Genomic DNA, 115,343 nt, shown 5'->3' with positions numbered 1-115,343 from the left:
CCCGGCGTGGACTTCGCCGGACACTCGCCCCAGGTGGAGGAGCTCCGCGAGGAACTGCTCGCCCTGCTCGGCGGCATCGCGCCGCGGACCTCCGCCGTCCCGTTCTACTCGACGGTCAGCGGCGGCCCCGTGGACACCCTGGACCTGGACGCCGCGTACTGGTACGAGAACCTGCGCCGGCCGGTGGAGTTCGGCCGGGCGCTCGACGCGCTCGTCGCCGACGGGCACCACACCTTCGTCGAGTGCAGCACCCACCCCGCGCTGACCGTCTGGATCCAGGAGGCCGTCGAGGCGGCCGGGGTCGGCGACGGGGCCGTCGTCGGCACCCTGCGCCGCACCGAGGGCGGCCCCGGCCGCTTCCTCGCCGCGCTCACCGAGGTCCAGGTCCGCGGACTGCCGGTGGACTGGGACGCGGTGTTCGCCGGAACCGGCGCGCGCAAGCGACCCCTGCCCACCTACGCCTTCCAGCAGCAGCGCTACTGGCTGGACGCCACCCCCGGCCGGCCCGCCGACGCCGCGGCCGGCCCGGCCGCCGCGACCGGCGCCGGCCCGGCCGACTCCGGCTTCTGGGCGGCGGTCGGCCGTGCGGACCTGGACGCCCTCGCCACCACCCTGCGGGTCGAGGACGGAGAGCTGCGGGCCTCCCTCGCCTCCCTGGTGCCCACCCTCGCCGAGTGGGCGCGCGGCCGCGCCGACGACCGGACCGCCGACAGCTGGCGCTACCGGGTCGCCTGGAAGCCCCTGCCGGCACCCGAGCGGCCCCGGCTCACCGGCAGCTGGCTCCTCGTCGCCCCGGCCGTCGCCGCCGACGACCCGGCCGTCGCGTTCGCCGCGGACGCCCTGCGCGGACACGGCGCCACCCCCGTCCTGGTCGAGGCCGGCCACGACGCGACCGACCGGACGCGGTTCGCCGCACTGCTCCGCGACGCCCACGACCGCGCCGACGGGCCGCCCGCCGGAATCCTGTCGCTGCTCGCCCTGGCCGAGGAACCGCACGGCGACGGATCGGCGCTCCCCCTCGGCCTCACCCTGACCGTCGCGCTCCTCCAGGCCCTGGGCGACCTCGGCACCGACGCCCCGCTCTGGAGCGCCACCCGGGGCGCGGTGTCGGTCGGCCGCTCCGACCGGATCGACAGCACCCTCCAAGCCCTGGCCTGGGGCCTCGGCGGGGTCGCCGGCGTCGAGTACCCGCAGCGCTGGGCCGGCCTGGTCGACCTGCCGCGACGACTGGACGACCGGGTCGCGACCCGGCTCGCCGAAGCCCTGACCAACCCCGACGGCGAGGACCAGCTGGCGGTGCGCGCCACCGGCGTCTACGGCCGCAGGGTCGTCCACGCCGGACTCGGCGACACCGCCCCCGCACGCGACTGGACACCCGAGGGCACCGTCCTGATCACCGGCGGCACCGGCGGCCTCGGCGCCCAGATCGCCCGCCGGCTCGCCCGCACCGGCACCGCACACCTGCTGCTCACCAGCCGGCGCGGCGCACAGGCCCCGGGAGCCGACGCCCTGCTCGCCGAACTGCGCGGACTCGGCGCCGACGCCACCGCGGTGGCCTGCGACGTCGCCGACCGCGACGCACTGGCGGAACTGCTCGCCGGCATTCCGGCCGAGCGCCCGCTGCGCGCCGTCCTGCACACCGCGGGCGTCCTCGACGACGGGGTGATCGATTCCATCACCCCCGAACGCGCGGCCGGCGTCCTGCGCCCCAAGCTCGACGGCGCACGCAACCTCGACGCGCTCACCCGGGGACTCGACCTGACCGCCTTCGTGCTGTTCTCCTCGCTCGCCGGCACCCTCGGCGGCACCGGCCAGGGCAGCTACGCCGCCGCCAACGCCTACCTCGACGCCCTGGCCCGGCAGCGCCGCGACCTCGGACTGCCCGGCACCTCGGTGGCCTGGGGCCTGTGGGGCGGCGAGAGCCTCGCCTCCGGAGCGGTCGCCGAACGGCTGATCCGCGACGGCCTGCCCGCCATGGACCCCGCCGTGGCCACCACCGCGCTGCACCAGGCCCTCGACCACGACGACACGGCCGTCCTCGTCGCCGACTTCGCCTGGGACCGCTTTACCCGGGCGTTCACCGCGCTCCGGCCCAGCGCCGCCGTCGGGGACCTGCCCGAGGTGCGGGAAGCGCTCGCCGCCGCGGCCGGGTCCCGGGGCGGCGCCGACGGCGCCGAGCCGCCGGCCCTGCGGCTCGCCGCACTGCCCCCGGCGGAACGCGACCGGGCCCTGCTGGACCTGGTCCGCCGCGAGGTCGCCGCCGTGCTCGGCCACCCCGGGCCCGAGGCGGTGGGACCCGACCAGGCGTTCAAGGACATCGGCTTCGACTCGCTGATCGCCGTCGAACTGCGCAACCGGCTCGCGGCGGCCACCGGCCTGCGCCTGTCGGTGACCCTGGCCTTCGACTACCCCACGGCCACCACCCTGGCCGGACACCTGCGCGCCGAACTGCCGGGGGCGCCCGCCACCGAGGCACCCGACGCCCCCGGGCAGCCGCCCGCGGCCGCCGCGGTGCCCGAGGACGAGGCGATCGCCGTGGTCGCCATGAGCTGCCGCTACCCCGGCGGCGTCAGCACCCCCGAGGAGCTGTGGGAGCTCGTCGCGGGCGGACGGGACGCGATCACCGGCTTCCCCACCGGACGGGGCTGGGACCTCGACGGCCTCTACGACCCGGACCCGGACCGGGCCGGCAGCACCTACGCGCGGGAAGGCGGCTTCCTGCACGACGCCGACCGCTTCGACCCGGCCTTCTTCGGGATCTCCCCGCGCGAGGCGCTGACCATCGACCCCCAGCAGCGGCTGCTGCTCGAACTCTCCTGGGAGGCGTTCGAGCGGGCCGGCATCGACCCGCTCTCCCTCAAGGGCAGCGCGAGCGGCGTCTTCGTCGGCTGCAGCCACCACGACTACGGGTCGCGCGTCACCGAGCCCTCCGAGGAGTTCGAGGGCTACCTCGGCATCGGCAGCGCGGGCAGCGTGGCGTCCGGGCGGATCTCCTACAGCCTCGGCCTCGAAGGGCCCGCGGTGACCGTCGACACGGCGTGCTCCTCGTCGCTGGTCGCGGTCCACCTCGCGGCCCGGTCGCTACGGGCCGGCGAATGCTCGCTGGCGCTGGCCGGCGGCGTGACCGTGATGTCGACCCCGGGCGCGTTCGTGGAGTTCAGCCGGCAGCGGGTGCTCGCCGAGGACGGCCGCTGCAAGCCGTTCGCCGCCGCCGCCGACGGCACCTCCTGGGCCGAGGGTGCCGGACTGCTCGTCCTGGAACGCCTCTCGGACGCCCGGCGCAACGGCCACCCGGTGCTCGCCCTGGTCCGCGGCTCCGCCGTCAACCAGGACGGCGCCAGCAACGGCCTGACCGCCCCCAACGGTCCCTCCCAGCAGCGGGTCATCCGGGCGGCCCTCGCCGACGCCGGACTGACCGCCGCCGAGGTCGACGCGGTGGAGGCGCACGGCACCGGGACCAAGCTGGGCGACCCGATCGAGGCCCAGGCGCTGCTGGCCACGTACGGCCGGGAACGCGGCGAGCGGGAGCCGCTGTGGCTGGGGTCGCTGAAGTCGAACATCGGACACAGCCAGGCCGCCGCCGGAGTCGCCGGCATCATCAAGATGGTGCAGGCCATGCGGTACGGGACACTGCCGCGCACCCTGCACGTCGACACGCCGACCCCGCACGTCGACTGGTCGGCCGGCGCGGTCCGGCTGCTCACCGACGACACCCCGTGGCCGGAGACCGGCCGCCCCCGGCGGGCCGCGGTGTCCTCCTTCGGGGTCAGCGGCACCAACGCCCACACCATCCTCGAACAGCCCACCGAACCGGCCCCGGCGCCCACCGCCGTCCCTGACGCGCCCGCCGCGCCCGCCCTGCCCTGGCTGATCTCCGCTCGCGGCGCGGACGCGCTGCGCGAGCAGGCGGCCCGGCTGCTCCGGCACGTGGAGCAGGCCCCGGCGCTCGCCGTCGCGGACCTGGGGCGCTCCCTCGCGCTGCACCGCAGCGCCTTCGAACACCGGGCCGCCCTCACCGGCACGGACCGGCAGGCCCTGCTCCAGGGGCTCGCCGACCTCGCCGCCGGCGAGCCGTCGGCGGACCTGGTGCGCGGGATCACCGGCCCGGCCGCGAAGACCGCCTTCCTGTTCCCCGGCCAGGGCAGCCAGCGCACCGGCATGGGCGCCGGACTGTACGCACGGTTCCCGGTCTTCGCCGACGCCTTCGACGCGGTCTGCGCGGAACTCGATCCGCTGCTCGACCGCCCGCTGCGGGAGGTGATCGACGCGGCCCCCGGCGACCCCGGCCACGGCCTGCTGGACCGCACCGAGTACGCCCAGCCCGCCCTGTTCGCACTCGGCGTCGCCCTGTTCCGCCTCGTCGAGCACTGGGGCGTTCGCCCCGACCGGCTGCTCGGCCACTCCGTGGGAGAGCTGGCCGCCGCCCACGTCGCCGGGGTGTTCACCCTGCCCGACGCCGCGGCGCTGGTGGTCGCGCGGGGACGGCTGATGCAGGCCCTCCCGGCGGGCGGCGCGATGGTCGCCCTCGCCGCCGGGGAGGAGGAGGTGCTGCCGCTGCTCGCGGGCCGTGAGGGCGAGGTCGGCCTCGCCGCGGTCAACGGCCCGGCCTCGACCGTGGTCTCCGGCGACGCGGCGGCGGTGGACGAGATCGCCGCCGTGCTCGCCGGGCGCGGCCGCAAGACCCGGCGGCTGCGGGTCTCCCACGCCTTCCACTCGCCCCTCATGGAGCCGATGCTCGCCGAGTTCCGCGAGGTCGTGGCCCGGATCGTCCCGGGGGAGGCCGCCGTCCCGGTGATCTCCGACCTGACGGGCGAGCCGGCCACCGCCGAGCAGCTCGGCTCGCCGGACTACTGGGTGGAGCACGTGCGCGGCACCGTCCGCTTCCAGGACGGCGTACGCCACCTGGAACGCGACGGCGTCACCGCGTTCCTCGAACTCGGACCCGACGGCGCGCTCACCGCCATGGGCCAGGACTGCCTGACCGGCGCCACCGGCAGCCCGGTGCTGATACCCCTGCTGCGCAAGGACCGGCCCGAAGCACCCGCGGCGACGGCCGCCCTGGCCCGGCTGCACGTCACGGGCGTCCCCGTGGACTGGGACGCCGTCCACTCCGGTGGCCCGGCCGGCTCCGCCGTCGACCTGCCGACCTACGCCTTCCAACGCGGCAGCTACTGGCTGCAGGCCGGCCCGGCCGCGGCCGGACTGCCCGCAGCCGGACTTCAGGCGGTCGACCACCCGCTGCTCGGCGCCGGAACGGAACTCGCCGACTCCGACGGCTTCCTCTTCACCGGCAGGTTCTCGGTCCGCAGCCACCCCTGGCTGGCCGACCACGGCGTCTACGAGGGGGCGCTGTTCCCCGCCACCGCGTTCCTGGAACTCGCGGTCCGCGCGGGCGACCAGGTCGGCTGCGACCAGGTCGAGGAACTGACCCTGGAGGCACCGCTGGTGCTCCCGGCGGGCGGAGCCGTCGCACTCCAGCTCACCGTCGGAAGCCCGGACGCCGCCGGCACCCGTCCGCTGAGCGTCCACGCCCGGGCCGCCGACGACGGCCCCGACGCCCCCTGGACCCGGCACGCGAGCGGCCTGCTCGGCTCCACCGGAGCCGCGGACCCGGCCGACCCGGCGGACCCCGAGGCCTGGCCGCCGCCCGGAGCCGTCCCCCTCGACACGGAGGGCCTGTACGACCGCTTCGCGGGCGGCGGGTTCGCCTACGGCCCCGCGTTCCAGGGCCTGCGCGCGGCCTGGCGGCTCGGCGACGAGGTGTACGCCCTCGCGAGCCTGCCCGAGGAGCAGCGGCCGGACGCCGCCGCGTTCGGCCTGCACCCGGCCCTGCTGGACGCCGCCCTGCACTCACTGGTGTTCGACGTCCTGGAGGGGCCCGCGCAGGGCTGGCTGCCGTTCTCCTGGAACGGCGTGCGCCTGCACGCCTCCGGGGCCGCCGAACTCCGGCTGCGGCTGACCCCGACCGGCCGCGACGCCGTCGCCGTGCAGGTGACCGACGCCACCGGGCGGCCGGTGCTCTCGGCCCGCTCCCTGGTCCTGCGGCCCGTCTCGCGCGACCGCTTCAAGGCCACCCGCGCCGGACACCACGAGGAACTGTTCCGCCCCGAGTGGCAGGCCCTGCCCGAGCGCGCCGCGACGGCGGCCGGCACCGCCTTCGACCCGGAGTCCTGGACCGTGCTCGGCACCGGGACACTCCCCGGCCGCACGGTCACCGACCTCGCCGCGCTGTCCGCTCTGCTCGACTCGGGCGCCCCGCCGCCCCGGCTGGTGCTGGCCGCCTGCCCGCCCGCCTCGGCCCCGTACGCGCCGCCCGGCACCCTCCGCGACGCGGTCCACGACGGACTCGGCACGGTCCTCGCCCTGCTGCGCGACTGGCTGGCCGAGGAGCGGCTGGCCGGGGCCAAGCTGGTCCTGGTCACCTCGGGCGCGGTCCCGGTGACCGGCGACGACGTCCCGGACCCGGCCCTGGCCGCGCTCTGGGGCCTGGTCCGCTCGGCGCAGACCGAGAACCCCGACCGCTTCGTCCTGCTGGACCTGGACACCCACGAGAACCCGCCCGCGCTGCTCGCCGAAGCCCTCGCGTCCGGGGAACCCCAGCTCGCGATCCGGGCCGGAGCCGTCCACGTCGCCCGGCTGGCCCGGGTACCGCTGGCCGTCACCGGGCGCACCCCCGGCTGGGGCGGCGACGGAACCGTCCTGATCACCGGCGGCACCGGCGCCATCGGCGCCCACGTCGCCCGCCACCTCGCCGCCGAACACGGCGTCCGGCACCTGCTGCTGACCAGCCGCAGCGGCCCCGCCGCCGACGGCGCGGCGGAACTCCTCGCCGAACTCGCCGCCCTGGGCGCGCACGCCGAGATCGTCGCCTGCGACGCCGCCGACCGCGACGCCCTCGCGGCCCTGCTGGCCGCCCTGCCCCCCACGCACCCGCTGACCGGGGTGGTGCACGCCGCGGGCGTGCTGGCCGACGGCGTCGTCGCCACCATGACGCCCGCGCAACTGGACCATGTCCTGCGCCCCAAGGTGGACGCGGCGATCAACCTGCACGAACTCACCGCCGGCCTGGAGCTGTCCGAGTTCGTCCTGTTCTCGTCCATCGCCGGGATCTTCGGCGGCATGGGCCAGGGCAACTACGCCGCCGCCAACGCCTTCCTCGACGCCCTGGCCCACCGGCGCCGCGCCGATGGGCTGCCCGGCCGCTCCCTCGCCTGGGGCCTGTGGGCCAACAGCACCGGGATGACCGGCGGGCTCACCGAGGCCGACCTGCGACGGATCGCCCGGGGCGGGATCGTCGCCTTCGACCCGGCCCAGGGACTGGCGCTCTTCGACACGGCCGGCACCCTCGACGAGCCGGTCCTCCTCCCGCTGCGGCTCGACACCGCGGCCGTCCGCGCCCAGGCCGCCACCGGCGGCGTCCCCGCCCTGCTGCGCGGCCTGGTGCGCCCCGCCGCCCGGCGCGGCGCCGCGGGCCCCGCGGCCGGCACCGGCCCCGACGGGCCCGAGGCCCTGAAGCAGCGCCTCGGCTCCCTCAACGAGACCCAGCGCGGCCGGGTCCTGCTCGACCTGGTCCGCTCGCACGCCGCCCTGGTGCTCGGCCACAGCGGCCCGGCCGCGGTCGAGCCCGGACGCGGCCTGCTGGAGGTCGGCTTCGACTCGCTGACCGCGGTGGAACTGCGCAACCGGCTGCGCGCCGCAACCGGCCACCCGCTGCCGGCCACCCTGCTCTTCGACCACCCCACCCCGGCCGCGATCGCCGCACACCTCGCCGCCGAACTGCTCCCCGACGCCGGACCCGGCCCGCTCCCCGGCCTCGCCGAACTGGACCGCCTGGCAGGCGCCCTCGACGGCCTCCCCGACGACCCGGCGGACCGCGAACGGCTGGCCGGGCGGCTCCGGGAGTTCCTGCGCCGCCTCGACGACCCGGCGGCCACCCCGGCCGACGGCGACGGCACGGCGGCCGGGGTGGCCGCCTCCATCGAGGACCGGATGGACGGCGCCAGCGACGACGAACTCTTCGACCTCATCGACAACGAACTCGGCCGGTCATGACACCGACCCGACCCGCGAACCAGGACGGCGGCCCCCAATGGTGAACGACGACAAGCTGAGGGACTACCTCAAGCGCGTGACGGCGGACCTGCACCACACCCGCCGGCGCCTGACCGAGGCCGAGGAAGCGGGCCGCGAACCGATCGCGGTCGTCGCGATGAGCTGCCGCTACCCCGGCGGCGTACGGTCCCCCGAGGACCTGTGGCGCCTGGTCACCGACGGCACCGATGCCATCACCGGCTTCCCCCGCGACCGGGGCTGGGACCTGGACCACCTGGACGACCCGGAACAACTGCGCGAGGGCACCAGCCACACCGCCCTGGGCGGATTCCTCGACGACGTCGGGCACTTCGACCCCGGATTCTTCGGGATCTCCCCGCGCGAAGCGCTCGCGATGGACCCACAGCAGCGGCTCCTCCTGGAGACCACCTGGGAGGCGTTCGAACGGGCCGGTATCGACCCGGCGACCCTGCGGGGCAGCAGGACCGGCGTCTTCGCCGGGGTGATGTACCAGGACTACGCGGTACGGCTGCGCCAGGTCCCCGACGACGTGGCCGGCTACGTCGGCAGCGGCAGCTCCGACAGCGTCGCCTCGGGCCGCGTCGCCTACACCTTCGGTCTGGAGGGCCCGGCGGTCAGCATCGACACCGCCTGCTCCTCCTCGCTGGTCGCCATCCACCTCGCCGCCCAAGCCCTGCGGGCCGGCGACTGCACCCTGGCCCTGGCCGGGGGCGCGATGGTCATGTCGACACCCGTTCCGTTCGTGGAGATGAGCCGCCAGGGCGGCCTGGCCCGGGACGGCCGCTGCAAGTCCTTCGCCGCCGCCGCCGACGGCACCGGCTGGGGCGAGGGCGTCGGCATGCTCCTGCTGGAGCGCCTCTCGGACGCCCGGCGCAACGGCCACCCGGTCCTCGCCCTGATCCGCGGCACCGCCGTCAACCAGGACGGCGCCAGCAGCAGGCTCACCGCCCCCAACGGCCCCGCCCAGCAGCGCGTCATCCGCCACGCCCTGGCCAACGCCGGACTCACCCCCGCCGATGTGGACGTGGTCGAGGCGCACGGCACCGGCACCCCGCTGGGCGACCCGATCGAGGCCCAGGCCCTGCTGGCCACCTACGGGCAGGACCGCGCGGACGGGCAGCCGCTGCTGCTCGGCTCGCTGAAGTCCAACATCGGGCACACCCAGGCGGCGGCCGGCGTCGGCGGCGTCATCAAGACCGTCCTCGCCATGCGGCACGGTACCGTCCCGCCCAGCCTGCACGCGCAGGACCCGTCCCCGCAGATCGACTGGACCGCGGGCGCGGTACGCCTGGTCACCGCGAACACCCCCTGGCCCGAGACCGGACGGCCGCGCCGGGCCGCGGTGTCCTCCTTCGGCGTCAGCGGCACCAACGGACACGTCGTCCTGGAACAGGCGGACGAACCCGTCCTGGAACAGGCCGACGAACCGGCGGACGAACCCGCCGCCCCCGCCGTCCTCCCCTGGGTGCTCTCCGGACGCACCGCCGAAGCGCTGCGCGCCCAGGCCGCACGGCTCCGCGACCACCTCGACGCCCACCCCGGACCCGGCCCGGCCGAGGTCGGCCACGCCCTCGCGACGACCCGCGCCGCGCACGAGCACCGGGCGGTCCTGATCGGCGCCCACCCCGACGAGTTCCGGGCCGGCCTCGACGCCCTGGTGGCCGGCCGCACCGCCCCCGGCCTGGTCCTCGGCACTGCCGGAACCGGCGGCGAAGTCGCCCTGGTGTTCCCCGGACAGGGATCCCAATGGGCCGGCATGGCCGTCGAACTCCTCGACTCCGCCCCCGCCTTCGCCGCCCGCATCGCGGACTGCGAGCGTGCCCTGGCCCCCTTCGTCGACTGGTCCCTGGAAGCCGTCCTGCGCGGCGCTCCCGGCACCCCGTCGGCCGAACGCGTCGACGTGGTGCAGCCGGTGCTGTGGGCCGTCATGGTCTCCCTGGCCGAACTGTGGCGCTCCCACGGCATCACCCCCGGCGCGGTCATCGGCCACTCCCAGGGCGAGATCGCCGCCGCCGTGGTGGCGGGAGCGCTGAGCCTGGAGGACGGGGCGAAGGTCGTCGCCCTGCGCAGCCGCGCCATCCGCGCCCTGTCCGGCCGCGGCGGCATGGCCTCGGTGGCCCTGCCCGCCGAACAGGTCGCCGAACACCTCGCACCCTGGGACGGCCGGCTCGCCGTCGCCGCCGTCAACGGACCCGCCTCCACCGTGGTCTCCGGCGACACCGACGCGCTCGACGCGTTCCTCGACCGGACGACGGCGCTGGACATCCGCAGCCGGCGCATCCCCGTCGACTACGCCTCGCACAGCGCCCACGTTGAGGACATCCGCACCGAACTGCTCGCCCGGCTCGACGGACTGACCCCCCGCCCGTCCGCCGTCCCCTTCTACTCCACCCTCAGCGGCGGCCTGCTGGAGGACACCACCGCCCTGGACGCCGACTACTGGTACCGCAACCTCCGCGGGACCGTCCGCTTCGAGCAGGCGACCCGCGCCCTGCTCGCCGACGGCTACCAGGTCCTCCTGGAAAGCAGCCCGCACCCCGTCCTCACCGTCGGTGTCCTGGAGACCGCCGAGGACGCGGGCGCCGACGCCACCGCCGTGGGCACCCTGCGCCGCGACGACGGCGGCCCGCGCCGGTTCACCGAGTCCCTGGCCGAGCTCCACCTGCGCGGAGTCTCCCCGGACTGGGACACCGTCTTCGCCGACCGCCGCCCCGGACGGGTGGAACTGCCCACCTACGCCTTCCAACGCGACCCGTACTGGCTGGAGGAGGGCGCCGCGCCCGTCGGCGACGTCACCTCTGCCGGACTGACCCCCGCGGACCATCCGCTGCTGGGCGCCGTCGTGGTCCTCGCGGACAGCGACGGCCTGCTCCTCACCGGCCGCCTGTCGGCCCGCACCCACCCGTGGCTCGCCGACCACGCCGTCGGCGGCCGGGCACTGCTCCCGGGCACCGCCTTCCTGGAACTCGCGCTCCAGGCCGGAGCCCGCGTCGGCTGCCCCCGGGTCGAGGAATTCACCCTCGAGGCCCCCCTGGTGCTGCCCGAACACGGCGGCACCGTGCTGCGCCTCACCGTGGGCGCCCCCGACTCCCTGGGCCACCGCCCGCTCAGCCTGCACTCCCGGCCGGACACACCCGTCGACGGTGACCCCGACGGCGACGAGTGGACCAGGCACGCCGAAGGCGTCCTGGCCCAGGACGGCGCGGAAGGCGCCGAGGCCGACGGGCCGATGCCCTGGCCGCCGCCCGGCGCCGAACTCCTCGCCCTCGACGGACTGTACGACCGCTTCGCGGCGGGCGGATTCGCCTACGGTCCCGCCTTCCAGGGCCTGAACGCGGTCTGGCGGCGCGGCGACGAGCTGTTCGCGGAGGCCGTCGTGCCCGCTGGGCCCGCACCCGATGCCGCCCGCTTCGGCCTGCACCCGGCCCTGCTGGACGCGGCCCTGCACGCCACCGGTGTGCCCGGCACTCCCGGCGCGGAGGCCCACCCCGAGGGACGGCTGCCGTTCTCCTGGAACGGCGTGACCCTGCACGCCGCCGGCGCCGACGCGATCCGCGTCCGGCTCGCCCCGGCCGGGCCCGACGCGGTGACGCTCGCCGTCGCCGACGCGACCGGCGCCCCCGTGGCGACCGTGGACGCACTGGTCCTGCGGCCCGCGGGCACCGTCAGCCTCGGCGCCGACCGCGCCCCCCACGGCCGCCACCAGGACCTCTATGCGACGGAGTGGGTCACCACACCCCCGCGCGGCAGCGGTGCACCCGTTCACCGCACCGCGGACCTGGCCACGGTGCTGGCCGCCGTCGACGCCGGAGCTCCGGTGCCCGAAACGGTCCTGCTCGTCTGCGCGGAGCCCGCGGACGCGGCCGGACCGGCTGCGGTGGTCCGCGCGGTCGTCCACCAGGCCCTCAGCGACGTCCGGACCTGGCTCGCCGACGACCGCTTCGCCGGCTCCCGCCTGGTGTTCGCCACCCGGGGTGCGGTCAGCGCCGGGGAGGGGGAGGACGTACGCAACCCCGCGCACAGCGCACTCTGGGGCCTGGTCCGTTCGGCCCGCTCCGAACACCCCGGGCGCTTCGCCCTGCTCGACCTCGACGCCGACGACGAGCACGGCACCTCCGCGGGCGTCGCCGCGGCCCTCGCCTCGGGAGAACCGCAGTCCGCGGTCCGCGGCGACGACGTCCGCGTACCCCGGCTGGCCCGGGTCCTCAGGAACGACCCGGACCTCTCGGACGACGCGGCAGGGCCCCTCCGGGCCTTCGACCCGGACGGCACGGTCCTCATCACCGGCGGCACCGGCCTGCTCGGCTCCCACGTCGCCCGCCGCCTGGTCACCGGGCACGGCGTCCGGCACCTGCTCCTGCTCTCCCGCGGCGGCCCGGCCGCCGCCGGAGCCGACGAACTGCGGGCCGAACTCGCCGCGCTGGGAGCCGAGACCGCCATCGTCGCCTGCGACGCCGCCGACCGGGTCGCCCTGGCCGCCGTACTCGCGGACCTGCCGCCCGCGCACCCGCTGACCGCCGTGGTCCATACCGCGGGCACCCTCGACGACGGCGTCGTCACCGCACTCACCCCCGAACGGGTGGACGCCGTGCTGCGCCCCAAGGTCGACGCCGCCCTCCACCTGCACGAACTGACCCGCGACCTCGATCTGACGCACTTCGTGCTCTTCTCCTCGGCCGCAGGCACCTTCGGCGGCCCCGGACAGGCCAACTACGCCGCCGCCAACGCCTTCCTCGACGCCCTGGCCGTCCGGCGTCGGGCGGCGGGCCTGGCCGGCCAGGCCCTGGCCTGGACCCTGTGGGAGCAGGCCAGCGCCCTCACCGGACACCTGGACGAGGACGACGTACGACGCCTCGCCCGGTCCGGGATGCCGCCGCTCTCCACCGAGCGGGGACTCGCGCTCTTCGACACCGCCCTCACCGTGGACCGGGCCGCCCTGGTCCCGATGCGCCTCGACACCGCGGCCCTGCGGTCCGCGGCGGCGGAGGGCACTCTGCCGCCGCTGCTGCGCGGCCTGGTGCGCACACCGCCGCGCCGGGCGGCCACGGCCGCGCAGGCGACGGCCGACGACAACGCCCTGCGCCGGCGCCTCGCGGCCCTCGACGGCACCGGACGGACCCGGCTGCTCGTCGAACTCGTCCGCACCCACGCGGCTGCGGTCCTCGGCCATGCCTCCCCGGACACCCTCGACCCCGGACGGGCCTTCCGCGAACTGGGCTTCGACTCACTGGCCGCGGTGGAACTGCGCAACCGCCTGAACGCCGCCACCGGCCTGCGGCTTCCCGCCAGCCTGGTGTTCGACCACCCGACCCCGGCCGCGCTCGCGGACTTCCTGGGCGCCGGACTCACGGACACGGAAGCGGCCAGGGCCGTCATGCCCGCCGTACCCGCGGGGTCGGCCGACCGGAACCGGGACGCGGACGACGACCGGATCGCGATCGTCTCCGCGGCCTGCCGCCTCCCCGGCGATGTCCGCTCACCCGAGGACCTGTGGCGGATGCTGGCCGAGGGCCGCGACGGCATCTCCGGGTTCCCCACCGACCGGGGCTGGAGCCTGGACACGCTCTACGACCCCGATCCCGACCGCATCGGCACCTCCGTCACCCGCGACGGCGGCTTCCTCCACGACGCGGCCGACTTCGACGCGGAGTTCTTCGGCATCTCGCCGCGCGAGGCGGCGGCCATGGACCCGCAGCAGCGGCTGCTCCTGGAAACCACCTGGGAACTCTTCGAGCGCGCGGCCATCGACCCGTCCACCCTGCGCGGAGCCCCGGTCGGCACGTACGTCGGCCTGATGCAGCAGGACTACGCGGCCCGATTGCTGCCCTACATCCCCGAGGACGTCGAGGGATTCCTCGGCACCGGCAACTCGGGAAGCGTCGTCTCCGGACGCCTGGCCTACTTCTTCGGCCTGGAAGGCCCCGCGGTCACCGTGGACACCGCGTGCTCGTCCTCGCTGGTGGCCCTGCACCTCGCGGTACGGGCGCTGCGATCCGGCGAATGCTCGCTGGCCCTGGCCGGCGGCGTCAACGTGATGTGCAGCCCCGAACTGTTCGTCGAGTTCAGCCGACAGGGCGGACTCGCTCCGGACGGCCGCTGCAAGTCCTTCGCCGCGGCGGCCGACGGTACCGCCTTCGGCGAAGGCACGGGCATGCTGCTGGTGGAGCGGTTGTCGGATGCGCGGCGCAACGGGCATCCGGTGCTGGCGGTGATCCGTGGTTCGGCGGTGAACCAGGACGGTGCGAGCAATGGTCTGACGGCGCCGAACGGTCCGTCGCAGCAGCGGGTGATCCGGGCGGCGCTGGCGGACGCGGGGCTGACGGCGTCCGAGGTGGACGTGGTGGAGGCGCACGGTACGGGCACGCGGTTGGGTGACCCGATCGAGGCGCAGGCGCTGCTGGCGACGTACGGGCAGGACCGGCCTGCGGACCGGCCGGTGTGGATCGGCTCGCTGAAGTCCAACATCGGACACGCCTCGGCTGCCGCCGGTGTGGCGGGGGTCATCAAGTCGGTGCTCGCCTTGCGGCACGGCGTGATGCCCAAGACGCTGCACGTGGACGGTCCGACGCCCGAGGTCGACTGGTCCGCGGGCGCCGGCCGGCTGCTGACGGAGGCCCGTGCGTGGGACGACACGGGCCGTCCGCGCCGGGCGGGGGTGTCCTCCTTCGGCGTCAGCGGCACCAACGCCCACGTCATCCTCGAACAGGCCCCGACCGACCCGACAGCCCCCGCGGACGGGCTCGTCGACGGGTCCGGGACACCGGGGACCGTACCCGCCGCCGTCCCCCTGCTCCTCTCGGCGCGCACTCCGGAGGCGCTGTGCGCCCAGGCCGCGGCGCTGTCGGCCCGGATCGGAGACGGGTCGGGCGTCCGCGCCGTGGACGTGGCCTTCTCCCTGGCCACGGGCCGCAGCGCGCTGGGACACCGCGCGGTGCTGGTGGGCACGGAGGAGAACCTCGCCGAGCACCTGGCCGCGCTGTCACAGGGTGCTGCGGTGCCCGGCGGCGGGTTGGTTTCCGGTCGGGTGGTGTTGGTGTTCCCGGGTCAGGGTTCGCAGTGGGTGGGGATGGCCGCGGAGTTGTCGGGTGAGTCGGAGGTGTTCGCGGGGCGGATGGCGGAGTGCGAGCGGGCGCTGGCGCCTTACGTCGACTGGTCGTTGACGGAGGCGTTGGGTTCGGAGGCTCTGCTGGCGCGAGTCGATGTGGTGCAGCCGGTGTTGTGGGCCGTGATGGTGTCACTGGCGGAGGTGTGGCGTTCCTTCGGGGTGACGGTCGATGCCGTGGTGGGCCACTCCCAGGGCGAGATCGCTGCCGCTTGTGTGGCGGGCGGTCTGAGTCTGGAGGACGGGGCCCGTGTGGTCGCGTTGCGGTCCCGTGCGGTGGGGGTGTTGGCGGGCCGTGGTGGCATGGCGTCGGTGCCTCTGCCGGTCGAGGCGGTGCGGGAGCGGATCGCGGGCCGGTTGTCGGTGGCGGCGGTGAACGGTCCGTCGTCGACGGTGGTGTCGGGTGACGCGGACGCGGTGACGGCACTGGTCGACGGGCTGACGGGTGAGGGGGTGCGGGCGCGTGTGATCGAGGTCGACTACGCGTCGCATTCCGCGCATGTGGAGGAGATCCGTGAGCGGTTGCTCTCCGATCTGGCCGGCATCGTTCCTGTCTCGGGTTCGGTGCCGTTCTTCTCGACGGTGACGGGTGGTTGGCTCGACACGAAGGCTCTGGACGCGGAGTACTGGTACCGCAATCTCCGGGAGACCGTCGAGTTCGGGAAGGCCACGGAGACGTTGTTGGGGGAGGGCTTCCGGTTCTTCGTGGAGTCCAGCCCGCACGCGGTGTTGTCGGTCGCGGTGGGAGAGTCGGTGGAGGCCGCGGGTGTGGATGCCGCGGTGCTGGGGACACTGCGTCGCGGGGAGGGCGGCCTGGCTCAGGTGCTGCGGGCGGTGGGCCGTGCGTGGGAGCGCGGGCTGGGGGTGGACTGGTCGGGTGCGTTCCCGGGGGCGCGGCGTGTCGAGCTGCCGACCTACGCCTTCCAGCGCAGCCGCTACTGGCTCGACGTTCCGACCACGAGCTGGGACGTCGCCTCGGCGGGTCTCGCCACGACCGGGCACCCGCTGCTCGGTGCGGCGACGCAGGTCGCGGACTCCGACGAGCTGCTGCTCAGCGGCCGGATCTCCCTGCGTACCCACCCCTGGCTCGCCGACCACGCGGTGTCGGGCGTCGTCCTCTTCCCCGGCACGGCGTTTCTCGAACTCGCGCTGCGCGCCGGGGCCGAGGCGGACTGCCCGGTGGTCGAGGAACTCACCCTCGGATCGGCGCTCGTGCTCCCGGAGGAGGGAGCCGTCCACCTACAGCTCCGGGTGGCCGCACCCGACGGCGACGGTCGGCGCAGGCTCGGCGTGTTCGCCCGTACGACACGGGACGCCGACGCGCCCTGGACCGAGCACGCCACCGGCACCCTGGCACCCCGGCCCGCCGGGGACCCGGCCGGAGCCGCGGCCGGCCTGCTGAGCTGGCCGCCGTCCGGTGCCGAACCCGTGGACACCGGCGATCTCTACGAGCGCTTCGCCGAGGCCGGCTACCACTACGGCCCCGCCTTCCGCGGCATCCGTGCCGCGTGGCTCCGCGGCGGCGAGGTGTACGCCGAGGTGGTGCTGCCGGAGCCGCAGCACGCCGACGCCGCCGGATGCGTGCTGCACCCCGCGCTGCTGGACGCGGCCCTCCAGATCGCCGCACTGCTGCCCGACCAGGACGGCCGGGCCCGGCTGCCCTTCAGCTGGAACGGCGTGACCAGCGGGATCACCGGGGCCACCACGCTGCGCGTGCGGCTCACCACCGACGCGCCGGACACCGTGACCCTGCACGCCCACGACCTGTCCGGACGGCAGGTGCTCGGCGTGGAGTCCCTGCTGCTGCGGCCTCCGGCCGCCGGCGGGCCGCTCTCCGCGACCGCCCACGCCGACCTGCTGTACCGCCTCGACTGGACCCCGGCCACCGACCCGGCCGACAGCGCCGTGCCCACCTGGGCCGCCCTCGGCGGTGCCGTCCCCGGCGCGGTGTCATGGCAGGACATCGGCGCCCTGGGGGCCGCCCTCGAGGCGGGCGCCACCCTCCCCGAGGTGATCGTGGCGGCCATCGCCACCGCCGACCTGCCCCACCCCGCCGACCGGGTCCGGGCCACCGCACACCAGGGCCTCGCCCTCGTGCAGCAGTGGCTGGCCGACGAGCGGTTCGCCGCGGCCAGGCTGGCCCTGCTCACCAGGGACGCGGTCCGTACCGGACCGGTCGACCGTCCCGTCGATCCCGCCCAGGCCGCCCTGTGGGGCCTGGTGCGCAGCGCGCGGGCCGAGCACCCCGGGCGCTTCGTCCTCATCGACGCGGCCGGGACCGGCGAGCCGGCGGAAGCCCTGCCTGCGGCGCTCGCCACCGGGGAACCCGAGCTGGCGCTGCGGACCGGCCCGCCGCTGCTGCCGCGGCTGGTCCGCGGCGGACGGCCGGACGGCACGCTGTCCCTGCCGGACGGCGCCGCCTGGCGGCTCACCACCGACGGCCGGGGCTCCCTCGAGGACATCGCGGCGGAACCCGCTCCGGCGGCCCTCGCCCCGCTGGGCAAGGGTGAGGTACGGATCGCGGTGCGCGCCGCCGGGCTGAACTTCCACGACGTCATCGCCGCGCTCGGCCTGGACCCCGACCCCGAACAGCAGGGCCTGGGCAGCGAGGGCGCCGGAACCGTCATCGAGGTGGGCCCGGGTGTGGACGACCTGGTACCTGGGGACCGGGTGATGGGGATCTTCGGGGGCGCGTTCGCCCCGACCGCCGTCGCCGACCGCCGTACCGTCGCCCGGATACCGGCGGGCTGGTCCTTCGCCCGTGCCGCATCCGTGCCGGTGGTGTTCCTCACCGCCTACTACGGTCTGTTCGATCTCGGCGGACTGCGGCGCGGGGAATCGGTACTGGTCCACGCCGCGGCCGGCGGGGTCGGCATGGCGGCGGTGCAACTCGCCCGGCACGCCGGTGCGCGGGTGTTCGCGACGGCCTCCCCCACCAAGTGGGACGTCCTGCGGGCCGGCGGACTGGACGCCGCGCACATCGCCTCGACCCGTACCACCGACTTCGCCGAGACGTTCCTGACGGCCACCGGCGGGCGGGGCGTCGACGTCGTACTCGACAGCCTGGCACGGGAGTTCGTCGACGCCGGTCTGCGGCTGCTGCCGAACGGCGGCCGGTTCGTGGAGATGGGCAAGACCGACGTCCGCGACCCCGAGACGGTCGCCCGGCAGCATCCCGGGGTGCGCTACCGGGCGTTCGACCTGATGGAGGCCGGTCCGGAGCGCATCGGCGAGATGCTCGCCGACGTCCTGGACCTGTTCCAGCGGGGAGTGCTGCGTCCCCTGCCCGTCACCGGCTGGGACGTCCGGCAGGCCCCGGCCGCCCTGCGCTCGCTCAGCCAGGCCCGGGGCGTCGGCAAGAACGTCCTGCTGCTGCCCGCTTCGCCGGACCCCGAAGGGACTGTCCTGGTCACCGGGGCCACCGGCACCCTGGGACGGCTCCTGGCCCGGCATCTGGTCGTCACGCACGGCACCCGGCACCTGCTGCTGGCCGGCCGCCGGGGCGGATCCGCCGACGGTATGCCGGAGCTGGTACGGGAACTGACCGGGCTCGGGGCGTCGGTGACCGTCGCAGCCTGCGACGTCGCCGACCGCGCCGCGCTCGCCGCCCTGCTCGGGTCGGTGCCCGCCGCGCACCCGCTCACCGCCGTCGTCCACGCGGCCGGTGTCCTGGACGACGCCACGATCGCGGGGCTGACTCCGGACCGGCTCGACCGCGTCCTGCGGCCCAAGGCGGACGCGGCGCTGGCCCTGCACGAACTCACCCGGGACCTCGACCTCGCGGCGCTGGTCCTGTTCTCCTCGGGCGCCGCCCAGTTCGGCGCGGCCGGGCAGGCGAACTACGCCGCCGCCAACGCGGTCCTCGACGCCCTCGCCGCCGAACGCCGGGCCGAGGGGCTGCCCGGCCTGTCCATCGGCTGGGGCCTGTGGGAGGAGCGCAGCGAGATGACCGCCGCGGTCACCGCGGGCCGGGGCGCCGGGGCGGGCGCGCTGACCTCGGCGGAGGGCCTCGCCCTGTTCGACGCGGCACTGGACTCCCCGTACGCCTACCGGCTCGCGGCCAGGATCGCCCCGTCCGTGCTGCGGGCGGACGACCGACTGCCCGCCGTGCTCCGCGGCCTGGTCCGCCCCGCCCGTACCGGTTCCGCCTCTGCTGCGGCGCCGGCCCGCTCGATGGCGCGGCAGCTCGCCGAGCTGCCCGAGGCCGAGCTGTACCGGACCCTGCTCGATCTGGTGCGCGGCAACGCCGCAGCGGTGCTCGGCCACAGTTCGCCGAACCAGATCCGCCCGGCCCGCCCGTTCAAGGACGTCGGCTTCGACTCCCTCACCGGGGTCGAACTGCGCAACCGGCTGGTGTCCTCGACCGGGCTGCGGCTGCCGGCCGCGCTCGTCTTCGACCACCCCACCCCGGAGGCACTGGCACGCCACCTCGCCGAGCGGGCCACCGCCGCCCGCCCGACGGGCGACGCGGCGGTCCGGGCCGGGCTCGACACCCTGGAGGCCCTGCTCGACGCCCTGCCGCCGGACGGCGTCAGCGACGAACTCGCCGCCCGGATACGGGAAGTGCTGTCCCGCCCGCTGCCCGGCGGGACACCGGCCACCACCGCCCGCCCCACGGGCGACGTGGACGACCTGGCCCCCGACCTGATCGAGGCGGCCAGCGACGACGAGGTGTTCGACTACATCGACCGGCAGTTGGGATCCGCATGACCAGGGCACCGGTCCACGCCGTCCGCGCATCCCGCGCAGCCCGAGACGAGACCCGAGCAGCCCGAGACGAAAGCAGCGGTGTCCAGTGAGCGACCAGAGGATGCGCGACTACCTCAACCGGGTGACCATCGACCTGCGGGACACCCGGCAGCGGCTCCGGGAGGCCGAGGCCCGCACGAGCGAGCCGATCGCGATCGTGGCGATGAGCTGCCGCTTCCCCGGCGGCGTCCGCACTCCCGAGGACCTGTGGGAACTGCTCGCCGAAGGGCGCGACACCATCGCGCCGGTCCCCGGCGACCGGGGCTGGGAGACCGCCTGGCCGTCCGGCGGCACGGTCCCCGGGCGAGGGGCGTTCCTGGACGGCGCGGCGGACTTCGACCCGGAGTTCTTCGGCATCTCGCCCCGTGAGGCGGTCGCGATGGACCCGCAGCAGCGGCTGCTGCTGATGGCGTCCTGGGAGGCCGTCGAGCAGGCCGGCATCGACCCGCTCACCCTGCGGGGCAGCCGTACCGGGGTGTACGTCGCGGCCATCGACCAGGGGTACGCGACGCTGGGCTCCGGCGCGGCCGAAGCCGTCCAGGGGTTCCTGATGACGGGGAACTCGATGAGCGTGATGTCCGGGCGGGTGTCCTACGCGCTCGGTCTCGAAGGCCCGGCCGTCTCCGTGGACACCGCCTGTTCGGCCTCGCTGGTGGCGCTGCACCTCGCGGCGCGGGCCCTGCGGGCCGGTGAGTGCTCGCTCGCGCTCGCCGGCGGGGCCAGCGTGATGGCGCTGCCGGCGGTGTTCGTCGAGTTCAGCCGGCAGGGCGCGATGTCCCCCGACGGCCGCTGCAAGCCGTTCGCGGCGGCCGCGGACGGCACCGGCTGGGGCGAGGGCGTGGGGATGCTGCTGCTGGAGCGGCTGTCGGACGCGCGCCGCAACGGCCGTACGGTGCTGGCCGTGCTGCGCGGCTCGGCCGTCAACCAGGACGGCGCCAGCAACGGCCTGACCGCCCCCAACGGCCCCTCCCAGCAGCGGGTCATCCGGGCGGCCCTCGCCGACGCCGGACTGACCGCCTCCGAGGTCGACGCGGTGGAGGCGCACGGCACCGGGACCGTACTCGGCGACCCGATCGAGGCCGACGCGCTGCTGGCCACCTACGGCCAGGACCGGCCCGCCGGGCGTCCGCTGTGGCTGGGGTCGCTGAAGTCGAACATCGGGCACACCCAGGCCGCCGCCGGGGTCGCCGGGGTCATCAAGACGGTGCTCGCGCTGCGGCACGGCGTCCTGCCCCGCACCCTGCACGTGGACGCGCCCACCCCGCACGCCGACTGGTCCTCGGGCGCCGTCGAACTCCTCACCGAGGCCCGCGACTGGCCCGCCGTCGACCGGCCACGCCGGGCCGGGGTGTCCTCGTTCGGCATGAGCGGCACCAATGCGCACGTCGTCCTCGAACAGGCACCGGAGCCGGAACAGGCCGACGGACCGGAAGCGGCGACCGACGGCCCGGACACCGCAGCCGGGGCGGGCGCGCCCGGGGCCGTGCTGCCCTGGGTGCTGTCCGGCCGCACCGCGTCCGCGCTCGGGGACCAGGCGGCCCGGCTGCGCGCCCGGCTCGCCACGGACGCGCCCGCACGGGCGGCCGACATCGGGTTCTCGCTGGCGACCACCCGGTCCGCTTTCGAACACCGGGCCGTGGTGATCGGCGACGGGCGCCCCGCACTGCTGGACGGCCTCGCCGCCCTGTCCGGGCCGGGCACGGACCTCTCCACCGCCCCGGCCACGCCCGCCGACGTCGTCGCGGGCACCGGCCGGGTCGTCGAGGGCCGGACGGCACTGGTGTTCCCCGGCCAGGGCTCCCAGTGGGCCGGCATGGCGCGGGACCTGCTCGCCACCAGCCCCGTGTTCCGGGACCGCCTCGCCGCCTGCGACGCCGCCCTCTGCGCCCATGTCGACTGGCGGCTCCCCGCCGTCCTGGAGGGCGCGCCCGGGGCACCCTCCCTGGAACGGGTGGACGTGGTGCAGCCGGTGCTGTGGGCGGTGATGGTGTCACTGGCCGCGCACTGGGAGTCCTGGGGCGTCCGGCCCGACGCCGTGGTCGGGCACAGCCAGGGCGAGATCGCCGCCGCCGTGGTGGCGGGAGCGCTGAGCCTGGAGGACGGGGCGAAGGTCGTCGCCCTGCGCAGCCGGGCCATCCGGGCGCTGGCCGGACTCGGCGGCATGGTCGCGGTGTCCCTGCCCGAGGACCGGGTCCGCGCCGAGATCGCCCCCTGGGCCGAGAAGCTGTCGGTGGCCGCCGTCAACGGGCCCGCCGCCGTGGTGGTCTCGGGCGAGACCCAGGCCCTGGCCGAACTGCTCGCCCACTGCGCCGCACAGGGCGTACGGGCCCGGTCCGTACCCGTGGACTACGCCTCGCACTCGGCCCAGGTCGAAGGGATCAGGTCCGAGGTGCTGGCCGCGCTGGCCGGCGTATGCCCGCTCCCGGCCCGGATTCCACTGTTCTCCACCGTCACCGGCGACCGGCTCGACACCACGGTCATGGACGCCGACTACTGGTACCGCAACCTCCGCGGGACCGTCCGCTTCGATGCCGCCGTCCGCTCCCTGATCGAACAGGGCCACGAGGTCTTCGTCGAGGTGTCGCCGCACCCGGTGCTGACCATGGCCCTCCAGGACACCGCCGAGGCCACCGGCGCCGAGGAGCCGCCCGTGGTCGTCGGCACCCTGCGCCGCGACGACGGCGGACTGCGCCGGGCCCTGCGCTCGGCCGCCGAACTGTGGGTGGCCGGCGCGGCCGTCGACTGGTCCGCGGTGTACGCCGGCACCGGCGCCCGCCCGACCGCTCTGCCCGGATACCCCTTCCAGCTGCGGCGCTACTGGCTGGAGCCGGAGGCGGCGCCCGGCACCGGACCGGCCGCCACCGACCCGCACGACACGGCCTTCTGGCACATGGTCGACCACGACGCCCCGGCCGAGATCGCCGCCCACCTCGCCGTCGACGAGGACGCCCTCGCCCCTGTCCTGCCCGCCCTGCGAGGCTGGCGCAAACAGCGGCGCGACGAGAGCGTCATCGACTCCTGGCGCTACCGCATCGGCTGGCAGCCCCTGCCCGACCCGCCGGCCGCCACCCCCGCCGCCGGCACCTGGCTCGTCGTCCTGCCCGCCGGACACGACGACGACGCACGGGTACGCGGCCCGCTGCTCGCCCTCACCGAAGCGGGCGCCACCGTCGTCACGGCCGAACTCACCGCCGACGCCGTCCGCCGCACGGACCTCGCGGACACGCTCGCCACCGCCCTCGGCGACCGCGTCCCGACGGGCGTGCTGTCGCTGCTGGCCGCCGACGACCGGCCCCACCCCGACCACCCGGCCCTGCCCACCGGGACGGCACTCACCGTCGCCCTGGTGCAGGCCCTGGGCGACCTCGCCCTCACCGCACCCCTGTGGTGCGCCACCGCCGGGGCCGTGTCCACGGGCCAGGACGACCCGGTCACCCACCCCCGCCAGGCACTGGTCTGGGGCACCGGACTGGTGGCCGCGCTGGAACTGTCCGCCCGCTGGGGCGGACTCATCGACCTGCCGCCGAACCTCGACGCCCGCGCCAGGACCCGCCTCGCCGCCGTCCTGACGGCCCCCGGCACCGGCCCGGACGGCCTCGGCCGCGAGGACCAGCTCGCCCTGCGCCCCACCGGCCTGCTGGCCCGCCGCCTCCGGCGCGCCCCCCGGAACGACAGCCGTACGAAGCACTGGAAGCCCCGCGGCACCGTCCTGCTGACCGGCGGCACCGGAGCCGTCGGCCCGCACCTCGTCCGCTGGCTGGCCCGCAGCGGCGCCACCCACCTCGTCCTGCCCGGCCGCCGCGGCCCCCAGGCACCCGGCGCGGCCGAACTCGCCGCGGAACTGGCCGCCCTCGGCGTACGACTGACCCTGCCCGTCTGCGACCTGGCGGACCGTCAGGCCGTGGCGGAACTGCTCACCGGCCTGGACACGGCGGGCGACCCGGTCACCGCGGTCGTCCACGCGGCCGCGTTCGTCGCGCTCGCCCCCCTGGACGGCACACCGATGTCCGCGTTCGAACAGATCGTCGCCGCCAAGGCCGCCGGCGCCGAACACCTCGACGCCCTGCTCGACCGCGAACTCGACGCCTTCGTCCTGTTCTCCTCGATCGCCGGAGTCTGGGGCAGCGGCGACCACGGCGCCTACGCCGCGGCCAACGCCTACCTCGACGCCCTGGCCCAGCACCGCCGGGCCCGCGGCCTCACCGCCACCACCGTCGACTGGGGCATCTGGCAGGCCGAGAACCCCTTCCAGGACCGCGTCGCCGGAGCGGACGCCGATCTGTTCAACCTGGAGCAGCACGGCCTGCCCCGGATCGCCCCAGACCTCGCGGTCCACGCCCTGCAACAGGCGCTCGACGACGACGAGACCGTACTCGCCGTCGCCGACGTCGACTGGGAGCAGTTCGCCGCCGTCTTCACCTCCACCCGCCGCAGCCCGCTGCTCACCGGCATCCCCGAAGCCCGCCGCGCCCTGGAAGCCGCGACCGGCGACACGGAGGCACCCGCCGCCGCACTGCTGCGCCAACGGCTCGCCGCCCTCGCCGAATCCGAACAGCACCGCCTGCTGCTCGACCTGGTCCGCATCCACGCGGCAGCCGTCCTCGGCCATCCCTCGGTGGACGCGATCCGGCCCGGCATGGCGTTCCAGGACATGGGCTTCGCCTCCCTCACCGCAGTCGAACTCCGCAACCGGCTCAACACCGCCACCGGACTGCGGCTGCCGTCCACGCTGATCTTCGACCACCCGTCGTCCACCGCGCTCGCCCGGGAGATCCGCGCCGAACTGCTCGGCCGACAGGCCACCGACCCGGACGCCGCAGCGCACCCGCCCGCGCCCGACGACGAGCCGATCGCGATCGTGTCCATGGCCTGCCGCTTCCCCGGCGGCATCGGCACCCCCGAAGACCTGTGGCGCCTGCTCGCCGACGGCGGCGACGCCGTCTCGGACTTCCCCACCGACCGCGGCTGGGACCTGGAGGGCCTCTACGACCCCGACCCCGACCGCCCCGGCACCTCGACCACCCGGCACGGCGGCTTCCTGCACGACGCCGCCGACTTCGACGCGGAGTTCTTCGGCATCTCGCCGCGCGAGGCCCTGGCCATGGACCCCCAGCAGCGGCTGCTCCTGGAAACCACCTGGGAGGCGATCGAACGCGCCGCCATCGACCCGGCCGCCCTGCGCGGCAGCCGCACCGGAGTGTTCACCGGCGTCAACTACGCCGACTACGCGGCCGTCGTCGCCCAGTCGGAGGAAGGAGACGGCCACCTGCTCACCGGCAGCGCACCCAGCGTCGTATCCGGCCGGGTCGCCTACACCCTGGGCCTCGAAGGCCCCGCCGTGACCATCGACACGGCCTGCTCCTCCTCACTCGTCGCCATGCACTACGCCGGCCGGGCCCTGCGCGGCGGCGACTGCTCCCTCGCCCTGGTCGGCGGCGTCGCCCTGATGGCGACCCCTGGCGCCCTGATCAGCTTCTCCCGGCAACGGGGACTCGCCGAGGACGGCCGCTGCAAGGCCTTCTCGGACGACGCGGACGGCATGGGCATGGGCGAAGGCGTCGGCGTCCTGCTGCTGGAGCGGCTGTCGGACGCCCGCCGCAACGGACACCCGGTACTGGCGGTGGTACGCGGCTCCGCCGTCAACCAGGACGGCGCCAGCAACGGGCTCTCCGCCCCCAACGGTCCGTCGCAGCAGCGGGTGATCCGGGCGGCGCTCGCGGACGCGGGCCTGACGGCGTCCGAGGTGGACGTGGTGGAGGCGCACGGCACCGGCACCACCCTCGGCGACCCCATCGAGGCGCAGGCCCTGCTGGCCACCTACGGCCAGGACCGGCCCGGCGGACGGCCCCTGCTGGTCGGCTCCCTCAAGTCCAACCTCGGCCACGCCCAGGCAGCATCGGGCGTGGCGGGGGTCATCAAGACGGTGCTGTCCATGCGGCACGGGCAGGTGCCCCGCACCCTGCACGTCAGCAGGCCCTCCGGCCACGTCGACTGGACGCGTGGAGCGCTGGCCCTCGCGACCGAGCAGCAGCCCTGGCCGTCCCACGGCCGCCCCTTCCGGGCCGGAGTGTCCTCCTTCGGCCTGAGCGGCACCAACGTCCACACCATCCTCGAACACACCCCCCTGGAGGATGACGGCCCGCCGGCCGAGCGCACCCCCCTGCCGGCGGTGCCCTGGCTGCTGTCGGCGAAGAGCCCGCAGGCACTGCGCCTCCAGGCCGACCGGCTGCGCCGCCACCTGGACGGCAACCCCGGGGTCGACCCGCGCGACATCGGATCCGCCCTGCACACGCGCACCGCCTTCGAGTACCGGAAGGCACTGGTCGGGGACCGGGACCAACTCCACACCCTGCTGGGCCGGATGGCCGACGACGACTCGGGAGCGTGGGACGGCGGTCGCCCGGTCGACGGTCGTTCGGTGTTGGTGTTCCCGGGTCAGGGTTCGCAGTGGGTGGGGATGGCCGCGGAGTTGCTGGCCGAATCGGCTGTGTTCGCGGGGCGGATGGCGGAGTGCGAGCGGGCGTTGGCGCCTTATGTCGACTGGTCGTTGGCGGAGGCGTTGGGCTCGGAGGCGCTGCTGGCGCGGGTCGATGTGGTGCAGCCGGTGCTGTGGGCGGTGATGGTGTCGCTGGCGGAGGTGTGGCGTTCGTTCGGTGTCGTTCCGGACGCGGTGGTGGGCCACTCGCAGGGCGAGATCGCCGCGGCGGTGGTGGCGGGCGGTCTGAGCATCGACGACGGGGCGCGGGTGGTGGCGCTGCGTTCCCGTGCGGTGGGGGCGTTGGCGGGTCGTGGCGGGATGGCGTCGGTTCCTCTGCCGGTCGAGGCGGTGCGGGAGCGCATCGCGGGCCGGTTGTCGGTGGCGGCGGTGAACGGTCCGTCGTCGACGGTGGTGTCGGGTGACGCGGACGCGGTGGCGGCACTGGTCGAGGCCTTGGTCGGGGAGGGTGTGCGGGCGCGTCTGATCGAGGTCGACTACGCGTCGCACTCCGCGCATGTGGAGGAGGTCCGCGAGCAGCTGCTCGCCGACCTGGACGGGATCGTGCCCGTCTCGGGCGGGGTGCCGTTCTTCTCGACGGTGACGGGCGGCTGGCTGGACACGAAGTTCCTCGACGCCGAGTACTGGTACCGGAACCTGCGGGAGACGGTGGAGTTCGGGAAGGCCACGGAGGCGTTGCTGGGGGAGGGCTTCCGGTTCTTCGTCGAGTCCAGCCCGCATGCGGTGCTGGGTGTGGCGGTGGGGGAGTCGGTGGAGGCCGCGGGTGTGGATGCCGTGGTGTTGGGGACGTTGCGTCGTGGGGAGGGCGGCCCGGCGCAGGTGTTGCGTGCGGTGGGCCGTGCGTGGGAGTGCGGGTTGGGGGCGGACTTCTCGGGTGCGTTCCCGGGGGCGCGGCGGGTGGACCTGCCGACGTACGCCTTCCAGCGCAGCCGCTACTGGCCCGAGCCGGCGCCCACCGCGGCGGCCGATGTGGGCGCGGCCGGGCTCGATCCGGCCGACCACCCCGTCCTCGGAGCGGCCATCGAACTGGCCGACACGGGTGAACTGCTGCTCACGGGCCGGATCTCGCTGCGTACCCACCCCTGGCTCGCCGACCATGCGGTGGCCGGTACGGTCCTGCTGCCCGGCGCGGCCTTCGCGGAACTCGCGGTACGCGCCGCGGACGAGGCCGGCTGCCGCACGGTGGAGGAACTGACGCTCCAGTCACCGCTGTTGATACCCGCCGACACCGCCGTCCGCCTGCAGGTTCGGGTCGGCGCCACGGACGCGCACGGCAGCCGCTCACTGGACCTGTTCTCCTGCCGCGAGGACGCGGCGACCCCGCACTGGACCGCGCACGCGACCGGCAGGCTCGCCGCCGACGCCACGACCCGCGAGCCGTCGTCCTCAGCCGTACCGGACGACGCCGGCTCCTGGCCCCCGCCCGGCGCCGTCCCGATCCCCGTCGACGACCTGTACGAGCGGTTCCGTGCCTCCGGTTACGGCTACGGACCCGCCTTCCGCGGGCTCACCGCTGCCTGGCGCCGGGGTGACGAGATCCTCACCGAGGTACGTCTGCCCGAGGACCAGCACCGGTCCGCCTCCGCCTTCGGCGTGCACCCCGCCCTCCTGGACGCCGCCCTCCAGGGGCTGTTCCTGCGGGCTCGGCCGGACACCGAACCGGGCGCGGACCGGCCGTCCGCCGGACTGCCGTTCTCCTGGAGCGGAGTCGGGCTGCACGCCTCCGGAGCCACCGCGCTCAGGGTACGGCTCGGCTTCCGGCCGGACGGATCGGTGTCGATCGACGCGACCGACTCGAACGGCCTCCCGGTCGCGTCGGTCGAGGCGCTCGCCGTCCGCCCGATCGACCTCGACACCCTCCGCCCGGGCGGCGGCCCGGAATCCCTCTACCGGGTGCAGTGGTCGGCGGTGCCCGCCACCGCACCCGCCGACCCCCTCGGACACTGGGCTGTCCTCGGCGGCCGGGAACTCTTCCCGGACAGCCATCCGGACCTGGCCGCGCTCGGTGCCGCGCTGGACGGGGGAGCGCCGTCGCCCGCCGCCGTACTGGCCTGGTGCGACCACACCCCGGACCTTTCGTCCCCGCCCGACGCCGCATCCGTGCACACCGCACTGGACGACGCCCTGCGGCTCGTCCAGGACTGGCTGGCCGACCCGCGATGGGACGACGGCACCCGGCTCGTGCTCGTCACCCGGGGTGCGGTCTCCACGGCAGCCGGCGAGGAGGTCACCGACCTCACCGGCGCCGCGGTCCGCGGCCTCGTCCGCTCCGCCCAGTCCGAGCACCCGGGCCGCTTCCTGCTGATCGACACCGACGACCCGGCCGCCGTGGCCGGCCTGCTGCCCCGGGCACTGGCCGGAACGGAACCCCAACTGGCGATACGCGGCGGAGAGCTCCTCGCCGCCCGCCTCACCAGGGCCACCGTCGCCACGGACCCGAACCCGGCCCCGGACACACCGTCCGGTATCGCCGCGGCCGGGGGAACCGTCCTTGTCACCGGGGCCGGCGGCGCGCTCGGCGGCCTGGTGGCACAGCACCTCGTGACCGCGCACGGCGTACAGAACCTGCTGCTCGTCGGCAGGCGCGGCACGGACGCACCGGGCCTGGCCGACCTCGCCGCCGAACTGCGCGGCCTCGGCGCCCGGGTGGACGTGGAGGCCTGTGACGTCGCCGACCGGGACGCGCTCGCCGCGCTGCTCGCCGGCATCCCCGCCGACCGCCCGCTGACCGCGGTCGTCCACGCGGCCGGCGTCCTGGACGACGGGACGATCGAGTCGCTGACCCCCGGGCGGATGCGCCACGTCCTGCGGCCCAAGGTCGACGCAGCCCTCAACCTGCACAACCTCACCCGTGACCTCGCGCTGTCGGCCTTCGTCCTGTTCTCCTCCGCGTCCGCCACGGTCGGCAACGCCGGGCAGGGCAACTACGCGGCCGCCAACGCCTTCCTCGACGCGCTCGCCCAGCACCGCCGTGCCCTGAAACTGCCCGCCCAGTCGCTCGCCTGGGGCCTGTGGGCGCGCCGCAGCACCATGACCGGCACGCTCACCGCCGCCGACCTGCGGCGGATGTCCCGGGGAGGCACCGCGGCCATCGGCAGCGAAGAGGGCCTGGCCCTGTTCGACGCGGCGCTCACCCTGGACGAACCGCTGCTCGTCCCGGTCAAGATCGACCTCGGCCGGCTCCGGACGGCAGCCCGGACCGGACCCGTCCCGGCCCTGCTCGCCGCCCTGGTCCCCGGTACCGCACGCCGCCCCGCCTCCGGGGCGGACGCCGCCGAAGCGGACTCGCTGCGCCGCCGGCTGACCGGCCTCACCCCGGAGGAACGCGTCGCCACCCTGCTCGACCTGGTACGGAGCCGGGTCGCCGACATCCTCGGCCACGGCGGACCCGAGGCCGTCGACCCGGACCAGGCGTTCAAGGACCTCGGCTTCGACTCGCTCACCTCCGTCGAACTCCGCAACCGGCTCGGCGCCGCCACCGGCCGCCGGCTGCCCGCCACCCTGGTCTTCGACCACCCCACCCCGGCCGCCGTCGCCGCCCACCTCACCGGGCGCCTGGTACCCGACGGGCCGGGCGACCCCGCCGGCACCGGGAAGGCCGCCGGGGCGTACCTCGCCGACCGGCCGGAGACACCGGACACGCCGGCTCCCGACGCCGACATCAACGCCATGGCCGTCGACGACCTCGTCCGGATGGCCCTGGGCGGCGAACGTGACTGACCGACAGCCGCAGAAGGAGAAGCCCGACCCCATGCCCACCGACACGGACCAGGTGGTCGCCGCCCTGCGCGCCTCGCTGGTGGACAACCAGCGCCTGCGGCAGGAGAACCGACGGCTCCGCGACGACTCCGCCGAGCCCATCGCCATCGTGGCGATGAGCTGCCGCTACCCCGGCGGCGTACGCACCCCGGAAGACCTGTGGGAGCTGCTGGTCAAGGAACGCGACGCGGTCTCGCCGTTCCCCACCGACCGCGGCTGGGACGTCGAGGGCGGCTTCGACGCCGACCCCGACGCCCCCGGCACCTTCTACGTCCGGGAAGGCGGCTTCCTCCACGACGCGACCGGCTTCGACCCCGGCTTCTTCGGCATCTCGCCGCGCGAGGCCCTGGCCATGGACCCGCAGCAGCGGCTGCTGCTGGAAGCGTCCTGGGAAGCGGTGGAACGCGCGGGCATCGACCCGGCGACCCTGCGCGGCAGCCGCACCGGCGTCTACACCGGAGTGATCTACAGCGAATACGGGTCCCGGCTCGGCCGGGTGCCCGACGAAGTGGAAGGCTTCCTCGGCACCGGCACCATCCCCAGCGTCGCCTCGGGCCGGATCGCCTACACCCTGGGCCTGGAAGGCCCGGCGGTCACCCTGGACACCGCCTGCTCGTCCTCCCTGGTCGCCGTCCACCTCGCCTGCCAGGGGCTGCGCTCCGGCGACACCACCCTCGCCCTGGCCGGTGGGGTGACCGTGATGTCCACCCCCGGCCTGTACGTCGGGTTCAGCCGCCAGCGCGGCCTGGCACCCGACGGACGCAGCAAGTCCTTCTCGTCCGCGGCGGACGGAGCCGGGTTCGGGGAGGGCCTGGGCCTGCTCCTGCTGGAACGGCTCTCGGACGCCCGGCGCGCGGGGCACCCCGTCCTGGCCGTCATCCGCGGCTCGGCCGTCAACCAGGACGGCGCCAGCAACGGGCTGACCGCCCCGAACGGGCCCGCGCAGCAGCGTGTCATCAACGGGGCGCTCGCCCGTGCCGGACTCGACCCGTCCGAGGTCGACATGGTGGAGGCGCACGGCACCGGCACCGTCCTCGGCGACCCCATCGAGGCGCAGGCGCTCATGGCCACGTACGGGCAGGACCGGCCCGCCGGGAGGCCGTTGCGGCTGGGCTCGCTGAAGTCCAACCTGTCCCACACCCAGGCCGCCGCGGGCGTCGGCGGGGTGATCAAGTCGGTGCTCGCGATGCGGCACGGCGTGATGCCGCGCACCCTGCACGTCGACCGTCCCTCGCCCCGGATCGACTGGACCGAGGGAGCCGTCTCCCTGCTCACCGAGGCCGCCCCCTGGCCGGAGACGGGACGTCCGCGCCGGGCCGGGGTGTCCTCCTTCGGCGCCAGCGGCACCAACGCCCACGTCATCCTCGAACAGGCCCCGGCCGACCCGGCAGCTTCCGACGGGTCCGCCACGCCGGAACCGGTGCCCGCCGCCGTCCCCTGGATCCTGTCGGCGCGTACCCCGGATGCGCTGCGCGCCCAGGCGACGGCGCTGTACGAGCGGGTGGTGGCGGAACCGGGCCTGAGCGTGACGGACGTCGGCCATTCGCTGGCGGCGGGGCGTTCGCGGTTCGCGGAGCGCGCGGTGGTGGTGGGGGCGGACCGGGGCGAACTGCTGGCCGGTGTCGCCGCCCTGTCGCGGGGCGTGCGTGCGGCGGGCGTGACGGTCGGCAGCGGGCTGCCCCCGGGCCGTTCGGTGTTGGTGTTCCCGGGTCAGGGTTCGCAGTGGGTGGGGATGGCCGCGGAGCTGCTGGCCGAATCGGCTGTGTTCGCCGGGCGGATGGCCGAGTGCGAGCGGGCGCTGGCGCCTTACGTGGACTGGTCGTTGGCGGAGGCGCTGGGCTCGGAGCGGTTGCTCGCACGGGTCGACGTGCTGCAGCCGGTGCTGTGGTCGGTGATGGTGTCGCTGGCGGAGGTGTGGCGCTCGTTCGGCGTCGTTCCGGACGCGGTGGTGGGCCACTCCCAGGGCGAGATCGCCGCCGCGGTGGTGGCGGGTGGCCTGAGCATCGACGACGGGGCGCGGGTGGTGGCGCTGCGTTCCCGTGCGGTGGGGGCGTTGGCGGGCCGTGGCGGGATGGCGTCGGTGCCCCTGCCGGTGGACGTGGCACGGGAGCGCATCGCCCCGTGGGCGGGCCGGCTCTCGGTGGCGGCGGTGAACGGCCCGTCGTCGGTGGCGGTGTCGGGCGACGCCGACGCGGTCACGGCCCTGGTGGAGGAACTCCTGGAGGAAGGGGTGTGGGCGACCCGCATCGAAACCGACTTCGCGTCGCACTCCTCGCACGTGGAGCAGATCCGCGAGCGCCTGCTCTCCGACCTGGACGGGATCACCCCCCTCGCGGGTGCGGTGCCGTACTACTCCAGCGTGACCGGCGGCCTGCTGGACACGAAGTCCCTGGGCGCCGAGTACTGGTACCGCAACGTCCGGCAGACCGTCGAGTTCGAGCGGGCGACCCGCTCGCTCCTCGCGGCCGGGCACCGCGTCTTCATCGAGTCCGGCCCCCAGCCCGCCCTGATGTACGCGATCGAGGACACGGCCGCCAACGCGGGCGCCCCGGAGACGCTGGTGCTCGACACCCTGCGGCGCGGGGCCGGAGGGCTCCGCCGACTCCAGCTCGCGCTCGCCGAGGCACACGTCCGGGGCCTGCGCGTCGACTGGGAGCGACTGTTCGCGGGAACCGGTGCCCAGCGGGTGGACCTGCCCACCTACGCCTTCCAACGACGCCGCTACTGGCTGGACGCCCTGCCAGCCGACCGGGACCAGGCGGCCACCGGCCAGTCCGCCGCGGACCACCCGCTGCTCGGCGCCGCGGTCGAACTGCCCGACGACGCGGGCACCCTCTTCACCGGCCGGCTCTCCTCGGCCACCCACCCCTGGCTCGCCGACCACGCCGTGGCCGGAGCCGTGATCCTGCCCGGCGCGGCCCTCGTGGAACTGGCCGCGCACGTGGGCCGCCGCCTCGGCTGCGCCCTCGTGGAGGAGCTGACCCTCGCCGCCCCGCTGCTGCTGCCCGACGATCAGGCCGTGCAACTGCGCGTACGGGTGGGCGCCGAAGACGGCACGGGACGGCGCCCGGTGGAGTTCCACTCCCGGCCCGAGGCCGCCCCCGGCTCCGCCGACCGGCCCTGGACCCGGCACGCGACCGGCGCGGTCGGCCCCCGGGACCCGTCGGCCGACCGGGACGACACGACCGAACCGGCCGGCACGTGGCCCCCGCCCGACGCGGTCCCCCTCGACGTGGACGAACTGTACGGGCTGCTCGAAACCCGGGGCGTCGCCTACGGCCCGGCGTTCCGGGGCCTGCGCGCCGCATGGCGCACCGCAGACGCGATCCACGCCGAAGTGGCCCTGCCCGACGGCCTCCCTGCCGGCGGGGAGGGCGGCTTCGGCGTGCACCCGGCCCTCCTGGACGCGGCCCTCCAGACGACCGGTCTGCGCGAAGGCGCCGCGACCGCGGAGCCCGCCGACAGCGTCCCCCTGCCGTTCTCCTGGCAGCGCGTCGCGATCGAGACCTCCGACGCGCCGGTCCTGCGCGTCCGGCTGCGCCCCGACGGCCCGGACGCCGTCACCGCGCGGATCACCGATCCCTCGGGGCGCACGGTGGCGACGGTCGGCTCGCTCACCCTGCGCACGGCGTCCACCGCCGCACCGCGGGCGTCCTCCGGCTCCGTCTTCCACGTCGGCTGGACGCCGGTCACTGCCGGGCCCGGCCCGCGCCCGGTCACCCGCTGGGGCCTCCTCGGCCCGCAGGACGAGCGGCTGCTGCCGGCCGCCTTCCCTACCGGACCCCCGTCCGCGACACCCGACGCGATGCTGCTGACCTGCCCCCCGTCCGCCGACACCGTGCCCGCGGACGCCCCCGCCCGGGACGCGGACCCCGCGGCGGTGCACGCGGTCGCGTCCGGGGTCCTGGACCGCCTCCAGGCCCACCTGGCCGACGACACCACCGCCCGTACGCCCCTGGTGGTGCTCACCCGGGGCGCGACCGGCCCGCTCGGTGCGCAGCCGCAGCCGGCGGACCTCGGTGCGGCGGCCGTCTGGGGCATGCTCCGAGCCGCTCAGCTCGAACACCCCGACCGGTTCGTGCTGCTGGACACCGAAGGGCCGGACCCGGACGGTCTCGGCGACGCGCTCGCCGAGCTCCTCGCCACGGGCGAACCACAGGCGGCCCTGCGCGGTGGCGTCCTGTACGCGCCCCGACTGATACGGCCGCCGGTCACCACCGCCACGGCCACCACCGCCACCGCGACCCGGCCGGCCGGCCCGTTCGGGCCGTCCGAAGGGACGGTACTGGTGAGCGGGGGCGGCGCGCTCGCGGCCGTCCTGGCGCGCCATCTGGTCGCCGCGCACGGGGTACGCCACCTCCTCGTGCTGAGCCGCCGCGGCGCCGACGCCCCCGGCATGCCGGAGCTGACGGCGGAGCTGGCCGAGGCCGGAGCCGAACTGGCCGCCGTCAGCTGTGATGTGTCCGACCGTCAGGCACTGGCCGCCGCCCTGGCGGCCATCCCCGAACGCCATCCGCTGTGCGCCGTGGTCCACACCGCCGGAGTGCTCGACGACGGTCTGCTGGACGGGCTGACGGGGGAGCGGATGACCGCCGTCCTGCGGCCCAAGTTCGACGCCGCCCGGCACCTCGACCAGCTGACGCGCGGAGCGGACCTGTCCGCGTTCGTCGTCTTCTCCTCCGCCGCGGGCGTGCTGGGCAGCCCCGGCCAGGCGTCCTACTCGGCCGCCAACGCCGCGCTCGACGCCCTCATCGCGGAACGCCGACGGCTCGGGCTCCCCGGCCTGTCCCTGGCCTGGGGCCCCTGGGAGCGGGTGAGCGGGATGACGGCGGACCTCGGCGGCGCCGAACGGCGGCGCATCGACCGGCGCGGCGCCCGCGGCCTCTCCGACGAGGAGGCCATGGCCCTGCTGGACACGGTGTGCGCCGCGGACGCCGCCCCGCCGGGAGACGGGAGCCCCGTCGTCCTGGCCCACCTCGACCTCACCGTGCGCGGCGACGGCCCGGTGCACCCGATGCTGCGCTCCCTGGTCCGGCGCAGCCCGACCGCGACGACCGGAGCGAAGGGGACGCCGACCGCCGCCGCAGCGCTCCGGCAACGGCTCGACGCCGCCGCCGACGTACAGGAACGCGGGCTGGTCCTGCTTGACATCGTCCTCGCCCAGGCCGCCGAAGTCCTCGGCCACACCGACTCCGGGGCGCTGTCCGCGACGGTGCCCTTCCTCTCCGTCGGATTCGACTCGTTGACCGCGGTCGAGCTCCGCAACCGGCTGGCCGCCGCCACCGGACTGCGGTTGCGGCCCTCCGCCGTCTTCGACAGCGGCACCCCCGCCGCGCTCGCGGCGCGCCTCGCCGCCGAGGCCCGGAGGGAAGACACCCCCCGGCCCGAAACGGCACCCGCAACCGGAACCGCCGCAACCGGAACCGACACCGACACCGCCGACACCGACCCGGTGAGCGTGCTGTTCCGCCGGGCCTGCGCACTCGGCCGGATCGACGAGGGCATCGCCCTGCTCAAGCACGCCTCCGCCCTGCGCCCGGCCTTCCCCAGCGGCAGCGACCTCGCGGCCGCCGGCACCGGCCCGCGGCTGCTGCGCCTGAACGAGCGCGCCGACGCCCCCGTACTCGTCTGCTTCGGCTCCATCGTCGCCCTCGGCGGTGCCCACCAGTACGCCCGCTTCGCCGCCCGCTTCCGGGACCGTTACGCCGTCGCCGCCCTGGACGCCCCCGGATTCACCCCCGAGGAGGAACTGCCCGCCGACATGTCGGCCCTGCTGGACTTCCAGGCGACGACACTGCTCCGGGAACTGCCCGGACGGACGCTCGTCCTGGCCGGCTCCTCCTCCGGCGGCACGCTCGCCCACGGAGTGGCCGCCGCGCTGGAGCAGCGCGGCGAGGGCCCGGCGGCCGTGGTGCTGCTGGACACCTACCTCTCCGACAACGAAGGCATCACCCAGTTCAACGACGTCCTGCTGGGCGGCATGTTCGACCGCGAGGACCAGGCGGCCCCGATGGACGGGACCAGGCTGACCGCGATGGGCGGCTACTTCCGTCTGCTCGACGACTGGAAACCCCCGGCGGTCCGCGCCCCGCTGCTGCTGGTCCGCGCCTCCACCCCGCTCGGCCGCCCGTCCGCCGAAGCCGGTGACTGGCGCTCGTCCTGGGCGGGTGCCGACACCGTCGTCGACGTTCCCGGAGACCACTTCTCGATCATGGAACAGCATGTCGCGACCACCGGCGACGCCGTCGCCGACTGGCTCGGCACCACCCTCCGCACCCCCGAAGACCTGTGACACCGAAGGAGAGCCCGTTGACCACAGCCCCGTACGACGATTCCCCCCCGCGACACGCCCTCACCGTGCTGGGAGCCGGGGTGATGGGCGTCGGCATCACCGTCCTCGCCCTCGGACACGGCCTGCCGGTCCACCTGGTCGACATCGACCGGGAACGGCTCGACCGGGCCACGGACCTGATCGACGGCGACCTCCGGCTGGCCGAGCTGATGGGCGCCCTGCCCGCCGGGACGCCCCTCGGCGCCCTGGCCACCGGCACCTCGCTCAAGGCCGTCGCCGGAGCCACCGCCGTCGTCGAGGCGGTCACCGAGAACGCCGCGATCAAGGCCGCCGTCCTGTCCGAGGTCTCCGGACTGGTCCGGCCCGGAACCCTGCTGATCACCAACACCTCCTCGATCCCCGTCGACGAACTGGCCGGGGCCGTGGAGCGGCCGGAGGATCTGGTCGGCACCCACTTCATGAACCCGCCCTACCTGATCGGCACCGCCGAAGTGGTCCGCGGCGCCAAGACCGGGGAGCCGGCGATGGCCGCCGTGGCGGCCCTGCTCACGGCGCTGCGGCGGCGGGCGGTGGTCGTCCGGGACGCACCCGGCTTCGTGACCAGCCGCATCCTGCACCCGATGATCAACGACGCGGCCCGGGTCGTGGAGGAGGGCACGGCGACCGCGGAGGACGTCGACGCCCTGATGCAGGGCTGCCTGGGACACCCCACCGGCCCGCTGCGCACCGCGGACCTGATCGGCATCGACAACCTCGTCGACTCCCTCACCGTGCTCCACGAACGCACCGGCGACGACGGCTGCCGCCCCGCCGAACTGCTGCTCCGGCTGGTCCGCGAGGGCCGGCTGGGCCGCAAGTCCGGGCGCGGCTTCTACGACTACACCTGATCACCCCGACAAGGAGACGGCCATGACCACAGCGAACACGCCCGACACCCACGACCTGGAGAAGGAACTGCTGGGATTCCTGGAGGAACGCACCGGAACCGCCTGGGACGCCGACACCGACCTGTTCGGCGCCGGCGGCCTGTCGTCCCTGTTCGCCATGCAGGTGGTGGTGCACCTGGAGAAGACCTACGCCATCGCCGTCCGCGGCGCGGACCTGCGGCTGGACAACTTCCGCACCGTACGGCGGATGGCGGAGCTGGTGGACCGGCTCCGGGTGCCCGCCGCCGGGGGCCGGCGTGGGTGAGGACCTGAACAGCGCCATGACCTCCGTCACCCTGCGGGTCGGCGACCAGGCGGGGGAGTGGGACCGGACCGGCCTCATCCCGCTGGACCTGCTCCGCGAACTGGGCGCCGAGGGCCGACTGTGCGCCGAGGTCCCGGAGCAGTACGGCGGCTGGGGGCTCAGCAGCATGCGCAGCGGCGCGTACACCGCCCACGTGGGCGGCCTCTGCAGCTCGCTGCGCAGCGTGATGACCTCCCAGGGCATGGCGGCATGGACCATCCAGCGCCTCGGCACCGCCGAGCAGGCGGCCGCCCACCTCCCCCGGCTGACCGGCGGCGGACTGGCGGCGGTCGGCTTCAGCGAGCCCGGCGCCGGCAGTGACCTCGCGGCGATGACGACGACCGTCCGCCGCGACGGCGACGCGGTCGTCGTCGACGGACACAAGAAGTGGGTGACCGCCGCCCACTACGCCGACCTGCTGGTCGTCGTCGGCCGCTACGAGGACGGCGCGGTGGCCGTCGTGGTGCCCGCCGACACGCCCGGCGTCCGGATCGAGCGGATCGCCGACCCGCTCGGCTGCCGCGCGGCCGGACACGCGGACGTCCACCTCGACGGGGTGCGGCTGCCGGCCGACAGCGTCCTGGGCGGTCACGGACTGCCGCCCGCCCTGCTGGTGACGACCGCGCTGGCCTACGGGCGGATGTCCGTCGCCTGGGGGTGCGTGGGCATCCTGCGGGCCTGTCTGGCGGCGGCCACCGCGCACGCCTCAGGGCGGGAGCAGTTCGGCAGGCCGCTCGCAGAGCACCAGCTCGTCGCCGGGCACCTCGCCGACCTCTACACGGCCGAGCAGGTGGCCCTGCGGGTCTGCGAGCACGCCAGCCGCTGCTGGGACGAAGGGGCGCCGGACCAGGTGGTGGCGACCGTACTGGCCAAGCACGTCAGCGCGACGCAGGCCGCCCGGGGCGCGGCGACGGCCGTCCAGGTCCTGGCCTCGGCCGGGTCCCGGGACGGGCACGCGGTGGCCCGGGCGTACCGGGACGCCAAGTTGATGGAGATCATCGAGGGCAGCAACGAGCTGTGCCGGCTGATGCTGGCACAGCACGCCCTCTCCGCTCCGGGGGCACGGTGAGCGGGCCCACGGCCGACGAGACGAGGAAGGACGGCATGGCCGAGATTGTCAAGTGCCTGGTCTGGGACCTGGACGACACCCTCTGGCAGGGCACCCTGCTGGAGGACGGCGAGGTGCACCTGCCGGACGAGGTGCGCAAGGTGGTGATCGAGCTCGACTCCCGCGGCATCCTCCAGTCCGTCGCCAGCCGTAACGACCACGAGCACGCCTGGGCCCGGCTGGAGGCGTTCGGCGTGGCCGAGTACTTCGTCCTGCCGGAGATCGGGTGGGGCGCCAAGTCCGAGTCGGTGCGCCGGATCGCCGACCGGCTGAACTTCGCGCTCACGACCATCGCCTTCGTCGACGACCGGCCCGCCGAACGCGCCGAAGTGGCCTTCCACCTGCCCGACGTACGGTGCTACCCGGCCGAGCAGGTCCTCGCACTCCCCGAACTCGCCGAGTTCACCCCTGCGGTCAGCACCGTCGACTCCCGGCGCCGCCGCCAGATGTACCAGGCGGGCTTCCGCCGCGAGGCCGAGCGGGCGGCCGCCCCCGGCCCCGACGAGGAGTTCCTGCGCTCCCTGGACCTGCGGATGCGCATCGGCCGGGCCACCGGCGAGGAGCTGTCCCGGGTCGAGGAACTCACCCTGCGCACCAGCCAGATGAACGCGACCGGGGTGCACTACCCGGACGCGGTGCTGCGCGGCCTGATCACCGACCCCCGGCACGAGGTCCTGGTGGTCACCCTCACCGACCGGTTCGGCCCGCACGGCGCGGTCGGCGTCCTGCTGCTCGAACGGCACCCGGGCCTGTGGCACCTCAAGCTGCTCGCCACCTCCTGCCGGGTCGTCGCCTACGGCGCCGGCGCGACCCTGCTGAACTGGCTGGCCGACGCCGCCGCCCGGTCCGGAGTCCACCTGGTCGCGGACTTCCGGGCGACCGAACGCAACCGGATGATGGAGATCGCCTACCGGTTCGCGGGCTTCGAGGGCCTGGACGAAGCCCCGTGCCCGTGTGCCGCCGTCCTCGCGCCGGCTCCGGAGGACACCGGACTCCAGCGCCTCCACCTGGTCCCCGGCCCGCGCGTGGTGTCCACCGTCATCAGCGTGGACGCACCCGACCTGAACGTGCCGGAAGGGGGCCCGGGAACGTCGTGACCGCGGCGGCGGCGGTCGGCGCTCCCGGGCTCCGGCCCGCCGCCCTCAGCGCTTGCGGACGAGTGTGATCCCGTCGGCCATCACCAGCAGCGACAGCTCCACCCGGGGGTCCTTGTGCAGCAGCCGGTTCAAAGCCCGGACCCCGGCGGTCTCCGGGTCCACGGCGGCCGGATCGGCGACCCGGCCGAAGAAGAGGGTGTTGTCGACCACGATCAGACCGCCGGCGCGCAGCAGCGCCAGCGAAGTCTCGTAGTAGCGGACGTAGTTGCCCTTGTCCGCGTCGATGAACACCAGGTCGAAGCTCTCCGGCCCGCGCTCCGCCAGCAGCGCGTCCAGGGTCGCGGTGGCATCGCCGATCCGCAGGTCGATCCGCGAGTCGACCCCGTCCCGCTTCCAGAAGTCGGCGCCGATGGCCGGCCACCGGTCGTCGATGTCGCAGGACACCAGCACCCCGTCGGCCGGGAGCGCGCGGGCCATGCACAGGGTGCTGTAGCCGGTGAAGGTGCCGATCTCCAGCACCGCCCGGGCCCCCGTCAACCCGACCAGCAGGGAGAGCAGTTGGCCCTCCTCCGCCATCACCTGCATGGCGGTCCCGCCGGGGAGGTCCGCGGTGGCCTCCCGCAGTTCCCTGAGTAGATCGTCGTCACGGAGGGAGACCTCCCGGACGTAGGCGAGCAGGTCGTGGGTGGCTTCTGTCTGGTGGGCCATGGCGCGGGGGGTCCTCTCGAAGGAGATCGGGTCGAAGGAGGTCGGGTCGAAAAGCATCGGGGGAAGGGGAACAGGGCCGCCGGGTGCCCGTCGCCGGGCCGCCGGGACGGTCACCCGGCGCGCATGTACGGGTGATCGTGCTGCCGTACGGCGACCGCCTGCGCCCGCTCGCGGGCGTACGCCCGCAACAGCGCGTCCAGCCGGTAGCGGCCCCCCGCCGGCGCACCCAGCAGATTCGCCTCCACCAGGGCGTCCAAGGCCTCCTCGGCCTGCGCCTCGGAGCAGCCGAACATCACCGCGACCCAACTGCTGGAGACCGAACGCGATTCGGCGGCCCCCAGCGCGGTGAACACCTCGGCCGGGTCGACCCCGGCCGGAGCCGCCCGCCGGAGCCCGGCGTGGTCGGCGTCGAGGCAGGGCCGGACACCGAGGTCGCCCGCGCACAGTTCGTCCAGCAGCCGCGGGGCGTCCGTGAGCCGCCGGGCGAAGTGCCCGATGGTCCAGTGCGGGCGCTCCAGCAGCCGGGTCCCCGCGATCCGGATCGCCAGCGGCAGGCCCGCGCAGACCGTCAGCACCGAACGGGCCGACCGCGGTTCGGCACCGACCCTGGCCGGGCCGACGATGCTGCCCAGCAGCTCCAGCGACCCGGCCTCGTCCAGTGGGCCGAGGACAAGCGGGGACGCCCCCTCCAGATCGGCCAGCCGCCGTCGGCTGGTCACCAGCAGCCTGCTGCCCCCGCTACCCGGTATCAGCGGCCGCACCTGCGCGGTGCTGGAGGCGTTGTCGAGTACCACCAGCAGACGGCGGCCCGCGGTGAGCGAGCGGTAGAGGCTCTCCTGTTCCGACTCCTCCTCGGGTATCTCGTCCCGGGGCACACCGAGGTCCGCCAGGAACCGCGGCAGCACCGCCCGGGCGGTCAGCGGCCGCGCGGCTCCGCCGAGATCCGCGTAGAGCTGGCCGTGCACCGAGGAACCGCGCACGGCGTGCGCCGCCTGCAGGGCCAGCGCGCTCTTGCCGACACCGCCCCGGCCGGTCACCACCGCCGTCGCCACCATGCCCGCGGGCATCGTGCCGGTCGTGAGGAAGTGCTGCAGCCGCGCCAGTGCACCGGAGCGGGCCGACAACGGCAGCGGCACCGAGGGCAGCTGCGCCGGGCTCGGCCAGCAGGATCTTTCCCAGGCGGCGGCCGGCGCCGGCGCGACGGCCGCCTCCGGGGCCTTCGCGGGCTGCTCCAGCGGGTCGGGCGTGCGGGGCCGGTCGTGGGCCGAGAGGATGTGCCGGTGGACCTCGCGCAGATCGGTGCTCGGCTCGGCGCCGAGCTGCTCGACGAGCAGCGCCCGGGTGCGCTGGTAGAGGTCCAGGGCCTCCGACTGCCGTCCCGAGCGGCCCAGCGCCAGCATCAGCTTGCCCACCAGGGCCTCGCGTAAGGGGTGCTTCCGCACCAGCCGTACCAGCTCCGGCACGATCTCGGCGTGCCGCAGCAGCGCCAGCTCCGCGTCGAACCGCATCTCCATGGTCTGCAGGCGAAGCTCCTGGAGGTAGCGGCCCTCCACATCGCGCAGCGTCTGCGACGGGATGTCCGCCAGCGGCTCCTCGCGCCACAGGGCGAGCGCCTCGGCCAGCTCGGCGGAGGAACCTTCCAGGTCTCCGCGCTCGGCCAGCTCCGCCGCGCGCCGGCGATGGGCCGTGAACTGCCCGAGATCGCTCTCGTGCTCGCCGAGTTCGAGGAGGTAGCCGGGCGCCCGGGTGACGATCCGGGCGGAGGCGTGCTCGCCCAGCGACTGCCGCAGGCGCATCACATAGGTGCGGACGGTCGCGGCGGCACTCGGCGGCGGGGCGCCGTCCCAGACGTACTCGGCGATCCGGTCGACGGAGATCACCCGGTTGGCGTTGAGGAGGAGGGCTGTCATGACCACGCGTTGCCTCGGCGCCGACACGTGCACCTCACGCGCGTTCAACCGGACGGAAAGCGGGCCCAGTAACAGGAAGTTCAAGGGGGGAGTCCTCTTCATCGCACGACCGGTGGGCAAGACTGCCTCCAGCGTCTTGGGTGACCATGAACGGGTCAACGCGGTCCTGTCGTATCTAGAGGTATTCCTAGAGCACAGGTCTTGCGCGCATGCCGGGTTTACGCTGCGCGGCACCGTCACGGTGGTCAGGACCAGGCCGCCCACCACGGCCCACCGGCCGGAGTCCGTCACCGCTACTCACCGGACGGGAAGACCTCACGCAGCAGCGGATCCGGCTTGCCCCACCGCCGCCACTCGCGCGGATACCCGAGGGACACCTCCTGATGCCGCACCCCGTCCGCGTGGACGGTCCGCGGACTGACGGCGTACAACCTTGCCATGAGGTGCCCTCGCCTCCTCGCCCGGATCCGCGGTGCGGGGTCCGGCCGGACCGTTGCTGCCGAGTCGGAGCCAAGTAAATCCCACAGGATTGCTCGGCGCTGCAACGTTCTTACCATTCGCCGAAGAAACGGCCGGTTTTGAACCCGGGCATGAGTGCCGGATGCGCTCCGATGCGTACTTGCTGACATTCCCGGAGGCATGGCAGGCTGTCATATGTGGCGCCCGTGACCCGCCGACCGTCGCCGATCGGGGATCCCCGGATTAGTACGTACCAGCCGGCCCACCGGTGCGGCGGGTGTCCGACGTGATCACCACACCCCGCCCGCCGGCACCGCGCGGATTTCGCGAAAGGAATGAAAGGCCGACATGATCCCCCTCTCTTTGGACAGCGACCTGTGGTGCCGTCGCTTCCATCCCTCGCCGACGGCCACGCGCCGACTGGTCTGCTTTCCGCACGCCGGCGGCTCGGCGAGTTTCTACTTCCCGGTATCCGCCGCACTGAGCGGTCCGGTGGACGTCCTGGCCGTGCAGTACCCCGGCAGGCAGGACCGCCGGGAGGAACCCGGTGTCCAGGACCTGCACCGGCTGGCCGACGAAGTGTCCGAAGCGCTGCGCCGCTGGGACGACCTCCCCCTGACCTTCTTCGGGCACAGCTTGGGCGCGCTCGTCGCCTTCGAGGTGGCCCGGCGGATCGAGCGCGCGGGCGGTCGGATCGACCACCTCTTCGTCTCCGGCCGCAAGGGGCCGTCCGCGGACCGGCCCGGGCCCTCCCACCCACTCGACGACGAAGGCATCGTGGCCGAGGTCAGGGCCATGAGCGGCACCGACGCCCGGCTCCTGGAGGACGAGGAACTGCTCGCGATGGTGATGCCCGTGCTGCGCGGCGACTACCGGGCCCTGGGGGCCTACCGGACCGACCGTGACGCCGCGGTCACCTGCCCGGTCACCGCCGTGGTGGGGGACCAGGACGCCTGGACACCGGTCCCCGAGGCCGGGCACTGGCGCGACCGCACGACGGCCGCGTTCGACCTCAAGGTCTTCCCCGGCGGGCACTTCTACCTCAGCGGCCGGGCGGACGAGGTGACCGGCATGCTCCGCGACCACCTCGCCGGTACGCCGCGCGCCTGAGACCGCCGACGACAGGGAAGGGGGACCGAGGAGTGACACCGTCAGCGACCTCTGAGGAGATCAAGCCCGCGCAGCGGCCGCCGCGGTCCGGGCCCGCCGGCGGCGCCCGTCCGGCAGTCGGGGGCCCTTCCGGCGGCGCGGGCGTCCGTCGGCTGACCGCCGTGGACGCCCGCATCCTGGAAGGCGTCGCGGTCGGCACCCCGACCGTCCGGCTGGCGGCATCGCTTTATCTGAGCCCGCAGGGCATCGAGTACCGCATCGGGCTGATGATGCGCCATTTCCAGGCCGCGAACCGGCCGGCTCTGGTCTCCCGGGCGCACTCCCTCGGTGTGCTGAGCGTCGGAGCATGGCCACCCCGCGTCCTCCCGGAATTCCTCGAGTCCTAGCAGAGCGCGGCGCGCACCGCTCCCTGATCTCCCCCGTGAGTTCCCTCCCGGAGGACGGGCCGAAAAATCCTTTCCGAAAGCGGAGAATTCACTCCGCCGGTATGCTGTCGGATATTCTCCCAGACCCGGATATCGTATCGATATCGCGCCGCGAGACGGGTTCCCGGGTGTCCGGTCGAACGCCGGATTCTTCGGCATTCTGGTGTCAGGCCCACTTCTGCTGCACTACGCTCGGGCCGTACCGGCACCCCTCCATTCGCTCCGATTCACAGGAGCTGTCATGAGTCCGGGGTACCTGTTCGTCGGCGGCGTCGGGACCGAGCCGCATGGCCGGGAGCTCTACCGGACCTACGAGGTCGTGTACCGCGCCGAGCGGGACCAGCCGTGCGCATTCGGCCTCAAGCGCGGCCGGCCGCTCCTCACCCACCAGCCCGGTACCGACCCGCACGTCGAGATGCAGCCGGTTCTTGGCGGCCTTGCCCTCGGGAACGCGCTGGAAGTACAACCGCGGCCCCACATCTGACGGATCGACGCAGGCGAACCACGCTTCCCGCCGCTCGGCCGGCTGCGCGCTCCTGTAGTCCCCCCACGTGGCGAACCCCTCCGGTGGCGGCGGCACGACGTACCCCAGCGCCTCGCACCAGAAACGGGCGAGGCGCTCGGGTTCCGCACAGTCGAAGGTGACCTGGAACTGCTTGGTCGATGACATCGGCCCACCATGGTGGCGCGCACCGCCCACCGGGACCCCTGGGCGGCCGTTGATCGTTCCGCTTCTCGTCGGGGACGCCGGGCCCTGTGGTGGGATCAGGTCGTGCGCTTCAGGTAGGCCTCGATCTCGTCGGCGGCGCGGGTGGCACCGCCCGCTTCCCGGGTGAGGCGCTGCGCCTCGGTGCCCCGCTCCCGCACGGCCGCGTCGGCGGCCACCTCGGTGATCGCGGCCCGCAGCAGGCTCACGTCGGCCTCCGCCGGCAGCAGTACCCGGCCGAGGCCCAGCTCGGCCACCCGCGCGGTGTTGGCCGCGACGTCCGGCCAGGACGGCACTCCGAGTATCGGGCAGCCGGCGTCCAGGGACTCCAGCACGCCGCCCATGCCGCCGTGGGTGATCACCAGCCGAGCGTGCCGGAGCACCGTCAGGTGCGAGACCCAGCGGTGGACCTCGACGTTGTCCGGCAGCGGACCGAGGTCGGCCGGGTCCATCCCCCCGCCGACCGAGATGACGGCGTGCCAGGGCAGCTCGGCGAAGGCGTCCACGCACAGCCGGAAGAACTCCGGATGCCTGTTGTGCACGGTCCCCATCGAGACCAGCGCCACCGGCAGGCCGCTCGCCGGGGGCCGCCACTCCCCCAGGAAGGAGCGGTCCGTGAGGCACGGCCCGACGAAGGCGAAGCGCTCGTCGAAGCTCTCGCCGTGCGGCTGGAAGAACCGCGGCACGTGGACGAGGTTGAGGCGCTCGGTGCGCATCATGAACTCGTGCGCCGGCTCGTCGATGCCGTGCGAGGCCAGCAACTCGGCCATCCGGACGCCGAATTCGACCATCACCTCCTCGGTGAGCGGGACCGCGCCGTCCGCCTCCATCATCTGCTGCACGAAGGAGTAGGTGTCGTTGGAGGCGAAGAACGGCGTCGACTGGACGGCCGGGAGCCCCCAGGTGTGAGCCAGTATCCGACCGGCCTGGAAGGCCACGGCGTCGTAGACCACCGCGTCGGGCCTGGCGTCGCCGAACCACTCCTGGACCGCGCGCAGGATGGCGATGTTCTCGTCCAGGAAGATCAGCGGGGTGCGCCCGTTCTCGGGACCGCCGACGCTGTCCAGCGGCTGGGTGGAGTCGTAGCGCAGGTGTTCGGCGCCGACCTCGGCCAGGGCCTGGGCGAAGTCGTCGACGGCCGCGTAGGTGACCCGGTGCCCGCGGCGTACCAGTTCACCGACGACCGCCAGAGTGGGGAAGACATGGCCGTGGGCCGGGATGTTGACCATCAGGATGTGGCTCACTGCTGCTCCGTCGGTATCGGGAAGAGGAACGAGGGAAGAGGGAAGCAAGAAGCGCGATTCGGGAAGGGAGAAGGGGCGCGGCAGGCCGCGCGGCTCAGCTGGGGTCCTGGTCCGGGCCGGGCTCGGGCTGCGGCTCGGACTGCTGCTCGGCGGCCCACTGGGCGTTCGCGATCTCCTCGGCGCTCAGCTGCCGGCGCGGGATCCAGGCGGGGACGGTGCCCTCCTCGTTGCGGCCCTTGTCGAGGATCGCGAGGTTGTGGTAGAAGTGCGCGCCGGCCAGCGTCCGGTCGGTCCCGCTCGGGCGGTGCGCGGTCGGCGGCTCGTGCTCCTCGTGGTTGAGGCCGTCGAGCAGCTGCTTGAGGAAGCCCATGCTGGTGGTCGGGTCGCCGAGCCGCTCCGAACTGCCGCCGTAGCCCGGCCAGTAGGAGGTCTGCAGGTCCTCGATCACATAGAGCCCGCCCGGGACCACGTGCGGGAAGAGCGCGCCGAAGGCGGCGATGACGTCCGGGCAGTAGTGGCTGCCGTCGTCGATGACGATGTCGATCGGCCCGATCCGCTCGGCCAGTGCGGTGAGGAAGGCCGGGTCCGCCTGGTCGCCCTGGACGGTGTGGATCCGCTGCTCGCGCAGCGCCGTCTTGTCGTAGACGTCGACCCCGTAGACGAGGCCCCGCCGGAAGAAGCGCTTCCACATCCGCAGCGAGCCACCGCCCGCCGCCGGGTCGGCGTAGCCGCCGATCCCCAGCTCCAGGATGGTGAGCGGCCGGTCCCGCAGCGGGGCGAAGTGCCGGGCGTAGTGCTCGGTGTAGTAGTGCAGCCCCCACTTGTCCGAACCGTGGCGCAGCGACAACTCGGCCAGGTCGAGCGGCTGTTCCACCAAGCCGCGGAGCAGCTGCTGGACGACCGGGAAGGCCGCCAGTGCGGGCATCAGCCGGGCCGGGTCCTCGATGCCGTGCCAGGTGATCCTGGGCGTGCGGTGGCCTGCGGTGTGCCGGGCGCCGAAGACGGCGCGGGCCAGGTCGAGCAGGTCCAGCTCGACGGTGGCGCTGGGCTCGTCGGCCGGCCCGGTGCGGTGCTCGGCCTTGGGGCCGGTCAGCAGGTGGTGCCGGAGCACCTGGCCGTCGAAGGCGAGCTCGAACTGCACCACCACCGCCGCGGCGGCGAGTTGCTCGCTCAGGTCGGCCCGGCTGACCAGTTCGTCCACCAGGTCGGCGGCCGTCTGCTCGGCGCCCGCCGACCTGATCACCGCCGCAAGCTGCTCCTCGGGCCCGTCCGCCGCCAGGATCAGGGCGCGGATCCGGCGCAGGTCGGTCTCGTGCGGGTCCGAGTCGTGGTCCGACGGGCTGTTCACGTGCCGGCCGTTCTCGTGCTGTCCGGTGAGGGTGGTCATGCGTGAGCCTTTCCACGAGGGAGTCGAGAGGACGGGGAACGGATCGGGGCTTCTTCCAGGCCGGGGTGACGGCGTCGGTCATCGCCGGCGGCGGGATCTCCACCCGACCGGGGAAGAGGGCGTTGTCCACCACGATCGGACCGCCGGGCACCGCGTTCACGGCGGGACGCCGTTGCCACTCTCAGCTACTGGATCGACACGTCGTGAATCTAGGTGCGCATCCCTCCCGCCACAAGCACTGCCGGGGGCCACGGGGCGCCGAGTGCGGGAAACGAGCCAGAATCGGGGCACCGCTGTTCCGCATGTTTGAACCCGTCACCCCGGTGTCGTTCGTGGCAGCGGCGGAGTCGGTGATCGTCGGGCGACCGGGCCCCGGCCCCGGATCCACCGGCCCCCGCGGCCGGCCCCGGGCGGGACCGTCCCGCCCGGCCGGGTCGGCCCGCAAGGACACGAGGGGCAGTTCCACCCCCATGACCAGTGACCGAGCCGCCCGGGTCCGGCCCGGCCCCGAGGCCGGAGCGCCGCAGGTTCGGCTCCCGGGTCCGCACTGTGGATCGTGGCCGAGTACGACGCCGCCGGGAACGAGAAGGGCGCGATCCCGCGGTGAGGCCTTCGCGTCACGTCCTCGCCCGCTCGGCGGAGTCCAGGATCACGCGAAGGCCGCAAGGTCGTCCCGGAGGATTCCCGGGCGTCAGGCCGAGGTGGCCAGGTCGGCGAGCAGGTCCTGTTCCGCGGTGTCGTGGACGGACTCGTCGACCAGGCCGGTGACGAAGTCCTCGTACGCGACACCACCTTCGCCGAGGACGCCTCGGAGATCCACACCGGTCACGGTCCGGAGAACACGGCGGCGACGGCTACCGGGGGGTGACGCCGAGTGCGAGGTGCAGCCGCTCGGGGCGGGCGGGGGCGCGAAGCCGTTCGGCCGGTATCCGGTCGCGGCGCTCCTGCCAGGCCAGCAGCCGGGCCCGGTCCTGCTCGTCCGCGGCCTCGTCCCCGGCGCCGCCGGGCACGCTCTCGCGCAGCAGTACCCGGGCCGGACGGTCCTCGTCGGCGGGCAGTACGTCGAGGACCAGGAAGTGGGTGCCGGGCGGGAACACCACCTCGGGATCCCCGTCCTCGGCGATCACGGATGTGCGCCGCCCGGTCGCCGACCACAGCAGGAACTCGACGTCCGTGCCCGGCACCACCTCGGCCTGCGCCGTCCCCACCACGGGCGCCGGCTCCACCAGCAGCGCACCGCGCGTGTACTGCGCCAGCACCGACGCGGACACGTCGGCGCCCAGCAGCACCGCGCCCCGGTGGTTGGGCAGGCGCCGCAGCCCCGATCCCAGGCAGGCCAGGTAGCCGGCCAACGGCCCCTCGCCGCCGGCGGTTCGCCGGGCCGCCTCGACCAACTCGGCGCGGTGCACCGGGATCCCGGTGTCGGTGTGGTGCAGGTACACCGCCGCGAGATCGTCCCTCAGGTCGTCCCGGGACTGTGCGCGCAGCGCCGGCATCCGCAGCGCGGCCTGCTCGGCGCGGCTGGCGTAACGGTGGAAGTCCGCGCCCAGCAGCGCTCGGAAGGCGGCCCGCTCGGCGGCCGTGGACACCCGGCCGGCGGCGCCGGCGCCGGCCGGTGGGACGAGGAGGCGGGGTGCGGCGGCGGAGTCGGGGGAGCCGGGGGTGGTGGTGCTCTCGGTCGTGGTGACGGTGGCCGGGGCGATCGGTTCGCTGTCGCCCTCGGCGGGGGCCTGGGCGAGGAGCGGGTCCTGCGGGGTGGTCGGCTCGGGTGGGGTGAGCTGCTCGTCGCCGTGGTCGGGGGTGTCGGTGCTCTCCGTGGTGACGGTCGCCGCAGTGGCGGGGGTGAGCGGCTCGGGCGGCTCGGTGTGGCTCTCGGCGGGAGCCGGGGTGGTGGGGGCCTCCGGCGTGAGGGGTTCGGGGGCCGCCGGGGCGGCCGCGGGGGCCCGGTGGATGCTGGGGGTGCCGGGCAGGAGCAGGTGCGGGGCCGGGGCACCCGGTTCGGTGAGGGCGGACGCCAGGTCCTCCAGGACGGCGAGCACCTCGGCGGGCGCCGGCCGGTCGGCCGAGCCCGCGATCAGCGTCGGCCGGGCGGGGTCGGGGTCGAGCAGCCGGGGGCCGCGGTCGTCGGGTGTCCGATCGGGCCGCAGCCACAGCCCGGCGGGGACGGCCTCCAGGCGCCAGCCCGCGACCGGGGCCTGATGGAGCGCCGGCCCGGAGACGGCGAAGGCCGCGGGGAGGGGACGCCACGCGGAGGCGATCACCCGTCCCAGTTCGATGCTGGCGGTCAGTTCGGTCAGCCACGGCTCCCAGGCCGGGGCCCCGTCGGCGCCCAGGACGCGGGAGGACCAGCCGCTCGCGGTGTGCGTCGGCAGGCCGACGGCGGCCCGTACGTCGTGACCGAGGGCCACGGCGAGCGCCCCGGCCAGGGCGACGAGCTGCGCGGTGTCGGCCCAGGGTGCGCTGACCAGCAGCTCGGCGGGGTCGGCGCCGGGCAGGACGGGCCGGGCGGCGGCGGCGGCGGAGGCGGCGGCCGTGGTGATCGCGCCGATGTCGGCGGCCGGCGGCAGGGGTGCGTCCGGGCGGCCCACCACCAGCACCGCGGTGCCGGGCGCCGCGGCGGCCCGCAGCAGGGGGGACGGCACGGCGGCCGGGCCGGGCCCGCCGTGGAACCAGAAGCCGTGCGGCAGCACGGTCATCAGCGGGTCGGCCGCGCCCTCCGACGCGGGTTCGGCCACTGGTTCGGCCGCCGATTGGGCCGCCGCTGCGGCCACGGGTCCGGCCGGTGCCGCGGGGGAGGGTGCCGGGTTTGCCGTCGGCACAACCGGACCGGCGAGCGGGGGAGTCGGGTTCGGTTCGACGGCTGGTTGTGCAGTCGTCCGGGCCACGGCCACGGCAGGTGCCGTGGGTGAGGGTGCCGGGCCTGCCGCCGCCGGTGCCGCCGCTGCGGTGGCTGTCGTGCCCGCCCGCCCGCGTGCCGCGCCCGCGTCCGTTCGGGGCAGGGGCCACACGGGCCCGAGTCGGCGGGTGCGTCCGTCCGGGGTGAACAGCCACCAGGAGGACGGTTCGGTGTCGGTGGCGCCCGTGGTCAGCAGGGTGCCGTCGGGGCGCAGGGTGACGAGTCCGTCCGGGGCGACGATGCTGGTGGCGGCGATCTCGGCGATCCGTTGCGCGGGCCGGGGTCCGGACGCGGGTGCCGCCGCGAGGGCGGAGGCGGCCAGGACGAGGGTGGCGGCGTTGCGGTCGGCGGCGGTGCGGGCCAGGTCGGCGAGGCGGCCGAGCAGGACGGGTTGGGCGTCGGGGGCCGCGGCCAGCACGGTGACGGTGCCGGGCACGGCTTCCAGCGCGGTCAGCGCGTCGGTGAGCGTGGCCGGCAGCGCCGCCGCCCCGGTGCCGTTCCCGTTTCCGGGCGCGATGACGAAGTGCGCTCCCACCTCGTGCAGGGCTGCCGCGCCCGCAGCCACGGCGGCCGGCGCCGCAGCGATGTCGGTGTGCCGGCGGGGCAGCCAGCGCCGCGCCCCCGAGGCCCGTTCGACGGCACTCACTGCTTCGACTCCCCGTCCCCGTCCCCACTGCCGTTCCCACCGCTGCCGGCCACACCGCCGTCGCCGTCGTCGACGAGCGCGGTCTGCACCTGCACGGTCCGGCGTCGGGTGATGTGCAGGGCGCGGCCCGGGGGCAGCGCGAGCGGCTTGGTGTTGCCGAACAGGAAGCCCTCGCTGGGCGGGCAGGACAGCAGCAGCGCGGGGGTGTTGACCTCTTCGAGCTTGCGCAGCAGCTGGTCGGAGGAGGCCCGTCCGACGCCGTTGGCGCTGCGGGCCACGATCAGGTGCAGGCCCAGTTCGGTGCCTTGCGCCAGATGTTCCAGCAGCGGCGCGAACGGGTGGGCGTGCATGCCGCCGGGGGAACCGGAGACCAGTTCGTAGTCGTCGACCAGGATGAACAGTTCGGGGCCCTCCCACCAGTCCCGCAGCCGCAGCCGCTCGGGGGCGATGTCCGCGCCGGGCAGCCGGTTGGCCATCGCCCGGGCCGCGCCGTCGACGATCTGGCGCAGCACGTCCACGGCGACGGCGTGTCCGAGCCGGTACTCGGGCGGTACCGCGCCCTGGAGGACCCGCCGGTAGTCGACCAGCATGATCCGTGCCTCGTCGGGCCGGTAGGCGCGGGTGATCCCGGCGGCCACCAGTTTCAGCAGGTTGGTCTTGCCGGCCTCGCTGTCGCCGACGACGACCAGGTGCGGGGACTCCTCGAAGTCGTGCCACAGGGTGTCCATGGAGACGTCCCGCAGGCCCAGCGGCACCCGCAGCCGACCCTCGGGGGCGGGCAACGCGGCGGCGGGCAGGTGCAGCGGCAGCATCCGGACCTCCGGTGCGCGCGGGCCGCTCCAGTGCTCGGCGACGGCGTCGACCAGGTCGGCGACGCCCTCGCCCAGGTCCTCGGTGCTGCCGTGGCCGTCCAGGCGGGGGAGCGCGGTGAGGAAGTGCAGTTCCTCGCCGGTCAGTCCGCGGCCGGGGATCTTGGGCACGGTCGCCGCGATCCGCATGCCGATCGCGGAGTCGACCGGGTCGCCCAGCCGCAGCTCGAACCGGGTGCCGAGCAGGTCGCGCAGCGCGCCGGTGACCTCGCCCCACCGGGTGGTGCCGACCACCAGGTGGATGCCGTAGTTCAGGCCGCGCTGGGCGATCAGGGTCAGGGCCGGTGCCAGGTCGGGGAACTCCTGGCGCACCGTGTTCCAGCCGTCGACGACCAGGAACACGTCACCGTGGCTCTCGCCGGGCAGCGCCCCCTGGGCCAGGGCGCGCCGGAACGCCGCCACCGAGTCGATGCCCTGTTCGGCGAAGCTCTGCTCGCGCCGGGCCAGGATGGCGTTCACCTCCGCGACCGTGCGTACCACCCGTTCCGGGTCGTGCCGGCCGGTCACCGCGCCCACGTGCGGCAGGGCGCGCAGCGAGGAGAGCGTGCCGCCGCCGAAGTCCAGGCAGTAGAACTGCACCTCGCGCGGGGTATGGGTGAGCGCCAGTGCCGCCACCAGGGTGCGCAGCAGGGTGGACTTGCCGCTCTGCGGCCCGCCCGCCACGCCCACGTGGCCGCCCGCTCCCGACAGGTCCGCGACCAGCAGGTCGCGGACCTGCTGGAAGGGCTTGTCGACGACGCCCACCGGCACCCGCAGCGCGCCGCGGCCCGGGTCGTCCTCGGCGGTCAGCCCGCACCCGGGCACCGGTGCCAGCGGCGCCAGCAGCTGGTCCAGGGTCGGCGGCACGCCCAGCGGGGGCAGCCACACCGGGTGGGCCGGCGGACCGGCGTCCACCAGCTTCTCCGCGGCGATCTCCAGCAGGCTGCGGCCGGACGCCGCCTCCTGCTCCCGCACCTCCTCCGGCACGACGACGGGCTGACGCGGCGCCACGTACTCCGTGCCGTACACCGCGACCTGCCCGGCCGCGGCCTGGCGGCGCGCCTCGACCGGGCGCGGCGCGCGGTAGGGCCCGGAGACGTACGCGGCCTTGAACCGGGTCAGCGTGGCGATGTCGCTGCGCAGGAACCCGTTGCCCGGTTGTGAGGGCAGGTGGTAGGCGTCCGGGACGCCCAGCACGCCCCGGCTCTCCATCGCCGAGAAGGTCCGCAGACCGATCCGGTAGGACAGGTGCGACTCCAGCGCGTGCATCCGCCCCTCGTCCAGGCGCTGCGAGGCCAGCAGCAGGTGCACCCCCAGCGACCGCCCCAGCCGGCCGATCATGATGAACAGGTCCATGAAGTCCCGGTGCGCGGCCAGCAGTTCGGAGAACTCGTCGACCACGACGAACAGCGTCGCCAGCGGCTCCAGCGCCGCCCCGCCGGCCCGGGCCCGCTCGTAGTCCAGCAGCGAACTGTAGTTGCCCGCCGCCCGCAGCAGTTCCTGACGGCGCACCAGTTCCCCGTGCAGCGCGTCCCGCATCCGGTCGACCAGCGCCGCCTCGTCGGCCAGGTTGGTGATCACCGCCGAGGTGTGCGGCAGCTGCTCCAGGCCCAGGAACGTCGCCCCGCCCTTGAAGTCCACCAGCACGAAGTTCAGCACCTCGGAGGAGTGCGTCAGCGCCAGCGCCAGCACCAGCGTGCGCAGCAGCTCCGACTTGCCCGACCCGGTCGCCCCGATCAGCATCCCGTGCGGCCCCATGCCGCCCTGCGCCGACTCCTTGATGTCCAGCTCCACCGGCGTGCCGTCGGCGGCGATGCCCAGCGGCACCCGCAGCCGGTCGGCGACGCCGCGCGCCCAGCCCGCCGCCACGTCGTGCCCGTGCAGGTCACGGACGCCCAGCAGCGACGCCAGGTCGAAGTCCCCGGCGAGCGGCTCGCCGCCCTCCGACCCGTCCCCGATCCGGTACGGCGCCATCAGCGCCGCCAGCCGCCGCGCCGCCGGCAGCGACAGCGCGTCCGCCCGACCCAGGTCGGTCTCCTCGTCCCGGTGGTTGCGGTCCGCGCCGACCATCGCCAGCCGGCCCTCCTCGATCCGCAGCCGCAGCCGGTGCCGCAGCGGCTTCCACTCCAGCGCCTCACCCAGGTCCAGCAGCACGGTGTTGCGCCACCCGGCGAGCGCCGCGCGGCTGCCCGCACCCACCGGCACGCCGTCCAGCACGACCACCGTGAACGGCTCGTCCCGGCCCGGCTGCGCCTCGGGCTCCCAGGGCCCGCGCCCCGCGAACTCCGCCCCCAGCACCTGCTCCAGCTCCGCCACCGAACCGGCCGTCAGCCGGACCGGCCCCAGCGCGTCGGTGTCCTGCGGGTGCAGCGCGTGCGGCAGCCACTTCACCCACTCCCACCGCCCGCGCCGCCCCGGCTCGCACACCACCGCGATCCGCAGCTCCTGCGGCGCGTGGAACAGTGCCAGCTGCGCCAGCATCGCCCGCGTCAGCGCCCGCGCCGCCTCCCGGTCGTCCGCGCGCACCAGCACCTGGGCGTAGCCGCGCACGTACACCGCGATCGGCTGGTCGGCGACCGTGCCGTACGCGTGGATGAACCGGCGCAGCGCGTGCGCGCACAGCGGCTCCAGGTCCTCCACCGGCTTGGTCGCCAGCGGCGCCAGCCGCACCGCCAGCCGCTGGTGGCCCACCCCGACCCGCACGTCCCCGAAGTCCGGGTGCGCGCTGCGCCGCTCCCACAGCCGCGAGGTGCGCACCAGCGAGGCCAGCGCCCCCGGCGCCGGGTGCCGCCAGGCCAGCGCCTCCTGCTGGCGCACGATGTGCCCGCGCACCTGACGGCGCATCTGCGCGAGGTAGCGCAGGTAGTCGCGCCGCTCGGCGCGCAGCTCCCGCTTGCGGTCGCTGGACCCGCGCAGCAGCGACGTCACCAGCATGCCCACCGCCGAGAGGCCCATCATGCCCATCGCGACGTACGTCATGATCCCGCCGCCCTCACCCGGGCGCAGGAACACGAACACCATCGACAGCGAGCTCAGCGCCATCGGCGCCATCGTGATCATGCTCGACATGCCGCTCTGCGACTGCGGCAGGACCGGCGGCTCCTGCAGCTGGATCTCGCCGTCGGGCATCGCCGGCCCGGGGCGCCGCGGCGCACGCTCGACCACTACCACACTCAACGAAAGCGCTCCCTCGCACCCGGGAAGGACGGCTGCGAAGTGCCCCGCCGCGCGGGCGCCGTCCTCCTGGGGCGACGGACGGCGACCCCTTCCGGGTTCAACCCCCCCTGCCGAGGGCGCCCGCCACGTCCGCGCCGGGCCCGTCCGCCCGGCCCGTCCGGCCCGTCCGGCTCGGATTGAACCCCGCACCCGTCCCGGCCCGTCCCCCGGGAAGGAGACCACCCCGCGGACGGCACGGCGACCGTCGCACGCAAGCACGAGGAGAACCTTGAACGGGAGCACCACCGGAACCACGGCCACCGGACTGTGCCGACTGAGGTTCCACGCACCCGACGCGGTGTTCGAACTCGTCGTCCCCGCCGACGTCCCGCTCGCCGACCTGCTGCCCGCCGTCCTCGACCACGCCGGCGACGACCTCGACGAGCAGGGCACCGAACACGACGGCTGGATCCTCCAACGCCTGGGCCACGCCCCCCTGGACGAGGAACTGGGCGCCGACGCCCTCGGCCTGCGCGACGGCGAGGACCTCCACCTGCGCCCCCGCCGCGACCCGCTCCCCGAGGTCCACTACGACGACCTCCCCGACGGCCTCGCCACCGGCATGCGCGAACGCGCCGACACCTGGCGCCCCGCCCTCACCCACCACACCGCCCTCGCCCTGGCCGTCACCGTCCTGGCCGGCGGCCTGGCCCTCCTGCTGCTGTCCGGCCCGCCCCACCTGCGCGCGGGCGCCGCCGCCGTCACCGCGCTGTTCCTGCTCCTGGGCGCCCTCAGCGCATCCCGCGCCGTCGGCGACGCCGGCGCCGGCACCGCCCTGGGCGCCACCGCCGTGCCCTACCTCGCCGTGGCCGGCGCCCTCCTCACCAGCGCCACCGGACCCTCCGCCACCGGCGCCCGGCTGCTCGCCGGCGGCTGCGCCGGCGCCGGAGCCGCCGTCCTGGCCATGGCCGCCGTCGGCTGCGCCGCCCCGCTCTTCCTCGGCCTGGTCCTGTTCGCCCTGCACGTCACCGCCGCCGGCGCCCTGCTGCTGGCCGGGCTCACCGCGCCCGCCACCGCCGCCGCCCTGGCCGTCGCCCCCGTCGCCACCGCCGCGTTCCTGCCCGGCCTGTGCTTCCGGCTGTCCGGACTGCGCCTGCCGGCCCTGCCCCGCAACGCCGAGGAACTCCAGGAAGGCATCGAGGCCGTCCCCGCCGCCACCGTCCGCTCCCGCAGCACCGTCGCCGACGGCTTCCTGACGGCCTTCCACCTCGCCCTCGCCCCCGTCCTCGCCCTGGCCCTGACCACCCTCACCCGCCAGGACGGCTGGGTCCCCACCGCCCTGACCTGCACCCTGTCCCTGCTGCTCGCGCTGCACGCCCGCGGCATCGGCTCCGTGCCCCAGCGCCTGGCCGTCCTCGTCCCCGCCGTCCTGGGCCCGGCCCTGCTCACCGCCCGCCTCGCCACCGAGCTGACCCCCGCCGCCCGCACCGGCCTGCTCGCCGCGCTGCTGGCCACCGCCGCCCTGCTGGCCGCCGCCTCCTGGACCGTCCCCGGCCGGCGCCTGCTGCCCTACTGGGGCCGCGCCGCCGACCTCCTGCACACCCTCGCGGCCGCCGCCGTCCTCCCGCTCGCCCTCGCCGCGGCGGGCACCTTCCAGGCGCTGCGCGCCCTCGCCGGCTGACCCCGCGCCACCCGCGCCACCTGCCGGCCCACCAGCCGTATCCGCCGTACCGGCCCGCCGTACCCGCCGAGCCCCGCCACCGAGGAGAACCGCCACCATGCAGTCGAAGCGCGACCAGGTGCAGGCCCACCTGTTCGTGATGGGCCGCCTCGCCACCGGCATGCTCCGCGGCGAACCCGACGCCCCCGACGTCCCCACCGGGCGCACCTCCCGCGGCATCGTCACCGGCCTGGTCGTCGCCGCCCTCGCCGCCCTGATCGCCGCCGTCTACGGCGTCCTCGTCCCCGGCGGCGCCACCGGCTGGAAGAAGCCCGGCACCCTCGTCCTGGTCAAGGAGAGCGGCGCCCGCTACCTCTACCTCGACGGCGCCCTCCACCCCGTGCTCAACGAGGCCACCGCCCGGCTGCTCGCCGGCGACCAGCTCACCGTCGACCAGGTCAGCGTCCACTCCCTGGCCGACACCCCGCGCGGCACCCCCCTGGGCATCCCCGGCGCCCCCGACGGCCTGCCCCAGCCCGAGCGCCTGGCCACCGCTCCCTGGCTGGCCTGCGCGAGTTGGCAACCCGACCCCTCCGGCACCCGCCGCCCCCGCCTGGCCCTGGCCGTCGACCCCACCACCCGCGGCACCGCCCTGACCGACCGCCAGGCCCTCCTGGTCGCCGCCCCCGACGGCACCCAGTACCTGCTGTGGCACGGGCGCCGACTGCGCCTGGACACCCGCAACGGTGCCCGGCAGGCCCTCGGCCAGGCCGCCGTCACCCCCCAGCCCGTCACCCAGGCCTTCCTCGACGCCGTGCCCGCCGGCCCCGACCTCGCCGCCCCCGACCTCGACCAGCGCGGCACCCCCGGCCCCGACCTCGCCACCCGGCCCACCCGCCTCGGACAGCTCTTCACCGGCCCCGGCGGCGACCCCTACCTGCTCACCCCCGCCGGACTCACCCCGCTCACCGAGATGGCCCTGCGCCTGCTCCTCGCCGACCCGCGCACCCAGCAGAGCGCCTACCAGGGCAGCGCCGCCACCCCCGCCGCGATCGGCGCCGCCGACCTCGCCGCCCACACCGCACCCGCCGCCCCGGGCACGACCGCCCTGCCCACCACCGTGCCCGAACTGCTCACCGCCCCCCAGGGCCGCGACCTGTGCACCGAGCTGCGCCCCGGCGACCCCGCCCCCACCACCACCCTGACCCTCGTCGACGACACCGCCGTCCAGGGCCCCGCCCCCACCGCCCAGCCAGGCCTGGAGGCCGCCTGCACCCCCGCCGACACCATCGCCGTACGCCCCGGCGGCGGCGCCCTGGTACGCGCCCTGTCCACCGCCGGCACCGGCACCACCCTCTACCTGGTCACCGACAACGGTGCCAAGTACCCGCTCGCCTCCCCGGCCGTCGCCAAACAGCTCGGCTACGGCGACGTGGCCCCCGCGGGCGTGCCCGCCGCCCTGCTGGCCCTGCTGCCCACCGGCCCCAGCCTGGACCCCGCCGCCCTCACCGGCCCCACCGCCGGACCCGCCACCGGCACCGCCGCCACCGGGACCGCCGCCACCGCAGCGCCGGGCCCGGCCTGCGCCCGGTGAACCAACGCTCTCCACACCCGCGTTGACCTGAAATGAAACCCGGAAACCGAAACCGGGCCTAGGAAAGGAACCACCGTGGTGAACAACCTGAGGGTGAACGACCACGCCGTCCAGGGCACCCACGCCTCCCTGGAGGAGCAGATCGAGGCGATGATGCGGGCCGCCGCGCGGATCCACGACATCAACAACGAGGTCCAGCAGCACTTCCAGGCCGCGTGCAGCACCAAGTACACGGACAACCTCAACGCCTGGGAGGGCAAGTACGCGAGCCTCCAGAGCGCCTACCGGACCTTCCAGGAGGCCTTCGCCGCCGGGCACCGGCAGGTCGGCAACGCCCACGAGGAGGCGGCGGGGGTCGGTGGCGGCTGGGGCGGCGGGCACTCCGACGCCGTCTACAAGGGCCTCAACCCCTGACCCGCTCCGCCTGCCCGGCCGTTCCACCACCACCACGACCCACAGCGAGGACCCCCATGGCGAACATCCTGCTCAACCACGCCAACATCGACCAGGCCGCCGACGACATGGAGATGGCCAGCCGGGCCATGGCAGAGGCCATGACCAACTGCATGACGGCCATCAAGAACAACCAGGAACACCTCAGCGGCAGTCTCGCCCAGGCCGCCGACGCCTTCAACGCGGTGCTGTCCGCCAACAACGCGGACATGAACACCGAGATCGCCGCCGGCGTCGAGGCCCTGCGCACCATGCACGGCCTGCTGCGCGACGCCGACAAGCGCGCCGCGGCGGGCATCGGCTGATGGCCACGCCCACGGAGCCGGACTACAACCACACCCTCAGCGTCAAGCACGACGACCTCAAGTACTTCGCGGACACCGAACTCGGCGCCTTCCTCAAGGACTTGGCGGGCAACCCCGGCTACCGGGCGATGCTGTCCTTCGCCGGCGAGGGAGGCGGCGACTACTCCACCCTGCTGCTGGGGCACGGCTCGCCGGCGGCGCTGTCCATCGCGACCAAGATCCAGACCGACTTCAAGAGCCTCGCCGGGGGCATCTCCACCGACCTCAAGACCATGGGCACCCAGATGACCGAGGCCCAGCTGAGGATCCGGCTCGCGCTGACCCTCATGGAGACCGCCCACGAGGAGGCCATGACGGCCGCCGACATGATGGCGATCCTCGGCAAGGTCTCGGCCGCCACCGCCCCCAAGGCCAGCACGTCGTCCTAGGCCGCTCCGGCCCCCGCCCCTGGCCCGACCGCACCTACCGCCCGACACCTTTTGGAGACACGAACCCCCATGGCCGATCTGAACTGGGAGAGCGTGCTCGGCTTCTTCGCCTCCGAGGCCCAGCGCAGCTCCAAGATCGTCACCAGGGACCAGGTCGCGGGGCCCTCGAAGGACAAGCCCTGGCTGCGCCCGATCGACAAGATGGTCTTCGACACCAGCAAATTCTACAACGGCACGACGGACAAGGGCGCGGTCTCGGGGATGGGCAGCCCCGACGTCTGGTGGGCGTGGAACTACATGCACGACACGGTCCCGCACAGCATCCGGATCACGGTGAGCGTCAACTACACGGACTGGGGCAACGACGCGGACAAGCCGCTGTCCCAGTTCATCCACCAGCACGAGGCGATCTTCGCGCCGCTGGGCTCGGGCGGCCCGGGCAACGACACCGTCAAGCCCGAGAGCCTGCGGTACGCGGCGGACGGCATCTCCCAGGTGCGGGCGTGGCTGAACCTGTGGCACCCGCGGGTGCAGCACTGGGCGGAGCTGGTCAACGGGCCGGACAGCAACTGGCAGGGCAACGCGGCCGGGGAGTTCAAGGTGCTGCTCAAGCAGTACGCGCTGGAGCTGGAGACCGTCCGGGTCCAGCTGGAGAACAGCCCCTACGAGGCCGACCTCAGGTCGGTGGCCGACCTGCTCCCCGCCACCGTCGACAAGCTCCACTCCGTTCACCAGCGCTGGTGGGACAGCGGGAAGCTGTGGCCCTCCCATGCCATCTACGAGGCCCTGTCGACCGCGCTGGCGGGCGTCGTGCCGCAACTCGACTCCACCGCGCACGCCATCAGCTCGATCAGCACCCCCCTCGGCGACCCCCGGGAGCAGGGCTTCTACGACCAGCTGGAGCTCAGGGCCAAGTCCATCTGGCTGGACAACGTCAAGAAGTACCTGGACGAGAGGTCCTACGCCTACCAGTCGGAGGACCCCAACACGGCCGCGGTGACCGTGCGCAAGGTGGGCGACCCGATGCTCGTCCTGCAGGACGCCTACAACCGGCTGGACGCCGACTTCGGCTTCGGCTACCGCAACGCGACCCTGGACCTGCCCACCGGCCCGCCCACCGGCGCCGGGGACGGCGGCAAGGACGGGGGCAAGGACGGCGGCAAGGACGGCGGCAACGGCAAGGTCGACCTGGGCGGCGGCTCCGGCGGCGGCAAGGACGGGGGCGCGGACGGCGGCAAGGGCAAGGTCGACCTGGGCGGCGGCTCCGGCGGCGGTGCCGGCGCCGGAGCCGGGGGTGGCACGGGCGGTGGCTCCAAGACCCACCTGCCTCCGCCGCCACCCGTCATCGGCCCCGGCGGCGGCGGTTCCGGAATCGGCGACGGCGCCGGCACGCCGATCCTCGACAAGGACCACAAGCCGGTCCTCGGCGCGGACAAGAAGCCGGTGCTGCTGCCCCCGGGCGGCTACATCGGCAAGGACGGCCAGGTGTACGACGCCAACGGCCAGAAGGTGATCGGCAAGGACGGCAAGCCCGTCGTCGTCCCGCCGGACTCCGACGTCCCGCCGGGCACCGGCGGCGGCATCTACGGGACCAACGCCAAGGTGCCCAAGGGCTCCAGGGTCCGCGAGGACGGGACGGTCATCGGCCCCGACGGCAAGGAGGTCCTGGACCGCGACGGCAACCCCGTCGTGCTGCCCAAGGGCGGCTCCATCGCTGGGGACGGCACCCTGCTGGACTCCACCGGCCGCCCGATCTCCGACGTCTCCCAGCGCTACACCGACCGCCAGCACGCGATCGACGCGATCATGGGCGGCGGCAGCGGGGGAGGGGGCGGGATCGGTTCGGGCGGCGGCACCCGGCTGCCGGCCACCGGCTCCGACTGGAAGCTGGACCTGGGCAGTTCCTTCGGCGGCCACGACCTGGACTCGGGGGCCGGCGGGCTGGGCCCGTACACCGGCCTGCTGGGCGGCGGGGGAACGGGCGGCCTCGGCGCGGGCGGCCTCGGCCCCGGCGGTGGCCAGCTGCCCAAGCTGGTCAGCTCCGGCGGCGGGGTGAGTGCGCGGGCGATCGAGAACAGCGGCGGGCTGACCCCGGGCGGCAAGGCGGCGGCCGCCGCCGCGGCCGAGTCCGCCGCCGCCGAGAAGGCGGCGCTGCAGAAGGCCTCCGCGATGTCCGCCGAGGAGGCCGCGATGCGGGGCCGCTCGATGGCGACCAGCGGCGGCGGGATGCCGATGGGCCCGATGGGCGGCGGAGGCATGGGCGGCGGCCAGGGGGAGAAGGACCGTCAGCGCACCACCTGGCTGGCGGAGGACGAAGAGGTGTGGGGCACCGACACCGGCGCGGTCAGCGGAGTCATCGGCCGCTGAACCGGGCGCCCCGCTCGGGCTCCCCGCCCGGGCGCCCGGCCCGGGCGCCCGGCCCGGGCGCCGAACCGGGTGGTGGGCACACGTGAGCCCACCGACGAACAAGGAACAGGAACGAGCATGTCGTACTCCTTCGAAGACCAACTCAACCAGGCCATGGCCTCGTTGGCGGAGCAGCAGGAGAAGCTGGCCGAGTCCACCCGCCGGATGCAGGCGATGACCGCCGCCGCGACCAGCAAGGACCGGATGGTCACCGCGAAGGTCGGCCCGCAGGGCGAGCTGCTCGCGCTGAACTTCCACACCACCGCCTACCAGTCCATGGCCCCGGCCGAGTTGAGTGCCGTGCTCAAGGACGTCCTCAACGAGGCCAGGGCCCGGATGGGCGACCAGCTCACCGCCGAGATGCGCGGCTTCGAGGGCGTCGGCGAGACGCTGCGGATGAACTTCACCGGCGAACGCGGGGACGAGGAGGAACTCTTCGGAGGCGGCGGCGCACTGGATCTGGACGCGCTGCTCGCCCCGCTCACCGCGATGCGCCCCGGCGCCGACCGGACCGCCAAGTCCCACAAGCAGGAGGAGTTCAATGGCTAAGACGCTGCGCAAGGACGAAGGCCTCAAGGAGGCGTTCACCAACTTCGACGACGTGGCCGCACTGGTCGAGAAGATCAACAAGGAGATGGAGGACATCAACACGAAGAACGTCAAGGCCGGCGGCGGCGACGACATCGGCAAGCAGTACCACGAGAAGATCGACAAGCCGACCTCGGACCTCTACGGGCTGACGACTCAGATCCGCAACAAGCTCAAGGCGATGTCCGCGCACGGCCAGGACACCGCCGACCTCTTCGACGCCACCGACGAGAACAACCTGAGCCTGGCGTGAGCCTCCGCCCGTAAGCCCCCGCCGCCTTCGGGCCCACCGGCCCGCCCCCGCAACGCCCGTACCGTCAGCCCCGCCGCCGGAGGCCCGCGCCGTGTCCCACTCCTCGATCCACGTCTCCCCGGGCCTGGCGCAGTTCTTCCACATCATCAGCGGCATGCCCTGGCCGGAGTCCGACGAGGGGCTGCTGCGCGACGTCCGGGATGACTACCAGGCGCTGGCCGACGACCTGCCGAAGCTGAGCGGGTACATCCTCGACGCGGTGCAGGGCTGCGACAAGCGGCTGGAGGGCGAGGCCGCCAAGGCGTTCCGCCAGGAGTGGGGCAAGTTCGTCAACACGGACGAGTCCAACGACCCGCTGCGCAAGGCCGGTGAACTCTGCACCCAGCTGGCCGACCTGGCGGGCAAGGTCGCGAACACCGTCGAGTACACCAAGTGGATGGCGATCGGCCAGCTCATCCAGCTGCTCTTCGAGATCGCTCTGGCCATCGCCTGGTCCGTGTTCACCGGCGGTGCCTCGCTGGCGGCGGTGGAGCTCAAGAAGATCCTGACCCGGGAGTTCCTGCTCTGGCTCGTCAAGAAGCTCCTCGCGCTGATCGTCATGCACACCTTCGGCGGAGTCGTCGGCGGCCTGATGCTGGACGCGATCATCCAGGGCATCCAGTTCGAGCGCGGCGACCGCCACGAGTGGGACAAGGACCTCACCAAGCAGGCGGCGATCTTCGGCGCGCTCAGCGGCGCCATCGGTGGCCCGCTCAGCCTGCTGGGCATGGGCCTGGGCAAGCTGCTCGGCCCGCGCCTGAGCAAGCTGTTCGTGGAGAGCGCCCTCAACGACGTCATCAAGGGACTGGCCGGGGGAGTGGGCAAGGACCTCGCGGAGGGCGTGGCGGCGGGCGCGCTCAAGGGGATCGGGAAGGACCTCGGGGAGGGCGTGGCTGGTGGCGCCCTCAAGGGGATCGGGAAGGACCTCGGGGAGGGCGTGGCGGGCGGCGCCCTCAAGGGCGCGGGCAAGGAGGCCGGCGAGGGCTTCGGCAAGCTGCTCGGCAACGAGGCGGCCGAACGGTTCGCCAACGGCATCGCCAAGCTCTTGAAGGAGAACTCCCAGTACCTCGCCAAGGGCTTCAAGGGCGGGCGCAAGGTCGGCATGGCGACGGGCGAGAAGTTCGTGCGCGAGCTCGGCGAGCTCTTCGAGAAGGAACTCGGCAAGGAGCTCGGCGAACAGCTCGCCCGGCAGATGGGCGAGCAGATCGGCAAGCAGTTCGTCCAGCACTCCCTCAAGACGGTGGCCAAGGAGAGCAGCCGGGAAGCGCTCAAGGAGGCGCTGGAGAACATTGCCAAGGACGGAGGCAAGGTCGGCCTGACGCCCGAACTCAAGCTGCTGGTCGAGAAGATGCCCGAACTCGCCGGCGGCATCAACAAGATGGACAAGATGTTCCACCTCGGGGCCGTCCTGGGCAGCCAGTTCGAGTCGGGCATCAACCAGTACCTCACCGAGGGCATCTACAACACGATCTACAACGGCGAGTGGTCGGCCGGCGGGATGAGCTTCGTCGGCGGTTTCATGATGGCCGGCATGCGGCACATGATCATGGGCCTCGCCTCGCCGCTGACCCTGCGCTACGCCGACTTCGTCCGAGGCCTGGAGAGCTCGCGGATCACCGACGAGAACGGCGGGTTCTACAGCAAGACCCACCCGATCACCTTCCTGTCGGTGATCAGCAACATGGGCGGCCACGCGGCACCCTTCCCGGTGCCCCGCCCCGGCCACATCGACCAGATCGGCGGCACCCGGCTGTCCGGGGGCGACGGCGCCTCGATCAAGTCCGACGGCGCCTCGATCAAGACCGAGGGCCCGGGCTCGTTCGCCGGCTCCACCCTGCCGGGCTCCGGCAGCCACCACCGGGAGGAGAACGGCGACGGCGTCCTCGCCGACCCCGAGGGCAAGAGCAGCTTCCACTCCTCGGTCGACGGCGGCTGGGACCCCAAGGCCCCGGTCCGGCCCGTCGAGACCCAGTCCCGCGGCGACGAGCGCACCGCCGCCACCGAGACGCCCAAGCCCCCGGCCGCGCCGGGCGGCCGGGACGCCGTCGTCCCGCCGCCCGTGCCCAGGAAGACGGACGGCGGGGCGGAGAACACCACCACCACCACCACCGCGCCCGGCGGCGGCCGGAGGAACGCGGACGGTGACACCAGGCCGGTCAACGGCGGCGAGCGCGGCAGCACCGCGACGGCCTCCGCCGACGCCAACGGCCAAGGCGCGGTCAAGTCCCAGCCCCAGCCGCAGGCGCAGGTGCAGCCCAAGCCGGACCCGTCGCGCCGCACCACCGTCGTCGACGAGCACGGCGAGCCGCCCCTGCAGGAGTCCACGACCACGCGCGTCGGCGGTCCCCGGGACGGTACGCAGCCGGATGAGAACACCTCTCACCGCAGCCCGGCCGCCTCCCCGCCGCCACCGCCGATCCGCACCAGCGCCAGCGGCCCCGGCGACGGCGCCGCGCCGGTCACCCCCAACCGTCCCGACCCGAACCACACCGACCCCAGCCGTCCCGAGCCCAACCGTCCCGACCCCAACCGTCCCGACCCGAACCGCCCCGACCCCGACCACAGCGCTCCGAGGACCCCGCAGGGGCTGGGACCCGACCCGCTGCCCCCGCTGCCGCCCACCACCCCGCCACGCGACCCGAAGCCCGACGGCCCGCGCCCCGACCCGAACACCCCCGACCCGAACACCCCCGACACCGCGCCCACCACCACCGCCTCCGGCCACCTCTACCACCAGGTCGACGCCCCCGAGCACGCCAAGGCGCCCGCCGGCGACGAACGACGCACCGCCTGGCGGGACAAACAGCAGTCCCTCGCCGAGGAGCACGACGCCCGGCTCGCCGAGGCCGAGCAGCGGGAGGCGACCCGCCTGGCGATCGAGGAGCGCCTGACGGAGGGCGCCGGCCGCCTGCCCCGTGAGCTGCGTGCCCTGGTGACGCCCGATTCGCCGGTGTGGCGCCGGGCCGCGGAGTCCATGCGCGAGTCCATCGAGGCCCGCCCGCACGAGCGGGAGGAGATCCTCGCCGGCGCCGCGGACCGCCTGGAGCTGGCCGGTGCCCGCGAACTCGCGCTCACCTTCGCCGTCGGCCGGTTCGACCGGCTGCTGGCCGACCGCGGTCTGGGCCCGGAGAGATCCGGTGACCACACCCTGGCCGAGATCCGCCGGGAGGCCTCGGAGAAGTTCCGGGCCGACGCGGAGCAGGACGTCGCCCAGCTGTTCACCGCCCGCACCGACCTCACCCCCGAGCGCAACGCCCTGGCCGCCCGGGCCCTGGAGCGCCGCCTGAGCGAGGCCGGCCGGGACCTGGACGTGCGTCAGGCGCGTGCCCGGGTGCTCGAAAAGGTCGACCGGGTGGTCGACGACGCCCATGCCCAGTGGTCGGCGGACGGGCTCTCCGAGGGTGACCGCGCCCTGCTGGACGCGGCCGGCCTGGCGGGGGACGTCCGGCTCTCGCCGCAGGCCCGGGACCAGCTGGCCGAGACCCTGGGGGAGCGGCTGGCGGACCTGCACGGCGGCGACGAGGACGCCTTCCCGCGGATCGAGGAGGAGGGCGGCGAGAGCCTCGCCCCCGTCGACCCGACCCGCCTGGGCCGGGCCCGGCTGGAGGCGGACTTCCAGGAGGCCCTGGACCGCCACCAGGCAGGGCTCTCCCACGACTTCACCGTCCAGGCAGTCCGCGAGGCGGTCCTCAAGCGCGCCACCGGCGCGGTGGACGACGCGGCCGCGGGGTGGAAGGACACCGCCGCCGAGCAGTTCGGCCCCGAGTCGCTGCGCGAACTCGGCCTGGCCGACGGGCCGTCCCCGCGCGCGGTGGCCGCCGCCCGCGCCGACCTCGCCGCCCGCACCGACCGCCTGGTCGCCGAGCACACCGCCGCCGACCGCGACCCGGCCCACCTCAAGGCGGAGCTGGACAAGCTCACCTCCCGGGCCGAGGCCAACCGCCTGCTGGCCCTGCACGGCGCCCGGGAGGAGGCGCTGCGCGCCGCCGAGGACAGTGCCCGCGCCCACGTCCCGCACGACCTGGGCGGCCCCGAGGGGGCCGCCCGCCACGAGGGCGACGCGGCCGCCTCCGTCGAGACGGCCCTGGGCCCGGTGCGCGGCAACCGCTCCGAACCGCCCGCCACCAGCGCCGCCCGCCGGGTGCGCGAGGGCTACACCGAGCGTGTGCGCGCCGCCTTCGAGGAGACCTTCCGCTCCCTGCTGCGCGACCCGGCCGCCGACCACCGCACCGACCTGCCCGAACGGCTGGCGCACTGGCGAGGCGAGCGCGAGCGGCTGGCCGAGGGCCTGGCGGACCACGTCGCCTTCGAACGCGCCGTGCTGCCCGCCCGCGAGCGCGCCGCCGCCGGGTACGACCGCCTCGCCGAGGACCGCCGGGTCCCGGAGGCGGAGATCGGCAAGCTCAAGACCGAGTACGGCGGCGACTTCTTCGACGCCTACCGGGACCACTGGGCGCCCGAGGACCTCAACAGCGAGCACTGGCGCGACCACGAGGCCACCCACGAGAACGTCTTCGGCCGCCGCCCGGTGGAGGAGCGGCCCGAGGCCGAGAACGAGCCGTCCGACGTGCCGTCTCGCGAGCCCGTGTCCGAGCCGACCCCCGTACCCGACGAGAAGCCCGCCGCCGACACCCCGTCCGGCCCGCTCACCCGCCCCACCGACACCGCCCCGGACACCACCCCGGACACCGCCCCCAAGACACCTGCCGCCGCACCGCCCACCGCACCCCCCGTCCTGCCGCCCGCCGTACCGCACGCGGCCGTACCGCCGGCAGAACCGCGCCCGCTGCTGCCCGCCTCCGCCTGGGCCGACATCCGCTCGCTCGCACCGTCCGCCCGGATGGACACCGTCCGCTTCGACGCCCGCGTGCGCGGCCAGGACAACCCGGGCGCGATCGCCGGCCCCAAGGTGCGCGAGCAGTACGAGAACCGGGAACAGCGGCCCGGCGGCCTGCCCCGCGCCCAGCGCAGTCTCGGCGACCTGCACGGCGCCGACACCGGGATCAAGTACGACGTACGGCGCTTCGAAGCCCAACCGGGCCACTGGGTCACCGAGTTCACCCTCAACCTGCACCTGACCGGACCGGACGGCCGCCCCCTGCCCCAGGCCGCCGCCACCCGCATGCTCGACCGCGCCCGCGCCGTGGTCGCCGATCGGTTCAACGAACAGCACCGCCTGCCCGGCGGCGACCAGGTCCACCTGCGCCTGGAGAGCACCCCGAAGGCCGCCGGCGCGCACCAGAACGTCACCGTCCTGCCCGGCACCGGACGCAGCGACCAACTCCACTGGTACGACGGCAGCGCCCCCGGCGTGCTGCTGCACGAACTGCTGCACTTCCTCGGTCTGCCCGACGAGTACGTCGAACCGGCCGCGAAGCCCGGCGACGCCTTCGCGCTGCGCCGCCGCGACCGCTGGGCCGGCGAGAACGGCGTGATGGGCACCGCCGCCCACCGCGACGACTTCGCCGTCCTGCCCCGCCACCTCCAGCGCATCGAGGACGTCCTGCACTCGGGCCCGGTCCTGCGGGACCTGACCCACGGTCAGTACCTCACCCACCAGGAGGGCACGGTCGAGGCCCCGGCCCACGCGGCCCCGGCGAACGGTACCCCCGATGTCGCCGCGAGCCCCGTGCGCCGGTTGCCGAACGTCCCGGCCCCGGTGCACCAGTCACCGGTGAACGTCCTGTTCGGCGGGAGACTGCACCACGTCGTCGACGTGCCGGGCGACGGTGACCGCCTGTTGCCCGCCGTCGTCGCCGGAGGCGGCCGACTGGCGACCTGGGAACACGGCGAACTCACCGTCGAAAGAATGCGGGAGCTGGCACCGGAGTGGGACACCACGTCCTACCAGGATGCACCGAGGGTCATCGCCGAGCGCCTCGGCATCCGCCTCGTGGTGCACGAGGGGCAAACCCCCCACACGTTCGACTCCGGTGTCACCGACCGTGAAGTGCACGTCTACCGCGACCCGAGGCCCGGCCAGGGGCAGGTGGCACAGTACTCGCAGCTGACCCCCGACGTTCGGCGAACGGAGCTGACGGAGACCGACCAGCCCGTCAACCGGCAGGCGGCGGCGGAACTGACGGGCCTGGTCCAACCGGGTACCACCGTCGTCACCCTGGCGGCAGGGCAGCCGGTCTTCCGGGTGACCGATGCCCCGACGATGCGGGGATACCTGCTGCAGGGCATCCGTGCCGTCACGAACAAGGACAACTGGGCCGAGTTGGGCCCGGGCCTCTACACGGGTCACGACTTCGCCCACGCGGCCAACTACAGCGAATCCCTCCGCGGCCTGCCGGTGGTCATGGAGCTCGTCCTCGGTCGAGTGGCGACAGGCCTTCAAGTGAAGAAGGTCACCGGGGAGAACGGGGACTGGACGAACCAGCAGCTCACGGCGACCTCGAGGACGTACGACTTCCTCACCGACGGGACGCAGTTCAAGTTCCACCCCAACTTCTTCAAGGGTCTTCTCCAGGCGGAAGGACCGCCCCAGGGCAGCAGCAACCTGCGCGTGGTCGGCCTGAAGGTGAAGGAAGGACCGGACGTCTGGAGGCACTACACGGACGACGAGTTCAACCGGGAGTTCGAGGACTACCTGGTCAGCAAGCACCAGGAGACGGCGGCCCAGCTCCCGCGCCGCCAGGACGTGTCCGGCCCCGGCCGCACACCGGATCCGGTCCCGACGAACGAGGCCCTGGACTCCGCCCCGCACGCCTCGCCCGAGGACCTCAGGAGCATCCGCTACCTGGAGCATGCCGAGGCCTACGAGCAGCGGCTGGCCACCCACCTGCTCCAGCGCGAGGACGTCCAGCGTGAGGTCAGGAAGGTCGTGGACCTGGCCTGGGGGATGACCACCGGCGACAAGGACAAGGCCAAGTTCGGGTCCAAGACCGCGGGCACCACCGGCATGGTCGGCACCGATCGGCACATGCTGCAGGATGTCGTCGACCGCGGCAACCTCCGTGAGCGTATGGCCCTGCTCTACAACGGCTACACCTCCGACCACTTCGCCAAGCTCGTACGGCAGCGGAAGCTGCCGCGACCGGAGCAGCTGACGCAGGAACGAGCGGACCGCCATGACCTCGGCGGCGAGGTCGTCACCCCGCTGATCGCGGAGATCAAGAAGGTCTACGGGGAGTTCCTCAAGCCGACCGCCGAGCGGGCGGAGCAGCCGGTGCCCTTCGGGCCGTTCCGCACCGACGAGCCGTACGGGCCCCTCATCAACCGGATCAGGGACGGCTACGTCGAGTTCCAGAACCGGCAGCTCTACGACTACAACCGCGAGCAGGTCGTCGACGCCGCGCAGAAGGCCGCGGAGCGCCTGGCCAAGACCATGCTCGAAACCGACCACAACCCCCTCGACGTCAACCCGCCGCTGGGCCGCGGTGAGTGGTACAGCGCCGTGGGCAAGGACGGCAGGCTGGGCTGGCATCCCGGTGCCAAGTCCTACCACTACAAGCTCGATTCCGCGCTCCAGCAGGACGCCCACGACACCGGGGGACTGGTCGCCACCGGGACCTCCGGCACGGCCTTCGGGATGCTCCAAGCCGTCAAGGAGCTCGTCAGGACCCCGGCGGGGCGGAATGAGCTCGCCAGGACGGGTGCCGAGCCGGTCGACTTCGAGCTGCTCAGGCTGGGGTTGCTCGGCTGGATGCTGGAGTCGGGCGACCACACCTTCCACGAGATCATGGCCGGCTCCCGGCTGTTCGCCGACAGCCTCACCCCCGAGGAACGCGCGGACCCCAACCTCACCGGCACGGACCTCACCTACCGCGACACCCACCACCGCTACCGCTTCCTCTCCCCGCTGACCGAGCGGGAGCTGCGCGAGGAGGTGGCACCGGGCGGGGTCTTCCCGGACGAGCACCTGGTGGGCCACTGGTCCGTCGACGACCCGGACGTCACCGGCCTCGCCCCCGACGGCGGCCACGACTCCACCGACGCCGACGGCACCACCGGTGACGGCGGCTTCCGGGACTCGGCCGCCGCGCCGCTGCCGTCCGCCGATCAGCTCGCGGTGGACCTGGCCCGCCGGCACCTCGACGCGGCGAACCGGAACCCGGACCTGTACGAGTTCATGGGGTGGATCAAGGCCGGTGCGTTCACCGGCAAGCGCGACGACGAGGGCATGATCAGGATCCGGGAGGGGGAGCGCTACGAGTCCCTGCTGGCCGACGTGCAGCGGTTCCTCGATCACGCGAAGGCGTTGAACCAGGCGGGGACGCATCCGGCCGGGCAGTCCCTGCGCCTGTACCGGGCGGTGCGGATGGATCCGCAGGGGCGGGAGCGGGACGCGTTCACCGAGTTGCTGCCGGCGTCGACGTCGTTCAGCCGGGAGTTCGTCGAGGGCTGGATGTCCAACGGCGGCGGCGCGGACAACTACGCGCTGTTCCAGATCAAGGTGCCGTTGGAGCACCCGATGCTGGCGTTGTCGTTCCCGCCGGGCCACGTCCGGGAGGAAGGTGATCCGGAGCCGGTGAACGAGTCGCAGTCGGAGGTGACGCTCGGCCCCTCCTGGCTGACGGTGACCGGCCGCGACGACGACGGCGGCTTCCACGTCATCCGGGTCGACGCCTCGCCGATGACGGTCGACGACATCCGCGCCGAGGTCGCCAACTGGTCCAGCGGCACCTCGATGGCGGACGCCTTCCGGGGCTTCACCGACTTCTACAGCCCGGACTCCCTGCGCGCCGCGTACCCCTTCGACTTCAATCCCCAGCACCGCATCACGCAGTCGTGGTCCGAGGACCGCCGCACCAAGACCGTCCGGATCGAGCACTCCCACGAACAACTGTCCGGCCAGTTCGCCGAAGCGGTGATCCGTCACGAGGACGACGGGTCCGTGTCGATCCGCTGGCGCTCCAGCGACGACGACCGGCCGCGCGAGCCGATGGTCTACAACGCCGACAACATCGGCGACGTCAGCGGCGGCCTGCGCTCCGGGACGCTGACCGAGAACCCCAGCTTCGAGTCCCTCGACCTCCCCGGGGAGTGGTACAGCCCCGACTACGACTGGCAGGAGCCCGAGGCGCCGACCACGGAGAACGCCGACCACCACCTGGCGGACCTCGGCGGCGACGACGACCTCCACCAGGCAGCCGCCGCGCCGCCCCTCCCGCGGCACGAGGGGTCGCGGCACGAGGAGCCGCAGCAGGAAGGTACCGAGCACGGGGACGCCTCCCTCGTCCCGTCGCCGCCGCCGGACCCGCCGGCCACCGACCGCTCCGGCGCGCTGCGCGAGGCCCTCGTCCACCACGACGCCTCGGGCGCCCACCGGCTGGACGACCCGGACGCCGACCCGCAGGCCCGGGAGCAGATGGCCGCGACCCTGAACCGCTTCCCGGTCGACGAGCGCTTCCTCACCGTGGCGATGCACACCGGCGCCGACGGCGTGCCGCGCTGGCAGGGCAAGGCCCTCACCGAGGACGAGGGCGCCGACCTGCTCGTCTCGCTGTACGACCGGGGGGCCTGGGACGGGATCAAGCCCGTGCTGCTGGTGGCCTGTTCGTCGGCCCGCGACGGCGACCGGTCGTTCGCGGCGGGCATGCTGCGGCGCCTGCGTCTGCGCCTGCCCGAGCTGGACCCGGAGGTCTACGCCCCCAAGGGCGTGGCCTGGTTCGCACCCCCGGTCCTGGCGCCGTTCCGCAGCGACCCGCACGGCCCCGGCTCGCTGGTGGTCGGGCGGCAGCTCGGCTTCGACGCCTCCGGGCGTCCCGTGCTGGTGGACGGCGGCAACTGGGCCCGTCTGAAGGCTCCCAGGGACGCGGCCCCCGACGCCCCGATCGTGATCCACGACCTCGGCGCCCACCTGCCGGTGGACGCCAGTCGGCCGCCGCGCTCCACGTCGGCCCCCGAGGGCTACACCGTGGTCCGCGGCGGTCCCGCCCCGCACGAGCGGGAACCGGTGCCGCAGGAGGACGCGCTGGCGTTCGCCGGGCCGGACAAGCGCAAGAGCGCGGCCGACACCCAGGCCCTGGACCCGGACGTGGGCCCGAGTTCGAGCAAGCGCCACCGGCAGAACGATCCCGGCTCGTCGGACGAGGAGATGTCCTCCGGAGACGAGGACGGCGGCGACCACTCCGAGTCGGACGGTGACACGGGCAGCCGGTCCGAACCGGAGGACGAGGAGATGCCTTCCGGCGACGAGGAGGGCAGTGACCACTCCGAGTCGGACAGCGAGTCCGAGTCGGAGGGCTACCGCGGTTTCCTGGAGGCCGTGAAGGCCCGCGATGACGAGCTGGCGGAGGAGTGGCGGGAGGCCGACGCGGACGGAGACGTGGACCGGCTCGACGCGATCGACGCGGAGCGGGCCGTGCTGGCCGCCGTCCAGAACGTCGGCACCGTCCACTCGGTGCGGGCGGCCGACGCCCTGCTCAGGATGCTGGCCGGTACGTCGATGAACCGGTCCCAGTACCTCGAACTGCGCGTCCGTCGAGCCGAACTGGCCGCTTCGACCACCGACGCGCCCACCGCCGAGGAGTTCCGGCAACTCCGCACCGCGGTGCTGAACCACTACCGCCCCGACGATCCGGGCCGCGTCGACGGCTGCGAGTTCCGGGCCCACGCGCTGTCCGAACTCATCGACCTGGCCGCCCCGCAGACCGGCCGCCGGCACCTGGCCAAGATCTGGGCCTCCGCCGTGGACCGGGAGCGCGGGTACGTCCACGCGCAGCACCGGTGGAACCACCACGTCGCCGTGGTGGTCCACACGGCGGACGGGGAGCGGGTGATCGACCCGCTGCTCTTCCCCGACCGCGCGGTCACCCCGGACGAGTGGCGGGACGTGCTCGCCGTGACGGGGCAGCCGGCGCCGCACGTCCAGCAGGCGCCGTGGGAGTTCTTCGGCGGCCCCGACCGCGCGGGCCGGATCGCGGCGGAGTCGGCCGTCCTGATCGACGACTCGACCAGGGAGCAGATCGACGAGCGCAAGAACCCGGACCTGACCGCGATCGACGGCCAGTTCTCCTTCGGCGAGCGCGACGCCACGAACCCCGTCACGCCCCGCCCCGGCCCGTACGGCGACCCGCGTGACTCCGCCGGGGTGTTCGGCAGCCGCCCGATCGTCCAGGCCCGGCGCACGTACACCGTCACCGACTACACGGTGACCTCACCCCACGCGGAGAACCTGACCGGCACTCCCACCGAACTCCTGGCCCGGGCCCCGTTCGCGGACCGGGAGGAGGGGAAGATCGCTCCGGCCCACCCGGACCTCGCCCCGCAGGACGTCAGGCCCGACGATGCCGCCCTCTTTCCCAACCGCCTGCCGGTACGCCCGGTCACGGTCGAGCACAAGCCCGAGCTGACGGTCTCCGCCGACGGCACGCTCGCGGCGAAGAACGAGACCACCTTCCGGGAGTTCTACGCCACCCAGGAAGTAGTGGACCGCGCCAACGTGGCGCTGCGCGAGAGCGGCGGCAACGTCACCCTCTCCCTCCACCGCGACACTTTCATCCAGTTCGAGCACGGCGGTGGGACGGTCCGCCTGTTCAAGGTCGGCCCGGAGTTCAGCAAGGACCCCACCGACATCTGCCGCGACTTCGCGGCGGACGTCCTGGGCGGCAACTTCACGCACTTGGTCCTGCACGACCAGCTCCCGCCGGACGCGGGCGGCACCGGCCGCACCGTCACCGCCCGGATCAACACCCTCAACAGCCTGGAGGTCTCCGGCGTCGCGCGGCTGGCCGAGGGCATCGCCGACGCGGCGCAGCAGGGCCGCCCCGGGGGGCTGGGGCTGGACCGGGCACGCTCCCTGGTCAACCAGGACGCCCGCAGGGGCCCCCACGAGTGGCCCGCCCCGGGCGAGGCGTACGGCGACGCCCTCCGGACCGGGAAGCAGGACGGCGGGTCGCTGGACCGCGTCACCCGCAGCCTGGGCCTCAACGAGAACGCCTACGCCAGGCCCGGTGAGGGCTACGTCATCCAGTCGCTGCCTGCCCACGACTCCAGCGGCTCCCGCGCCTACGACAAGGACCACTCCGGCCTCAACGAGCACGGCAGGGGCTTCGGCTACCACTTCGCGGCCGTGGTCGTCGAAAGCCTGGACGGCAGCGCCCAGGTGGCGCTGCAGAACGCCAATCGGCGCGAGGGCACCAGCGAGCTCATGCGCAAGGCCGTCGACGAGAACCTGGACGTCCACGGTCCGCACCTGGAGACCCTGATCGCCGCCCTGCGGTCGCCGGCGGACGCGGCGGGGCCCGGCACCGTCGAGCACAGACGGCACCAGCTGGCCCTGGCCATGAAGGAGATCCGGGACGCCCGCGAGGTTCAGGAGACCACGAGCTCGACCTCCTCCCAGGCCCAGGACGCGTCCAAGAGGGAGAAGCGCGGCCTGGCCGACGCGGCCCGTCTGATGATCGGGATCGCCAACGAAGCCCACGGCCGCTCGGGCGACGCCTGGTTCTTCACCCTGCACGACCGGGAGGACGAGAGCTTCTACACGGCGCGCACCGGTGACGGCGGCTACAGCAACCCGCTCGCCGTCGTCGTCAAGTCCAACCACCACGACGACGCCCGCGACTTCCCGGTGTCGGCCGTCCGCCCGCTGAACGACGTGACCCGCACCTGGATGGACGCCGTCGCCGACCACGTCGCCAAGGTCGCCCTGTGGCGAGTGGAGCAGGGCATGTCACTGCCCGGTGTCTCCCTGGCCAGCATCGTGCACCAGGGCGACTCCCTGGAGGGTCTGGACGGCACGGCGAACACCCTGCTGGCGGCCTTCCACGGAGCGCTGACGGCCAAGCTGGACGAACACGCCCCGGCCGCCCCGTCCGGACGCGAGAAGCTCAGGTCGGACCACCTCCGCGTGGTGCGCGACTTCCAGCTGCGCGCCGCCGAGAGCCGGACCACGGACGGCGGCTGGACCGAGGGCGACGTCCTGGTGAGGCTGAGCACCTCCATGGAGTCCGATCTGCTCGGGGCGGTGAGCGTGGAGGTCGTCCACCTGGTCGAGCTGGCGCGCGAGACCAGGCCCGGGCCCGTCGCCCCCGCGCCGGCGACGGCTGCGGTGACGGCGGCGGAGGCGGCGCGGATGCGCGACGTCGTCCACGTCGTCCACGACCTGTTCCCCTCGGGCCGGCTGCCCTCGGCCGAGAACCTGACCGTCGGCCGCCGCCTCGTCGCCCTCGCGCGGGCGGAGTCCGCGGACCCCACCCGGCGGTTCACCGCCGCCGACCTGGACCCCTTGGTGCGCAGGGTGCGCGGCCTGCCCGAGCACGCGAAGGTCAGGAACGCGGATCGGCGCGAACTGCTACGGCTGGCCGTGGCGGCGGCGCAGGAGGGCCGGCCCGTCACGGAGGAGACGCTGAGGTCCCTCAGTCGTCAGCTGCCCCCACAGGTCCCCTCCCGCTCGATCTCCCGCTCCGCGTCCCGGGCCACGTTCCGGGCCGATTCCCGGGCCACGTTCCGGGCCGACTCCAGGGCCACGTTCCGGGAGGACTCCCAGGACGGTTCCCGGGGCACCGCGCAGCCGGTGCACCAGCCGAACCAGAGCTTCGGCGGCCCCACGCCCCGGCGCGGTACCACGGTGCGCCGCCAGCCGACCGGACAGCCTCCGGCCGGGACGAACTCCGCGGCGGCGGTCTACGCCGCCCTGATGACGGCGGAGCCCCGGCAGCAGGACGGGGACGAGGAGGGCGACGGCTGAACGCCGTCCCGGCCGGGGGCCGTTGAGCGGGAGAGGGCGTCCGGCCGGGACGCCCGGACGAGAGCGGCAGCGGGAGCAGGACGTGGAGCAGCAGCAAGGACGGGCGGCGGAGCCGGAGTTCCGGCTGGCGGCGGTCTTCGACCTGGTCGACCCGGTGAGCGGGCCGGGCTTCTCGCCGGACCGCCCGCTGGTGCGTGACTCCGCGCAGCGGGCCGCTCTGCTGGGGTACCTGAGGTCCGGTGCGGAGGTGCTGGTGACGCCGATGCTGATGGACGACGTCTTCGACAGCTCCCGCCGGGGCGCCGTCCCGATGGGATACCGCACCGACGGCGAGTGGATCTGGACCGACACCGTCGCCTACTACCTGGCGGAGTACGACCTCGCGCCGGAGCCCGGGCTGCTCGCCCACCTGCGCGAGCGCACCGGGGCGCTCCCGCCGTCGCAACCGCGGCCGTCGGCGGAGACCGTACGGCGGGCGGCGGAGTTCGTGCTGGAGCCGCCGCGCCGGGCCGAGCCGGCCTGGCGCCTGGAAACCGGCTGAACCCGGGGCCGCGCGCCGTCCGTCGGTCTGGAGGAGGGGCGGTTCTCGCCGCGCGGTCGTACGGCCGCGCGGCGCCGCCCCGGTCGGGCGTCGTCGAAGGCCGGGGAGCGTTGGTGGGCAGGGAACGTAGTGCGCGGGGCAGCGGGGCCTTGGGCGGGGGCATTCAGCTGCCCGCGGTGGCCTGGGAGGTGCCGGAGCCGGCCGTCGAGGCCCGGGAACCGGGCGCCGCAGCCGCCGTGACCGGCGCAGCCGCGGTCGCGGGAGCCGGGGTCGTGGGAGCGGCCGGGGTGGGCGCCGCCGGGGCGGTGCCCGCGGTCGAGGAGAGCGGTGCAACGGCGGTGGAGGCCGCCGGGCAGGCCCGGCCCGGGGTCAGTGCCGCGCCCGCGCCGGCCGCCGCGGCCGAGGAGGAGGGCGCCCAACGGCGTATCCCCAAGCCGATGGTGGCCGCCGCGGTGATCGCCGGCCTGGTGCTGGTCGGGGTGCCGCTGGGCATCGCGGGCTTCGGCGGGGACGGCCCCGGCACCCCCGGCGCCGACGGGCCGCCGCCCGCCGGCTTCTCCCAGCCGGACGGCGGCGGCAACGGCTACGTCCCCGGCGCCGACGCGCCCGGGAACCCGCCTGGCGACCAGCCGCTGCAGCCCGGCCAGCCCGGGGAAGGCGGCCAGCCCGGCCAGCCGGCCGGTGCCCAGCCCGGCGAGGGCGCCGTGGTGCCGGCTGCCGCGGCCGCCGGAGCCGTGCTGCCCGGCATCGGCGCCGACCAGGGCTCCGGCCCGGGCGCCTCGACCACCAGTCACGCCGTCGGCGGCGCGCCCGCCGCATCCCAGGGCGGTGGCCAGGGTGGCGGGCAGAACACCGGACAGGGCAGCGGCCAGGGCGCGGGACAGGGCGCGGGCCAGGGCGCCGGGCAGGGCGGCGGCGCACCGCAGACCCAGCCCCAGCAGCCGGCCCCGCCCCCGGCCAAGCCGAGCCAGCCCGCCCCGCCCCCCGCGCCCACCTACCACGCCGTCGCCGGCCCGGGCTGCGGCGGATCCACCTCCATGCAGCGCAACGGCTGGTTCGACGACGGGCAGAAGGGCTGGCGCAACAACTCCGGCGGCTACAGCGGCGACGGCTGCGGGGGCGGCTTCGTCTCCATGCCGATGTCCGGCGCCGCCAACAAGGACGACAGCAGCAACTCGGTGGTGTGGACCTTCGACACCGGCTCGCTCAGCACCGGCAGCTGCCGCCTGTCGGTCTACGTCCCGAACAACGGCGACATCAAGGCCGTCGGCGGCGCCCCCACCTACTACACCGTCCAGGGCCAGTCCTTCACCGTCAACCAGGTCTCCTCCCGGGGCCAGTGGGTCTCGGCGGGCACCTACCCGCTCAGCGGCGGCCGGATCGCCGTGGTGATGCACAGCCGAGGCCAGGACTGGGTGGGCGACAGCACCAAGACCTACGCCCACCACGCCGCCTCCGCCGTCCGCGCCGACTGCACCGGCTGACCCGGCCCCGCGGCACAGCAGCATCACCGACACCCGCACCACCGGCACCACAGCCACGAACGACGGAGGAGAACGGCCCATGACCCGCCATGTGCTGACGGTCGGCGCGCAGCCCGGCGAGGGCGGCTACCGGACGATCGGCGCCGCCCTGGAGGCGGCCCGCAGCGGAGCGGTGATCAGCGTCCGCCCGGGCCGCTACGACGAGAACCTGGTCATCACCAAGATGGTGACCATCACCGCCGAGGAGGCCCGCGGCAGCGTGCGCCTCTCCCCGCGCCGCGGCGCCGTCGTCCAGGTCGTCGCCGAGGCCGTTCAGCTCACCGGCCTGGTCCTGCAGGGCCAGGACGAGGAGCTGCCCACCGTCGACGTCCCGCGTGGCCAGGCCGCCCTCCAGGACTGCGAGGTCGCCGGCAACTCCTGGACCGCCGTGCTCACCCGTGGCCAGGGCTCCCTGGCCATGCGTGGCTGCCGGGTCGTCAACCCCGCCGGCGCCGGCATCGTCGAGACCTCCACCGGCACCAGCGTCATCGAGGACTGCGTCATCGAACACCTCGGCAGCTCCGCCGTGGTGATCGGCGAGAACGCCAACCCCGTCGTGCGCAACTGCGTCCTGCGCGACGCGCGCGGCAACGGCGTGTGCGCCAACGGCGAGGGCCGCGGCTCCATCGAGGACTGCGAGATCTCCGCCACCGACAAGCCCGGTATCGCCCTGGAGGAGCACAGCACAACCCGGGTGCTGCGCACCACCGTGCGCGACGTCGCCATCGGCGTCTACCTCAGCTCCGCCGCCCAGGTCCTGCTGGAGGACTGCACCCTGGAGAGCACCCGGGGCCACGGGCTGGTCCTGGCCGGCGGCACCGACCCCCTGGTGCGCCGCTGCCGCACCACCCGCACCAAGGGCCACGGCATCCACGTCACCACCCGCTCCCGGGGCCGTTTCGAGGAGTGCGCGGTCGCCGACGCCCAGGGCACCGGCATCCTCGTCGACGAGTCCGCCGGCCCGGTCCTGACCCGTACCACCGTCACCGACGGCGCCGGCGACGCCGTCGAACTCACCGGCGAGAGCGCCGCCGAGTTCGACCGCCTGGAGGTGCGCGGCGCCGCCGGCACCGGCGTCCTGGTACGCGACGGCGCCAACCCGCTGCTGCGCCGCGTGGACGTCGCCGAGGTCGGCGGCCACGGTGTGGAGGTGCTGCGCGAGGGCCGCGGCCGCCTGGAGTCCTGCGTGCTGGGCACGGGCGGGCGGGCCGCCCTGCGGGTCGCCGACGGCGGCAACACCCAGATCGGCGGCACCACCGTGCGCGGCGCCGCCACCGGCGCCGGGGCGGCGGTCAACGGCGTCGAGATCGGCCCCGGCGGCGTCGCCTCGCTGCGCGACTGCGACATCGCCGACTGCGGCGGCGACGGCCTGCTGGTCGAGGACGGCGGCGAAGTCACCGCCGCCCGCACCCGCGTCCACGGCAACCGCCGCCACGGCGTCCTGCTCGCCCCCGGCGCCCGGGCCGCGCTGACCGGCTGCGAACTCACCGAGAACGCCCACGACGGACTGCGCGTGGACTCCGAGGAACCGGTGCGCGTCACCGGCTGCACCGTCACCGGCAACCGCGGCTCCGGACTGCGCCAGACCAGGCCCAGCACCCGCCTGGCCGTCCAGGACCTGACCAGCCGCGACAACGCCCACGCCGACAGCCACGGCAGCGCCGCCGCCCACCCCGGCGCGGCCGCCACCCCCGGCACCCGCCCCGCCGCCACCCCGCCCGCCTCCGACGACCCGGACCCCACCGGGGCGCAGCCCGCCGTCACCCAGGCGCCGCCACCCGAGCCCGAGGGCCCGCAGGCCGCCCTGCAGGCCCTGGTGGGTCTGGAGGGCGTCAAGGAACAGGTCGCCACCCTGGTCAACCTCAACAAGCTGGCCCGGCGGCGCGAACTCGCCGGGATGCCCGCCCTCCCGATGGGCCGGCACCTGATCTTCGCCGGGCCGCCCGGCACCGGGAAGACCACCGTCGCCCGCCTCTACGGCGGCATCCTGGCCGAACTCGGGGTGCTGCGCAGCGGACACCTGACCGAGGTGGCCCGCGCCGACCTGGTCGCCTCCATCGTCGGCGGCACCGCCATCAAGACCACCGAGGTGTTCAACGAGGCTCTCGGCGGCGTGCTGTTCGTCGACGAGGCGTACACCCTGTCCGCCGGATCCGGCGGCACCGGTCCGGACTTCGGCCGGGAGGCGATCGACACCCTGGTCAAGCTGATGGAGGACCACCGCGACGACATCGTGGTGATCGTCGCCGGCTACTCCGAGGAGATGCGCGAGTTCCTCTCCTCCAACCCGGGCCTGGCCTCCCGGTTCAGCCGTACCGTGGAGTTCCGCAACTACTCGCCGCAGGAACTGGTCACCATCGTCGAACGGGCCGCCGCCGCCCACGGCTTCGAACTCGCCGAGGCCACCGTCGAGGCGCTCGCGACGCACTTCACCCGTATGCCCAAGGGCGCCGACTTCGGCAACGGCCGCGCGGCCCGCAAGGTCTTCGAGGAGATGGTCGACCGCCAGGCCTCCCGGCTCGCCGCCCTGGCCGAGGTCACCGACGCCGACCTGCCGCTGCTGCTGCCCGAGGACCTCGGCGCCGAAGCCGTCCGCGCCAACGGCCCCGGCCCCGGTACGGACGGCCGCGGCGAACTCCTGGAGCGGCTGCGCGCGATGGTGGGCTTGAGCGCCGCCAAGGAACAGGTCGAGAACCTGGTCAACCTGATCACCCAGGCCCGCCGCCGCGAGGAGGCCGGCCTGCCCGCCGCCCGGATCAGCCACCACCTCGTCTTCGCCGGCCCGCCCGGCACCGGCAAGACCACCGTCGCCCGCCTCTACGGCGCCCTGCTCGCCGAACTCGGCGTCCTGCCCACCGGCCAGCTCGTCGAGACCGCCCGCGCCGACCTGGTCGGGCGCTACATCGGCCACACCGCTCAGCTCACCAAGGAAGCCTTCGAACGCGCCCGCGGCGGCGTGCTGTTCGTCGACGAGGCCTACACCCTCACTCCGCGCGGCGGCGCCGCCTCCGGGGACTTCGGCCAGGAAGCCGTCGACACCCTGATGAAGCTGATGGAGGACCACCGCGACGAGGTGGTGGTGATCGTCGCCGGCTACCAGGAGGAGATGCGGTCCTTCCTCGCCTCCAACCCCGGCCTCGCCTCGCGCTTCCCCCAGCAGATCGCCTTCGACCACTACAGCGCCGACGAACTCGTCACCATCGTCAGCCGCCAGGCCGAGGAGGCCGGCTACCTCTGCGCCCCCGAGACCCTCACCGCGCTGGCGCGGCTGTGCGAGGCCGTCCCCCGGGACCGCAACTTCGGCAACGGTCGCTTCGCCCGGCAGACCCTGGAGGCGATGATGACCCGTCAGGCCGGGCGCCTGGCCCGCCTGGAGGTCGGCGACGTGTCCGAACTGAGCCTGCTGCTGCCCCAGGACGTCCCCGCCCTGCTCCAGGGGAGCGCGGTGTGAACGCCCGCCGGACCGTTGCCCTCGCCGCCGCCCTGTGCACCCTCGGCACCGGGGCCCTGCCCGCTTCGGCGGCGGGCGGCGACCCGTCGGCGCTTCCCGTCATCGGCCAGAGCCGCCCGGCCGCCCGCGCCGGCGACTGCCTCAAAGCCTCCGACAAGGGCACCGACCGCACCCCCTGGGCCCAGGCCTTCCTGCGCCCCGAAGCCGCCTGGCCGCTCAGCCGCGGCGCCGGGGTGACCGTCGCCGTCGTCGGCTCCGGCGTCGACCCCGCCTCCGGGGTCCTGGGCGAACGCCTGCTGCCCGGCCCGCGCGAGTACGGCACCGGCGACTCCACCCGCGACTGCGTCGGCCACGGGACCTTCCTCGCCGGACTGATCGCCGCCCGCCACCAGGACGGCACCGGCTTCGCCGGCCTCGCCCCCGAAGCGCGGATCCTCGCCGTCGCCGTCACCGACGACACCGGCAACACCACCCCCGCCCTGCTCGCCAAGGGCATCCGCGACGCCGCCGACGCCGGCGCCCGGATCATCGCCTCCGCCCTGCCCCTGCCCGCGGGCGACAGCACCCTCGACGATGCGCTGCGCCAGGCCGAGACCAAGGGCGTGCTGGTCGTCGCCCCCGCCACCCCCGACCAGGGCGGCGCCACCCTGCCCTCCGCCCCGCCCCAGGTCCTCACCGTCGCCGCCCTGGCCCCGGGCGGCGGCGCGGCGGCGACGGGGACGGCCTCGGGGACGGGGGCAGGGACAGGGACGGCCTCGGGCACCAGCGTCGGCATCGGCCCCGGCGGTGGTGCCGGCCCGGGAGCCGCCGGTGCCCGGGTCGACCTCACCGCCCCGGGCGAGGCCATGATGAGCACCGGCCCCGCCGGCAAGGGCTACTTCACCGGCAGCGGCCCCAGCTTCGCCACCGCCGTCGTCGCCGGCACCGCTGCCCTGCTCCTCGGCCACCGGCCCGACCTCGACCCGGCCCACCTGCGCGAGCGCCTCGAAGCCACCGCCTACCATCCCGGTACCGCCCTGCCCGACCCCCGTCTGGGCTACGGCACCGTCGACCCCCTCGCCGCCCTCACCGCCACCCCGCCCGCCACCGCCGCCACCCTCCCTGCCCCGCAGGCCACCCTCCTGGTACCCCCGCCCCCCGACCCCGCCCCCGGCGAGGCGGCCACCGTGGCCGTCGCCGTCCTGACCACCGTCACCCTCACCCTCGGCCTCGCCCTGCTGTGCACCGCCGCCCGGCGCCGCGCCTGGCGCCCGGGCCGCTGGCAGGTCTGACGGGGCGCAGCGGGCGTCCGTCCCAGGGCCCGGGCAGGAACAGGCCTCAGGACAACGGGCAGGAAGCGGCGTCGGAGACCGCGTGGACGCTGACGCCGATCCGGCAGTCGCCGACCTTGCCCGGCGTGCCCGAGTCACCTGCCGCCGATGAACCGTTTCCCGCGCGTGCACGCGCTGTTGGGCGGGCGGCGTACGACCAGCCGGTGCTCCGTCGACTGATGCCGGTGACCAGCCACTTCGACCTCTGGTTCGTCACCGGTGCCACGGGGCAGCGGAGTGTGACACGGGTCGGGCCCATGATCTGGCCGCACGACGAGGGGCGCTACGGGGTACGGGACCGGGGCGAGTTGCTCGCGCGCTTCGAGACGCCGGAGGAGGCCGTCGCCTTCGTGGTGGACGTCCTGCCGGAGGGGATCGGGCCGACGCGTTGAAGCGTCGTCCGAGCGGTACCGGCGGCCACACGAGGCGCCTGCGCTCTTGATCTCCAGGACACCGCCCCGGGCCGGATCCGGCTCGTACCGCCGTGCCGCCGGGGTCCGTGCCGCCTCGGGGTTGCGGCCGTGCGCGGTCAGGCGCCGGCCGGGCGGATGCCCTCGGCGACGAGGGCGGCGAGGTCGAGGTAGGCGCGGCGGGTGCGCTGGTGGAGCCTGGTGGGGTCGAACGTGCCGCCGAGGGCGAGGTGTTCGTCGAAGGGCAGCACGAGGGCGGCGCGGGAGCGCTGTCCGAAGTGGGCGACCAGGTCGTCCGCGTTGATCGCCCGGCTCTTGGCCCGTACGCCGGAGATCAGGGTGACGCTGCGCCGCGCCAGCTCCTGGTAGCCGTTGGCGCACAGCCAGTCCAGGGTGGTGTCGGCGCCGCTGGCGCCGTCGACGCTGGTGGTGGCGGTGATGACGAGCTGGTCGGCGAGGTCGAGCACCGCGCCCATGGAGCCGTGCAGCAGGCCGGTGCCGCAGTCGGCGAGGACGATCGGGTACTGGCGGCTGAGCAGCTCGACCAGCCGCCGGTAGTCCTCGCCGTCGAAGGCGTCGGCGACGGTGGGGTCGGCGTCGTTGGCCAGGACCTCCAGCCCGCTGGGGGTCAGCGAGGTGAAGCGGCGGATGTCCATGTAGCCGGTGATCGAGGGCGCGGCCGCGAGCAGGTCCTGGACGGTCGCCGGGCTCTCGCGGCGGATGCGCCGGCTCAGGGTGCCGGTGTCCGGGTTGGCGTCGACGGCGACGACCTTGTCGGACCGGGTCTCGGCGAGGACGGAGCCGAGCCCGAGCGTCGCGGAGGTCTTGCCGACGCCGCCCTTGAGGCCGATGACCGCGATCCGGAAGGAGCGGTGCAGCGGGGTGCGGATGACGGCCGCCAGCCGTTCCCGCTCGCGCTGCTCGCCTCGGCCCAGGCCCAGCCCGGCGGCCAGCAGCCGGGGGCGCCGGCCGGTGGTAACGGGCGACAGCGAGGCGGCAACGGTCGGTGCCGTGGGCGCACCGGGTGCCGGCGTGGCGGCGACGGGCAGCGGCAGCGGCACCGGCACGGGGGCCGGTAGCGGTGGGGCGTACGACGGGGGAGGCGGCGCCAGGAGGGCGGGCGCGGCGGACGCGGGCCTGGCCTGCGGGGGGATGAGCACCGTGCCCAGGGAGTCCAGGGGCCGTCGCCAGTCGGGCTCGGCGGGCGGGGCCGGGGGAAGGAGCCCGTAGTCGGGGGAGAGGTCCCGTTCCGGGCCGTGCCCCAGCCGCCGCACCTGCTCGATGACCATGTGGTCCGCCGCCACGTTCCGCCTCCTGTCGCCACGCCGGCACCCCGCCGGTGCCGTACGTGATCCCCCACCTGGCACAACGGCCCGGGAGGGCGGCACCGTTCACCGCCGGACGCGGCGGGGCGGTCAGGGCAGCGGGAGTCCGTTCGCGGTCGCGACCAGGGCGGGCAGGTCGCGCATGACGTCGAAGGTGCGGGCGCCGGGACCGGTCAGCCAGTGGGCGGGGGTGAGGCCGCCGTGGAAGCCGAGCGAGCGCATGCCGGCCGCGCGGGCGGCGGCGATTCCGTACTTGCTGTCCTCGACCACCAGGCAGGCCTCGGGTGCGACGCCCATGGTGGCGGTGGCGTGCAGGAACAGGTCCGGCGCGGGCTTGCCGTGCGCGACGTCCTCCGCGCCGAAGATCCGCCCCTCGAAACGCGCCGGCAACCCGGTCTGCCCCAGGGTGCGGCGCAGCCGCTCGTGGCTGCTGGAGGAGGCGACGCAGTCACGCATCCCCGCTTCCGCCAGCACCTCCAGTGCCCGCACGACGCCGTCCACGGGGACCAGTTCGGTGGCGAACGCCTCGTCGAACAGGTGCTGGAACGCCTGCTCCCAGCCGGGCTCCAGCGGTACGCTCGCGTGCGCCTGGACCTCGGCGCTCATGTAGGCGTGGCTGCGTCCGACGAAGCGCTCCACGATCTCGGCCTCGGACAGCGGCCAGCCGACCGCGGCGGTCACCCGGGCGTCGATCTTCACCGCCAGGCGCTCGCTGTCGAGGAGGACGCCGTCGCAGTCGAAGATCACCAGCTCGATGGATATGGGCATGGCGGTCACCCTAGGGCCCGTCTTGCCGATCATTCCCGGGTCCGCGGCGTTGGGGCACGCACCTCGCCGCGTTGTCGTCGGTCGCCAACGGCCCCCAGCCTCCGGCCGGGAGGTGCCCCCACCGCAGTGGCTCCGCCCCCAGCCTTCGGCCGGGAGGTGCCCCCACCGCAGTGGCTCCGCCCCCAGCCTTCGGCCGGGGAGCCGCGGCCTGATCCGAGCTGATCGACAAGACGGGCCCCAGGCCATCGATGATCATCAAGGCGTTTGCTTGCGCCGCCGTCGCCGCTACCGGGAGGCCTGCACGGCCAGGCCGATGCTGTCGATGTGAAGGTCCACGACGACCTCGTCGCCTTCCTCCCGGCCGCGTTCGGAGATCGCCAGGCCGATCAGCGCCAGTTCCCCGGCGTCGCCCCGCAGGGCGTACTGCTCGTGGGTCTCCTCGCCGACGTCCCCCAGCTCGTCGCGGTCCCAGGCCGCGACCGCGGCGCGCGCCAGGTCCTTGGGCAGGCGCACCGTGAGTGTGGGGTACTGGGTGTCCAGGCGCGCCCCGATGGCCGCCAGCACCTTCGAGTCCGCGCGGTACCGGTCGTACTGGTCCTGATCGTCCATGCCGTGAGGGTACTGACGGTCCCTCGTACTGTCGCCCGCTTTCCCGGCGGTCGGCCGCCTGCGAGCGGGGCCCGCGCCGGCCCGACTCCCGGTCCGGGGCGGGGCGTCAGTGGTCCTCGGTGAGCAGGACGGACGGTGAGCCAGTGGCGCATCGCGGCCCGGGTGGGGCCGGACAGGCTGACCGTCGATGTGGCGGGCGTGGTACATGGGTTGCGGTGCTGGGGGAGGAGGGTGAGGCGGATCGTACCGCTGTGCAGATCGAGGTCGTTCCTGCGCAGGGCGCAGAGTTCTCCGGCGCGGCAGCCGGTGTCCAGCACGGTGCCGGTGATCGCGAGGATCCGGCTGCGGGACTCGGACCGGCCGGGGTGGGCTGAGTGTTCCAGGTGGTCGAGCAGGATGCTGCGCGGGCGGGCGGCGACCACAGGCCGGAGCTCGACCTGTGGCGGGTTGCGGTCCGGGAGCGTGACGGTGATGCCGGCTCGGGCGCCGAGGATACGGAGGCAGTCCTTGCGGACGCGCATGGAGGCGGGCGAGGCCTGGCCCGGTCGTGCGGCGGGCTTGCGCCGCAGCAGGCCTCGCTCGGCGGCTCCGAGGTAGCCGGCGAGGGTGTCCGGCGCGAAGAGTAGGGCGAGTGAGTCGGCGGCTGTGGGCACGATCGCGCCCCGTTCCAGGGCGGTGCGCAGCTCACCGGCGACCCAGCGCAGTTACTTCGCCCGAGATGTGCCGGTCGGCGGTTCGCAGGCACGCTTGACGAGGGTGTCCAGTGCCTCGACTGAGGGTGCTGCTGTCGTCGGGGCGTTCGCCATGGCGTCACCCTGGCGCCGTGTCGGGGGTCAGCAGAACGTCAGCATCGGACGGGATGGAGACCGCACACGATGGCCCCGAGGACCCTGGCCCGCGGCATGGGCACCTTCTTCAAGACCTGCGAGCACCCGCAGGCGCGGTGGTCGAAGTGCCCGCACGACTACAAGATCCGCTTCCGCAACGCCGCCGGGAGGCAGACCGAGGAGTCCGGCTTCGCCACCCAGGACAAGGCGATCGACCGGCTCACCGAGATCTACCGGGCGAAGCGCGAGAACCCCTGGAGCCAGAGCAAGGCCGAGCGCAACCGCAAGTACGGCGCGATGAACTTCGGCACGTACACCGAGGAGTGGAAGGCCGGCCAGCGCGCGCTCGCTCCGGCGTCGCTGAGGCACCTCGACTCCCTGCTGCAGCACCACCTCTACCCCGCCTTCCACAGCCGCCGGATGGCCACCTTCGACCACAAGGTCGTCGATGCCTTCATCCGGACCATGGAGTGCAACGGCGTCGGCCTGGCCACCCAGGCCAACGCCTTCGACAAGCTCAAGTCGATCCTGCTCGACGCCCACCGCCTCGGCCTCTACCCGGAGAACCCGCTCGACGGGGTCAGCCGCCGACTTCCAGACCACCTACGCGGGCGGCTTCTTCACCGCGCGTCAGCACAAGGCACTGCTGGCCGACCCTGGCCTGCAGGTCTTCGACCACGACCAGGCCCTCCTGGCCTGCAACTACGATCCAGCGAAAGCGCTTTGCGCTGCCGACCGGCACGGCACCGGCAAGAGGTCCCAGGCCACGCCGAGCCACAACCGCTGCCAGATAGGATGCGCGAACATCTCCCGCACCGACAGCCACGTTCACCGGATCCGCGAGGAGATCAGCCGCATCGACGAGGAACTCGCCGCAGACCTGACGCCCCTGCCCATCCGCCAACGACTCCGGCAGCGATGAGCCGAACTCGAACAGATCGCGGTCGATCACCACGTCACTGCCACCCGACCATTCCCGGCACCGGAGAGCCAGCCGTGACCGAGACCCAGGCGTCAGCCCGGCCCGCCGTCTTCGACACGGCGGATATCGCCGCTGTCGTCGACATTGTGGCCGCCCACAGCACCGCCAGCGCGGGATCGCTCAACCCGGAAGACACGCAGGAGATCCAGCAGATCGCACAGGTGATGGTCCGCCTCCTGATCGGCCTCCCGCTGCACTCCGGCGGCCAGTTGACGGTTAAGTCCCTGGCCGTCGAGGCCGGGCTGAGACGCAACAAGCTCACCCACAAGCACACCGGCCTGAAGGACCTGTTCTATGCGCTGGTCAAGGCCCAGGACCGCCGCCCGAAGATCGCGGACCGGCTGCAGGAGGAGAACACCGCCCTCAAGCGGAAACTCAAGAGGGCCCATTCCGCCCGGGACCAGCTCTCCGAACTCGTCGGCCAGTACGCCAGAATCATCCACGTCCTGGAAGTCGAGAACCACCAGTTGCGCGAACAGCAGCAGCCCGGGGGCGTCGTGCTGCCGTTCCACAATCGGGAGTAAGGCACACGGCCAGGAACGACTCCCGCCCGCTCGTTGGCCTCCAACGAGCGGGCGGGAGATGGAACCCGGACCTACGAGGCGTCCTCGGCGTCCGTGGCGCCGCCGCCGCACATCGCCTGCCGGTACAGGGCCGTGAGCGCGCCGTCGATGGGGTGGGGCTGGAGCCGGCCGGAGGCGTCCGGCTTGTTCCACCGCTGGAGGTTGATCGCGACGGACATCTGGCGCCTGCCGTCGGCCCGGATCAGGGAGATCGTCCCGGCGCCCCAGGCCGAGCCGTCCTTGCCCCAGAAGGTGCCACAGCCGACGTCGACCTTGACCAGGCCGAGGCCGAACTGGATCGTGGAGCCGTCCAGGTCCACGACCGGGCCGGTGCGCTGCATTTCCGTCAGGGACGACGGGCTGACGATCCTGCCGTCGAGCACTTGGGCGAAGAAGCGGTCGAGGTCGGCCATGGTCGACACCAGTCCGGCCGACACGCCCACCCAGGAGCCGTCGTAGACGCTGTAGTCGCGCGGCGGGTCGATCTTCCCGAAGAAGGACTCGTACATCCGCGGGTGCGGTCCCTCGATGTACGGCGTGGTCGGGAACCCGGTGTGGCGCAGGCCGGCGCGTTCGATGACGTTGCGAGTGATGTACTCCTGGGCCGGGACGCCGCTCACATGCTCCAGGAGCTCCCCGAGCAGAAGGTAGTTGGTGTTGGAGTACACGCCCTTGGCAGCGCCGGGTTCGGTGGCGGGCGGCGCGTCGAGCCCGAGCCTGATCAGCTCGGCCGGTTCGAAGTGCCGGAACCGGTTGTCGTCGATGCTCTGCGGCGACATCTCCGGCACGTGCGGGTACTTCACCATGGACGGGAACGCGTAGGGGATGTAGTCGGCGATGCCGCTGGTGTGGTTGAGCAGCATCCGCACCGTGATATTCCGGCCGCGGTCGCCCGGTACGAGGTGCGGCAGGTAGTCGCCGATCGGCGCGTCCAGCCGGATCCGGCCCTGCTCGACCTGCTGCATGATCGCGGCGGCGGTGAAGGTCTTGGTGACGCTGCCGACGCGCTGGCGCATGCCGGGCCGGACGGGCCGGCCGGTGTCGAGGTCCGCGACGCCGGAGGCGCCGCGCCAGGTCCCGTCCGCGTCGCGGACCTCCGCGAACACCCCCGGAACGCCCGCCTGGTGGACCGCGTCCAGGGCAGCCTGGAGCTTCTCGGTGTCGAGACCGGTCGACTGGGCGGCGCCTGCCTCGGGTGTGGGCGCCGCTGCCACGGTGCCCGCGCAGATACAGAGCGCGGCCGCGCTCGCGGCCAGGGCGAGTCGGGTCTTCATGACGTTCTCCCTCTCGTGGGTTGAAGGTGTTGAAGGTCGGGACGGGACGCCCGGCTCAACCGGCCAGGGCGCGGCGCAGGGCGGCGCCGAGTTCGGCGTTCTGCCGCTGGGAGATCTCGGCGGACACGATCGCCTGCGAGCCGTGGAAGGTGCCCGGCCACTGGTGCAGTTCGACGGACACGCCCGCCTGCAGCAGCCGGAGCGCGTAGCCGAGATTCTCGTCGCGGTTGGGACACAGTTCGGCGGTGGCGATGTAGGCCGGCGGCAGACCGGACAGGTCCTCGGCCCGGGCCGGGGCCGCGTGCGGCGTGGCCGGCCGGCCGCCCAGGTAGTGCCGCCAGGACGCGGCGGACTTGTTGCGGTTGAACCAGGGCGTGTCGGTGAAGTTCCGGGCCGACCAGGTCTCCTGCCGGTCGTCGAGCCCGGGCTGGTTGAGCAGTTGGAAACGGATCGCCGGCCCCCGCTCGTCCCGCGCCCGCAGCGTCACGGCGGCCGCGAGCCCGCCCCCGGCGCTGTGGCCGCCGACGGCGATCCGCTCCGGGTCGATGCCGAGGGCGGCCGCATGCTCGGCCGTCCAGCGCAGGACGGCGTAGGCGTCGTCCAGAGCGGCCGGGAACGGGTGCTCGGGGGCCAGCCGGTAGCCCACCGAGATCACCGTCACGCCGGAGCCGTTCGCGATCAGGGTGGCCCAGGGATGCTCGGTGTCCAGATCGCCTATGACGAACCCGCCGCCGTGCAGCCAGATTAGGGCGGCCTGGCCGCGCTTCACCGGGTGGGCCCGGCGCGGCCGGTAGATCCGTACCGGCACGGCCGGGTCGGCGGGAACCGTACGGTCCTCGACGTCCAGGTCCGTGGTGTCTGGTGCCGGTACTGCGGCGGCCAGTTCGGAGAACCTGCCGCGGGCGGCGACCGGGTCGGCCAGGTCGGTTCGGGGGAACAGCGGGATGAACGCCTCGAGTTCGGGATCCATGACGACCATCCTGGCGACCGCCTCCGCGCGGGTCAGCCGCCAACTGTCGCGCGTCCCGTGCCGATCGTGCGCCGATCGGCGCACCTGCCACCGTAACGGTCCTTCTATCCTGCTGGCATGGAGGCACTGGCCGTACGGCTGTCGGGGCTCGATCCGTACGTCGACGGGGCGATCCGCATCGTCACGTTCTACGACACGCTGATGCGCCGCCGGGTCGACCTGCCCGCGCTCGCGCGGGCCTCGGCGGGCCTGGCCGAGTGCGTCGCCGGGATCCGGCTGCACGGCACGGGCGAGAGCACCCGCGTCTCACCCCACGGGACGGAGGCGTCCGGCCCGCCGGCACCCGCGTCCAGTGCCGTGCCGATCACCCTCGACGAGGAGGAGGTCGGCACGGTGTGGCTGGAACGCCTCGGCCCGCCGGGCTCGTTGGACGACGTCCTCCTCGACCGGCTCGCCATCGCCGCCGCGGCGGCCGTCGAACGGTACGGCCCGGCCCGCACCACCATGGCCGACCCGGCGCTGGTCGAGCTCGCCATCAGCGCCGACAGCGACGAGGCCGCCAGAGCACGGGCGCTGCGGCTGCTGGGCTTCGCCCCTGGGCCGCTCAGCGTGGTTGCTGTGCGCTCACCGCTGCCGCTCGACCGAATTGGGCTGCTGATTTGCCCGGCACACCCGGTGAAGGCGGCACCGCTCGCCGACGTGGGCGTCATCCTGGCCACCACCGTGGAGTTGGCCGGGCTGCCTGCCGGAGTCCGCGCGGGCCTCGGCATGCCTGGGAGCCCCGACCGGTCCTGGCGGCAGGCCAGAACTGCTCTGCGCTTCACCACCGGGCGCGAACCAGCCGTCCAATACAGCGACTTGGGTGCACTGGCGCTGCTCGCAGAGGTGCCGCCGGAGAGCTTGCGCGACAACGCCGACATCGCCGCCATCGCCCGGATCGCCGACAGCCCGGAGAGCCTGGACACCCTGGACACCTACTGCGCCAGCGGCTCCCTGCGCCGCGCCGCAGAGCTGCTCCACCTGCACCACAGCAGCGTCGCCCGCAGACTCGACCAGATCGCCAAGACCCTGGGAATTGATCTCACCGACCCCACCGGCCTGACCCGGGCCAAGCTCGCCCTCACCGCCTGGCGGCTCCTCGGCGACTGACCCTGGAGACACCCGCGCCCGCTCGTTGGGGGCCAACGAGCAGAAGGGGAGGGGAGGTTTAAGCCCTGCCTCCGTGAACATCATGCCAAGCACAACACGCTCGAACTTGCCACAGAAAACGAGCGGCTGGAGCCGGAGATCACCCGCAAGGACTTCGACGCGATGATCGCCAACCCGACTTGGACCCACCACCCCGACACCGACGCCGCCCGGGTGGCCCTTGGCTTCGACGGCACCTTCGCCGGCATCTACCTGGACTAACGAGCTCTGACGCAGCACAGGTGGCGCTGAGGAGGACGCTCTGTGCCAAGGACCGGGCGCCCAACCGTCGGACATACAGGGTGGCGACGGCTTCGATTTAGAGAACCCGCACGGTGGTTACTCAAGCTGCGCGTGAGCAACTGCGGGCGACCTCCTGGACCACTTCGCGGTTGCGGGCTGCGCCCCGACGCCGCGGCCGGTGGCGGCCGGTGGCGGCCGGCGGCGGATCGATGGGGTAGCGGCGGTCGAGTTCGGCGGCGACGCGCGCGGCCTCTCGGGGTCGACCTAGCACAGGACTCATCCGAGCCAATCGTCGGCGACGCCCGACTCGTCCGACAGCAGCCGGCCGCCGGGCATGAGCTCGGCGAGCAACTGCCAGCGACCCCCCCCTCGTCCTCGTCGGCGAAGGCGGCCCGCAGGCCCTTCGCCAAGTCGGTAAGCATTGACCGCACTTCATGCCCGGACGTGCCGGCGTCGATCTCGGCGAGTCGCGGTGCACTGGTCAGATAGCCGCCGATGGCCTGCGAGTGGTGGCGCTCGTCCTACGCGGGCGGGTGATCGGACACCACCTCGACCGTGTCACCGGTCGGCAGCAGCTCGACCCGCACGTACGCGTCAGCCTCGACCCGGTAGAGGTTGGCCGTGGCCCGCAGGTGCAACCGCGCCGTCAGATCCCGCCGCAGGGCCGCGAGGTCCTCCTGCCGGGCCGCAGTAACCGACGCTACCCGGGCACCCCCGGCGAACGCCACCTCCTCCTCCGCTGCGATCTTCGACACGGCCGAACTGCTGCGCCCGATCCCGGCAGCGATCGCGTTGCGGGACAAGCCGTCGGTGCGCAGGCGGCGGACGCGATCACGGTCGTCATCGCTGATGGGGGGCGTGCATGCCTAACCCCCCGAACCATATAAATTATTACTTTTGAATCGAAGATCGTCTCTTGATTTGGGGATCGTAAGCATGGGCATCGGGCTGGAATTTAAACTTACCAGAAGGAATTTTCCGCGATCTGCCTTTGATTTCAAAGCTCCAGGCGCTGCTGTCTGATCTGAATCTAGGGGTGGGTTCCTCTGATGATCTTGGAACCTCGATTGGCACCCACTTTGGGTGTCTTCCGGACCTTGGCTCACTGCCAGACTGGTGGGGGAGCGGCGCCGCCCATCACTCGATAGCGAGAGAAGGGTGCTCTGTGGGAGAGATTCAGCGGCGGCGGGGTAGCGCGCCGTCCGGGGGAGGTTGGACGCCGGCTGAGGTGATCGAGTTGACTCGATCGGCTCTGGCGGCCGGCGTGATGGTCGTCATCCTCGTGAGGCATCCGCAGCTCGATGCAGCGGCAATGACTCTGCTGGGTACCGGCTTTGCCGCGATTGCGGTTCCGGTGCGGCGGGGCGGGCGACGGTAGGAGTGACTGCGGCCCGCCATCGGGGGGAGGATGGCGGGCTGCGGGCCTGTGGCGTTTCCGGGTGCACTGGAAGCGCCTCCAACTCTAGTAGGGCTTGGTCAGGTCGGCGCGACGGTGGCGTGTCCTGGGGAGTAGGTGGCGCGTTGTTGAGGTGTGACACCTGGGGAGATGGCCGAGGTCCGGGAGGACCTGGAGGCGTTCACGGCGGAGTTGTTCGAAGCGTTCACGCGTGCTGACCAGCGGCGTTGGGGGCAGGCGTATGTGCGTGGGCTGCTCCTGGACGGCAAGCGGAAGTCGGTGGAGCCGATGGCCGCACGGCTCGGAGAGGACGGAAACCGGCAGGCTCTCGCGCACTTCGTCACGACGAGCCCCTGGGATCCGGCGCATGTCCGGGCCCGCTTGTCCTGGAGGATGCAGGAGGCCATCGATCCGACCGTGCTGATCATCGACGACACGGGGTTCCTCAAGGACGGCGACGCGTCGGCGTGTGTGTCGCGGCAGTACACCGGAACCGCGGGCAAGGTCACCAACTGCCAGGTGGGCGTCTCGCTCCACCTGGCCCGTGACCACGCCTCGGCACCGGTCAACTGGCGATTGTTCCTCCCCTCGTCCTGGGACCCCGAATCGGCGAAGGCGGACCCGGACAAGGTCGCCCGCCGCGACCGGTGCGGCATCCCCGCAGGCCTGGGCCACGTGGAGAAGTGGCAGCTGGCCCTGGACATGATCGACGAGACCCGGTGCTGGGGTGTCCACGTCCCGCTCGCCATCGCCGACGCCGGATACGGCGATGCCGCGGCCTTCCGCCTCGGCCTCCAGCAACGCGGCCTGCACTACGTGTTGGGGATCTCCACCACGCCGACCGCGCACCCCGCCGAAGCCCGGCCCGTCACGCCCGCCTACAGCGGCACCGGCCGGCCGCCGGTGGCGAAGTACCCGGACAAGGCCCGCAGCGTGAAGGACCTGGTCATCGCTGCCGGGCCAAAAGCGGCCAGGCCGGTGTCGTGCTGGGAGGGGTCGCGCCCCGGCAGGACGAAGACCGGCTTCAAGCGGATGTACTCGCGCTTCGTGGCGCTGCGGATCCGCCCTGCCGGACGCGAGATCCGCGATGCCACCGAGGGAGTGGAACTGGCCGAGTGCTGGCTGCTGGCCGAATGGCCCGCCAAGGAAGCCGAGCCGGTCCAGTTCTGGCTCTCGAACCTGCCCGCCGACACCGCGCTGACCACCCTGGTCCGACTGGCCAAGCTCCGCTGGCGGATCGAGCACGACTACCGGGAGATGAAACAGGCCCTCGGCCTGGCCCACTTCGAGGGCTGCACGTTCACCGGCTGGCACCACCACGTCACGCTCGTCTCCCTCGCCCACGCTTTCTGCACCCTGCGCCGACTGGCCACCGCCCCAAAAGATGTGGGGCCGGCCTGAGCCTCTACCAAGTCGTCCGCGAGCTCCAGCTCCTCCTGGCGACCTGGGTCGGCGCCTGCCCCACCTGCCACCGCGACATACCCACGCGAAAACAGACCTGACCAAGCCCTACTAGGGGGACGGCCACCGCCGCGACCGACAGCGCACCGCCGAACCGGGCCCACAGCAGCTCCGAGGGGGGCTGCGGCCGCCGGCGCACCGGCGGCACAGGAATCGAGTGAGGGTCTTCAGGGAGTGCGCACCAGTGCCCCGACCGCGGTCGCCGCGGTCTGTTCGATGAGCGCGATGCCGGCCTCCCGCGTGGGTTGATCGTCGGTGAGTACGACGACGAGCAGCGTGTGTCCCGCACGTTCGACGATGCCCATGCTGTTGACGACCCACAGCTGAGATGCCCCGTCAGGAAGCCAGCCGTTCTTGAGCACGGGCAGGTCACCGGGCGTTCCTGCCGCGCCGACGCCCCAGTTCTGCCCGGCGGTCACGGCGCGCATGAGGGCCCGCACGTACGACCGGGACGCGGCGTTCAAGGGGGAGTCCTGCGTGAACATGGCCTTCAGGAGGGAGATTTGGTCGCGGGCGGTGGTCCGGGTCAGTCCCCAGGGCCCCTTTTGACCAGCGTGTGCCGGGGTGAGGCCGAGTCGGGCGTTGGCCGCGTCCAGGCCCTGGCGTCTGCCGATGTCGATCCAGAGTTTCTGCGCCGCGTCGTTGTCGCTGAAGCGGATCATGTCGGAGGCCAGCTGTCGCTGAGCAGGGCTGAGCTGGCCTCCGCGGTCCTGTGCCTGCAGCAGCAGGGCGGCCAGGATGTCGACTTTGACGATGCTCGCGGAGATGAAGGCCTCGGTGGTCGAACCGTAGGCGGCCGAGCGGCCCGAGGTGAGGTCCTCGACGGCGAGGGCGTACCGGCCGTGGTGCGCCCCGAGCCCGTCGAGCGCGAGGCGCACGGCCTGCTCCGGCGTTGTCGTACTCACGACGGCGAGTTCTGGCCCGGAAAGCGTGCCTGGCGCTGAAGCGGTCGACGTCGACAGCGGGTCGGGAGGGGTGCCCTCGGTCGCTCCCGAGGCCGGGATCAGGACGCGAGCCACCAGGGCGGCGCCCACCAGCACGGGTATGACGAAGGCTGTTCGATGCTTCATATGGGCACTCGCTTTCCGATGTCCGGGCATGCGGATATCACCTGGGGCCCTGTCAGGGCGTGGAAGGGTTGCCGGACACGCCGCCGTGCGCGCCGGGTCCGGTGTCGTCCGCCTCAGCGGAGGCTGGTGCGGCTCACCCGCCGCAGGAGCCGGCGATCTTCGCGTTCTCGTCGATCTCGATCGGGAAGGTGTGCGGGCCGCCGAGGTTCACGGTCCATCCGTGGGTGAGGGTCGCGGACGAGGGGTCGTCGGCGAGCCAGAAAGGGGGGCTGGTGAAGGAGCAGATGCCGGCGGTCGGGCCTTGCTCGGAGCGAAGGGTTTCGGTCACGAACTGTTTCCCGAGCTTCGCCATCGCCGTGGAGTCACCGGACTTGGCGGCCGCCACCAGCCCGCCGTAGAAGCCGGAAACCGTGGGGTCGTCCCCCTTGGTGTCCCCGGGGGTCGTTACGCAGGTCAGGTCGGTCACCTTCCCCGTGGCCCTGTCGAAGCTCAGGGAGGGAGTCCGGTCGAGCCGCTCGGTCCCCTGGTACAGCAGGACCTCACCCGACACCAGCACGCCGTCGACCAAGGCGCCGCAGGTCACACCGTGGGAGTCAGTGCCCCAGATCCGTTGGTACGTGGACTTGTCGGCGAACAGCGCTGCCACCTCTGCCGGATCCACCTCGGAGCGGGTGGCCGGATTCTGGTAGCGCAGGGCGGAGAGGAACAGGGCGGCCGTGGTCCGGGCCGGGCCGGCGGGGGAGGCCGGTGCCGATGCCGTGGGCGAGGACGGCTTGGTGGATGCGGGTGAAGGAGGCGTGTCGGTACTCGACGCGGTCGACGCCTGGGCGGGCAGCGAGGCGCGGTCATGATCCGTTTGTGACACGAAGCCGGCGCCCAGGGCCAGGATCACCACGGCCGCCGCCGCACCGGTCCGCAGGCGCCGGCGGCGCCGCCGTACCGACCCGATGAGGTCATCGACGTCGTAGCTGCCCGGCGGTTCCTGCCGTGAACGGTCGAGCATGGCTGCGGCCAGCTCCTCCTCCAGATCGTAGTCCTTCATACCGTCCCTCCCGAACGTGTGTGGAGTACCTGTGCGTCGACGGTCGACCGGAGTTTCGACAGGCCCCGGGCCGCCTGAGACCGGACCGAGCTTGCCGAGATGTTCATCAAGTGGCCGATCTCCGTGTCGTCGAGATCCTCGAAGTACCGCAGCACCAGTACGGTGCGCATGCCGATCGGCAGGGACTGCAGCTCGCGCATCAGCTGGTCGCGGACCACGAGGCCCTTGTACGGATCGACGTACCCGGCCCCGATGCCGTCGTCCAGGGGCACTTCCGCACGTCCGCGCAGCTTGCGCCAGCGGTCGTTGGCGAGATTCACCAGGATCCGGCGTGCGTAGGCCTCCGGTGAGTCGGCGGAGCGAACCCGGCGCCAGTGTCGACAGACCTGTTCCAGCGTGGACTGCATCAGATCGTCGGCCACATGACGCTCGCCGGTGAGCAGCAGCGCGGTCCTGAAGAGGGCCGACGACCGCGCATGCACGAATGCCGTGAAGGCAGGGACGTCAGCGGTTCGCATGGTCACCCGGCTCGCGACTCTTGAGCATCTTCGCCTTTCCCGAAGCCCCCTTGGCTCCCCCGCCCAACCTGACGAAGCCCGGCTCGCGGCTGCTGCACGCGATCTTCGGTCGTGACCCAAGCGTTATCTCGGGTGCGGGGTCTCGCGGGGCCTCGTTGACGGCACGCACGTGGCCGCCTACGTGCCCGCACCGCTGACCGAGCGGTGGGCGGGCCGGGACGGGCTGGTGGTGCACACCGCGAACGGGCCGTCCGGCGCACGCAGTCGGAGCAGGGTGTGGTCCAGGTGGTCGCGGTGCCACGTGGAGGGGCCCGCGTGGCCGGCCTCGGCGGTGGTGAGCTGTTGCCAGGCCGGCCACAAGGTGTGGAGGCGGGCGACGGCGTCCGGGTGCTCGTGCCACTTCGCGCACCACGGGCGGGTGGAGCCGATCTCCCGGCCGTGGACGGGCAGCAGGATGTGGGTGACCCAGAAGGGGAGCTCGGCCAGTTCGGTGGCGTACTGGGCGCCGCCCACGGTGTGGTGCTCGTGCGGCCGGTTGGTGAACTCCCCGAACAGCCTTGCCCGTTCGGGGAGTTCACGCCTTCGCTCAGTGCCGACGCGAGTACGGTGTGAGTGTGGCCGCCGGGGGGCGGCGGTAAGGGAGGGGCGACATGGGGCAGTTGGCGCGGGTGCCGTTGGAAGGCGGGGGTTCGATTCTCGTCGAGGCGGTGGATGGGGCGGCCGGGCCGGTGAAGGCGGGCCGGGTCGGTGACGCGGTCCGGGATCTTCCGGCGAGTCTGGGTCGGCGCTGGAGCCGGTGACCGACATGGCGCGCACGGTGCTGCGGCGGTTGCGGGATGCGGGGCCGGCCGAGGTGGAGGTGGAGTTCGGGGTCGATCTCGCCACGGAGGCCGGGGTGGTGATCACCAAGACCTCGGCCAACTGCCATCTGACGGTGCGCATGGTGTGGCGCAGGGACGAGGCCGATGCTCCCGCAGACGACGCTCCCGTGGCCAACGACGAGCCGACGGCCTGATCGGATGGCCGTAGAGCCGGTGGTGCGGGGCGGAGCGGCCGGTGGCGTGCCGGCGGCCGTCGCGCAGGTCCGCGACGGGGCCGGGCTGGTGGTGGGTGCGGGCTTCCTGGTCGCCGAGGACCTGGTAGTGACGTGCGCGCACGTCCTGGCGGACGGCGGCTACGGACCCGGTGCGGCGGTGACGCTGGTCTTCCCGCACGCGCCCGGTGCCCCGACGGTCACCGGCCGGGTGCTGGAGGCCGCGTGGCGCGAGCCGTACGAGCAGGACGTCGCGCTGGTGCGGCTGGAGCGCGCGGCGGGGGTGGCGCCGTTGTCGCTGGGGTCGGCGGCGGGCTGCCGCGGGCACCGGGTGCGCTCGTTCGGGTTCCCCGTGCAGGCTCCGCCGGGCGGGCACTTCGGGTTCGCCACGGCGGCCGATCTGCTGCCGGCCGCCGACAGCGCGGGTGAGCTGCTGCAACTGACCGACGCCAACGACCTGACGCAGGGGTTCAGCGGCGGGCCGGTGCTGGACGAGGTCACCGGCCTGGTGGTGGGGATGCTCACCGCGATCACCGCGCCGGACGGCCACGACCGGGGCCTGGGCATCGCCTACGTCACCCCGACCGCGGTGCTGCGGGAGGCGTGGCCCGCCCTCGGAGAGGGCGATGTGTCGCCCTACCGCGCGCTGGAACCCTTCACCGCCGAGCACGCCCGCTGGTTCCGGGGCCGCGAAGAGGCGGTGCGCCAGGTTCTGGCGGTCCTGGCGGGCGGGCGGCGGGTGGTGCTGCTCCTCGGCCCGTCCGGTTCGGGGAAGTCCTCCCTGGTCCAGGCGGGGGTGCTGCCGGCGCTGGCCGCGGGGCGGCTGCCGGGCAGTGACCGCTGGCTGCCCGTGGTCGTGCGGCCGGGCTCGGACCTGCCGGCCGCCCTCGCGCGGGCGGGCCTGCCCGGGGCCGCGGCCGAAGGCGTCGGGGCGGACGTCACCGGCGGGGCGGACGCCTTCGGCGGCGTGGCCGATGCAGCCGCTGAACCCCGTGTCGTGCTGATCGTCGATCAGTTCGAGGAACTCCTCGCCTCCTCCGCCGGGCCCCAGGACCTCCAGGCGCTCGCCCGGATCGCCGCCGTGATCCGCTCCGACGCGGCTGTCAGCGTGGTCCTCGTGATGCGCGACGACTTCTACTCCCGCCTGTCCGCGCTTGCCCCGGAACTGCTGGACGCCGCGCTGCAGGCGAGGGGCGTCCTCAACATCCCCGCCACCCTCACCGCCGCGGACCTGGACGCGATCGTCACCGGCCCCGCCCGCGACCTGGACACGCAGTTCGACCCGGGCCTCGCGGAGCGGATCATCGCCGACGTCCTGGCCCTGCACCCCCGCACCGCCGGCACCTCCGAGGCCCCCGTCACCGTCCTGCCACTGCTCGAAGTCGCCCTCACCCGGCTGTGGGAACGCCGCCTGGAGCACGACGGCCGCCTCACCCACGACGCCTACCGCCGCATCGGCGCCGTCACCGGCGCCCTCGCCGACTGGTGCGACACCGCCCTGCGCGAACTCACCACCCAGCAGCGGCACATCGCCCGCAGGATACTGACAGCCCTGGTACGGCCCGCCGACGAGTCCCTAAACGTCCCGGCGGTGCGCCAGCAGCTCCAGCTCGGCGAGCTGCGCGAGCTGGCCGCCGACGATGCCGCGCCCGGCGCGCTGCGGGCCGTCGACGAGGTCCTGGCTGTGCTCTCCCGGCACCGCATCGTCACCACCGACCGGATACGCGAGGACGCGCGGCCGGACGGACCGGAGGGGACCGCGGTGGCCGAGCTGGTCCACGACGCGCTCATCCGCGACTGGGACACCCTGCGCGGATGGGTCGAACAGGACCTGCGCTTCCACGACTGGCTCCACCGCGCCCGCGCCCAGCACGCCCGCTGGCAGGAACGCCGCGACCCCCAGGACCTGCCCTCCGGAACCCTCCTCGCGGAGGGCACCGACTGGTCGGGCCGCCGCAGACTGCCCGGCGGCCTCGACGACTTCCTGAAAGCCGGACGCGACCGCCAGCAGGCCGCCGCCCGGCGCAGTCGGCGCCTCAACACGGTCCTGGCCGCCGCTCTCGCCCTCGCCCTGATCGCCTCGGGGGTGGCGTTCTGGCAGCGGCAGACAGCGATCACCGCCCAGCATGTCGCGCAGTCCCGGCAGCTTGCCGCGCAGTCCGCCTCCCTGATCAGTACGGACCCCGAGCTCGCCGCCCTCCTCGCGGTGGCCGCCTACCGCACCAGCCCCACCGTGGAGGCCGCCGCCGCCCTCCGCGACGGCGCGCGCCTGCCCCTGCGCTATCGCCTCACCGGCCACACCGGTCCCGTGAATTCGGTGGTGTTCAGTCCGGACGGACACACCCTGGCTACCAGTAGCAACACCACGGTGCGGTTGTGGGACGTGGTCACCGGCAAGACCACCGCCACCCTATCGATTGGCCCTGTCCGGCGGATCATGTGACTGCTTCGTTCCTGGATGATTATTTCTGCTCGTGGGGCGGGGCGATCTGACAAACGATGAGTGGTGCGACTGGCGCCTCAGCTACCGAAATCAGGTTGTCGAGGAGGGCGTTGGATCGATCACCGCAAGGTGATCAACGGGATCCTGTTTCGAATACGCACAGGCGTCCCGTGGCGGGACCTGCCCTCGCGGTTCGGGAACTGGAAAACCGTCTACGAGCGCCACCGCCGTTGGTCGGCGGACGGCACGTGGGAAGACATCTACCAGGCTGTTCTGACCGACGCCGACGCCCAGGGGCGAGTCGACTGGAGCATGGTCAGCGTGGACTCCACCTCGTGCCGGGCCCACCAGCACGCTGCCGGAGCATCGCGCAGGCCCCCACGGATCCCCAAGCGGAGATCAACGCCCCGGCAGCACCGTCCCGACGAAGGGCTCGGGCGCTCCAGGGGCGGCTTGACGTGCAAGATCCACCTTGCCGGGGAAGGCGGCCTTCGTCCACTGGCCCTGCTGATCACGCCGGGCCAGTGGGGCGACAGCCCGCAGCTGATTACCGTCCTGGAGCGCATCCGGGTCAAGCGCACCAACGGCGGCTATCCGCGCACGCGACCCGATCACCTCGGGGGCGATAAGGCCTACAGCTCCCGTCGCAACCGCCGCTACCTGCGCGGGCGCCAGATCAAGCACACCATCCCCGAGCCAAAGGATCAGCGAGCCAACCGCCGGCGCCGCGGCAGCAGAGGAGGCCGACCCACGGGCTTCGACAAGCAGATGTACAAGCGCCGCAACGAAGTGGAGCGCACGATCAACCGCCTCAAGGGCTTCCGCGCGGTGGGTGAGGTCGACTCGGGGCGCCCTGCTGGTGTTTCCACCAGTGGGTTTCCCCGAGCCGGCTCCCGAACCCGGCGTGCCCGTCTCCGGGCACCGGGCTCTCCACAAGTCCCGTTCAGGGTCGTTCAGATGCTCATGCCACAGTGGGCCACGGGCTCGGGATGATCGTTCCCCGGTATCGGTATCTGGTCGTGCTTACCTTCGCCGGGTTGAACAGTTCTCCCTCCTCCGTGGCGGGCCACCAGCCACCGTCGCAGAAGCGGCGGCGGAGCTGCTTCCATGTGATCCCGGGGTGCTTGCGTCGTATCCAGCGGACTACCCGCATCCACGTGTAGTGGGCGAGATAGCAGAAGGCGACGTTCGAAACCCCTGGGCGGAAGTACGCGCACCAACCCCGCAGCATCGCCACACCTACGCCGCAGACATTCGGCGTGGCCTCCCCACCGATAAGTCGAGTCGGCTTCGGAGTCGACCGCCAGCGTGCCGACGGTCGTGCACTGCGTCCGGCCCAGATCCGCCAGGTTGGAGCCGGTGTCGTAATTACGGGGCGTCAAGCACTGGTTCCTCGCGTACACCTTCCCGTCTCGCTAGCCGGACCCAAACCGTCTGGCAGTGCCAGTCCGTCCCGACGTTGTCAGGGTTGCTTACCGCCCGCCTCGGCATCCCCCGAGACGAACTGCCCCCAGATTCAGTCGGATTGCTGCGACAACCCGACGGTGATGGTCTCTCACCTCACTCGACTCCATAGCGCCTCGTGGCGCACCGACACGCTACGACAAGCGTGCCTACGTCTTCCACGGCACCGTCACCGTGGCGGCGATCCAACTGTGGCTGCGCTCCTGAGCGAGTCTCAGTACGGGGACTCGGCCAGGAGCAGCGTGTTGAGGGTGGCGTAGTCGAATCCGCCCTCCAGCGTGGTCGTCGTACCTTGCTCCAGCAGTTCGCGGGCGGCCCGGCGGGCCAGGCCGTACGCTGCCTCGGCGATGGAGGATCCCGCGCTGATGCGGGCGGCTCCCGCCTTGGCGAGCTCGGACACCGGGAGTGCACCGGGGCCGGCCAGGACGTTCACCGGAAGGGGTTGAGAGCTCACGAGTGTTCTGACTGTTCTGGCGTCCGGTGCGCCGAGGACGAAGATGCCGTCCGCGCCGGCTGTCGCATAGGCACGGGCGCGGGTGAGGGTTTCGTCCAGCCAGGCTGTGCGGTCACCGGGCGGCAAGCGGTGCGTGTCGATGCGGGCGTTGATGAACAGCGGGATGCCGGTCTCGTCCGCGGCCCGGCGGGCGGCTGAGATCCGTTCGACTTGCTCGGCGACCGGACGCAGGGTGTCCTCCAGGTTGATGCCCACGGCTCCGGCCGCGAGGACGCCTCGGACGGTCTCGGCCACGCCGGGCGCATCGGTTGCGTAGCCGCGTTCGATGTCGGCGGTGACCGGTACGTCAACAGTGGCCGTGATCCGCGCGATCGCGCCAAGCGCCTGGTCGCGGGTCATGTGCTCGCCGTCGCCGTGCCCGAGTGACCAGGCGACCCCAGCACTTGTGGTCGCGATCGCAGCAGCACCCGCGTCCGCCACTACACGGGCGGAAGCACCGTCCCACGCATTGGGCAGGACCATCGGCGTACCTGGTACATGCAGGGAACGGAACAGCTGCGCCACATCAAGAAGTGTTGCCATGAGCAACATTGCACCATGAAGGTCAGATGGACGATCGCGACCCACACTCTGTTGACGTCATGATCCGCCGGACAGGGCCTAGCGGGCTGAATGTCCGCGCCACGGCGAATGCAGGCGCCGTCGGCGGTTCCGTGTCTGAGGCCTTTACAGTCCCGCCTCGCGCGCGGATGGGGAACCGGTCGGTGGTCACGATGATCCCGGTGGAGGCCGTCGCATTCACCATCAAACCTGGAGAGGACGACATCTGCGACCTGGTCGCGGTGGTACTCCGCCCTGCTTGTTGCCCCTGGACAGTCTCACGCCGAACCGCGCGCCCGCTCAGAGGCTGACTACGGACCAGCCGTCGCGCGCCAGGGCTTCGAGGTGCGGATTCGCGCGGCTCTCGTGGACGGCGAGCGCGAGGAGGTGCTTGGCGCGCGTGGCCGCTACGAAGGTGGTCATCGCGGCGTGCCGGCCCGTGGCATTGAGTTCGCCGACGGGAGTCTCTCCGGTGATCACGGGGAGCAGGCTGCCGAGATCGTGGCTCCTCCCATGCTTGGTGGCGCATTCGAGGACGAGGGTCGCGCAGTGCGTCTCCCCCTTCGCGCTCGCGACGGTAGCTGTGAGCATCGGGGGCAGGGATTCTTCCGAGGCTGGTGACAGTGGCGCGTGGGACAGCCAGAAGGTATAGGTGGCCATGTCCACCGGGACGGGTGAGCCGACGCGCAGCGGCCGCAGGTACGTCGCGCGCAGACGCTCGCGGGCTTCGCCGTCGAGCACGGTGTCGCCAGCACGCACCCTGACGGACATGCGGTGGGGCACATCCGGGTCGAACGGTTCTGCCCGCAGAGTCACGGTCAGTCGGGGCGCCTCTCCTGGAAGCGAGGTCAGGAACTCGCCGAAGGAGCCGAGCTCCTGATTTTCGAGGCCTTCGAACGTACAGCTGATCTGCAGGTAGTCGGCTCTGCTGGCGGCACCGTAGTGGAGGTCGTCCGCTGTGATGCGGGTGAAGTCGGCGCTCGACGTCAGGCAAAGCCGGATCGCGTCGACCACGGCGCTCTTGCCACTGTCGTTCTCTCCGACCAGAACTGTGAGGCCGGGCTGAAGAGCGAGGTCCAGAGCCGTAGCGGTGGCGGGGCTGCTCCCATGAGCCACGCCCGCGGCCCGATACCGGTAAAGGTTCCGGGTGCGCGCTCAGAAGAGTGCGTCCTGGCGCGGGGCGGTGAGAGCGGCAATCGTGGGGTTGAACACGCCAAGGAGCATGAACGTCCTCGGGCGGGCGGCGATGTTACCGACGAAGAAGTGCGTGGCCCGATCGGGCGTGACCATTCTGGTGGCCGCCGCCGCGCTCATGGGACAGGTCCGCACTGCCATCCACGCCACCGTCGGCGCCCCGCCGGAACAGGTCCTCGCCCGCACCAACCGCGTCCTGGCCGACCTGGAGAGCGACCTGCTCGTCTCCTGCCTGTACGTGCACCTCGACCTGGCGCGCCACCGGGCCGTACTGGCCAGCGCCAGCCACCCCCGCCCCTCCTGTACCAGCCCGGCCTCCCGCCCCGGGCCGTCCGCCTCGACCCCGGCCCCCTGCTCGGCATCCAGACCAGCACCGGCTACCCCACCACCATTCAGCCCCTCGCCCCGGCCACCACCCTCGCCCTCTACACCGACGGGCTCCTCGAAACCCCCGACACCGACCCCGAACAGGCCGCCGACGACCTCGCCCACTACCTCGCCGCACACGGCCACCAAGCTCTGGACGGCCTCCTCGACACACTCCTGCAGTACGCACGCCCCGCCGCCCTCTATACCGACGACATCGCCCTCCTCCTCCTGCGCGTCGCCCCCGAGCAGTTGGAGAACGGAGTCACTGGGACGCAGCGACCGGTTTATGGACAGGGCGGAGGACTTGGCGGACCAGGCCAACGGCGCTCTGGGCACCGGGACCCGAAGTCCGAGGACATGGAGCAGAAGACGCCGGGAGGAGCCGGACCGCGCGATGAAGCAGAGCCAGGAGACGTCCGAGATTGACCTCGACGACGACCAGAACTGACACAGTGCCGCAGATCGGCCCCTGGCGGTCACAGGACCGCCAGGGGCTTCTCCGGGCGGGGCCCGAACAGTCACGGGGATCGGAACGCTGGAACCGGTGGAGGGCGGTTTCTAGTGGTCGTTGCAACACGTGGCGGTTGTTTAGGCCGCGAGGAGTTTAGCTAGACGCTCGGCTGGGGTTTCCCAGCCGAGCGTTTTGCGTGGGCGGCGATTGATCTGGTCGGCGACGGCGGCCAGGTGCTCGGGGGTGTGGACCGACAGGTCGGTGCCCTTGGGGAAGTACTGCCGCAGCAGGCCGTTCGTGTTCTCGTTGGAGCCGCAGCCCGTAATCAGCTGACCTTGGACAGGTGACCTTGACCGATTGACAGGTGAGTTTGACTGCTGGGCTGAAGAAGACGGCTCGTTCGGGGGATCGGTGTCAGCGGCGCCTGAGAGCGTACTGATCATGAAACGATCCGACGATCTCCTGGCAGGACTGGACGACATCGGCTGGGCGGCCTTGGGGCATGCCTACGGCAGCGCCGAGGACGTACCCGGCCAACTCCGTGCGGTGTGCGGGCCCGACGAGGAGGCCCGGGAGAGCGCCTTCCGCAGCCTGTTCAGCAACATCTTCCACCAGGGCAGCCGGTACTCGGCCTCTCCGTACGCCGTGCCGTTCCTCGCCCGGATCGCCGTCGCAGGCCCGGCCGGCACCCGAGCCGACGCCCTGCTACTGCTGACCCGTCTGGCCGTCGACTGGCACGACGAGTACGACCTCCCGCTCGGCATCGACACCGCCGCGTGGCGCGCCGCGGCCATCAGCCCCGAAGAGAATCTGCGTTGGTACGACGAGCAGATCGGCGCCGAGACCGACGAGGAACGGCTGAAGAACCTGCGCGAGGGACGGGCGTACTGCGTGGCGGGGCACCCCGTCGACGCCCGCGAGGGCGCACTGCGTTCCTACGACGCGGTCCGCGAGCAGCTCCCTGCTCTGCTCGAACTGCTTGGCGACCCGGACACGGAGATCCGCACCAAGACCGCGTACCTTCTCGGCTGGTTCCCCGAGGAGGCCGACACCACCCTGCCCCCGTTGCTGGCCTGCCTCGACAGCGAGCGGAACCCGGTATGCGCCGCCACGGTCCTCGTCGCGGTCGGGCTGCTCGCCGACCACGACCCGGACGGCCGGCTCCGACGTCACCTTGACCACGGGCACCCCCTGCTGCGGTGGGCCGCTGCCACCGCCCTGGTCCGCCTGCTGGCCGCGCGCCCGACCGCCGCGCTCGGCCTGCCGTCGGCGGAGCGCATCGCAGCCGAGCTGGCCGCCTTCGGCGCCGGACCGGCCCCTGCGCCCGCCACCGCCCACCATGCGGGCGACCTGCACAGCTACACCGTCCGCAGCCTGATGTGCCTGATGGGCGCCGCCGAGGATCCGGACGGGGTCCTTCTGGAGATCGTCCGCGCTCTGCCCCGTGTCGAGGAGACCGGAGTCGTGCCCCGCCCGCTGGCGGTCCGCGCCGGGGATCTGCTGGAGGCCCTGTTTGAACCTGCGGACACCGCACCGGTGTTCGCCGGGCTCTCCCCCGGGCGCCGAGAACTGCTGAGCGTCCTGGCCGCGCTGTTGACCGCCGCGGACTTCCAGTCCTGCCCGTTCGGCTCCGACCTTTACGAGCGGTTCACTCGGTACGGCCTTCCCGGTACCCGCCCCGCCCTACGCGCCTACGTCGGACTGCCCACCGATGACGAGGACCCCAGCGCCCCCCTCCCCGACCCCTGGGAATCATTCCGCAATGGCAGGCTGATGAGCGAGAGACGCGGTGCGGAGTAGAGGAAGTCGCGGGCGTCGGGCAGGTCCGGTGCCCAGCCGTAGCGGGCCGTGCGACGCGTGGTCGGATGTGGCATGGCACTCCTGTCGGATCGGTCTGTCAGCGCGCGATCGGTGACCGGGCGCGGGTGTACCGTCTGTATCCAGACCATGCCGAGGTCAACCGCTCTCGGACACGCATCCCTCGGGCAGGTCAGTACCGACCGCCGCGCGGTCGCAGACCGGAGAACCTCCGAGTGCTCGACGTGGACGTGCTCGTGATCCCCGGCAGCGCCGAACTCCACGAGCGGGTCCGGACTTGGCGGGAGCGCCTGAACTCAGAATTTCATGGTCCGAATATCGGGGCCGATGAAGAACTTCGCGATCGCGATCAGCACGGCCAACTGGGCCAGTACGTAGGCGATCTGCGCGGAGAAGCCGCGGAGCTGGTAGATCGAGAGCAGCAGTCCGAAGCGGCTGGGCCACAGACGCCGCTCGGCGCGGAAGGTGTCCGCGTCCATGGCGAGGCTGGTGAGGGTCAGCACCAGGAGCATCTGGCAGATGGCGATGGCCCAGTTGCCGAGTGGCTGGTCGGTGAGGAGGTTGCCCAGGATGCCCAGGACGATCAGCAGGGTGTAGACGGCGGTCAGGCTCAGGGCGCGTGTCGGACCGCGGCGGCCGGGCAGCAGGCGCCAGAGCGCTCCCAGCACCAGGCCCGCGCCTGCCGCGGTGAGCTCCCAGAGCAAGAACTGCCGGATCATCTCGGGTGCCCCGAAGGAGTCCTGCGCGGTGTGCATCCACTGAGTTTGCTCCCCCTGGTAAAAGAACCAGAGGATGAGGAGAGTGCCGGGAAGGCCGAAGGCGGCCGCCAGCAGGGCGGCCCTGCGGGCGTTCTCCCACCACCTGGCATGCGGGCCCCAACTCAGGGCGATGTCCATGACCGTGAACTGGCCGGGCAGCCAGGGCCGTGCCGTGTTGGTGGTTCTGGTCGGCGACCGCCAGCGGTGCAGCCCGCTCAGCTCCCGTTCGACCGCGTGCCGTTCCTTCTCCGCCGCATGTCTGCTCGCGGCTCCCTCGCTCTTCCCCGGCTCCATGTCGCGGAGCTCGTCGGTCAGCTCCCGGTAGCGGCGTGCACGCGCGATGAGGTCGGAGTGGCCCGCCTCCGTGATCGCTTCGCTCAGCCTCGGAGTGTCCCCGCTTCCCTCAAGGTGTTGGGCCAGAACCGCCCACCGCTTCCCGACCGCCAACAGGGCGTAGAACGCGGCGATGTCCAGGACGAGCCAGAGGACAGCCCCGGCCTGGCTGCCTGCGTACGAGCCCTGGCGGTAGGCGACCACGACGGCGAAGAACACGGCGAGCAGGAGGCAGTCCAACCTGGTGGGATCCGCGCACGGCACGGGGAACGCCAAGTCCCTGGCCCGTAGCAGGGCCACGATGGCGATGCCGGTCACCACCCAGGTCCCGGCGACGCACCATACGGGAACCTGGATGGTGTAGGACACCAGATGCTCGCTCAGGAAGGCGCGGTGCAGCCAACCGTACTCCTGCACGGTGCGGTCGCTCAGCCAGCTGGCCCGCTCCCACCCGCGGTCCTGGGTCCACCACTCCCATCCCAGCAGAAGGACGGTGATCACGGCCAGGACCGACCCGAGGCGGCGCAGCCGCCAGGGTGACGCCGGTGTCCGGATCAGTCCGCCCTCACACGCGAGCCGCCGGATCCACAGGGCCAGGCCGGCCAGCCACAGCCACAGGAGCGCCGCGGTCATGGCCACCAGCGGGGCGAAGCTGTGGACGGACCCGGTTCCGGGGGAGGAGATCTTCTGGGGAAGGCCGAACAGGGACGGCCAGCCGGCTACCAGGCCGCCGACCGCCGCCACCAGCGAGGCGGCCAGCAGCACCGACCTCTTCGGACGGGCGGTGGCCGTCAACGCCCAGCCGACCAGAACCCCGATCAGGATCCTCCAACGGTCCTGACCGAGGAGTGTGTACTGCGGTGGCAGGAACGTCAGGCTGATGACGGCGCTGACCAGACCCCACTGCAGCAGGACCGTGCTGCTGCGGATCTCGAGCCCGGTGGCCTCGATGTGGGCCGGCCGGCGACGGGCTCGTAGAGCGGCCAGCGCGACGATGGCGGACATGACCACCCACCAGGCGGCCATCCCGATCTTGTTGCTGACGAGAAATGCGCTCTTGCCGCTCACCGCCGCCCATGCGCGTTGCCACGGGGGAGCCACCCGAATCGTCAGCAAGGAGCTCGCCTCCTGAGGCCGGACAGGGTCGCCCCACCGCATGGTCCCGTGGCCGGCGGTCGAGGGTTCGGGCGCCATGCTGGATGCCTCCAGGCCGCCCAGATCGACCACGACCGAGTCCCAACCGGCCCCTGCCAGAGCCGTCGGCGGAACGAGGGACAGCTTCCACTGGCCCGGGTGCACATCGACTTCCCACGGCCCGACGCGGAACATGCCGGGTTGGTCGAACCAGAAGATCGTCGGGTACTCGACCTCGACCCAGTCAGGTTCGACGCTCACCGCCGGATTGGACGAACGCCACTCGCGTGCGCGCAGGTACTGTTGCGGGGGCCGCCCCGTCTCCTGCTCGTCGCGCAGGAGACAGCGCATCGCATCGCGGTAGGCAACAGAACTCTTCTGCAGCAGCAGGCCCTCGGCGTACTCCCAGGACCGGGGTACGCGGACGGTCATGACTCCCCTGCCCTCGACCGTGTTGTGGGCGTGGTTGGCGAGTCTGAGTTCGACGTTCACACGGGCCCCGGTCAACTGCTCCGCATGACAGCTGCTCGCGAACGGGGAATCCGCTCGGGCGGGCTGTCCGCCCCAGAGAAGCAGGAAAGCCAGCAACGGCACGGCGCACAGTCCCCACCGGTACGGCGCGGCGCGGGGGACTCTTGTGTTGCGACCGTGCGACGGTGGCGAGGTGTTCGTGTTCACCTCACCGCCGTCCTCGTTCTTCAACGCGCGGTGCTCCTGCTTCCCGGGCACCCGCTGATCGGACTGCACTGCAGGATCACCTGGTAGGCGTGGCTCTCGACCTCACCGCTGCCGCGTCCGGTCTTCACGAACCGCCACTGCGAGGGCTTGGTGTGACCGGTCGCGTCCGCCTTGTCGACCCGGATCTGGAGCGTGCGTGCCGCGAGGTCATGGGTCTCGACCAGGACCTCGTCGCCCGCGACCGGAAAGTGCTCGTGCAGCAGGCACAGGCCGAAACGGTCGAGATTCCCGTGCTTTTCCAGCACATCCACGAGATCGCGCACGAACTGACTGTCCTGCGGACCCAGTCCCTTGGCTTCCTCGAACTTCGGAAGCGGCTGCCCGGGAGCGGTCTCCGGATTTCCCATGAATTGTTCCTCGATGTCATCTGAGTGGATTTCGGAAGCTTAGGTTCGAGAGCGAACGGCTGCAAGCCGACACCCCGGAGCGATGCCGGCAACCCGGCGGCCCCTACTCCGGGCGGCCGAATAACGGGTGCCGGCCGGTTGCCGTGGCAAGGTGCTGCACAGCTGGGAGGCGTCCGACGAGCCGCACTTCTCGCAGGGGGCGCGAGCACCAGGCCGACGGCGGCGTGGTCCGCGGTGAGCGGCCCCGGTATGCCGGCATCCACACTCGTCGGGGTCGAGCGTGGATGCCGGTGAAGCGTTCGACTGTTCAGATGTGCCGGTCCCGTGGGCCGGGCGGTCGGAGCGTTGCGGTCACCAGTGGTGCCAGTGACCGGGGGAGTCGATGACGGTGGGATCGGTGGCGGTGGCGGTGCCGTCGCCGCCTCCGCTGACGGTGGCGGTGTTGGTGAGGGTGCCGGTGGCGGTGCGGGCGACGCGGACCCGCAGGGTGATGGGCGGGTAGGTATTGCCGGGGTTGAGGACGTCGCTGCGGGTGCAGGTCAGGGTCCTCTGGACGCAGCGCCATCCGCTGCCGCTGATGTTGACGGCGGTGAGCCCGGCCGGGAGGGTGTCGTGAACGGTGACCGTGGTGCCGTCCGTGGGGACGGTCCCTTTGTTGCCGACGGTGATGGTGTAGGTGCCCTGGTGAAGTTCCACCCTGGGGCTGGACACCTGGAGACTGGGACATGTGAGCCCGGAGGAAGCAGTTTCAGGTGGGAAGCAACGGCAACATGAGTAAGCGGTACACGGCGGAGTTCAAGAGGGACGCGGTCGCGCTCGTCCGGTCTTCTCCGCACCGGAACGTCACTGAGATCGCCCGGGAGCTGGGGGTCAGCCCGGAGGGGCTGCGGGGCTGGGTCAAGCAGGACCGTACCGATCGGGGCGAGGGCCGGCCCGGTGACCTGACCAGCCCCGAGCGCGAGGAGCTCGCCCGACTTCGTCGGCAGAACCTCGAGCAGCAGAAGACGATCGAGATCCTGCGCAAGGCGGCCGCCTATTTCGCGGCCGAGACGAATCGGTGAGGATTCGTAAGGAAATTACTGCTGATTTCGGGTTACTGACTTCGGCTTGTCAGGGTGAACCTTCGCGAAGTCCCTGATGGCTCTGGAGCGGTGGTTGTATCCGGTGGTGTGTGAGATATGCGGATGGGGGCGGGCTGACCGCCGCGGGACGTGAGCGTCGGGAAGTGGTACGGATCCAGGCGGTCGAGCTGTTCGAGCAGGGAGTCAAACCGCCGGAAGTCGCGCGACGACTGCGGGTGAGCCCGAAGTCGGCGTACCAGTGGCACCAGTTGTGGCGGGATGGCGGGGTCGAGGCTCTGGCCTCTCGCGGCCCGAGCGGGTCGCGGTGCCGTCTGTCCCCACGCTGTCTGGAGAAACTGGCCGTGTATCTGGAGCAGGGCCCGGCCGCGCATGGCTGGGTGGAGGACCAGGTGTGGACCGCAGCGAGGGTGGCGACGCTGATCGGCCGGAAGTTCCACGTCTCCTACAGCGTCTCGGGTGCCACGAGGCTGATGCACCGGCTCGGCTTCAGCCCGCAGGTCCCCGCGCGGCGGGTGGCCGAGCGTGACGAGCAGGCCGTGACCGTGTGGAAGGAGGCGACCTGGGCGGAGGTAAAACTGCGCGGGCGGCCTGCGGGGGCTACATCTGCTTCGAGGACGAGGCAGGATTCACCCGCCGTCCGCCCAAAGGACGCACCTGGGGCCGGCGAGGCCGCACCCCTGTCGTGACGGTCAGCGGCCGCCGCTCGGGACGCCTGTCGGTGGCCGGCCTGATCGCCATGCGGCCCGGTTCCCGCACCCGGCTGTGCCACCGCCTGCGCTCCCACCCCGCGGGCAGAGGCAAGCGCCGCAGCATGGGCGAGCGCGACTTCATCGCACTGATCGACGGCGTGCACCAGCTGGTCAAGGCACCGATCGTGCTGGTCTGGGACCGCCTGAACACCCACGTCTCCCACGCCATGCGCGACTTGATCGCCGAGCGTGCGTGGCTGACGGTGTTCCTGCTTCCCGCCTACTCGCCCGACCTCAACCCCGTGGAGTGGGTCTGGGCACACGTCAAGCGCAGCCTGGCCAACCTCGCCGTGGTCGCCCTCGACCGACTCGAGGCCCTCGTCCGCAACCGGCTCAAACGCCTCCAGTACCGGCCCGACCTCCTCGACGGCTTCATAGCCGGCACCGGCCTGACCCTCGACACTGCAACATCACCCTGACAAGCCGAAGTCAGTAACGCCGCTGCCGAGAGCTTCTTCGCCGTACTGAAGGAGGAGATCGGCACCCGGGTCTGGCCCGACCGCGCCACCGCCCGGGCGGAGGTCTTCTCTTTCATCGAGACCTTCTACAACCGCAGGCGCCTACGCAAACACCCCGAGTGGGGCTACCTCACGCCACTCGAGACCCGCCAGCGGCACCGGCAAGGTCACACCCTCGCAGCGTAGACGGAGAGTGTTCAACCGCAGGGTGGAACTTCACCGGGAAACTACCCCTCTACCCCGGGACCGGCCGGTCTGCGCCTTCGACAGGCCAGGGCCAGGACAGCGGGCGCGGCTCTCTACGGCTGCCCGGTGGGTGGTTCCAGCTCCTCGCTGTCGCCGTCGCTCTGGATGGATGTCGGGCTCCGAGGCTGGCTCCAGTCCCTGGCCCGGCTGCTTGTCGGGCGCCTTCGCGGTGTCCTGTTCGGCGGGCAGCAGGTCGGCTGCGAGCAGGGGCAGGCCGAGCCGGTGGGCGGCCGCCGCACACAGCGCGTCCGGCATCGTCAGGCCGACGCCGGCAGTGGCGGCCTGGGCGGTGAGCTCCAGGGCGAGGGCGGTGTCGGCGGCGAGTGTGGCGCGGTGCTTGGCAGGGCCCGGCTGGTGCACTCCGACGACGGCGAGCTCCGCCAGCACGGCGTCGGCCCGGTCGTGGGGCGCCCGCACGGGCGAGGACGGTGACCAGTTCGGCGACGGCAGGCTCGGGCAGCACGGCCTGGCCGAGCCAGGAGGCCGCCCGGGAGCCGGGTCCGCCAGGCGCTGAAGCACCTGGCCGCCGACCCGTACCACCCGGGCCTGCGCAGCCACCGTTACGCCCTCCTGCCCGGCCACCGCGGCACGGCGGCGTGGACGTCCTACATCGACCAGGGGCGGGGTGCCTGGCAGATCCACTGGGCCTGGAGGCGCGGCGGCCGCGACGGCGGCACGGTCACCGTGCTGCGGGTGGGCCCGCACCTGTAGGCGGGGCGTCGGCGGGCGGGCCAACCGGGGTGGGACAGGCGGTCCCAGCTCTGTCCCACCCCGTGTCTCAGGTGTCCGATTCCACCCGTTTCGCTAGCCTCAGCGCCGGCGGCGCTTGCGTCTCGGCCGCTTCATTGCCATCTGCCTTACAGAACCGGCTTATAGCTTCTTCCCTTGAGGGAGCGTGAAATTGGCCGTGTCAAGCGATAGTCCGCCTAGTCCCGCGATAGCCCCTGCGAGTACGCCGCCGGCGGCTTTGTTGTCAGAGTGATACATCCAGATGCCTGCCAGCACAGCAAGGGCAGCCGGAGCGAGGTAGGCGAAACATCGGACTGCGAAGAGCCAGAATTCTTCCATTTTTGCTTCAGCTTTGGGGTTGACAGACAACCCGAGAAGCCCGGTGGCGAACGCGCCGGCTCCGCTTTCTAGTTCCGGAAGATTCGCAGGCGGATCAATAAGGATGAAATACAACAGACCGTTGATCGCAAAGAAGAAACCGGTCCTGATCCAGACGAGAGGCGCCTCCCCATCTCTTTTGGCGCCGTCGGTTGTCGCGCCGTTCGGACGCTTGGGCTGTGTAGGCACAGCTCTAGATGTACGCCTTTTGCCCCAACCCCGCAGTCTAATACTCCGGCTGTAGATCGTGATCGTGTATGCGAAGGGCGACTGCCAGTAGCCTGCCCGGGTGGCTGAGGTTTGGGATGAGCGGCAGTTGGCCGCC

General features: G+C 73.5%; 57 protein-coding genes and 7 pseudogenes (1 of these 64 running past the window's edge). 37 read left to right on the top strand and 27 right to left on the bottom strand.

The features are described 5' to 3' along the window. The 8 genes and pseudogenes from ACGF13_RS34820 to ACGF13_RS34785 all read left to right on the top strand — a co-directional run. A protein-coding gene (locus ACGF13_RS34820) for a type I polyketide synthase (protein WP_392883128.1) crosses the window boundary here: on the top strand, positions 1-8,052 show its 3' portion. The gene continues 6,948 nt to the left of window position 1, outside the view; the window shows 8,052 of its 15,000 coding nt (coding positions 6,949-15,000); its start codon lies beyond the left edge, outside the window; the stop codon is at positions 8,050-8,052. A 37-nt stretch (positions 8,053-8,089) separates the two neighbouring features. Then, positions 8,090-19,882, top strand: a pseudogene (locus ACGF13_RS34815) (SDR family NAD(P)-dependent oxidoreductase); the annotation flags it as partial. An 88-nt stretch (positions 19,883-19,970) separates the two neighbouring features. Continuing rightward, positions 19,971-30,140, top strand: coding sequence for a type I polyketide synthase (locus ACGF13_RS34810; protein WP_392883125.1), 10,170 nt, complete (start codon positions 19,971-19,973; stop codon positions 30,138-30,140). Positions 30,141-30,171: 31 nt separating this feature from the next. After that, positions 30,172-36,471, top strand: a complete 6,300-nt coding sequence (locus ACGF13_RS34805) for a type I polyketide synthase (RefSeq protein ID WP_392883122.1) — start codon at positions 30,172-30,174, stop codon at positions 36,469-36,471. Between the two features lie 17 nt (positions 36,472-36,488). Then, positions 36,489-37,358: a 3-hydroxyacyl-CoA dehydrogenase family protein gene (locus ACGF13_RS34800; protein WP_392883119.1), complete on the top strand. Its 870-nt coding sequence runs from the start codon at positions 36,489-36,491 to the stop codon at positions 37,356-37,358. Between the two features lie 22 nt (positions 37,359-37,380). Beyond that, positions 37,381-37,662, top strand: a complete 282-nt coding sequence (locus tag ACGF13_RS34795; RefSeq protein WP_392883116.1) for an acyl carrier protein — start codon at positions 37,381-37,383, stop codon at positions 37,660-37,662. Then, on the top strand, positions 37,655-38,770 hold the full coding sequence (locus ACGF13_RS34790; protein ID WP_392883113.1) for an acyl-CoA dehydrogenase family protein: 1,116 nt from the start codon (positions 37,655-37,657) through the stop codon (positions 38,768-38,770). The genes ACGF13_RS34795 and ACGF13_RS34790 overlap by 8 nt, the downstream gene beginning before the upstream one ends. A gap of 35 nt (positions 38,771-38,805) precedes the next feature. Further along, positions 38,806-39,906: an HAD-IIIC family phosphatase gene (locus ACGF13_RS34785; protein ID WP_392883110.1), complete on the top strand. Its 1,101-nt coding sequence runs from the start codon at positions 38,806-38,808 to the stop codon at positions 39,904-39,906. Between the two features lie 45 nt (positions 39,907-39,951). Here the strand turns inward: ACGF13_RS34785 and ACGF13_RS34780 are convergent, their stop codons facing one another. From ACGF13_RS34780 to ACGF13_RS34770, 3 genes and pseudogenes are all read right to left on the bottom strand, one after another. Beyond that, positions 39,952-40,614 (bottom strand): class I SAM-dependent methyltransferase, encoded by a 663-nt coding sequence (locus tag ACGF13_RS34780; protein ID WP_392883181.1) that lies wholly within the window; start codon positions 40,612-40,614, stop codon positions 39,952-39,954. A gap of 110 nt (positions 40,615-40,724) precedes the next feature. Beyond that, entirely contained in the window at positions 40,725-42,626 is a 1,902-nt protein-coding gene (locus ACGF13_RS34775; RefSeq protein WP_392883108.1) for a BTAD domain-containing putative transcriptional regulator, read from the bottom strand. Between the two features lie 191 nt (positions 42,627-42,817). Further along, positions 42,818-42,940, bottom strand: a pseudogene (locus ACGF13_RS34770) (metallophosphoesterase); the annotation flags it as partial. A gap of 391 nt (positions 42,941-43,331) precedes the next feature. Here ACGF13_RS34770 and ACGF13_RS34765 point away from each other — a divergent pair. Further along, positions 43,332-44,093 (top strand): thioesterase II family protein, encoded by a 762-nt coding sequence (locus ACGF13_RS34765; RefSeq protein WP_392883105.1) that lies wholly within the window; start codon positions 43,332-43,334, stop codon positions 44,091-44,093. A gap of 161 nt (positions 44,094-44,254) precedes the next feature. Further along, positions 44,255-44,479, top strand: a complete 225-nt coding sequence (locus tag ACGF13_RS34760; RefSeq protein ID WP_360509318.1) for a hypothetical protein — start codon at positions 44,255-44,257, stop codon at positions 44,477-44,479. 205 nt (positions 44,480-44,684) lie between these two features. Here ACGF13_RS34760 and ACGF13_RS34755 read toward each other — a convergent pair whose 3' ends face one another. From ACGF13_RS34755 to eccCa, 6 genes are all read right to left on the bottom strand, one after another. Then, complete coding sequence (locus tag ACGF13_RS34755; protein WP_392883102.1) at positions 44,685-45,188, bottom strand: VOC family protein; 504 nt, start codon at positions 45,186-45,188, stop codon at positions 44,685-44,687. Between the two features lie 95 nt (positions 45,189-45,283). Beyond that, entirely contained in the window at positions 45,284-46,468 is a 1,185-nt protein-coding gene (locus tag ACGF13_RS34750) for a macrolide family glycosyltransferase (RefSeq protein ID WP_392883099.1), read from the bottom strand. Between the two features lie 94 nt (positions 46,469-46,562). After that, positions 46,563-47,855: a hypothetical protein gene (locus tag ACGF13_RS34745; RefSeq protein WP_392883096.1), complete on the bottom strand. Its 1,293-nt coding sequence runs from the start codon at positions 47,853-47,855 to the stop codon at positions 46,563-46,565. A 691-nt stretch (positions 47,856-48,546) separates the two neighbouring features. Continuing rightward, positions 48,547-48,675: a hypothetical protein gene (locus ACGF13_RS34740; protein WP_392883094.1), complete on the bottom strand. Its 129-nt coding sequence runs from the start codon at positions 48,673-48,675 to the stop codon at positions 48,547-48,549. Between the two features lie 34 nt (positions 48,676-48,709). Next, a complete protein-coding gene (locus ACGF13_RS34735; RefSeq protein WP_392883091.1) occupies positions 48,710-51,397 on the bottom strand; it encodes a hypothetical protein in 2,688 nt (895 codons plus the stop codon). Then, a complete protein-coding gene (gene eccCa, locus ACGF13_RS34730) occupies positions 51,394-55,422 on the bottom strand; it encodes a type VII secretion protein EccCa (protein ID WP_392883088.1) in 4,029 nt (1,342 codons plus the stop codon). Before eccCa ends, ACGF13_RS34735 begins: the two co-directional genes overlap by 4 nt. A gap of 268 nt (positions 55,423-55,690) precedes the next feature. Between eccCa and eccD the strand changes: the two genes are divergently transcribed. From eccD to ACGF13_RS34660, 14 genes are all read left to right on the top strand, one after another. Then, positions 55,691-57,082 (top strand): type VII secretion integral membrane protein EccD, encoded by a 1,392-nt coding sequence (gene eccD / locus ACGF13_RS34725; RefSeq protein WP_392883086.1) that lies wholly within the window; start codon positions 55,691-55,693, stop codon positions 57,080-57,082. Between the two features lie 97 nt (positions 57,083-57,179). Further along, complete coding sequence (eccB, locus tag ACGF13_RS34720; protein ID WP_392883083.1) at positions 57,180-58,655, top strand: type VII secretion protein EccB; 1,476 nt, start codon at positions 57,180-57,182, stop codon at positions 58,653-58,655. A 78-nt stretch (positions 58,656-58,733) separates the two neighbouring features. Continuing rightward, positions 58,734-59,069, top strand: a complete 336-nt coding sequence (locus ACGF13_RS34715; protein ID WP_392883081.1) for a hypothetical protein — start codon at positions 58,734-58,736, stop codon at positions 59,067-59,069. A 56-nt stretch (positions 59,070-59,125) separates the two neighbouring features. After that, positions 59,126-59,413, top strand: coding sequence for a hypothetical protein (locus tag ACGF13_RS34710; RefSeq protein ID WP_392883079.1), 288 nt, complete (start codon positions 59,126-59,128; stop codon positions 59,411-59,413). Next, a complete protein-coding gene (locus tag ACGF13_RS34705) occupies positions 59,413-59,841 on the top strand; it encodes a hypothetical protein (protein ID WP_392883076.1) in 429 nt (142 codons plus the stop codon). Before ACGF13_RS34710 ends, ACGF13_RS34705 begins: the two co-directional genes overlap by 1 nt. A 69-nt stretch (positions 59,842-59,910) precedes the next feature. Beyond that, positions 59,911-62,208 (top strand): hypothetical protein, encoded by a 2,298-nt coding sequence (locus tag ACGF13_RS34700; RefSeq protein WP_392883074.1) that lies wholly within the window; start codon positions 59,911-59,913, stop codon positions 62,206-62,208. Between the two features lie 117 nt (positions 62,209-62,325). After that, the gene (locus tag ACGF13_RS34695; protein WP_392883072.1) at positions 62,326-62,796 is read left to right on the top strand and encodes a YbaB/EbfC family nucleoid-associated protein; all 471 of its coding nucleotides are present in this window, start codon (positions 62,326-62,328) and stop codon (positions 62,794-62,796) included. Then, a complete protein-coding gene (locus ACGF13_RS34690; protein ID WP_392883070.1) occupies positions 62,789-63,088 on the top strand; it encodes a hypothetical protein in 300 nt (99 codons plus the stop codon). The genes ACGF13_RS34695 and ACGF13_RS34690 overlap by 8 nt, the downstream gene beginning before the upstream one ends. 91 nt (positions 63,089-63,179) lie before the next feature. Next, positions 63,180-76,769 (top strand): protein-glutamine glutaminase family protein, encoded by a 13,590-nt coding sequence (locus tag ACGF13_RS34685; RefSeq protein WP_392883068.1) that lies wholly within the window; start codon positions 63,180-63,182, stop codon positions 76,767-76,769. Between the two features lie 82 nt (positions 76,770-76,851). Next, positions 76,852-77,310: a hypothetical protein gene (locus ACGF13_RS34680; protein WP_392883065.1), complete on the top strand. Its 459-nt coding sequence runs from the start codon at positions 76,852-76,854 to the stop codon at positions 77,308-77,310. 149 nt (positions 77,311-77,459) lie between these two features. Next, the gene (locus ACGF13_RS34675; protein WP_392883062.1) at positions 77,460-78,794 is read left to right on the top strand and encodes a hypothetical protein; all 1,335 of its coding nucleotides are present in this window, start codon (positions 77,460-77,462) and stop codon (positions 78,792-78,794) included. Between the two features lie 79 nt (positions 78,795-78,873). Then, the gene (locus ACGF13_RS34670; RefSeq protein WP_392883059.1) at positions 78,874-82,284 is read left to right on the top strand and encodes a right-handed parallel beta-helix repeat-containing protein; all 3,411 of its coding nucleotides are present in this window, start codon (positions 78,874-78,876) and stop codon (positions 82,282-82,284) included. Then, positions 82,281-83,555 (top strand): S8 family serine peptidase, encoded by a 1,275-nt coding sequence (locus ACGF13_RS34665; RefSeq protein WP_392883056.1) that lies wholly within the window; start codon positions 82,281-82,283, stop codon positions 83,553-83,555. The genes ACGF13_RS34670 and ACGF13_RS34665 overlap by 4 nt, the downstream gene beginning before the upstream one ends. Then, on the top strand, positions 83,504-83,986 hold the full coding sequence (locus ACGF13_RS34660) for a DUF6193 family natural product biosynthesis protein (RefSeq protein ID WP_392883053.1): 483 nt from the start codon (positions 83,504-83,506) through the stop codon (positions 83,984-83,986). Before ACGF13_RS34665 ends, ACGF13_RS34660 begins: the two co-directional genes overlap by 52 nt. 137 nt (positions 83,987-84,123) lie before the next feature. Here ACGF13_RS34660 and ACGF13_RS34655 read toward each other — a convergent pair whose 3' ends face one another. From ACGF13_RS34655 to ACGF13_RS34645, 3 genes are all read right to left on the bottom strand, one after another. Continuing rightward, positions 84,124-85,308 carry a MinD/ParA family protein gene (locus ACGF13_RS34655; protein ID WP_392883051.1) on the bottom strand — a complete coding sequence of 395 codons (1,185 nt, stop codon included), beginning with the start codon at positions 85,306-85,308 and terminating at the stop codon, positions 84,124-84,126. Positions 85,309-85,419: 111 nt separating this feature from the next. After that, positions 85,420-86,097 (bottom strand): HAD family hydrolase, encoded by a 678-nt coding sequence (locus ACGF13_RS34650; RefSeq protein ID WP_392883049.1) that lies wholly within the window; start codon positions 86,095-86,097, stop codon positions 85,420-85,422. A gap of 285 nt (positions 86,098-86,382) precedes the next feature. Continuing rightward, positions 86,383-86,706: a hypothetical protein gene (locus ACGF13_RS34645; protein ID WP_392883047.1), complete on the bottom strand. Its 324-nt coding sequence runs from the start codon at positions 86,704-86,706 to the stop codon at positions 86,383-86,385. 902 nt (positions 86,707-87,608) lie between these two features. Here ACGF13_RS34645 and ACGF13_RS34640 point away from each other — a divergent pair. Continuing rightward, positions 87,609-89,039 (top strand): hypothetical protein, encoded by a 1,431-nt coding sequence (locus ACGF13_RS34640; RefSeq protein WP_392883044.1) that lies wholly within the window; start codon positions 87,609-87,611, stop codon positions 89,037-89,039. 71 nt (positions 89,040-89,110) lie between these two features. Here the strand turns inward: ACGF13_RS34640 and ACGF13_RS34635 are convergent, their stop codons facing one another. Beyond that, entirely contained in the window at positions 89,111-90,352 is a 1,242-nt protein-coding gene (locus tag ACGF13_RS34635) for a serine hydrolase domain-containing protein (protein ID WP_392883041.1), read from the bottom strand. Positions 90,353-90,407: 55 nt separating this feature from the next. Further along, the gene (locus ACGF13_RS34630; RefSeq protein ID WP_392883039.1) at positions 90,408-91,322 is read right to left on the bottom strand and encodes an alpha/beta hydrolase; all 915 of its coding nucleotides are present in this window, start codon (positions 91,320-91,322) and stop codon (positions 90,408-90,410) included. Between the two features lie 117 nt (positions 91,323-91,439). Between ACGF13_RS34630 and ACGF13_RS34625 the strand changes: the two genes are divergently transcribed. Then, the gene (locus ACGF13_RS34625; protein ID WP_392883036.1) at positions 91,440-92,471 is read left to right on the top strand and encodes a PucR family transcriptional regulator; all 1,032 of its coding nucleotides are present in this window, start codon (positions 91,440-91,442) and stop codon (positions 92,469-92,471) included. An 803-nt stretch (positions 92,472-93,274) separates the two neighbouring features. Here ACGF13_RS34625 and ACGF13_RS34620 read toward each other — a convergent pair. After that, positions 93,275-93,508: a hypothetical protein gene (locus tag ACGF13_RS34620; protein WP_392883034.1), complete on the bottom strand. Its 234-nt coding sequence runs from the start codon at positions 93,506-93,508 to the stop codon at positions 93,275-93,277. Between the two features lie 791 nt (positions 93,509-94,299). Here ACGF13_RS34620 and ACGF13_RS34615 point away from each other — a divergent pair. Then, positions 94,300-95,550, top strand: a complete 1,251-nt coding sequence (locus tag ACGF13_RS34615) for an IS701 family transposase (RefSeq protein WP_392883031.1) — start codon at positions 94,300-94,302, stop codon at positions 95,548-95,550. A 227-nt stretch (positions 95,551-95,777) separates the two neighbouring features. Here ACGF13_RS34615 and ACGF13_RS34610 read toward each other — a convergent pair whose 3' ends face one another. From ACGF13_RS34610 to ACGF13_RS34595, 4 genes and pseudogenes are all read right to left on the bottom strand, one after another. After that, entirely contained in the window at positions 95,778-96,680 is a 903-nt protein-coding gene (locus ACGF13_RS34610) for a serine hydrolase (protein WP_392883029.1), read from the bottom strand. Between the two features lie 133 nt (positions 96,681-96,813). Next, the gene (locus ACGF13_RS34605) at positions 96,814-97,722 is read right to left on the bottom strand and encodes a hypothetical protein (RefSeq protein ID WP_392883026.1); all 909 of its coding nucleotides are present in this window, start codon (positions 97,720-97,722) and stop codon (positions 96,814-96,816) included. Continuing rightward, positions 97,719-98,240 (bottom strand): SigE family RNA polymerase sigma factor, encoded by a 522-nt coding sequence (locus ACGF13_RS34600; RefSeq protein WP_392883180.1) that lies wholly within the window; start codon positions 98,238-98,240, stop codon positions 97,719-97,721. Before ACGF13_RS34600 ends, ACGF13_RS34605 begins: the two co-directional genes overlap by 4 nt. 177 nt (positions 98,241-98,417) lie before the next feature. Then, positions 98,418-98,753, bottom strand: a pseudogene (locus tag ACGF13_RS34595) (DUF4913 domain-containing protein); the annotation flags it as partial. A gap of 292 nt (positions 98,754-99,045) precedes the next feature. Here ACGF13_RS34595 and ACGF13_RS34590 point away from each other — a divergent pair. The 3 genes and pseudogenes from ACGF13_RS34590 to ACGF13_RS34580 form a co-directional block, all read left to right on the top strand. Beyond that, positions 99,046-99,255, top strand: a complete 210-nt coding sequence (locus ACGF13_RS34590) for a CU044_2847 family protein (protein ID WP_392883178.1) — start codon at positions 99,046-99,048, stop codon at positions 99,253-99,255. Between the two features lie 4 nt (positions 99,256-99,259). Continuing rightward, a complete protein-coding gene (locus tag ACGF13_RS34585; RefSeq protein WP_392883024.1) occupies positions 99,260-101,716 on the top strand; it encodes a trypsin-like peptidase domain-containing protein in 2,457 nt (818 codons plus the stop codon). A gap of 31 nt (positions 101,717-101,747) precedes the next feature. After that, a pseudogene (locus tag ACGF13_RS34580) lies at positions 101,748-102,547 on the top strand (IS5 family transposase); the annotation flags it as partial. 130 nt (positions 102,548-102,677) lie between these two features. Here the strand turns inward: ACGF13_RS34580 and ACGF13_RS34575 are convergent. The 3 genes from ACGF13_RS34575 to ACGF13_RS34565 all read right to left on the bottom strand — a co-directional run bounded on the left by ACGF13_RS34575 (position 102,678) and on the right by ACGF13_RS34565 (position 105,350). Next, positions 102,678-102,947: a group II intron maturase-specific domain-containing protein gene (locus tag ACGF13_RS34575; RefSeq protein ID WP_392883177.1), complete on the bottom strand. Its 270-nt coding sequence runs from the start codon at positions 102,945-102,947 to the stop codon at positions 102,678-102,680. Between the two features lie 447 nt (positions 102,948-103,394). Further along, positions 103,395-104,198 carry an isocitrate lyase/phosphoenolpyruvate mutase family protein gene (locus ACGF13_RS34570; RefSeq protein WP_392883021.1) on the bottom strand — a complete coding sequence of 268 codons (804 nt, stop codon included), beginning with the start codon at positions 104,196-104,198 and terminating at the stop codon, positions 103,395-103,397. Positions 104,199-104,534: 336 nt separating this feature from the next. Next, positions 104,535-105,350, bottom strand: coding sequence for an AAA family ATPase (locus tag ACGF13_RS34565; RefSeq protein WP_392883019.1), 816 nt, complete (start codon positions 105,348-105,350; stop codon positions 104,535-104,537). A gap of 106 nt (positions 105,351-105,456) precedes the next feature. On the opposite strand from ACGF13_RS34565, the pseudogene ACGF13_RS34560 reads away from it, so the two are divergent. After that, positions 105,457-106,223: pseudogene (locus ACGF13_RS34560) on the top strand (PP2C family protein-serine/threonine phosphatase). A 162-nt stretch (positions 106,224-106,385) separates the two neighbouring features. Here the strand turns inward: ACGF13_RS34560 and ACGF13_RS34555 are convergent. Continuing rightward, positions 106,386-106,562 (bottom strand): annotated as a pseudogene (locus tag ACGF13_RS34555) (transposase); the annotation flags it as partial. A 127-nt stretch (positions 106,563-106,689) separates the two neighbouring features. Here ACGF13_RS34555 and ACGF13_RS34550 point away from each other — a divergent pair. After that, positions 106,690-108,048, top strand: a complete 1,359-nt coding sequence (locus tag ACGF13_RS34550) for a HEAT repeat domain-containing protein (protein ID WP_392883017.1) — start codon at positions 106,690-106,692, stop codon at positions 108,046-108,048. Between the two features lie 314 nt (positions 108,049-108,362). Here the strand turns inward: ACGF13_RS34550 and ACGF13_RS34545 are convergent, their stop codons facing one another. The 3 genes from ACGF13_RS34545 to ACGF13_RS34535 form a co-directional block, all read right to left on the bottom strand. Then, complete coding sequence (locus ACGF13_RS34545; RefSeq protein WP_392883014.1) at positions 108,363-110,993, bottom strand: DUF6185 family protein; 2,631 nt, start codon at positions 110,991-110,993, stop codon at positions 108,363-108,365. Further along, positions 110,990-111,376, bottom strand: a complete 387-nt coding sequence (locus ACGF13_RS34540) for a hypothetical protein (RefSeq protein ID WP_380421674.1) — start codon at positions 111,374-111,376, stop codon at positions 110,990-110,992. Before ACGF13_RS34540 ends, ACGF13_RS34545 begins: the two co-directional genes overlap by 4 nt. 351 nt (positions 111,377-111,727) lie before the next feature. Further along, complete coding sequence (locus tag ACGF13_RS34535; RefSeq protein WP_392883011.1) at positions 111,728-112,072, bottom strand: hypothetical protein; 345 nt, start codon at positions 112,070-112,072, stop codon at positions 111,728-111,730. Between the two features lie 74 nt (positions 112,073-112,146). Here ACGF13_RS34535 and ACGF13_RS34530 point away from each other — a divergent pair, with 74 nt between their 5' ends. The 5 genes and pseudogenes from ACGF13_RS34530 (at position 112,147) to ACGF13_RS34510 (ending at position 114,343) form a co-directional block, all read left to right on the top strand. Next, positions 112,147-112,437, top strand: coding sequence for a transposase (locus ACGF13_RS34530; RefSeq protein WP_072653749.1), 291 nt, complete (start codon positions 112,147-112,149; stop codon positions 112,435-112,437). Positions 112,438-112,571: 134 nt separating this feature from the next. Next, positions 112,572-113,144, top strand: coding sequence for a transposase (locus ACGF13_RS34525; RefSeq protein ID WP_392883175.1), 573 nt, complete (start codon positions 112,572-112,574; stop codon positions 113,142-113,144). Beyond that, the gene (locus tag ACGF13_RS34520) at positions 113,060-113,626 is read left to right on the top strand and encodes a transposase (RefSeq protein ID WP_392883173.1); all 567 of its coding nucleotides are present in this window, start codon (positions 113,060-113,062) and stop codon (positions 113,624-113,626) included. Before ACGF13_RS34525 ends, ACGF13_RS34520 begins: the two co-directional genes overlap by 85 nt. A 39-nt stretch (positions 113,627-113,665) precedes the next feature. Further along, positions 113,666-113,851 (top strand): annotated as a pseudogene (locus ACGF13_RS34515) (hypothetical protein); the annotation flags it as partial. Positions 113,852-113,977: 126 nt separating this feature from the next. Continuing rightward, positions 113,978-114,343 carry a hypothetical protein gene (locus ACGF13_RS34510; protein ID WP_392883009.1) on the top strand — a complete coding sequence of 122 codons (366 nt, stop codon included), beginning with the start codon at positions 113,978-113,980 and terminating at the stop codon, positions 114,341-114,343. A gap of 438 nt (positions 114,344-114,781) precedes the next feature. On the opposite strand, the gene ACGF13_RS34505 is transcribed toward ACGF13_RS34510, so the two are convergent. Then, positions 114,782-115,207: a hypothetical protein gene (locus ACGF13_RS34505; protein WP_392883006.1), complete on the bottom strand. Its 426-nt coding sequence runs from the start codon at positions 115,205-115,207 to the stop codon at positions 114,782-114,784. Positions 115,208-115,343: the final 136 nt, after the last annotated feature.

Source organism: Kitasatospora sp. NPDC048286, assembly GCF_043201735.1.
GTDB lineage: Bacteria > Actinomycetota > Actinomycetes > Streptomycetales > Streptomycetaceae > Kitasatospora.
The sequence above is the reverse complement of the archived record's forward strand: the minus strand, read 5'-3'. Positions and strand labels throughout refer to the sequence as shown.

Bases quoted from the DNA above. Each gene is read 5' to 3' on its own strand.
- ACGF13_RS34805 (WP_392883122.1), top strand. From the start codon at position 30,172: ATGCCCACCGACACGGACCAGGTGGTCGCCGCCCTGCGCGCCTCGCTG.
- ACGF13_RS34795 (WP_392883116.1), top strand. From the start codon at position 37,381: ATGACCACAGCGAACACGCCCGACACCCACGACCTGGAGAAGGAACTG.
- ACGF13_RS34785 (WP_392883110.1), top strand. From the start codon at position 38,806: ATGGCCGAGATTGTCAAGTGCCTGGTCTGGGACCTGGACGACACCCTC.
- ACGF13_RS34780 (WP_392883181.1), bottom strand. From the start codon at position 40,614: ATGGCCCACCAGACAGAAGCCACCCACGACCTGCTCGCCTACGTCCGG.
- ACGF13_RS34775 (WP_392883108.1), bottom strand. From the start codon at position 42,626: ATGAAGAGGACTCCCCCCTTGAACTTCCTGTTACTGGGCCCGCTTTCC.
- ACGF13_RS34765 (WP_392883105.1), top strand. From the start codon at position 43,332: ATGATCCCCCTCTCTTTGGACAGCGACCTGTGGTGCCGTCGCTTCCAT.
- ACGF13_RS34755 (WP_392883102.1), bottom strand. From the start codon at position 45,188: ATGTCATCGACCAAGCAGTTCCAGGTCACCTTCGACTGTGCGGAACCC.
- ACGF13_RS34745 (WP_392883096.1), bottom strand. From the start codon at position 47,855: ATGACCACCCTCACCGGACAGCACGAGAACGGCCGGCACGTGAACAGC.
- eccB (WP_392883083.1), top strand. From the start codon at position 57,180: ATGCAGTCGAAGCGCGACCAGGTGCAGGCCCACCTGTTCGTGATGGGC.
- ACGF13_RS34710 (WP_392883079.1), top strand. From the start codon at position 59,126: ATGGCGAACATCCTGCTCAACCACGCCAACATCGACCAGGCCGCCGAC.
- ACGF13_RS34705 (WP_392883076.1), top strand. From the start codon at position 59,413: ATGGCCACGCCCACGGAGCCGGACTACAACCACACCCTCAGCGTCAAG.
- ACGF13_RS34700 (WP_392883074.1), top strand. From the start codon at position 59,911: ATGGCCGATCTGAACTGGGAGAGCGTGCTCGGCTTCTTCGCCTCCGAG.
- ACGF13_RS34695 (WP_392883072.1), top strand. From the start codon at position 62,326: ATGTCGTACTCCTTCGAAGACCAACTCAACCAGGCCATGGCCTCGTTG.
- ACGF13_RS34690 (WP_392883070.1), top strand. From the start codon at position 62,789: ATGGCTAAGACGCTGCGCAAGGACGAAGGCCTCAAGGAGGCGTTCACC.
- ACGF13_RS34670 (WP_392883059.1), top strand. From the start codon at position 78,874: ATGACCCGCCATGTGCTGACGGTCGGCGCGCAGCCCGGCGAGGGCGGC.
- ACGF13_RS34650 (WP_392883049.1), bottom strand. From the start codon at position 86,097: ATGCCCATATCCATCGAGCTGGTGATCTTCGACTGCGACGGCGTCCTC.
- ACGF13_RS34645 (WP_392883047.1), bottom strand. From the start codon at position 86,706: ATGGACGATCAGGACCAGTACGACCGGTACCGCGCGGACTCGAAGGTG.
- ACGF13_RS34640 (WP_392883044.1), top strand. From the start codon at position 87,609: ATGGGCACCTTCTTCAAGACCTGCGAGCACCCGCAGGCGCGGTGGTCG.
- ACGF13_RS34635 (WP_392883041.1), bottom strand. From the start codon at position 90,352: ATGAAGACCCGACTCGCCCTGGCCGCGAGCGCGGCCGCGCTCTGTATC.
- ACGF13_RS34630 (WP_392883039.1), bottom strand. From the start codon at position 91,322: ATGGATCCCGAACTCGAGGCGTTCATCCCGCTGTTCCCCCGAACCGAC.
- ACGF13_RS34625 (WP_392883036.1), top strand. From the start codon at position 91,440: ATGGAGGCACTGGCCGTACGGCTGTCGGGGCTCGATCCGTACGTCGAC.
- ACGF13_RS34615 (WP_392883031.1), top strand. From the start codon at position 94,300: ATGGCCGAGGTCCGGGAGGACCTGGAGGCGTTCACGGCGGAGTTGTTC.
- ACGF13_RS34610 (WP_392883029.1), bottom strand. From the start codon at position 96,680: ATGAAGCATCGAACAGCCTTCGTCATACCCGTGCTGGTGGGCGCCGCC.
- ACGF13_RS34605 (WP_392883026.1), bottom strand. From the start codon at position 97,722: ATGAAGGACTACGATCTGGAGGAGGAGCTGGCCGCAGCCATGCTCGAC.
- ACGF13_RS34600 (WP_392883180.1), bottom strand. From the start codon at position 98,240: ATGCGAACCGCTGACGTCCCTGCCTTCACGGCATTCGTGCATGCGCGG.
- ACGF13_RS34590 (WP_392883178.1), top strand. From the start codon at position 99,046: ATGGCGCGCACGGTGCTGCGGCGGTTGCGGGATGCGGGGCCGGCCGAG.
- ACGF13_RS34585 (WP_392883024.1), top strand. From the start codon at position 99,260: ATGGCCGTAGAGCCGGTGGTGCGGGGCGGAGCGGCCGGTGGCGTGCCG.
- ACGF13_RS34575 (WP_392883177.1), bottom strand. From the start codon at position 102,947: ATGCTGCGGGGTTGGTGCGCGTACTTCCGCCCAGGGGTTTCGAACGTC.
- ACGF13_RS34550 (WP_392883017.1), top strand. From the start codon at position 106,690: ATGAAACGATCCGACGATCTCCTGGCAGGACTGGACGACATCGGCTGG.
- ACGF13_RS34540 (WP_380421674.1), bottom strand. From the start codon at position 111,376: ATGGGAAATCCGGAGACCGCTCCCGGGCAGCCGCTTCCGAAGTTCGAG.
- ACGF13_RS34530 (WP_072653749.1), top strand. From the start codon at position 112,147: ATGAGTAAGCGGTACACGGCGGAGTTCAAGAGGGACGCGGTCGCGCTC.